Source organism: Flavobacterium supellecticarium, from assembly GCF_004801375.1.
Taxonomy (GTDB): Bacteria; Bacteroidota; Bacteroidia; order Flavobacteriales; family Flavobacteriaceae; genus Flavobacterium; species Flavobacterium supellecticarium.
The window spans coordinates 230685-346027 of record NZ_SSNZ01000002.1; the positions used below are offsets into that span (position 1 = coordinate 230685).

The 115343-nt window shown below is 40.6% G+C and carries 80 protein-coding genes and 4 tRNA genes (1 of these 84 only partly in view); 58 read left to right on the top strand and 26 right to left on the bottom strand.

Translation table 11 applies throughout. From position 1 onward, the window contains the following. Nucleotides 1-72 precede the first annotated feature (72 nt). From E6C50_RS05775 to E6C50_RS05800, 6 genes are all read right to left on the bottom strand, one after another. On the bottom strand, nt 73-276 hold the full coding sequence (locus tag E6C50_RS05775; RefSeq protein ID WP_136402263.1) for a hypothetical protein: 204 nt from the start codon (nt 274-276) through the stop codon (nt 73-75). 369 nt (nt 277-645) lie between these two features. Continuing rightward, nucleotides 646-1458, bottom strand: coding sequence for a TPM domain-containing protein (locus E6C50_RS05780; protein WP_136402264.1), 813 nt, complete (start codon nt 1456-1458; stop codon nt 646-648). After that, nucleotides 1459-1896, bottom strand: a complete 438-nt coding sequence (locus E6C50_RS05785) for a TPM domain-containing protein (protein WP_136402265.1) — start codon at nt 1894-1896, stop codon at nt 1459-1461. Between the two features lie 6 nt (nt 1897-1902). Beyond that, nucleotides 1903-2490: a LemA family protein gene (locus E6C50_RS05790; protein WP_136402266.1), complete on the bottom strand. Its 588-nt coding sequence runs from the start codon at nt 2488-2490 to the stop codon at nt 1903-1905. An 81-nt stretch (nt 2491-2571) separates the two neighbouring features. After that, nucleotides 2572-2901: a MerR family transcriptional regulator gene (locus E6C50_RS05795; RefSeq protein ID WP_136402267.1), complete on the bottom strand. Its 330-nt coding sequence runs from the start codon at nt 2899-2901 to the stop codon at nt 2572-2574. Beyond that, nucleotides 2901-3878, bottom strand: a complete 978-nt coding sequence (locus E6C50_RS05800) for a M23 family metallopeptidase (RefSeq protein ID WP_136402268.1) — start codon at nt 3876-3878, stop codon at nt 2901-2903. The genes E6C50_RS05795 and E6C50_RS05800 overlap by 1 nt, the downstream gene beginning before the upstream one ends. Before the next feature lie 257 nt (nt 3879-4135). Between E6C50_RS05800 and alaS the strand changes: the two genes are divergently transcribed. From alaS to E6C50_RS05815, 3 genes are all read left to right on the top strand, one after another. Continuing rightward, nucleotides 4136-6763: an alanine--tRNA ligase gene (alaS, locus tag E6C50_RS05805; protein ID WP_136402269.1), complete on the top strand. Its 2628-nt coding sequence runs from the start codon at nt 4136-4138 to the stop codon at nt 6761-6763. 103 nt (nt 6764-6866) lie between these two features. Next, nucleotides 6867-7814, top strand: a complete 948-nt coding sequence (locus E6C50_RS05810; protein ID WP_136402270.1) for a GSCFA domain-containing protein — start codon at nt 6867-6869, stop codon at nt 7812-7814. Between the two features lie 40 nt (nt 7815-7854). Next, nucleotides 7855-8502 (top strand): DUF4230 domain-containing protein, encoded by a 648-nt coding sequence (locus E6C50_RS05815; protein WP_394346689.1) that lies wholly within the window; start codon nt 7855-7857, stop codon nt 8500-8502. Between the two features lie 70 nt (nt 8503-8572). Here E6C50_RS05815 and E6C50_RS05820 read toward each other — a convergent pair whose 3' ends face one another. From E6C50_RS05820 to E6C50_RS17610, 6 genes are all read right to left on the bottom strand, one after another. Then, complete coding sequence (locus E6C50_RS05820; RefSeq protein ID WP_136402271.1) at nt 8573-8881, bottom strand: rhodanese-like domain-containing protein; 309 nt, start codon at nt 8879-8881, stop codon at nt 8573-8575. Nucleotides 8882-8944: 63 nt separating this feature from the next. Then, nucleotides 8945-10702, bottom strand: a complete 1758-nt coding sequence (locus tag E6C50_RS05825; RefSeq protein ID WP_136402272.1) for an aromatic amino acid hydroxylase — start codon at nt 10700-10702, stop codon at nt 8945-8947. A gap of 76 nt (nt 10703-10778) precedes the next feature. Beyond that, nucleotides 10779-11153: a group III truncated hemoglobin gene (locus E6C50_RS05830; RefSeq protein WP_136402273.1), complete on the bottom strand. Its 375-nt coding sequence runs from the start codon at nt 11151-11153 to the stop codon at nt 10779-10781. A 56-nt stretch (nt 11154-11209) separates the two neighbouring features. Then, nucleotides 11210-11746 carry a DUF4136 domain-containing protein gene (locus E6C50_RS05835; protein ID WP_136402274.1) on the bottom strand — a complete coding sequence of 179 codons (537 nt, stop codon included), beginning with the start codon at nt 11744-11746 and terminating at the stop codon, nt 11210-11212. A gap of 24 nt (nt 11747-11770) precedes the next feature. After that, on the bottom strand, nt 11771-13756 hold the full coding sequence (locus E6C50_RS05840) for a urocanate hydratase (RefSeq protein ID WP_136402275.1): 1986 nt from the start codon (nt 13754-13756) through the stop codon (nt 11771-11773). Between the two features lie 136 nt (nt 13757-13892). Then, the gene (locus E6C50_RS17610; RefSeq protein ID WP_168732756.1) at nt 13893-14069 is read right to left on the bottom strand and encodes a DUF5522 domain-containing protein; all 177 of its coding nucleotides are present in this window, start codon (nt 14067-14069) and stop codon (nt 13893-13895) included. A gap of 28 nt (nt 14070-14097) precedes the next feature. Between E6C50_RS17610 and E6C50_RS05845 the strand changes: the two genes are divergently transcribed. After that, nucleotides 14098-14433, top strand: coding sequence for a hypothetical protein (locus E6C50_RS05845; protein WP_136402276.1), 336 nt, complete (start codon nt 14098-14100; stop codon nt 14431-14433). Nucleotides 14434-14479: 46 nt separating this feature from the next. On the opposite strand, the gene E6C50_RS05850 is transcribed toward E6C50_RS05845, so the two are convergent. The 3 genes from E6C50_RS05850 to E6C50_RS05860 all read right to left on the bottom strand — a co-directional run bounded on the left by E6C50_RS05850 (nt 14480) and on the right by E6C50_RS05860 (nt 27735). After that, a complete protein-coding gene (locus tag E6C50_RS05850; RefSeq protein WP_136402277.1) occupies nt 14480-18862 on the bottom strand; it encodes a GEVED domain-containing protein in 4383 nt (1460 codons plus the stop codon). Between the two features lie 401 nt (nt 18863-19263). Beyond that, the gene (locus E6C50_RS05855; RefSeq protein ID WP_136402278.1) at nt 19264-23331 is read right to left on the bottom strand and encodes a GEVED domain-containing protein; all 4068 of its coding nucleotides are present in this window, start codon (nt 23329-23331) and stop codon (nt 19264-19266) included. A gap of 423 nt (nt 23332-23754) precedes the next feature. After that, nucleotides 23755-27735, bottom strand: a complete 3981-nt coding sequence (locus E6C50_RS05860) for a GEVED domain-containing protein (RefSeq protein ID WP_136402279.1) — start codon at nt 27733-27735, stop codon at nt 23755-23757. Between the two features lie 515 nt (nt 27736-28250). Between E6C50_RS05860 and E6C50_RS05865 the strand changes: the two genes are divergently transcribed. From E6C50_RS05865 to hemL, 4 genes are all read left to right on the top strand, one after another. Then, nucleotides 28251-30164: a T9SS type A sorting domain-containing protein gene (locus E6C50_RS05865; RefSeq protein ID WP_168732757.1), complete on the top strand. Its 1914-nt coding sequence runs from the start codon at nt 28251-28253 to the stop codon at nt 30162-30164. A 72-nt stretch (nt 30165-30236) separates the two neighbouring features. Beyond that, nucleotides 30237-31169 carry a 1-aminocyclopropane-1-carboxylate deaminase/D-cysteine desulfhydrase gene (locus tag E6C50_RS05870; protein WP_136402281.1) on the top strand — a complete coding sequence of 311 codons (933 nt, stop codon included), beginning with the start codon at nt 30237-30239 and terminating at the stop codon, nt 31167-31169. Continuing rightward, nucleotides 31162-32028, top strand: a complete 867-nt coding sequence (locus E6C50_RS05875) for a glucosaminidase domain-containing protein (protein ID WP_136402282.1) — start codon at nt 31162-31164, stop codon at nt 32026-32028. The genes E6C50_RS05870 and E6C50_RS05875 overlap by 8 nt, the downstream gene beginning before the upstream one ends. Beyond that, nucleotides 32028-33314, top strand: coding sequence for a glutamate-1-semialdehyde 2,1-aminomutase (gene hemL, locus E6C50_RS05880; protein ID WP_136402283.1), 1287 nt, complete (start codon nt 32028-32030; stop codon nt 33312-33314). The genes E6C50_RS05875 and hemL overlap by 1 nt, the downstream gene beginning before the upstream one ends. A 48-nt stretch (nt 33315-33362) precedes the next feature. Here hemL and E6C50_RS05885 read toward each other — a convergent pair whose 3' ends face one another. Both E6C50_RS05885 and E6C50_RS05890 read right to left on the bottom strand, forming a co-directional pair. Beyond that, a complete protein-coding gene (locus E6C50_RS05885) occupies nt 33363-33689 on the bottom strand; it encodes a hypothetical protein (protein WP_136402284.1) in 327 nt (108 codons plus the stop codon). 75 nt (nt 33690-33764) lie between these two features. Next, entirely contained in the window at nt 33765-34199 is a 435-nt protein-coding gene (locus E6C50_RS05890) for a hypothetical protein (RefSeq protein WP_136402285.1), read from the bottom strand. A gap of 168 nt (nt 34200-34367) precedes the next feature. Here E6C50_RS05890 and E6C50_RS05895 point away from each other — a divergent pair, with 168 nt between their 5' ends. From E6C50_RS05895 to E6C50_RS05910, 4 genes are all read left to right on the top strand, one after another. Continuing rightward, entirely contained in the window at nt 34368-34742 is a 375-nt protein-coding gene (locus E6C50_RS05895; protein ID WP_230978965.1) for a hypothetical protein, read from the top strand. 78 nt (nt 34743-34820) lie between these two features. After that, complete coding sequence (locus tag E6C50_RS05900) at nt 34821-35606, top strand: MbnP family protein (RefSeq protein ID WP_136402286.1); 786 nt, start codon at nt 34821-34823, stop codon at nt 35604-35606. A 59-nt stretch (nt 35607-35665) separates the two neighbouring features. After that, nucleotides 35666-36712, top strand: coding sequence for a cytochrome-c peroxidase (locus E6C50_RS05905; RefSeq protein WP_136402287.1), 1047 nt, complete (start codon nt 35666-35668; stop codon nt 36710-36712). A gap of 60 nt (nt 36713-36772) precedes the next feature. Further along, nucleotides 36773-37732, top strand: coding sequence for a transporter family protein (locus tag E6C50_RS05910; RefSeq protein WP_136402288.1), 960 nt, complete (start codon nt 36773-36775; stop codon nt 37730-37732). Between the two features lie 238 nt (nt 37733-37970). On the opposite strand, the gene E6C50_RS05915 is transcribed toward E6C50_RS05910, so the two are convergent. Further along, the gene (locus E6C50_RS05915) at nt 37971-38369 is read right to left on the bottom strand and encodes a hypothetical protein (RefSeq protein ID WP_136402289.1); all 399 of its coding nucleotides are present in this window, start codon (nt 38367-38369) and stop codon (nt 37971-37973) included. Nucleotides 38370-38547: 178 nt separating this feature from the next. After that, nucleotides 38548-40248 carry a lysine--tRNA ligase gene (gene lysS, locus E6C50_RS05920; RefSeq protein ID WP_136402290.1) on the bottom strand — a complete coding sequence of 567 codons (1701 nt, stop codon included), beginning with the start codon at nt 40246-40248 and terminating at the stop codon, nt 38548-38550. Nucleotides 40249-40380: 132 nt separating this feature from the next. On the opposite strand from lysS, the gene E6C50_RS05925 reads away from it, so the two are divergent. Together E6C50_RS05925 and lipB are read left to right on the top strand one after the other, a co-directional pair. Next, nucleotides 40381-41115 (top strand): hypothetical protein, encoded by a 735-nt coding sequence (locus E6C50_RS05925; protein WP_136402291.1) that lies wholly within the window; start codon nt 40381-40383, stop codon nt 41113-41115. Nucleotides 41116-41120: 5 nt separating this feature from the next. Next, on the top strand, nt 41121-41822 hold the full coding sequence (gene lipB, locus E6C50_RS05930) for a lipoyl(octanoyl) transferase LipB (protein WP_136402292.1): 702 nt from the start codon (nt 41121-41123) through the stop codon (nt 41820-41822). A gap of 61 nt (nt 41823-41883) precedes the next feature. Here the strand turns inward: lipB and E6C50_RS05935 are convergent, their stop codons facing one another. Next, complete coding sequence (locus E6C50_RS05935; RefSeq protein WP_136402293.1) at nt 41884-42483, bottom strand: ribonuclease HII; 600 nt, start codon at nt 42481-42483, stop codon at nt 41884-41886. 198 nt (nt 42484-42681) lie between these two features. On the opposite strand from E6C50_RS05935, the gene E6C50_RS05940 reads away from it, so the two are divergent. The 6 genes from E6C50_RS05940 (at nt 42682) to E6C50_RS05965 (ending at nt 52667) form a co-directional block, all read left to right on the top strand. Next, nucleotides 42682-45807 carry a SusC/RagA family TonB-linked outer membrane protein gene (locus E6C50_RS05940; protein WP_136402294.1) on the top strand — a complete coding sequence of 1042 codons (3126 nt, stop codon included), beginning with the start codon at nt 42682-42684 and terminating at the stop codon, nt 45805-45807. A gap of 11 nt (nt 45808-45818) precedes the next feature. Further along, nucleotides 45819-47321, top strand: coding sequence for a SusD/RagB family nutrient-binding outer membrane lipoprotein (locus tag E6C50_RS05945; protein WP_136402295.1), 1503 nt, complete (start codon nt 45819-45821; stop codon nt 47319-47321). Nucleotides 47322-47350: 29 nt separating this feature from the next. Then, nucleotides 47351-48130: a hypothetical protein gene (locus E6C50_RS05950; protein ID WP_136402296.1), complete on the top strand. Its 780-nt coding sequence runs from the start codon at nt 47351-47353 to the stop codon at nt 48128-48130. A gap of 16 nt (nt 48131-48146) precedes the next feature. Beyond that, nucleotides 48147-49175: a hypothetical protein gene (locus tag E6C50_RS05955; RefSeq protein WP_136402297.1), complete on the top strand. Its 1029-nt coding sequence runs from the start codon at nt 48147-48149 to the stop codon at nt 49173-49175. 137 nt (nt 49176-49312) lie between these two features. Next, the gene (locus E6C50_RS05960; RefSeq protein ID WP_136402298.1) at nt 49313-51223 is read left to right on the top strand and encodes a putative porin; all 1911 of its coding nucleotides are present in this window, start codon (nt 49313-49315) and stop codon (nt 51221-51223) included. 82 nt (nt 51224-51305) lie between these two features. Beyond that, a complete protein-coding gene (locus E6C50_RS05965) occupies nt 51306-52667 on the top strand; it encodes a pyridoxal-phosphate dependent enzyme (protein WP_136402299.1) in 1362 nt (453 codons plus the stop codon). 80 nt (nt 52668-52747) lie between these two features. On the opposite strand, the gene E6C50_RS05970 is transcribed toward E6C50_RS05965, so the two are convergent. Beyond that, nucleotides 52748-54436 carry a GLPGLI family protein gene (locus tag E6C50_RS05970; protein ID WP_136402300.1) on the bottom strand — a complete coding sequence of 563 codons (1689 nt, stop codon included), beginning with the start codon at nt 54434-54436 and terminating at the stop codon, nt 52748-52750. A gap of 61 nt (nt 54437-54497) precedes the next feature. Here E6C50_RS05970 and E6C50_RS05975 point away from each other — a divergent pair, with 61 nt between their 5' ends. From E6C50_RS05975 to E6C50_RS06120, 30 genes are all read left to right on the top strand, one after another. Further along, the gene (locus E6C50_RS05975) at nt 54498-55769 is read left to right on the top strand and encodes a DUF2851 family protein (protein WP_136402301.1); all 1272 of its coding nucleotides are present in this window, start codon (nt 54498-54500) and stop codon (nt 55767-55769) included. A 40-nt stretch (nt 55770-55809) separates the two neighbouring features. After that, complete coding sequence (locus tag E6C50_RS05980; protein ID WP_211089520.1) at nt 55810-56037, top strand: PspC domain-containing protein; 228 nt, start codon at nt 55810-55812, stop codon at nt 56035-56037. A gap of 6 nt (nt 56038-56043) precedes the next feature. Further along, nucleotides 56044-56925, top strand: a complete 882-nt coding sequence (locus E6C50_RS05985) for a ComEA family DNA-binding protein (protein ID WP_136402302.1) — start codon at nt 56044-56046, stop codon at nt 56923-56925. Nucleotides 56926-56941: 16 nt separating this feature from the next. After that, nucleotides 56942-58084: an acyl-CoA dehydrogenase family protein gene (locus E6C50_RS05990; protein ID WP_136402303.1), complete on the top strand. Its 1143-nt coding sequence runs from the start codon at nt 56942-56944 to the stop codon at nt 58082-58084. A gap of 215 nt (nt 58085-58299) precedes the next feature. Then, on the top strand, nt 58300-58494 hold the full coding sequence (gene rpsU, locus E6C50_RS05995; RefSeq protein ID WP_136402304.1) for a 30S ribosomal protein S21: 195 nt from the start codon (nt 58300-58302) through the stop codon (nt 58492-58494). Between the two features lie 73 nt (nt 58495-58567). Next, nucleotides 58568-59476: a tyrosine-type recombinase/integrase gene (locus E6C50_RS06000; protein WP_136402305.1), complete on the top strand. Its 909-nt coding sequence runs from the start codon at nt 58568-58570 to the stop codon at nt 59474-59476. Nucleotides 59477-59495: 19 nt separating this feature from the next. Continuing rightward, nucleotides 59496-59798 (top strand): ribosome hibernation-promoting factor, HPF/YfiA family, encoded by a 303-nt coding sequence (gene hpf / locus E6C50_RS06005; RefSeq protein WP_136402306.1) that lies wholly within the window; start codon nt 59496-59498, stop codon nt 59796-59798. 148 nt (nt 59799-59946) lie between these two features. Next, a tRNA-Thr gene (locus tag E6C50_RS06010) sits at nt 59947-60020 on the top strand. A gap of 29 nt (nt 60021-60049) precedes the next feature. Beyond that, nucleotides 60050-60134: transfer RNA gene (locus E6C50_RS06015), tRNA-Tyr, on the top strand. A 24-nt stretch (nt 60135-60158) separates the two neighbouring features. Next, nucleotides 60159-60230: transfer RNA gene (locus E6C50_RS06020), tRNA-Thr, on the top strand. Nucleotides 60231-60286: 56 nt separating this feature from the next. Continuing rightward, entirely contained in the window at nt 60287-61474 is a 1188-nt protein-coding gene (gene tuf / locus E6C50_RS06025; protein WP_136402307.1) for an elongation factor Tu, read from the top strand. 54 nt (nt 61475-61528) lie between these two features. Beyond that, nucleotides 61529-61599, top strand: a tRNA-Trp gene (locus E6C50_RS06030). 15 nt (nt 61600-61614) lie between these two features. Then, nucleotides 61615-61815 (top strand): preprotein translocase subunit SecE, encoded by a 201-nt coding sequence (secE, locus tag E6C50_RS06035; RefSeq protein WP_136402308.1) that lies wholly within the window; start codon nt 61615-61617, stop codon nt 61813-61815. Nucleotides 61816-61825: 10 nt separating this feature from the next. Then, a complete protein-coding gene (gene nusG, locus E6C50_RS06040; protein ID WP_136402309.1) occupies nt 61826-62377 on the top strand; it encodes a transcription termination/antitermination protein NusG in 552 nt (183 codons plus the stop codon). Nucleotides 62378-62442: 65 nt separating this feature from the next. Beyond that, complete coding sequence (gene rplK, locus E6C50_RS06045) at nt 62443-62880, top strand: 50S ribosomal protein L11 (RefSeq protein WP_136402310.1); 438 nt, start codon at nt 62443-62445, stop codon at nt 62878-62880. 18 nt (nt 62881-62898) lie between these two features. After that, nucleotides 62899-63588 carry a 50S ribosomal protein L1 gene (rplA, locus tag E6C50_RS06050; protein ID WP_136402311.1) on the top strand — a complete coding sequence of 230 codons (690 nt, stop codon included), beginning with the start codon at nt 62899-62901 and terminating at the stop codon, nt 63586-63588. Between the two features lie 22 nt (nt 63589-63610). Beyond that, nucleotides 63611-64111: a 50S ribosomal protein L10 gene (rplJ, locus tag E6C50_RS06055; protein ID WP_136402312.1), complete on the top strand. Its 501-nt coding sequence runs from the start codon at nt 63611-63613 to the stop codon at nt 64109-64111. A gap of 61 nt (nt 64112-64172) precedes the next feature. Beyond that, on the top strand, nt 64173-64541 hold the full coding sequence (gene rplL, locus E6C50_RS06060) for a 50S ribosomal protein L7/L12 (protein ID WP_136402313.1): 369 nt from the start codon (nt 64173-64175) through the stop codon (nt 64539-64541). A 259-nt stretch (nt 64542-64800) separates the two neighbouring features. After that, a complete protein-coding gene (rpoB, locus tag E6C50_RS06065) occupies nt 64801-68613 on the top strand; it encodes a DNA-directed RNA polymerase subunit beta (RefSeq protein WP_136402314.1) in 3813 nt (1270 codons plus the stop codon). Nucleotides 68614-68683: 70 nt separating this feature from the next. Then, nucleotides 68684-72982, top strand: coding sequence for a DNA-directed RNA polymerase subunit beta' (gene rpoC / locus E6C50_RS06070; RefSeq protein ID WP_136402315.1), 4299 nt, complete (start codon nt 68684-68686; stop codon nt 72980-72982). A 5-nt stretch (nt 72983-72987) separates the two neighbouring features. Next, the gene (locus E6C50_RS06075; RefSeq protein ID WP_136402316.1) at nt 72988-73296 is read left to right on the top strand and encodes a DUF3467 domain-containing protein; all 309 of its coding nucleotides are present in this window, start codon (nt 72988-72990) and stop codon (nt 73294-73296) included. Nucleotides 73297-73543: 247 nt separating this feature from the next. Continuing rightward, nucleotides 73544-79279 carry a T9SS type A sorting domain-containing protein gene (locus E6C50_RS06080; protein ID WP_168732758.1) on the top strand — a complete coding sequence of 1912 codons (5736 nt, stop codon included), beginning with the start codon at nt 73544-73546 and terminating at the stop codon, nt 79277-79279. 255 nt (nt 79280-79534) lie between these two features. Beyond that, on the top strand, nt 79535-85084 hold the full coding sequence (locus E6C50_RS06085; protein WP_136402318.1) for a fibronectin type III domain-containing protein: 5550 nt from the start codon (nt 79535-79537) through the stop codon (nt 85082-85084). Nucleotides 85085-85518: 434 nt separating this feature from the next. After that, nucleotides 85519-87045 carry a T9SS type A sorting domain-containing protein gene (locus E6C50_RS06090; protein ID WP_168732759.1) on the top strand — a complete coding sequence of 509 codons (1527 nt, stop codon included), beginning with the start codon at nt 85519-85521 and terminating at the stop codon, nt 87043-87045. 320 nt (nt 87046-87365) lie between these two features. Beyond that, nucleotides 87366-90602, top strand: a complete 3237-nt coding sequence (locus E6C50_RS06095) for an Ig-like domain-containing protein (protein WP_136402320.1) — start codon at nt 87366-87368, stop codon at nt 90600-90602. 197 nt (nt 90603-90799) lie between these two features. Then, complete coding sequence (locus E6C50_RS06100) at nt 90800-92443, top strand: lamin tail domain-containing protein (protein ID WP_136402321.1); 1644 nt, start codon at nt 90800-90802, stop codon at nt 92441-92443. A gap of 28 nt (nt 92444-92471) precedes the next feature. Next, nucleotides 92472-93545, top strand: a complete 1074-nt coding sequence (locus E6C50_RS06105; RefSeq protein WP_136402322.1) for a hypothetical protein — start codon at nt 92472-92474, stop codon at nt 93543-93545. Nucleotides 93546-93585: 40 nt separating this feature from the next. Next, a complete protein-coding gene (locus tag E6C50_RS06110; protein WP_136402323.1) occupies nt 93586-94704 on the top strand; it encodes a T9SS type B sorting domain-containing protein in 1119 nt (372 codons plus the stop codon). Between the two features lie 242 nt (nt 94705-94946). Beyond that, nucleotides 94947-98744, top strand: coding sequence for a beta strand repeat-containing protein (locus E6C50_RS06115; RefSeq protein WP_136402324.1), 3798 nt, complete (start codon nt 94947-94949; stop codon nt 98742-98744). A 58-nt stretch (nt 98745-98802) separates the two neighbouring features. Next, nucleotides 98803-99027: a hypothetical protein gene (locus E6C50_RS06120; RefSeq protein ID WP_136402325.1), complete on the top strand. Its 225-nt coding sequence runs from the start codon at nt 98803-98805 to the stop codon at nt 99025-99027. A gap of 33 nt (nt 99028-99060) precedes the next feature. Here E6C50_RS06120 and E6C50_RS17840 read toward each other — a convergent pair whose 3' ends face one another. Beyond that, entirely contained in the window at nt 99061-99285 is a 225-nt protein-coding gene (locus E6C50_RS17840; RefSeq protein WP_211089521.1) for a hypothetical protein, read from the bottom strand. Between the two features lie 134 nt (nt 99286-99419). Next, a complete protein-coding gene (locus E6C50_RS06125) occupies nt 99420-101009 on the bottom strand; it encodes a peptide chain release factor 3 (RefSeq protein ID WP_136402326.1) in 1590 nt (529 codons plus the stop codon). Nucleotides 101010-101254: 245 nt separating this feature from the next. Between E6C50_RS06125 and E6C50_RS06130 the strand changes: the two genes are divergently transcribed. From E6C50_RS06130 to E6C50_RS06150, 5 genes are all read left to right on the top strand, one after another. Next, nucleotides 101255-103222: a peptidylprolyl isomerase gene (locus E6C50_RS06130; protein ID WP_136402327.1), complete on the top strand. Its 1968-nt coding sequence runs from the start codon at nt 101255-101257 to the stop codon at nt 103220-103222. Between the two features lie 4 nt (nt 103223-103226). Beyond that, entirely contained in the window at nt 103227-104078 is an 852-nt protein-coding gene (locus tag E6C50_RS06135) for a hypothetical protein (RefSeq protein ID WP_136402328.1), read from the top strand. Beyond that, nucleotides 104062-105429, top strand: a complete 1368-nt coding sequence (locus E6C50_RS06140) for a peptidylprolyl isomerase (RefSeq protein ID WP_230978966.1) — start codon at nt 104062-104064, stop codon at nt 105427-105429. Before E6C50_RS06135 ends, E6C50_RS06140 begins: the two co-directional genes overlap by 17 nt. 82 nt (nt 105430-105511) lie before the next feature. Then, nucleotides 105512-106465: an AAA family ATPase gene (locus E6C50_RS06145; RefSeq protein WP_136402329.1), complete on the top strand. Its 954-nt coding sequence runs from the start codon at nt 105512-105514 to the stop codon at nt 106463-106465. Nucleotides 106466-106517: 52 nt separating this feature from the next. Further along, entirely contained in the window at nt 106518-106883 is a 366-nt protein-coding gene (locus E6C50_RS06150) for a hypothetical protein (RefSeq protein ID WP_136402330.1), read from the top strand. A 67-nt stretch (nt 106884-106950) separates the two neighbouring features. Here E6C50_RS06150 and E6C50_RS06155 read toward each other — a convergent pair whose 3' ends face one another. Beyond that, nucleotides 106951-108087, bottom strand: a complete 1137-nt coding sequence (locus E6C50_RS06155; RefSeq protein WP_136402331.1) for a hypothetical protein — start codon at nt 108085-108087, stop codon at nt 106951-106953. Nucleotides 108088-108124: 37 nt separating this feature from the next. Here E6C50_RS06155 and E6C50_RS06160 point away from each other — a divergent pair, with 37 nt between their 5' ends. Continuing rightward, complete coding sequence (locus E6C50_RS06160; RefSeq protein WP_136402332.1) at nt 108125-109240, top strand: acyltransferase family protein; 1116 nt, start codon at nt 108125-108127, stop codon at nt 109238-109240. A gap of 342 nt (nt 109241-109582) precedes the next feature. After that, nucleotides 109583-111847 carry an aconitate hydratase gene (locus E6C50_RS06165; protein WP_136402333.1) on the top strand — a complete coding sequence of 755 codons (2265 nt, stop codon included), beginning with the start codon at nt 109583-109585 and terminating at the stop codon, nt 111845-111847. 156 nt (nt 111848-112003) lie between these two features. On the opposite strand, the gene E6C50_RS06170 is transcribed toward E6C50_RS06165, so the two are convergent. Further along, nucleotides 112004-113455: a glyceraldehyde-3-phosphate dehydrogenase gene (locus E6C50_RS06170; protein WP_136402334.1), complete on the bottom strand. Its 1452-nt coding sequence runs from the start codon at nt 113453-113455 to the stop codon at nt 112004-112006. Between the two features lie 140 nt (nt 113456-113595). Beyond that, nucleotides 113596-114990, bottom strand: coding sequence for a trypsin-like peptidase domain-containing protein (locus E6C50_RS06175; RefSeq protein ID WP_136402335.1), 1395 nt, complete (start codon nt 114988-114990; stop codon nt 113596-113598). Between the two features lie 202 nt (nt 114991-115192). Between E6C50_RS06175 and dapF the strand changes: the two genes are divergently transcribed. Continuing rightward, a protein-coding gene (dapF, locus tag E6C50_RS06180; protein ID WP_136402336.1) for a diaminopimelate epimerase crosses the window boundary here: on the top strand, nt 115193-115343 show its 5' end (the start). Its footprint extends 632 nt past the window's final position; the window shows 151 of its 783 coding nt (coding positions 1-151); its start codon is at nt 115193-115195; the stop codon falls past the right edge of the window.

Consider the following 115343-nt stretch of genomic DNA (forward strand, 5'->3'; position numbering starts at 1 on the left):
TGACAGGTCTCAAAGACCTGTCAGGTTTAGAAATAAAAAGGGCTGTTTCACTTTTGGAACAGCCCTGACTTTTTAAAATTCATTTTCCTTCGAATATTCTAAATATTCATAGAAATAGCCGCTTTCGAGTATAAAAAAATAAGCATGATTTTTATACCCCATTTCCGCTTCTAATGTCTTAGATAAAGTGTTGTTTACTTTTTGCAGTGCTTTTACTGCAGTTTCCTGTCGCATCATTACTTCTTTGAATGCACTTTCATTTTTGCCTGTTTCCATAATTCGTATTTTAAGGAAATTAATACCCGGACGGGGTAGGTTTCCTAATGCATACGAAAGCATTTTGAGTTGTTTCCAATACTCATACCGTACCACCCGGGCTAAACTTTTTAAGTTATGACTTCGTATTTCTAGGAATCATAAATATACAATTTTGATAGGTTTGTTTTAAGTTAATATGTTGATATGTAGTGGTTTTTGATTAAATATAAATCAGACCATTTTAATAAAAAGATATGCAATAAAATTACTTTTTAAAGCAGAAAAAGAAAAGGAAAGAATAAAGATAATATATAATTCGCAGTATGATTTTTAAGAAAAAATAAAAAGCCGGAACTAGTCCGGCTTTGTCTTATATTGTACAGTATGTTACCAACTTCCTCCGGCGCCACCACCGCTAAATCCGCCGCCGCCAAAGCCGCCACCGAATCCACCGCCGCCAAAACCGCCACCGGAACTTCCGCCTCCAAAACCACCTCCGCCACCACGGCCAAGGCTGCTAAGGATGATCATGTCTAGTAAATCCGGTCCGCCGCCACCGCCAATGCCGCCTTTACCGCCACCACCGGACTTACGTCCTCGTGCCAATACGATAATCAGGATGATGACAATAACGATGAAAATAAAGATTCCGGCTAAACCATCATCGGATTTGTCGCTTTTGCGGGTACCTTTGTATTTCCCTTTTAGGACATCTACAATTACATCGGTACCTTTGTCGAGACCGTTATAATAGCTGCCGGCCTTAAATTGCGGGATAATTACTTCCCGTACGATTTCACCCGTGATACCAGCCGTAAGGCGATCTTCCACACCATAACCCGGAGCAATCCAGATACGACGTTCGCTTTGCGCCAACAGTATAAAAATACCGTTGTCTTCTTTGGCTTGTCCGATACCCCATTGATGTGCCCATTTTGGGGTTAATATTCCGATGTCTTCGCCTTTTAATGACTCGATGGTAGCGACTACAATCTGCGTTGAGGTCGAATCGGAATAACGAACCAGTTTTTCTTCCAGGCTTTGTTTTTCCTGCGGACTTAAAAGGTTGGCATAATCGTAAACGCTCGTCTGGAATTTTGGTTTTTCCGGTATGGTAAACTGTGCCGAAACCGGTTGCAGCAGTAAAAAGAATACCGGCAACAACAGGCTTTTAATAAATTTAGCAATACAATGTGTCATTTATCCTTTGGATATTTCGTTCGATAATTCGTTGGTATCGTCACTTTCAAAAGGAAAATACTGTTTTAAACGTTCGCCGGCTTTGATAATACCATCCACCAGGCCGTCTTTATAACGTCTGTTTTTGAAGTGTGCAATCACGATGTCTTTGGTACAATCCCAAAAATCGTCTTCCACCACCTGATGAATGCCTTTATCGCCAATAATGGCAAACGTATGGTCGGAAACCCCTATATAAAACAAAACGCCATTTCGGGCTTTGGTTTTGTCCATACCAAGGGAATAAAAAACCTCCTGCGCTCTTTCGACCGGAGGTTTTTCGCTATGATCTTCCAGATGGACTCTGATTTCTCCCGAAGTATTCTGTTCGGCAATCTGAATCGCGTTGACGATTGCACGTTCTTCTTCCGGAGTCAGGAAATTTTCAGTAGCCGACATCTTTTTTTAGAATTTTACTTCAACCGGTTTTTCAGCACCTTCTACAGCATTGAAATACGATTTCTCTTTAAAACCGAACATTCCGGCAAAAATGCTGTTCGGGAACGTTTTAATATGACCGTTGTAGTCTTTAACCGATTCGTTAAAACGCGTTCTGGCGGTTAGAATCTGATTTTCGGTACTGGCCAGTTCGTCTTGAAGTTTTACGAAATTCTGATTCGCTTTTAAATCCGGATATTGCTCAACGGTAACTAATAAACGGGATAAAGCCGAAGAAACACCGCTTTGCGCTTTGTTGAATTCTGCCAATTGTTCCGGAGTGATATTCGAAGGATCAATAGTGGTTTTTGTAGCTTCCGAACGGGCTTTTACTACTGCTTCCAGTGTGCTTTTTTCGAAATCGGCCGCACCTTTAACGGTGTTAACCAAATTACCGATAAGGTCATTTCGTCGTTGATAAGAGGTTTGTACGTTACCCCATGCTTCCTGTGAAGCCTGATCTTTTATTACTGCTGTATTGTTGATGCCTTTAGCCCAAAAATAGACTACAATAATCAGGAATACAATAATTCCGGGAACTAACCATTTTTTCATAATTACTTTTTTTAGATTGTTTTTGTACTATTAGTCGTATATTGATTTGATCCGTTACAGACCGATATTCTTAAAGGAATGTTATAATTCGTTTTTCATATTTAAAAGCTGCATTTTGATAGCTTCTAATTTACGAATGATTTCGAATTTATCCAGTGTTTTTTTCTGCGCTTCCTTTAAATGGATTTTAGCTCCTTCGAGTGTAAAGCCCCGTTCTTTAACCAAATGGTAAATCAACTGTAGGTTTTTTACATCTTCCGGAGTAAACATCCGATTTCCCTTTGCATTTTTTTTCGGTTTCAGAATGTCGAATTCCTTATCCCAAAAACGGATCAGGGAAGCATTTACGTTGAATGCCTTGGCGAGTTCGCCAATACTGTAGTATCTCTTTTCTGGTAAGTCTAAATGCATTAGTCGAGCGATTGGTTTTCTTGGTTAGCTAATTGTGATATTAAAATATATTCTTTGGCCGAAATCGAGCCGTAATAGAAATTCAGCGGATTCACTACCGCTCCGTTTTTATGTACTTCATAATGCAGGTGAGGTGCTTCCGAACGTCCGGTACTGCCCACATATCCGATGATGTCACCTCTTTTAACGCGTTGCCCCGGTCGGACATTGTATTTGCTCAAATGGGCATATAAGGTTTCATAACCATAGCCGTGCGTAATTTCGATATGATTTCCATATCCCGAAAGCGAATTGTCGGCTCTGCGCACCACTCCGTCGCCGGTAGCAAAAATCGGAGTTCCGGTTTTGGCCGAAAAATCCATTCCGGCATGGAACTTCCGCACTTTGGTAAACGGATCACTCCGGTATCCGAAACCGGATGCCATGTGTTTTAAATCTTCATTTTTTACCGGTTGGATAGCCGGAATGGCCGAAAGAAGTTTTTCTTTGTCTTTGGCCAGTTTTAATATTTCGTCGAGCGAACGTGACTGAATCACCAATTGTTTGGTGATCACATCCACGCGACGGGTTGTATTCATAACCAAATCCGAATTGTTATAACCTTCCAAGGCTTTGTAGCGGTTGATTCCACCAAAACCGGCGCGACGTTGTTCATCGGGAATCGGTGAGCTGTTAAAATATACCCGGTACAGGTTGTTGTCACGCTCTTCCAGATCGCTTAACACATCGTCCAACTGATCCATCTTTCGGTTCAGAATGGCATAATTGATTTTTAAATTCTCGATTTCACGGGCTTGTAATTTATCTTTAGGCGTTTCGAAAAAAGGGGTGTTAATCAGTACGACAAAACACAAAAAACCGAATAAAGCCGATGCGACTAAAAACAAACTGATATATCCCACACGACGCCCTTTTTTGGGTTTGATTTTTTGATAGGCTAATTTTTCAGAATCGTAATAATATTTTACCTTCGACATTTTCTAAAATATACTATTTTTGCACCTTATAAAAAGTTAAACGGCAACCTTTTGTAAGGTTAGACGAACAAATTTAATAAATGTTTCTGTAAAATACTTTCCCGAAGCAACATTTAGCTTGTTTCTTGTGAGTTACGTAACGATATGTTAAGTGTAAGTTGATGATAACAGGAAGTATAGGTCGGAAGCTTTATTTAATTTTAAGAAGAATTTAATACAATACGGGCGAAGTCAATTCGCGTCAAATAATGCAATATATGAAATCACAAGACGTCAGAAAACAGTTTCTCGACTTTTTTCAAAGCAAGGGTCACTTGATAGTACCTTCGGCTCCGATCGTTTTAAAAGACGATCCTACTTTGATGTTCAACAATTCCGGAATGGCTCAGTTTAAAGAGTTTTTTCTGGGGAATGGAACACCGAAAAGCGCCCGTATAGCCGATACTCAGAAATGTCTTCGCGTATCCGGGAAGCACAACGACCTGGAAGAAGTAGGAATTGATACCTATCACCACACGATGTTCGAAATGTTAGGAAACTGGAGTTTCGGCGATTATTTTAAAAAAGAAGCGATCAATTGGGCCTGGGAATTATTAACCGAGGTGTATAAGATCGATAAAGATATTTTATATGTAACGGTTTTCGAAGGTAGCAAAGAGGAAAATGTTCCTTTTGACCAGGAAGCCTACGACATCTGGAAAACTCTTATTTCGGAAGACCGAATCCTGTTGGGAAACAAAAAGGATAACTTCTGGGAAATGGGTGACCAGGGGCCATGCGGACCGTGTTCGGAGATTCACGTGGATATCCGTTCGGCGGAAGAAAAAGCAAAAGTGCCAGGGAAAGATTTGGTAAACGCCGATCATCCGCAGGTAGTGGAAATCTGGAACAACGTATTTATGGAATTTAACCGTAAAGCCGATGGATCACTGGAAAAATTACCGGCGCAACACGTCGATACCGGAATGGGATTTGAGCGTTTGTGTATGGTTTTGCAAAACGTAAAGTCGAATTATGATACCGATGTGTTTTCACCGCTGATTGAAAAAGTAGAAAGCCTTACCGGAGCAAAATACACGATTAAAGCTAAAGACGAAGACGAAGAAAAAATAAACATTGCCATCCGTGTTATCGTGGATCACGTACGTGCGGTAGCCTTTGCTATTGCCGACGGACAATTACCGTCCAATACCGGAGCAGGTTATGTAATCCGTCGTATTTTACGTCGTGCAATCCGTTATGCGTTTACCTTCCTAAATAAAAAAGAACCGTTTATTTACGAACTGGTACAGGTGTTGAGTGATCAAATGGGTGCATTCTTCCCGGAAATCACGGCTCAGAAAACATTGGTGATGAACGTGATCAAAGAAGAAGAGGCGTCTTTCCTTAAAAAATTAGAGCAAGGATTACATCTGTTGGAAAACGTAATCGCCGAAACTAAGGGGATTGTTATTTCCGGAGAAAAAGTATTCGAGTTATACGATACATTCGGTTTTCCGAAAGATTTAACCGAGTTGATCTTACGGGAAAGAGGTTATAATTATGATGAAGCCGGTTTTGAAGCGGCGATGAAAAAACAAAAAGACCGTTCGCGTGAGGCTTCCGAAGTTTCGACAGATGACTGGACGATTTTGGTTGATGGAAATGTTGAAACCTTTGTAGGCTATGATCAAACGGAAAATGAGGTCAAAATCACCCGTTTCAGAAAAGTAGATAGTAAAAAAGACGGAAAATTATATCAGATTGTTCTGGATAACACGCCTTTCTATCCGGAAGGTGGTGGACAGGTTGGTGATAAAGGTGTTTTGGTATCGGCAAACGAAACCATTGAAATTATCGACACCAAAAAAGAAAGCAACCTGATTTTGCATTTTGTAAAAAAATTACCGGAAAATGTAAACGGAACCTTTGATGCAAAAGTAAATAAAGAATTGCGCAATCAGTCGGCTAATAGCCACTCGGCGACGCACTTATTGCACCAGGCTTTGCGTTCAATTTTAGGAACGCATGTGGAGCAAAAAGGATCGTTGGTTGCTCCAAATTACCTTCGTTTTGACTTTTCGCATTTCGCAAAAGTGACCGACGAAGAGTTAAAACAGGTTGAAGATTTCGTAAATGCGCGAATCCGCGAACAATTGCCCTTAATCGAAAGAAGAAGCATCCCGTTTGCACAAGCGATCGAAGAAGGTGCGATGGCATTATTCGGTGAAAAATACGGTGATAACGTACGTGCAATTAAATTTGGTGAAAGTATGGAGCTTTGTGGAGGAATCCACGTGCCGAATACAGCCGATATCTGGTACTTTAAAATCACGAGCGAAGGTGGTGTTGCAGCGGGAATCCGTCGTATAGAAGCAATCACAAACGAGGCGGTAAAAGACTTTTTTGCGTCGCAGGAAAACACCTTAAAAGAGATCAAAGAAACCCTGAAAAATCCACAGGATGCTATTAAAGCGGTTGTTTCGTTACAGGATGAAAATGCGAAACTGAAAAAACAGTTGGAAGCATTATTAAAAGAAAAAGCGAAAAACCTAAAAGGAGAATTAGTCGGAGAACTTCAGGAAATCAATGGTGTTCAATTCTTAGCGAAACAAGTGGATTTAGATCCAAACGGAGCGAAAGATTTGGCGTATGAATTAGGAAACTTAGGAACTAATTTATTCCTTTTATTGGCAACTGCTGAGGAAGGAAAACCAATGTTAACCTGTTATATTTCGAAAGAATTGGTAGCCGAAAAAGGACTTAACGCCGGACAAGTAGTACGCGAACTTGGAAAATATATCCAAGGTGGTGGAGGTGGACAACCTTTCTTTGCAACGGCAGGAGGGAAGAACCCTGGCGGAATTAAAGAAGCGTTAGAAAAAGCCGTTGATTTCGTAAAATAGATTTTAGATCACTAAAGATAAAAAAGACCCGAAGCATGCTTCGGGTTTTTTGTTTGCCGTAAAATGGCCTAATATCCTTAAGTTTGTAAAAACAAATGTAACCATGCAATTCAGAACCCCAATACTTATTTTAAAGAGCAATAATCCGATCGATTATACATCGCAGGTAGTGTCTTTGGGTTCGTGTTTTGCGGTCAATATGAGTGAGAAACTGGATTATTTCCGGTTTCGGAATTATTGTAATCCGTTTGGCATACTGTTTCATCCGCTGGCGATCGAAAAAGCTATTGGTTTCGCCTTACAGGAAAAACAATTTACCGAAGAGGATATCTTTTTTTATAACGAACAATGGCATTCTTTTGACGTTCATTCGGATCTGAATGCGACCAAACCGGAGGAATTACTAAAAAACCTGAATCAGACCACATCCGAAACCCGAAACCAACTTACCGATGCAACACACGTTTTGATTACTTTAGGGACGGCCTGGGCGTATCGAAAAACGGAAGACGATAAATTGGTTGCTAATTGCCATAAAGTCCCGCAAAAGCAGTTTAAAAAAGAATTATTGCCGGTTGCTGTTATTCAGGAAAGTTTGGAAAGGATGATTGGCGGTATTTCGCAATTAAATCCAAAAGTGCAGTTTGTTTTTACCGTTTCGCCGGTGCGGCATAGTAAAGATGGTTTTGTAGAAAACCAATGGAGTAAAGCCAATCTGATCACGGCTGTTCATCAGGTGATTTCGGAAACGCCAAATGCGGTTTATTTTCCAGGTTATGAAATCATGATGGACGAATTACGGGATTATCGTTTTTATGCCGAAGACATGCTACACCCGAATGGAATTGCGATCGACTATATCTGGCAGCGTTTTACGGAAACCTGGATCGCAGAAACGGTCTGGCCGGTTATGAAGGAAGTTGATAGTATCCAAAAAGGACTGGCGCATCGTTCGTTTAATCCCGATTCGGAACAGCATCTCCGCTTTATGGAAAACCTAAAAATAAAGATTGCTAAATTAGCAGTAGAATATCCTAATATCCAGTTGTAATATGCCACGAAAAACTTCAGAAGAAACACAGATCAAAAACATGTTAGTGCCCGTAGTTCAGGCGTTGGCGCGTTCCGGGAAAATTATGTATTTGCTGATTTTTATCATCATCGGATTTGTAATCTATAAATGGGTGACTTCTGACAAGAATACCACTTCGACCGAATACAATACCAATTTGATTCAGCAGCAGATTAAAAATGTTGGAAAGCTGATTGTAACAGAAGGGCATTATGCCCAGGTGATGACCTATAAAGACCAACAGAAATACTTAATGAACTTGTTGACGTTCGAAAAGAAAGCTTTGATCGTGATCAATGCCGATGTGACGGTGGCTTACGATTTACGTCAGGTAAAGTATGATATCGATGAAAAGAATAAAACCATTACGATAGTCAGTATTCCGAAAGAAGAAATCAAGATTAGCCCGGATATTCAGTTTTATGATGTAGATCAAAGCCGGATGAATCCGTTTACCGGAGACGATTACAATAAAATCAGTAAAAAAGTAAAAGAGGATCTGGCACGTAAAATGGAAACATCGACCTTAAAATCGAATGCCAAAAACCGATTAATCAGTGAATTGTCTAAAATTTTAATCCTGACGAATTCTTTAGGGTGGAAATTACAATACGAAAACCAGGTGTTGGAAAATGAACAGCAGTTGGGAGAACAAGTGAAATTATAAAATAATTGTGCCGATAAAAAACAACCCTGTCAGATTCTGACAGGGTTGTTTCTTTATAGATAAAATGTAATTACAATTTGCTTTCCAGGCTATTCCAGCCACCACCGTTGATCACTTCGATATTGTTTTGTTTTAATACTGTTGCAGCTTGTGCACTTCGCATTCCGGAACGGCAACAGGTAATCACCGGTTTGTTCCATTTTTTGATGGTGGTGATTTCGCTTGCGATCCGTTGTAATGGAATATTCCGGGAATTTGGAATATGTCCGCCGGCAAATTCTTCCGGTGTTCGTACATCAAGAATAATAGCACCTTTGGCTACAAATTCCTGTATCATTTCATTTTTATTGCCGAATCCTAATAAATCTAAAAGTCCCATAACTTTAATTTTTAGCAAAGGTACGGGACTTTCAGGTATAGGGTTGTAACAATTGTTACGGATTTAATTTACGCTTTCGTTTTCGAAAATAAGTTCGAGACCGTTGCTGATCAAATGAGCCACTTCCGGACGCGTTGTTTTTAATTGTTCCAAATGGGCTAAGACTTTACTTTCCAAAGCGTGGTCATTGTTTTTATGTGCCAGTTCGGCAATTTCAACAGACAATAACCAATCTTTCGGATGTTCGTTTTGCAGGGTTTCGAAAATGGCATCCGGGTTTCCGGTGGTTTTTCCTTCGCGGATGTCGCGGATATTTTGGTATAACGCTTCCAGTTTTAAACGTTCCGTTGTTTTTTGCGCTTTAATGGTTTGCGATGATGGCACATGTGTAATCAAATCGAAGCTTCTAACATCGGCCGGACCTGAAAAAGCGGAAGTGATTTTCTTACCGACAGCCATATCATAAATACCCCATTCCGGTTGGAATAATACGGTGTCGTTATGTGTTACCGTACAGTTTTTAAAGCTGATGGTGATGATTTTTCCCTGTAAGTTTCGGGAACCGGTAATGATTTCTCCGGAAACTTTGATATTTCCTTCAAATTCCAGTGTAACAACCTGTCCTTCAAATATGGCATAGGCGCTCAAATCCCTTGGACTCATATCTTCGATAGCCAGATTGATGCCTTTTAATTTTCCGACCGGACTTCCGAAACCTTCGGCATGGTATTCGGTACCATGACCAACCAGTTCTTTTTCGCGGTAGGATAAGGCTGTTTTTCCGGTTGTCTGAATATAAACCGGTTTGCCTTCGTGTTCGATTACATTGGTAAAAACACCTGACACCTGAATACCGGTACTCAATTCAATAGTTCCTAAGGCTTTGGAATGGATTAATTTCTGAATTCCGGATAATCCGCCGGTACGCAATGCCATTTTATTGGCAAACTCTTCCAGTACGAGGTTGAGGTGTGCAAAATCAGGCGTTACATACAATTGCGGTTGCGGTTTGGTGATGTCAAAACTTTGATTCGCCGCACTGATATCATATGGGATTTTGGTTACATTATCGGTCATACACCAGGTACTTTCTCCAATGGAGGATAAAAGTCCGGCACCATAGATTTTCGGATTGTCTACGGTTCCGATCAAACCGTATTCCACGGTCCACCAGTGTAAGTTTCGGATTTGTGCCATTTCGGACAATTCGCCCATATCGTTTTGTAATTCGTCGACACGCTTTTCAGCAGCTTCGATTTCGTTTTGCGGTGTACCTTCGGCTTCTTTCAGAATCGAAAGCAAACGAATCGCTTCATACATTTCGTAATCCCGTGCCGATGAAATGGCCTTACAACCGATTTCACCAAAACGACGCAGGTATTCGGCATATTCCGGATTGGCAATAATAGGGGCGTGGCCGGCTCCTTCGTGAATAATATCGGGAGCAGGTGTATATTCGATATGTTCCAGCTGACGGATATCGGACGCAATAACAAGTACGTTATACGCCTGAAATTCCATAAAAGCATTGGGTGGGATAAAACCGTCTACGGCAACAGCAGCCCAACCGATTTCTTTTAGGATACGGTTCATACCATACATATTCGGGATACTTTCGATAGAAATTCCCGTCTGGCGAAGACCATCCAGATACGAGCTGTGGGCTACTTTTCCGAGGTAATCCACATTTTTACGCATCACATAGCGCCAAACGGCCTGATTAATCGGAGTATACTCGTCATAATCCTGCGGTTTGATAAATTGCTTCAGATGCTTGGGTAAGCGCTCAATTAAGGGATTGGTTTCAAACGATGGATTCATGATTAAAAATTGTTGCTGTTTGGTGTAAAATTACGAAATCTTTAGGGAGTTAGCAATTGGAATTTCAATCATGGAATTATATTGTGTTATTTTTAATGTATTCTATTTTATAGTGAAACATAGCTGCCATTTTTGCAGCCCTTTCTTTGGCTTCTTCGGCAATGGGTCCGACAAAAAGGGAATCGACCGTAGCGGTAAATAGGGTAAGCCAACGGTTAAAATGTGTGGCATCTACGGGTAAAAGTGCATGTGGTGGGAAAGGTCGGCCGGAATAGGTATGGTTATCCAGTAAAATACTTTCCCAGAACCGGTACATTTTAGCCAGATGTTCCGGCCAGCGATTCTGTATTTTACTATTAAAAACCGGTCCGATATAATCGTCCTGCTGTACTTTTCCGTAGAAAGTATTCACCAGTGCTTGTATATCCTCAAAAGTGCTGATATCGTTCATAGTTATAAAAAAGCCTACACAACAGGGTAGGCTTTATAGTTTTATAGTGAATTACATTATTTTTTTTGCGGTGGAAACTGCATCAGAATTTTAGAAACAAATTCGTTAATGCGCTCTTCTTTTCTTTCACGGTCTCTGGTTAAAACACCGGTTCCAATACCTTGCCAGATCAATTCTTTTTTACGGGCATCGATCAGGTCGATATAAAGCGTTCCTTCTGTAGTGGTACTAACAGTACTGTAGGAAGGACCCCATCCCCAGCCATAGCCCCATCCGCCGTAACCCCAACCATAGCCGGCATTAAACTGGCTTACGTTGACCTGTTCGCTGGATTTGGTGAAAATATTAACCAACATATCCGGATTGTCACTTTTTGTAAAGCCTTTGGCAGTCATCTGATCGTCAATGGCGCGAAGAATACGTCGTTTGTCTAAATCGGAGATCTCGACTTTATCGATTCCATCTTTATGAAAGGCATAGGTTTTATACTGACTAAAGTCGGTTCTGTTGTCAAAATCGGATGCTACTCTAACGGAGCTACAAGAGCTGATGACCAAGAGCAGTAGTATCGGAAGGTATTTTATTGCTTTCATAATGTAATTAGGTTTTATGATTAACTAAAATAATGATTCATCAACAAAATTCGGGAGGGTTACTTTTAGTAATGGCTGCGATTCCATGGCCCTTTTAATGGCAAAAACTGCGCCTTCGTTTCGCGCCCAGCTTCTTCTGGCAATCCCGTTGTTAACATCCCAGAAAAGCATTGATTCTAAGCGTTTTGATGCTTCTTTAGTACCGTCAAGAACCATGCCAAATCCACCGTTAATTACTTCGCCCCATCCAACGCCACCACCATTGTGAATGGATACCCAGGTTGCTCCCCGGAAACTGTCACCGATTACGTTATGAATCGCCATATCGGCTGTAAAACGGGAACCGTCATAGATGTTAGATGTTTCACGATAAGGGGAATCAGTACCGGATACATCGTGGTGATCGCGTCCTAAAACCACATATCCGATTTCGCCACGGGCAATCGCCTGATTAAAAGCCTCGGCAATTTTGGTGCGTCCTTCGGCATCGGCATACAAAATACGCGCCTGCGAACCAACCACCAGTTTGTTTTCCTGCGCCCCTTTGATCCAACGGATGTTATCGGCCATTTGTTGTTGGATTTCAGTAGGAGCAGTTTGCATCATTTCTTCTAAAACCTGACAAGCGATGGCATCAGTTTTAGCCAGATCGTCCGGATTTCCGGAAGTACAAACCCAACGGAACGGTCCGAAGCCATAGTCAAAGCACATGGGTCCCATGATGTCCTGAACATAGCTTGGATATCTGAAATCGATACCGTTTGGAGCCATTACATCGGCTCCGGCTCTGGAACTTTCCAAAAGAAAGGCATTTCCATAGTCGAAGAAATAGGTGCCTTTGGCGGTGTGTTTATTGATCGCTGCCGCATGTCGGCGTAAGGTCTCCTGTACTTTTTCTTTGAAAAGTGTCGGTTCGTTCGCCATCATGTCGTTGGCATCTTCAAAGGAAATCCCGGCAGGGTAGTAGCCACCCGCCCACGGATTGTGTAAGGAAGTCTGATCGGAACCTAAGTCGATATAAATATTTTCGTCGTAAAAACGCTCCCAAACGTCTACCACATTACCAAGGTAGGCAATAGAAACGACTTCTTTATTTTGCTGTGCTTTTCGAACACGTAGGATCAGTTCATCAATATTTTCGATCACTTCATTGATCCATCCCTGTGAGTGACGGATATGGGTAATTTTTGGATTTACTTCTGCACAAACGGTGATACATCCGGCGATATTACCGGCTTTAGGTTGCGCACCACTCATTCCGCCCAAACCGGAAGTTACAAAAACTTTACCGGCCAGATCTTCGCCTTTTTTAGCGATTTTTCGTCCGGCATTCAATACGGTAATCGTCGTTCCGTGAACAATTCCCTGTGGACCGATATACATATAACTACCGGCTGTCATCTGACCGTATTGCGTAACACCTAAGGCATTAAAACGTTCCCAATCGTCCGGTTTGGAATAATTCGGGATCATCATACCGTTGGTAACCACCACTCTCGGAGCCTCCGGGTGTGAAGGGAATAATCCCATCGGATGACCGGAATACATCACCAGCGTTTGTTCGTTGGTCATTTCAGCCAGGTATTTCATCGTTAAGCGGTACTGTGCCCAGTTGCTAAAAACCGCTCCGTTTCCACCATAGGTGATCAATTCGTGTGGATGTTGTGCCACGGCATAATCCAGGTTATTCTGGATCATTAGCATGATGGCTTTGGCCTGATCGGATTTACCCGGATATTCGGATAACGGTCGGGCATACATTTTATAATCCGGACGCAGGCGGTACATATAGATACGGCCATAGGTTTCCAACTCGTTCGAAAATTCTTTGATCAATTCGGCGTGATGTTGGGGTTCGAAATAACGCAGGGCATTTTTTAGTGCCAGTTTTTTCTCGTCGTCGGTTAATATTTCTTTACGCTTTGGCGCGTGGTTTATAGTGCTTTCGTACGGTTTTGGTTGTGGTAATACAGAAGGAATTCCTTCTAAAATCTGTTCTTGAAACGTCATGATTGTTGTGTGAATTTCGTGTATTATAAAATGATAAAAATGCGCAGGGAATTCCCGGCTATGGATAGCGGATATCCGACCTATGGTAGGATTTGTAAATTTTGATCTTATAGCGGACTAAAATGGCATCCATTTTTTATTTTTTTATCGTTCCGGTGTTTTTGTTGAATCCATACGGACAATGGCGGCATCCGTTTTTACAGCAATAGCCTCTTTTTAAATGATAGGCTTCTGTGAACACTTTATAGCCTTCCGGGGACAAATAATAGTCTTCTCCGGGGATTAATTTATTTTTAGTATTTTGGTTGTCCATACGGACAAATTTAGGAACTTTACCGTTAATGATCGTACTTGTATTAAAATATTTAACGCCAAAAGGGTTTCGGGGTATTACCGTTTTTCCTTTTGTGTTTGTTGTGAGGAAGGAGGATAAAAAGGACGTTGTATTTCTGAATCATGAAAAAATTCATATCCGGCAACAATTGGAACTTTTACTGCTTCCTTTTTTTATCTGGTACGGAATCGAATTTCTGATCCGATGGCGGCAGTATGGCAATCGGCATACGGCTTACCGGAATATCAGTTTTGAACGGGAAGCCTATGCGAACGAAGCCAATCCGGATTATCTGTCGAAACGACCATTTTGGTATTTTATAAAGTATCTGAAAAACAAATAACCCCGATGATCGATCATCGGGGTTATTTGTTTGTATTCGGAAGTTATTAGAAAATCGTTTTACGATCTACCGTAGCTCCGTTTTCAAGTGTGATTTTTAAAAGCACAACACTAGATGATTTTTTTACATTTTTCAAGGCGATTTCGTTTTCACCTACATTTTTATACTCGTCAATTTTTCGTCCTAAAACATCGAATGCTGTGATGTTTTTGATTCTTTCATTAGCCGAGTTTACAGCCAATTCGTTTCCGCGTAATACTTTGATACCGTTTTCAAGGCTAAAGTCACCGTTTCCTAACGTACCGTTGGTGAAACGCAATACAAAACGCTCGTTAAAAGTACCTGCAGCCGATGTGAATGAATACGGAGCCGTTCTTAAATCGTGGATCGTATTGGTTGTTTTATCTTCCAGGTAGATCGCATGCGTATCGAAAATTCCATCTAAGTGATCAATTCCGATTTGGTAGGTATTCTGAGCGTTGGCATTGAAACCTAATGGAATCTGATCTTCCTGGTTAAACGGTAACGGACGTGCCTGAATGGTCAGGTTCATATCCGGAATAGTCGAGTAGAAGGTTACACCGTTTCCACCGAAAGACTGTCCATCAAGACCTCTGTCGAAATCCATAGTTGCCTCTTCATCATATCCTACTAAAATTTGGCTAAAAGCACCGTTTTCATTTGCTAAATTCAACCAGATACGGTGTTTTTCCGATTCACCACCAGCAACCGATTGTGTTTCCGGGTTGATTGGTGTGCCGCCATTTTTCATGAAATTATCGTTTTTACCGGTAACACGCATACTGTTTGTAAACTTCGCATTTCCGTTGGCTAAACCTTTTACGAAGAAAGCCTGTCCCGATGCGATATAACGGCTTGGCGCGCTTCCACCGGTTGCAGCGGTTGCTGTTGCTCCGAATTTATTTACGGTAGCATAATCGGCAGCAGTATAGTTATAGGCATATGTACCATAGAACGGGCTAGGATTTGTGTTGCCTATAGGTGTATTGTGCGTCCAGATATAAACCGTACCATCTACCAATGTTTTGTTGGTATTGTCTGTCAGGAAAGACACCACATCGATAGCCGAAGCATAAGGATTTCCGATCAAGTTCCACTGATCATCATCTACAGTTACACCTCCGCCAACGTTTGCGTCTGTTCCGATAGCAATTGGAATTGTAATATCTCCATTGTTTGGTGTTCCTACGAAAGTAGCCGTATATGGTGTTTTGTTGTTTGGACTAAGATCGAATGTTTGTGGCGCTCTTACGATATAACCCATTCTTGGATCCATAGCTGTAGCATTGTTTACACTGATCCAGTTTCCGTAACCACCATTGATAGTTGGTTGCCATTTCATGTATTTGTCACCCAATGTGTTTGGAGATAACATCGCTAATGTATATCCGGAAGCTAATGTTACCGGTGAATTCCAGTAGGTGAAATCATAACGATACATCGGTTTTGTTGTACGTCTGATATTTACATTTCCAGAATTTTCTACATTGTCTACCTGTACGATACTAGCATTATTGTCTACATTTAAGGTACCGTTATTTTTTACGTCAATTTTATTAACCACTTTGATTCCGTTAGTTGCCGGAATATCCAAACGACCATTTGTACGAACCGTTAAGGTTTTAGCCTGCGCTTCATAATTGGTTCCATTAATGGTTGAGGAATTGCTGGTTGGTTTAATGATCACACAGTTATCACTTGTAGGAACTCCTACCGGTAACCAGTTGTTCGGATCATTCCAGTTGCCATTATTACCCTGCCATACCTTCGATTTGTTGTTAACACTCACCGGTTTAGAAGCGGTACAACCATTGGTTAATTGAACATTAGCTGTAAAGGACCAGTTGCTTACTTCTAATTGTGCTGTAGATGGTTTGATATATACAGTGTTTACAGCCTGATTGGTATAAGGGATTGTCCCGTTTGCATCGATATAGGCATCGATAGTTGCACCCGACCATGTAAAGTTGGAGGTTAACGGACGGTGTCCGGATAAAATCACATCGTCGATAGCCCATCCATCGCAATAACCTGCCTGATAACGGAATCTGATTTTTAAATTGCTTACTCCGATATAGTCATTCAAATAAATAATTGTATTTACAAATCGGCTTGGAGCACCCTGACTGTTAGTGTAACTAACAACTCTGGTCCATGTTGTTCCATTGTCTTTAGAAACTTCGACAGCAGCACTCTCACCATTTCCATAGTACGAATAATACTGACGGAATGTTAAGGTTAAATCCAGAAAAGTTGAAGTGTTATACGAATTTGTTGTCGTTAAAATAATGTCTTTTCCACTTCCGCTTACATCAGCTGTTGTGAAGGCAAATTTATTACCTGTTGTTCCTGTACTCGAATTGATCGCTGGTTTCCAGTTGGCTGTTGTAGTAGTATAAATACTTGTTTTTTGTTGCCATTCGGTAGTACTGGTTCCATTACCGGATTTAGTGAAAAGACCTAATCCGCTCCCTTCAAAATTTTCGTTAAAAAGCTCTACCAATTCGGTGCTACCTGCTGCTGCAATCTGTACAAAGTTGTCATCACCACAAATTTCCGGAGAAGAAGGTGTAATTGTAATATTGGGCACCGGTTTGATTTTAGCGGTAATTGCTCTTCGAACCAACGATTCGCAAGAACCGTTTACAGCGGTAACATAGTAAGTTGCTGACATCATTAGTGGAGGTGTCGTATAGCTTGCCGATGTTGCACCTGCAATAGGAGAACCACCGGTTTCGCTGGTATACCACCGGTAAGAAGTAACTCCTGCTGATCCTGTTACAGTTAAGGTTACAGGGCCTTCACCACATGATTCTACGGTTGGTGCTGTAAGGATTTTTGCCGGACAATCGGCAATAACTGTAAGGATGTAATCTTCGGTTTCTCCATTTGTATAACTACCACAAGGAGAAAGTACAGTACCATTATTTCCATTAGCGGAACGAATACGTAGTCGGTAGTTCCCCGGGGCAGTCCCGGCCGGAATTACAAATCCAAAAGTAGTTGATAAGATATTTACACTTGAGTTATAAACATTCTCACCGCTATCGGTAAAATCGTTGTTTTTATTCCAGTCAACCCAGGCACTCACAAATTGTTTGTCTGGACCGGCAAGAACTACGCTGATATTAAGATCACCACCGGCAATTTGCTGAGCCGCATCCAAACTTGTGAAATCACCATATCCTGACGTACTGTATCCTGAATTGTTGTTTACAGCGTCTGAAATCGCTCCGGTTGTTTTAAAACTTGAAATATAATAACTGCTTGATGTCGATGTTGCTGTACAGTATACTAATGTTTTAGCATTTCCGGTTAAAGGAGAAGTCGTTCTGTATTTTGTACCTCCTGTACAGTTTGAGTTAAAAGAGTATACAAAGAAATAATACGTTGTATTGGCCGAAAGTCCGGTAGCGCTAAAAGTAGTATTACCATCGTTGTCGATAACGATATTTGTGCTACCCAGATTCTGTCCGATAGAATAGTTCGTTCCATTGGTAATTGTTGGAGCTGTACCGGTTGTGTTTGCGATAACAAGGTAGTTGTCTGGAGCAGGCGATGCTGCTGTAAACGAACCGTTCATAGAATTAACTCCGATACTGCTTAACGTAAGTGCCGAAGGCTGAGCCGTAGGTACGGTACAAGGTCCTACAGGTGTCCAGGTAAATAAAAGATTTGCATTTGGATAGGCACTGTTACGTGTTCTTACAGTCGAACTATTAGCTGTTCCGTCAGAGGTATTACCAGCCCAAGTAGTGTTACTTGAAAGGGATCTGTTGTTATAATCACCGTTGTTGCTTCCTCGTAAACCAACCTGAACATTCACGTTGGAACCACCACCATTACCTGATGGAGCGCAAGAACCGTACGAAATGGACACAACATTTGTTGTTTCGCTTAAACGGATTTGAAAGTTAAAATCACCATCACGAGCAGTACGCACGGCATTTGTCCATTGTACTACAAAAACACGGTTTGGAGCGGATCCAATTGTTTTGTAGATAATCGCATTTCCGTTATTTTTAAGATCAACTCCCACAGCACTTACCGCACCAGCATATCCGGCTACCGAAGAAATAGGAGCGTATTCAGAAGCAGATGAAGTTGTTGATCCGAAGGTGATAAATCCGTTTGAGTTTACCGAACAGGTTGTATAGTTGGTTCCGTTAAAATTAAAGGTAAAACCAATTGGAATATTGTTTGCCGTTACATTGTCGTCCCAGTTGCTGTTAATAGCATTTGTTGCACCGGTAATAGCCGTATAATTTGATGAGCTTTCTGAAAAAGTATAATTGCTTACCTGGCTGAATCCAGTAGCGCAAACAAGTAAAAGCAGCAACGAAAGTAGGTTGCTTTTTGAGTTGAAAAAATTTTCAATTTTAAACGTAAATCGGGGGCGAATTAACATACTAAAAAATCTTTGGGGTTATTTTTACGGTGCGAAAATATGTACTAAGAAGCAGACAGAAGGTGTCTCGGAACCGAATTTCGATGAAGGTTTCTGTTTAATCGATAAAGTGCATTTTTGACCTCGACATGACCTTTTATGATACAGACTTATTTTTGATTTGTATTGTTTTTCTGATGGTTATCTGTTTTTTGGATTCGGAGATTTGGGCGGTTTGTTTTTTGCTTTTTACAAGGTTTTTCTGTGTAAAAAAAACGTAGAAAAGGGTTTGGATGGAGGCGTTTGATGTACCATTCCAAAAGATTATTTTGTTTGAAACAAAACGAAATAAAGTGGATTTGTTACAAAATAAAAATCCCCTGCATAAACAGGGGATTGGTCTTGAAATGTTGTTATATTGTTTAGAAAATCGTTTTTCGGTCTACGGTAGCACCGTTTTCCAATGTGATTTTTAATAATACCACGCTGGACGATTTTTTAATGTTTTTCAATATGATATCGTTTTCATTAGTGTTTTTATATTCATCGATTTTACGACCTAAAAGATCAAAAGCTGTAATATCTTTAATTTTTTCGATAGCCGAATGTACTGCCAATTCGTTGCCGCGTAATACTTTGATACCGTTTTCAAGGCTAAATTCTCCGGTTCCTAAAGTACTGTTCGCAAAGCGCAATACAAAACGGTTGTTGAATGTTCCGGCAGCCGATGTAAAGGAATACGGGGCTGTTCGTAAATCAAAAATCACGTTTAGCATTTTATCTTCCAGGTAAATGGCATGGGTATCGAAAATACCATCCAAATGATCAATACCAATTTCATACGTGTTTTGCGCATCAGCATTAAAACCTAAAGGAATCTGATCCTGTTCGTTAAACGGTAACGCACGAGCCTGAATGGTCAGGTTCATTTCCGGAATGATCGAATAGAACGTAACGCCGTTACCACCAAATGACTGACCGTCTAAACTTCTGTCAAAACCCATTGTGGCTTGCGCATTATAGCCAACCAAAATCTGACTAAAAGCGCCGGATTCGTTGGCTAAATTCAGCCAGATACGATGTTGTTCCGGTTCGCCTCCGGCTACACTTTGTGTTTCCGGATTGATTTTGGTGGTATCGGCCACTTTTAGAAAGCTGTTGTTTTGTAGGCTCACACGCATACTGTTGGTGAATTTAGCATTTCCATTAGCCAGTCCTTTAACAAAAAACGCTTGTCCTGAAGCGATATAACGGCTTGGCAGACTTCCTCCTGTGGCAGCAGTTGCAGTGGCACCGAATTTGTTTACCGTTGCATAATCGGCTGCGGTATAATTATACGAATATGTACCGTAAAACGGACTTGGCGACAGTGCAGATGGCGGAGTGTTATGTGTCCAAAGATATACGGTACCATCCATTAAAGCACTGTTGGCAGGATCGTTTAAAAAGCTTACAATATCGATCGCAGAGGCATACGGATTTCCAATCAGATTCCATTGATCGTCATCAACCGTTACAGTACCGCCAACATTGGCATCGGTTCCCACAGCTATCGGGATGGTAATATCGCCATTGTTTGGTGTTCCGATAAAAGTTCCGGTATAGGTCGTTTTGGTAAGTGGATTAACACTGAAAGTCTGTGGTGCGCGTACAATATATCCCATTTTCGGATCCATAACCGTACTGGAACTTACGGTAACCCAGTTTCCACTTCCGTTGCTAATGGTTGGTTGCCATCTCATGTATTTGTCGGATAACGTATTGGGAGATAACATGCCCAGTGTAAATCCGGAAGCTAAGGTTACCGGTGAATTCCAATAGGTGTAATCGTAACGGTACATCGGTTGGGTGGTGCGTTTGATGTTTACAATACCGGTATTGGTGGTGTTGTTAACCTGAACGATGCTTGCGCTAGTATCCAGGTTAAAAGTTCCGTTTGGCACTACATTAATTGTGTTAACCACTTTAATGCCGTTTCCGGTTGGTATATCCAATCGGCCATTAGCCTGAACGGTTAGAGTTTTGGCTTGCGCTTCAAAATTAGAACCGTTTACAGTCGAATAATTCGTCGCTGGTTTAATGATTACACAATTATCATTTGCCGGTACACCCACTGGTAGCCAGTTGTTCGGATCATTCCAGTTGCCATTAATTCCCTGCCAAACTTTTGTTTTATTAGTAACGGTTACGGGTTTAGTGGCGGTACAACCATTGGTTAATTGCACATTAGCATTAAATGACCAGTTGTTTACCTCCAGTTGAGACGCCGACGGTTTAATATACACCACGTTTACAGCCTGATTGGTATAAGGTGTGGTGCCATTGGCGTCAATATAGGCATTGATTGTTGCTCCGCTCCATGTAAAATTGGAGGTTAACGGACGGGTACCGGATAGTACGATGTCATCAACAGCCCAACCGTCGCAGAAATCGGCTGCATAACGGAAACGTATTTTTAAATTGGCAATCCCTACATAACTGTTCAGCGGAATACTTTCGCTTACGAATTTACTGGGGTAGCCTTGTGTGGAGGTATAGGTTTTTACGGTTGTCCAATTGGTTCCGTTATCGGTTGATACCTCGATATTAGCTGTTTCACCACTTCCATAGAAGGAGAAATAATGTCTGAAATTAAGTGTTAAATCGATAAAATTAGTGGTATTTACCGAATTGGTTGTGCTCATAATCAGAATTTTACCAGTACTATTGATATCCGATGTGGTAAACGCGAATTTATTTCCAATTGATCCGGAATTAATAGCCGGTTTCCAGGTAGCCGTTGTTGTGGTAAATACACTGGTTTTTTGCTGCCATTCGGTAGTGGTAGTTCCGTTGCCGGACTTGGTAAAACTGCCCAATCCGGTACCTTCAAAATTTTCATTTAACAATTCGACTACTTCTGTACTACCGGCTGCTGAGATTTGTAAATAATCGGTATCACCACATATTTCCGGAGATGCCGGTGTAATGGTGATATTCGGAACCGGTTTTATTTTAGCGATAATTGGTGTACGGGTAAGGGATTCGCAAGTGCCGTTTAATGCGGTTACATAATAGGTTGTTGTAGCGCTTAACGATGGCGTTGTATAGGAAGCAGCGGTTGCGCCCGAAATAGGGGAGCCTCCGGTATCGGTAGTATACCAGCGATAGGATGTTACGCCCGATGATCCGGTTACCGATAAGGTTACCGGGCCTGTTCCACAAGATTCAACTGTTGGAGCACTGGTGATTTTAGCGCCGCAATCCGGTATTACTTTGATCAGATAGTCTTCTGTTTCACCATTGGAAAGACTTCCGCAAGGTGTAAACGTTGAGTTTGATAAATAGGTTCGAATACGTACACGGTAATTACCGGGATTGGTTCCGGCGGGAATTACAAACCCAAATGTTGTGGAACTTACACTAATCGTAGGAGAAAAGACGGTTTCTCCGGCGTCAGTAAAGTCTCCGTTTTTATTCCAATCCACCCAGGCTTTTACATATTGAGTAGTACCTGTACTACCGGTTAGGATTAACGAAATATTGATATCGGATCCGGCAATTTGCTGTGCCGGAGCAAGACTGGTATAGTCGCCATAACCACCGGTACTGTATCCGGAAGTATTAGAGGATTCCACAATGGCTCCCGTGATTTTATAACTGGAAATATAATACGTCGACGAAGTAGAAGCCGGCGTACAGTTGGTGTAGGTGTAATTCGGCGGATACCAGGAATAAACCAATCCGTTGTTCGGATAACTGTTACTTCTGGTTCTGTTGGTGTCGGTGTTGGAAGTTCCACTTGACGTATTACCATACCAGGTGCTGTTTGAACTCTGTGATCGGTTATTGAAATCGGCATTGCTACGACCTCGTAACCCAACTTCGGCATTTAATGTTGTGGTGCTGCTTGGCGAACAGGAACCATAAATGATTTGTATGATATTGGTTGTTTCGCTTAGTCGGATTTGGAAATTAAAACTCCCGGACTGAGATACGCGCCGCACATTATTCCATTGTACGATAAAAGTCCGATTTGGAGCTGTTCCGGTAGTAGTATAGGTAATTGCATTCCCGTTGTCTTTAAGATCCATACCCAAAGCACTGATCGCCCCGTCAAAACCGGCTCCGTTTACCGAAATCGGGTTGTATCCGGCTGCATCGCCTGCTACAGTAGTTCCAAAAGTGATAAAACCATTGGACAAAATAGAACAGGTAGTGTAATTCGTGCTGTTGTAATTAAACGTAAAGCCGATAGGGATGTTAAGGGCGGCGTTATTATCCCATGAAGTGGCAATGGCAGTCGTTCCGGATATGGACGAGTAGGTCGCGGTATTTTCCGAAAAAGTATAATAACTTACCTGTGCCTGTCCGATTTGGAAGCACAATAATAAGCCGGCTACTATTTTGAATAATGGAGTGCTTTTTACGCGAACAGGAGTTGCGTTAAAAGCACCGGAAACTTTAAAAAAGTTGCCGGTTTTTTGGTTGTTTTTGTAGCTGTTTAACATACTTGAAAATATTAAGTGGTTCATTTTCAATACTAATTTAGCTACTAAAAAGGGGGCGATAAATGCGTTTTGACCGAATTTCGATAAAGGTTTCCGTTTAATCGATAAAGTACGTTTTTGTCTACTTTTTGACCTTTTGTTTCTGTGTGTTAATTGTGATTTTAAGTATGTTTTTTGTATTTATTTATGATTTTTGTTTTTAAAATAATAGTGTTACTTGTTTTTGGGTGTTTATTTTTTAATTTAAGAAAGTGCTTTTTTAGCAAGAAGTGCCAGAATAGCAGGTGTAGGAAGCTACAAACAGATCGGATTTTAATGTACCCAAAAAGTTTAGATTGCAGAAAGAATAATAGCAAAGTTGCGATATAAAAAAGACATCCTCTGTTTCATAAAGGATGTCTTTTACTTTTTTCATTAAAAAACTTAGAAAATTATTTTTCTATGCAGTATGCTATTGTCATCCAATGTTATTTTGAGGAGTAATATGCCAAACGTTTTTTTTGTATTTTTCAAAACTACTTCATTAGCGGAAACATTATAGTATTGACCAATTTTACGACCTATTAGATCATATATAACAATATCTTTAATTTTTTTGTTTGCTGAGCTTATAGTCAGTTCCTCTCCGCGTATGATTTTGATGATGCTCTCCTGACTAAACTCCGAGGTATTTAAAGAGTTACTGTTAAAACGAAGTACAAAACGGTTGTTGTAGACACCGGCTTCTGAAATAAAAGTATAGGGTGTAATTCGGAGGTCATGTATGCTGTCGAGTAATTTGTCTTCCAGATAAATTTTATGAGTATTGAAAATGCCATCCACATGATCAATTCCGATTTGGTAAATGTCATGCGCGGTGGCACGATATCCCAAAGGAATCTGATCCTGATCGTTAAAGGGTAACGGACGTGCCTGTATGGTTAGATGCTTATCCGGGATGGTTGAATAGAACGTGACATGGTTTCCGCCAAATAATTCGCCATCCAGTCCGCGGTCAAATGCTATAGAAGCATCCGAATGATACCCTACCAGGATCTGGCTAAACGCACCGGATTCGTTTGCTAAATTGAGCCAGATACGATGTTCTGTAGGAGCAGGAGCATCCTGAGGTTGACTTTTGAGAGTCGTTTGGGGATGATGAGCAACTTTCATAAAGTTGTCATTCCGGCTACTCACCCGCATATAGTTGGCGAATTTAACATTTCCGTTAGCAAGACCTTTTACAAAAAAAGATTGACAGGAAGCGATAAAGCGGCTTGGATAGGGACCTCCGGTTGTTGCTGTAGCAGTTGCTCCAAATCGATTAACAGTAGCATAATCGGCCTCGGTATAATTATAAGTAAAAGAACCGTAAAAAGGATTTGGATTTGCTTCCGATGTTGGCGAGTTATGCGTCCACAGGTAAATAGTGCCATCCAAAAGCGAACTGTTATCCAGATCGTTGAGAAAAGAGAGCACATCAATAGCCGAAGGATAGGGATTTCCAATCAAATTCCACTGATCGTCATTTGCTGTCACATTCCCGCCTACATTGGCATCCGTTCCAACCGCAATAGGAATAAGGATGTCGCCATTGTTGGGAGTACCGCTAAAAGTTGCGATATAGTTAATTTTGTTGGCCGGATTGGGATCGAACGTTTGTGGGGCACGAACGATATATCCCATTGTAGGATCCATTGGAGTAGCAGGATTAAGCGTGATCCAATTGCCATTGCCTCCGTTAATTGTTGGTTGCCAACGCATATATTTATCCGATAAGGTATTGGGCGACAACATGGCGAGCGTATACCCGGAGTTTAGCGTAACGGGCGAATTCCAATAGGTGTAATCATAACGGGACATAGGCTGGGTAATCCGTCTGATCGTGACGATTCCGGAGTTGGGAACGTCATCCTCCTGGATTATCCCGGAATTATTGCCAACATTGAAAATACCATCACTTTCCACATTGATGGTATTGACCACCCGGATGCTATTGCCATCGGGAATTTCCAGATGACCATTTGGTTTAATCGTTACACTTTTTGACTGAGCCTCAAAGTTGGTACCGGTAATAGTGGAATAACTCCCGGCAGGTTTAATGATCACGCAATTAGCAGCTGTAGGAGTGCCCAATGGAAGCCAGTTGTACGGATCATTCCAGTTACCCGTGTAACCCTGCCATACTTTCGATTTGTTATTCACGGTTAGAAATTGTGAAGCGGTACAGCCATTCGTTAGTGCTACATTGGCGGTAAAAGACCAGCTGTTTACCTCCAGTTGGGAATCGGTAGGTTTTATATATACCACATTGGTCGGTTGGGAAATGTAGGGAATGGTACCATTCGGATCAATAAAGGCATTAATAATTGCCCCGGTCCATGTGAAATTGGAAGTTAGTGGTCGGGTACCAAATAAAACGATGTCGTCAATGGCCCATCCGTCGCTATAATTGGCAGCATAACGGAAACGGATTTTCAGATTAGCCACATTTATATATCCATTTAACGGAATACTTACAGCAGTAAATTTACTGGGATATCCCTGATTGGAGGAAAAGGTTCTTACGGTTGTCCAGCTGGCCCCGTTGTCTGTCGAGATATCAATGTTGGCCGTTTCGCCTCCATCATAGAAAGAAAAATAATGTCTGAAAGTAAGAGTCAGGTCGATGAAATCGATTGTGCTAAACGAATTGGAGGTAGTCATGATCAGGTTTTTACCATTCCCGACAACATCAGACGTGGTAAAAGCAAATTTATTACCAATGCCTCCGGAATTTATGGCTGGTTTCCAGGCAGTGGTAACGGTGGTATACACACTGGTTTTTTGTTGCCATTCGGTTACCGAATTTCCGTTTCCGGATTTGATAAAACTTCCTAAGCCGGAACCTTCAAAGTCTTCGTTTAACAGTTCCACGATTTCGGTACTTCCGGCAGCCGAAATCTGAAGGAAATCCTTGTCGCCACATATTTCAAGGGTTGTAGGCGAAATGGTAATATTTGGAACCGGTTTTATTTGGGCAATAATAGGCGTGCGGGTTAGCGATTCACAGTTACCGTTTAGCGCAGTAACATAATAAGTAGTCGTAGTACTTAGTACAGGAGTGGTGTAGGTAGCTGTGGTTGCGTCTGGAATTGGAGAACCTCCGGTTTCGGTGGTATACCAGGCGTAAGAAGAAGCACTTGGAGATCCGGTTACCGATAAAGTTACCGGTCCGGCGCCACAAATGGTTACAGTTGGGGCATTGGTTATTTTGGCAGGGCAATCTGGAATGACTTTTATAATATAGTCTTCTGTTTCACCATTTATCTGATTGCCACAAGGGGAGGGGTTGCTGAATAAACTAGCCCGGATTCGCAAACGATAATTCCCCGGATTAGTTCCGGCAGGAATAACAAAACCAAATGTAGTCGAGTTAACAGCAGCCGAAGAAGAAAAAACGGTATCGCCAGTATCGGTAAAGTCTCCGTTTTTATTCCAGTCGACCCATGCTTTGATATATTGTGTTGGAAACGGTACCGGGCCACTTGCAACAGCGATCGAAATATTAATATCGGATCCGGGAATTTGTTGCGCGGGTGTCCGTCCGGTATAATTAGCGTATCCACCGGAAGTGAATCCGGAATTATTTGACGCTTCAACAATAGATCCGGTGATTCTGAAACTGGAGATGTAGTAGGTCGAAAAATCTGAAGACGGATTACAACTGGCAGTAGTATAATCAGGAGGATACCAGGTGTATGTTAAACCATTATTAGGATAGCTGTTATCTTGAGTTATACAGGTGTCGGTATTGGAAGTTCCTGAATTGGTGCTGCCATACCAGACAGCATTGGTGTTCTGGATCCTGTTATTATAATCGCTGTTGGAAGCGCCTCGTAGTCCTACTTCTGCATACAAAGGGGTTGAGCCGTTAGGAGAACAAGAACCGTAGACGATTTGTATTAGGTTGCTGCTTTCTTTCAATTGGATCTGGAAGTTAAAATTTCCCGATTGCCCAATTCTCCGAACATTTGCCCATTGTATGATCAGGGTTCGGAAAGGAGAAGAACCAGTAGTGGTATAGGTGATGGGAGAACCATTGTCCCGGATATCCATAGTCAGAGCGCTAATGGCTCCGCTAAAACCAACGCCATTCACTGAAATGGGATTGTAACCCAGAGCATCATTAGGAACGGTAGTCCCAAACGTGATAAAACCATTTGACAGAACCGAAAATGTAGTGTAATTTGTACCATCATAATTAAAAGTAAAACCAATAGGGAGGTCAATAGCTGAGGCATTATCCCATGGAGCCGCTATTGCGGTTGTGCCACTTATGGAACTATAGGCCGAAATGCGTTCCGAGAAGTTATAATAACGCACCTGTGAGTGTCCGGTATGGAAGCATAATGATAGGCCTGTTATGGCATAAAATAACAACATGTTTTGAATTTTCGAAGCAATAACATAAAATCGAACGGGAACTTTTGAAAAGCCGCTCGAACCTCTCTCTCTTTTGTAGCTGTTTGATATATTTTTGAATGTTAAGTTGTTCATTATCAGTTATAATGTAGTGATTAAAAACAGCTTTTAAAGAGGGCTTTGAATGAATTTCGATAAAGGATTTTGTTTAATCGATAAAGTACGATCTCGAAAAAAAAGGAAAAAAAGGGGTGAGTGTAAACCTGCGATTTATCTTATTTTTTTAGTTAAAAAAGGGATTGTTTTAGAGCTATTGTTATAAAATTATTTGTGTTAGAATAATTTTTTATGATAAAAAATAATTAATTTTAATGAATAAGGGAAGTGTCGTGGAGTTGGTGTTGTGATGATTGTAAAAAGGAATGTGGATTATAGGTGAGATGACAATTTTATCCCTTTTTTGTGACAGTTTATCCCTTGATAATAGATGACGAGTTTAATAGTGTATATTTATAACTACTTAAAAAATAATGATCATGTTACGAAAAGGTCTTTTACTTATAATAGTATTGGGTAGTACTTGTTTAAGTTATGCCCAGGTTTATGTAAGTCCCAGCAGTTATGTTTTTGTAAATAATGAATTACTATTTGTAAAACAGGATGTGGTTTTGGCCTCAACAGCCGGAAATGAGGGCAATATTTTTCTTAGGAGAAACGGACAATTACTACAGGGAGTAGCAGGAAGTACTGTAAATAGCGGAGGGGGAAGAATTTCTGTTTTCCAGGAAGGAACATCCGATAATTACGACTATAACTACTGGTGTTCTCCAGTTGGAAGTATTGCTTCCGGACAGGAAAGTTTTCTTGGGAATGTAAATGGAAATGTAAACAATCTTTTTTATCGGGCAGTTGATATTACCAATAGTACAGCGGCAACTATTCTGCCTTGGGGATCCTATGACGGACAGGCCAATCCGCTGAGTATTTCTTCCCGCTGGTTATGGAAATTTATCAATGGTACGACATATTCCCAATGGGTTCATGTGGGTAACGGTCAGCCGATTGCTCCGGGTGAAGGCTTTACAATGAAAGGAACCGCCGGTACCGATGCCAATAATGTAGACGGGATTGTAGCGAATAATCCGGGTAGCCAGCAACGAATCGATTTTAGAGGACGTCCCAATGATGGCAATATTATAATCCCTTGTCTGGTAGGACAACAAACGTTAACCGGAAATCCATACCCTTCGGCAATTGATTTGAGTTATTTTCTGTTGGATAATACAGCCTGTAGTGGTACTGCTCAGTTTTGGGAACAGGACAAAACAGTAAATTCGCATACACTGGCAAATTACAAAGGCGGTTATGGAACATTCTCACCAGCAGCAACACTTTCGCAGGTAACAGCCGGTACAGCCGGAATGGGAATTTATACTCCTGCGATTTTTTACTCGTATGATTCAGGCGGAAATCAGGGGCCGATAGCTTCAACTCCGGGTAATCAATATAAAAGACGCTTTTCTCCTATCGGGCAAGGATTTCTTATCACAGGAGCAAGTGTAGGTGTAGTGACGATGCGAAATCAGTACCGTGTTTTTGTAAAGAAAGGAGCGGCGAATAACTCAGAGTTTGAAAGAAATGTAACTCCGGAAACATTGGCAAATGTGAATGCGACTACAACTTCTTATAATCCGGATGTGGCAGAACTGGCCTTTCCGGTAGTTTTATCGGTTTCCGGTATCGACTATACCACCGAATCGATCCGACCACAACCACAGGTTCGTATGAATACGTTAATCGATAATCAGGGAGTTCGGCAAAGTGTAATCGGTTTCCATCCTGAAGCTACAGATGGTATAGACAGAGGAATGGATGCGATTTCTTCCGATGATGGATTACCTTCGGACATGTTTTTTGTAATTGATGATAAAGAATACATAATCAACATGGTGGCTTTTGATGAAAATAAGCGTCTTCCGCTTGGCTTTAAAAATACAGCGCCAGCAAATTATAAAATAACGGTACAGGAAATTATTAATGCCGATGAGGTGGAAAATGTATACCTGCACGATAAAGTAAACAACCTGTATTATGATATTAAAAATGGGGTACATGAGTTGAATTTACCTGCTGGAATAAATAAAACAGGTTACGAAATTACCTTTAAACGGGATAGTAATCTGGGATTGGGTGAAAATATTAAAAATAGTTTCCAGGTATATCAGAACAATTCCGAACATGCTTTGCAGGTTTCCAATCCAATGGCTTTAGATTTGAGCGCAATAGTTTTATACGATGTGGTTGGAAAAGTTATCTTCGAAAAAAAGAAACTGGGTAATAATACATCCTATTCATTTCCAACGGCAAACCTGAGTGATGGAATATATATAGTAAAAATGGTTACAACGGATAATCAGGAAATAAGTAAAAAAATCATAATAAAAAATTAAAATTTATAGACGATATTTAAAAACAGCTCCGCATTTGGAGCTGTTTTTGTTTAAAATGATATTTTTGCAACTATGAAAAGTTACAACCAGGTATTGCCTTTTTCATTTCCGGACGGAATTACGCTTACGGTAAAAAGAGAAGACCGGGTGCATCCTTTTTTATCCGGAAATAAATACCGGAAAATGAAGTACAATCTCGAGCAGGCCCGAAAGGAAGGCTATACAAAGTTGTTGACTTTCGGTGGGGCATTTTCCAATCATATCGCAGCGGTTGCAGCGGCAGGAGCACATTTCGGGCTCGACACCATAGGTGTTATACGGGGTGAAGAATTGGAAAGTGAAATAGAAGCAAATGCGACCTTACGCCTGGCGCGGCAACAAGGCATGAAATTTGATTTTGTATCGCGGGAAAGCTATCGCGCTAAAGAAGATCTGATTTTTTTGGAGAAACTTAAGAAAAAGTACGGTGCTTTTTATCTATTGCCCGAAGGCGGAACCAATACGTTGGCGGTAAAAGGATGTGCGGAAATATTAGAAACAACCGATAAGACACAATTTACCCATATTTGCTGTGCAGTGGGAACCGGAGGGACTATTTCAGGTTTGATCAATTCCTGTGGAGAAAATCAAAAAGTAATTGGCTTTCCGGCGTTAAAAGGTTCGTTTTTATCTGATGAGATTTGTAAATTTGTAAACAACGACCGTTGGGAACTGATAAATGACTATCATTTTGGAGGTTATGCAAAAATAAATGAAGATCTGATTCGTTTTAATAATGACTTTTATACTCAGACAGAGGTGTTGTTAGATCCGGTATATACCGGGAAAATGGCCTATGGAATAATAGATCGGATTAAAAAAGGATATTTCCCTGGCGGATCCTCAATTTTAATGATTCACACCGGAGGATTGCAAGGGATAGAAGGAATGAATAAAATACTGGCTCGGAAAAATATGCCGTTGCTTATAGAAAATATAGTCTGTAAAAAAGAGAATAATGATTAAAAAAATTTGCCTGCTGCTAACGCTTGTATTGCTTTATAGCTGCGGATCTTCGTCAAAAGTACGTACGGCGCCAACGAAGATTACGACAACCAAGAAAAACACAACAGTAAAAACACACTCGGGTTCAACGAGAACCAATTCTTCATCTTCGGAAAATTCCAAACCATCGGAAGTTCTCGAAGCGACTTCAAAGATAAAAGTAACGACTGAGATCGTAAATGCCTATATCGGTAAGTTTAACGAAACCGCAAAAGAAAACATGCGAAACCATGGTGTTCCGGCTAGTATTACGCTGGCTCAGGGGATTTTGGAATCCGGTGCCGGAGTAGGAACCTTATGCGTAAAAGCAAACAACCATTTCGGAATCAAATGCCACACCGGATGGACGGGAGATAGTGTGCGTCATGACGATGATTCCGAACAGGAATGTTTTCGTAAATATAGTGACCCGGCCGAATCGTTCCGTGATCACTCACTATTTTTAACAACCAGAAGCCGTTATTCCGCTTTGTTTAAATTGCCAAAAGGCGATTATGTAGCCTGGGCAAAAGGACTTAAAAGTGCCGGATATGCCACCGATCCGAAATACCCGGAAAAATTAATCGGACTTATCGAGCGTTACGAACTCTACAAATACGACTCGGAAGTTATTGGCGGAGGCTATACAAAACCGATGATCAAAAAAGATACGACTACAGTAAATGCAGAGGTTAGCGGTTCGACCTATAAAGTGGCGCAAGGGGATACACTGTATTCCATTTCCAGAAAATTCAATGTAACGGTAGACGAATTGATGAAAATCAATAACCTTACCTCAAACGCAATAGCAATAGGACAAATTATAAAAGTAAAATCATAATGTTATATACAAGAAGCAGTCAGCTGTTTGCTGAAGCGTCAGAAGTTTTACCGGGCGGTGTGAATTCACCCGTTCGTGCCTTTAAATCAGTTGGAGGAACGCCAATTTTTGCCAAAGAAGCCAAAGGAGCTTATTTGTATGATGAAGACGGAAATCGGCTAATCGATTATATCAATTCCTGGGGACCGATGCTTTTAGGACATGCCTATGAACCCGTAGTAACGGCAGTAATTGAAAAAGCAAAAAAAGGAACCTCATTCGGAATGCCAACAGAATTGGAAACGGAAATCGCAAAACTGGCCCTTTCGATGGTGCCCGGAATCGAGAAAATCCGATTTGTAAATTCCGGTACCGAAGCCTGTATGAGTGCTGTCCGACTGGCACGTGGTTTTACCAATCGCGATAAAATCATAAAATTTGCCGGATGTTACCACGGTCATTCCGATTCATTCCTAATTCAGGCCGGAAGCGGAGCGATTACATTTGGAGCACCAAACAGTCCCGGAGTAACACAGGGAACCGCAAAAGATACTCTTTTGGCCCGTTACAACGATCTGGATAATGTACGTTCGCTGTTTGAAGCCAATAAAAACGAAATCGCGGCCATTATTATAGAACCGGTTGCCGGAAACATGGGATGTGTGCCGCCACAAGAAGGCTTTTTAAAAGGGTTGCGGGCACTTTGCGACGAACATGGGGCTTTGTTGATATTTGATGAGGTAATGACCGGATTTCGCCTGTCAAAAGGTGGGGCGCAGGAATTGTTCGGGATTAACGCCGATATCGTAACGTTTGGAAAAGTAATCGGTGGTGGTTTGCCGGTGGGTGCTTTTGCCGCACGAAATGAAATTATGAATTATCTGGCGCCGTTAGGACCGGTATACCAGGCGGGAACTTTGTCCGGAAATCCTTTAGCGATGGCGGCAGGTTTGGCCATGTTACAGGATATCAATACCAATGAAGGACTTTTTGAACGATTGGAACAAAAAACGGCTTATCTGGAAAAAGGAATCCGGAAACAGTTGGAAAAAGCAGGTGTTGTATTTACGATTAATCGTGTCGGTTCGATGATTTCGGTCCATTTTGACGAAAGACCGGTAGTTGATTTTGATACGGCTAAAAATGGCGATAATGAAAGCTTTAAAAAATTCTTCCACGGATTGTTACAGGAAGGAATCTACATTGCTCCGTCGGCCTATGAAACCTGGTTTATTACGGACGCATTGACCTACGAAGACCTTGATTTTACAATTGCAGCTGTAGGAAAAGTAGCAGCGACACTATAAAAGAAAATAGCGATACACGAAAAACGCACCTTTACGGTGCGTTTTTTATTATTCGGAAACCAGTTGTTTTACCAACTTCGGATTCGCGTCCAGTTTTTGAAGTTGAGCTTGTGTTAAAGGGGCACGTAAATAGTGATCCACCACTTTTACCAACTCTTTTTTTCGTGCTTCCGACAACTCCGGGCTCAGATTTTGATGTTTCATTACCAATCCCTTTTCGATCGCAACTTTTTGTGTATCAGATAGTGGGATATATGCGGTAAGTGCCGTGATGTCGTTTTGAACTTTTTTAGCGATTTCTTTTTGACGATCCTGCGCATTGGCAGCTACCGAAAAAGAAACAATCATAAAAAATAACGCAATAAATTTTTTCATTGTCAGATAGATTGGCTGATTATAGAGCCAAAGCTAATTTATTTTGCGATATATTGCTAAAAAAACAATCAAAAATTATTCTGGAGCGTTGTTTTTAAAGTTTCGGGTTCTTTTTGTGATTTTTTCCTGGCGCATTTCACTCTGTTTTTCCCATTTCTCCATCTGACCGGAATTCAGGATTTTTTTCATTTCGCCTTTAAATGCAATTTTGTCGTCCATACGTTTGTTTTGAAGCGCAAAACGTTCGTCGGCAGTCATTTCTTTGTAATTTTTTCGGACATCACCCTGTGTAGCTCGTGCTTCTTCGCGTTTTTTGCTCTGATCCATTAATAGCTTTTCAACCTCTTTTTGTTGTTTGGCTGTCAGATCCAGATCCAAAGTCATTTTTTTAACCTGTAACTGTACTTGTTGTTCCGGAGCCAAACGTTCGCGACCACCTCTCGATTCTTTTTCCTGTGCAAAGCCTAACATAGTTGCGCAAAGGCAAACGGCTAAAACTAATTTTTTCATAATGCTTTTCTTTTAAAGTTGTTACGATGCTTTGACCGCGGGAATTTCAAAAGGTTTAAAATTGTACAGCCTAAATAAAAGTTAAAAAAAAGGCCGAAATGTTGGGCTTCTGTTAAAATAGAGCCGGATATTTTTTGGAGTTACCATTTTTGGGGTTACCTTTAACGCGTGAAAAAAGGAATTGTAATACTCGTTTTTTTTGTCCTCTTTAAACCGATATTGCCGGTTTTTGAGTATATGATCAATTACGAATATATTACGAAAACCCTTTGTGAAAACAAAGCCAAACCTCAAATGGGCTGTAACGGAAAATGTCACCTGATGAAAGAGCTGGCCAAAGCTTCCGAATCGGAAAAACCGTTGTCTACCGATAAAAAAAATATAAGAGCTGAAGTAGAAGTGCTCTTTTGCGAAATCCAGAAAAACTTCGATTTTAATCCGGCATCGGTAACCGAAAAAGTTGCAGAAAACTTTTCCTATACGAATCTGTACCAACACCTCAATGCAGACGGAATCTTCCATCCACCGGCATTTATTTTTTAAAATTTAAACCTTTTAAGCATTTTTTCTTTTGGCTGGAAGTCAAAAGGATTGCTATGTCGTATTTTAAAAAATAAAAAAATGAAATTCAAATTAATAAACACTGTTATAGCAGTGGCATTGGCTATTGCCTTAGGATCTTGTACTAATGATAACGATGTGGTAAACGCCACAGAAGGAAGCGGAAGCTTAAAAATAAAATTTGACCACCGTTACGGGGATGTCGATTTTATCATGGGCGCGCCGTATACAACCTCTCAGGGTGAGACGATTAAAGTTGATAATATCAAATATATCGTGAGTAATATCGTGCTTATAAAAGAGGAAGGGGGGACTTATGTTTATCCAAAAAGCAAAAGCTATTTTATTATAAAAGAGCAAACGCCAAGTTTGTTTACAATCGAACTAACCGATGTTCCGGCCGGGAATTATAAAACTGTAAAATTCGGTATTGGTGTCGATCAGGAGCAATTTAATTTAGGAGCTGCCGGTCAGGGTGATTTTCTGGCACAAGCGCAATCCGAAGGTATGATGTGGTCGTGGAGTGCGGGCTATAAATTCCTGGCTTTCGAAGGAAACTTCACTTCGGCTACTGTAACCGATCCGACACTTTTTAAAGTACATACAGGACAAACCGGAACCAATTATAACTATACTGAAGTCGTATTGGATATGCCGGATAAAGCATTGGTGCGACCAACTATTACACCACAAATTCACGTAATGGCCGATTTGTCTAAAATCCTGGATGGAGCCACAAAAATCAGCTTGTCGCCACAACCAAATATCATGGGTGGTGTTGTTTTGGCTTCGATTACAGCCAATGTGTCCACTATGTTTTCTGTTGATCACGTTCATAATGACTAAATAAAATCAAAAAAGCTGTTGGTAGTGACTATTGACAGCTTTTTGAAAAACAAATCATTATGAAAAGAATCAGAACACTACTGTTTCTGTTGCTGCCATTTTTATGGAGCTGCTCGAACGATGATAGCCCTGAAGCCTATCAAAATATTCCGATCGATTTTAAAGTACCGTCCAATTTTCCGGCCTTGAGCTATAATTTGCAAAACAATCCGCTAACGGAAAAAGGATTTGAATTGGGAAAAAAGTTGTTTTACGACGGTCGGTTGGCATCGGATGGATTGGTATCCTGTGGTTTTTGTCACATTCAGGAAGATGCGTTTACGCACCACGGACATTCTTTTAGTCACGGTGTGGGCGATAATATCGGAACCCGTAATGCACCACCGATTCAAAACCTTGCGTTTCAGCGTGCTTATATGTGGGACGGAGCAACAACACATCTGGATTTGCAACCTTTGATTCCGCTAACCAGTGAAATCGAAATGAACGGGAATCTGGCGGAAATTGTCAGTATGATGAAAGGCGATGCGACCTATCAGAAACTATTCAGACAGGCCTTTCCTGATGGAATGATCAATTCTGAAAACATGCTTAAAGCATTGGGGCAATTTATGGTGATGCTAACATCGTCCAATTCAAAATTTGATAAATTCAGAAGAGGAGAACCCGGAGGAGCTTTAAATACTGATGAACAGGAAGGCTACACACTTTTTACACAAAAATGTGCCGGTTGTCACGCTACGGATTTATTTACCGAAGATACCTATCGTAATAACGGTTTACCGATTAACCCGATGATCAATGATGTGGGACGCTACCGCGTAACCGAGTTGCCACAGGATAATTACAAGTTTAAAGTGCCTAGTTTGCGAAATATCGAAAAAACGGCACCTTATATGCATGATGGACGTTTTGCCACATTGGAAGCGGTTTTAAATCACTATTCCAACGGTGTGTTGGATTCGCCTACATTGGATCCGGCATTAAAGGCTAATGGCGCTTTAGGGATTCCGTTAACGGCGAATGAAAAAACAAAACTTGTCGCCTTTCTGAAAACACTAACGGATCATGAATTTTTAACGGATCGCCGGTTTTCGGAATTTTAAAAACAACAAACACTTTTCTAAATTTTAGAAATAAGATTTGGATTGAAAAGAAAAATAAAAATGAAAAAATATAGTCTAGTAGTAGTGCTGTTTTGGAGTGTATTTACCTACGCGGCAGAAAAGGATAGTTTGGGGATAAATCCGTATCAAAACTATTTTCGTTCACTCGAATATTTCGAAGAATGTGATGCTTGTGGTTGTTCGGCCAGTGGTGGAAGTCTGGGGTTTTCGTCGATGCTGAATACCAATTTTGTAGGGATACGCTATTTTAACCAGCGGTATAAAAGTAACGACGGATTGTTTTCGGATTCGCCCTGGTATGAAGAAAATTTTAATACCATTCAGGTGTGGGGACGTATTCCGATTGTGAAAAAAGTTCAGGTTTCCGTATTGGTGCCGTACCATTTTCATAATCGGGAAACTGTAACCGGCGCCCAGGATATATCCGGCTTAGGTGATCTTACGGTATTGGGGATGTACACGGTATATGAAACGGTTAAAGATAGCGCCGTGTTTTCGCATTCGGTACAATTAGGTGCCGGAGTAAAAGCGCCTACGGGAAAATATCGCGAATTTAGCAATGGAAGTGTAAACCCGAGTTTCCAGGTGGGAACCGGTAGCTGGGATTATATTTTTGCAGCAGAATATGTTGTAAAAAAAGGAAGCCTGGGATTAAATACTATGGGGAGTTATACCGTTAAAACGGAAAATGAGAAATATTATCGTTTCGGGAATCAGTTTAATTATTCGTCAACAGTATTCTATTTTTTGAATAGTGATAAGTATGTATTTGTGCCGCAATTGGGCGTTGCCGGAGAAGTGTACGGGAACAACTATCAATACAAACAATTGCTTCGAAATACGGCAGGAGATATCCTTTTTGGAAAAGCGGGAATCGAGATCGGACGGGATAAGTTTTCGTTTGGTGCCAATGTGATGGTGCCGATAAATCAAAATCTTACCGGTGGCAGGGTGGAAGCGCAATATCGTTGGAGTGTAAACCTTAATTATACTTTATAAGCTACACCTGACAGGTTTTTCGCCGCAACGCTGATAAACCTGTCAGGTGTTTGTATAAGAGTTGCGAGATGGGTTTTTCGAGGCAAGAGCAGAAATCGGTCTGATATAGTAAATACAAACACCTGACAGTTTTTAAGTGAGAAAATGCTAAGACTGTCAGGTGTAGGCAACCGGATTAAAGTATAATCCGGTTTAGTGTAACAGAAACAGGCTGTCTCGAAAAAAGAGGCAGCTTTTTTTAAGGCTTATTTTGGGTAGTTGCTTTTTGCGGTTGATTTTGGAATCGTTTTTTATAAACGGCATCCCATTTGTCTTGCTGCTCCTGAGTGAGAACTGCTTTTAGATTGGTTTTTAAGGTCTTTAGACTTTCGATGTATTCGGTTTTTAAAGCTTGATTATCTTCTGGTTTAGCCGACTGTAGACGTAATTTGATATCGCCGGTTTTTCGGTTATTATCCATTAGTATTTTTTCGATTTGTTGTTGCTGTACTGTCGTCAGATTAAGATCCGTTGTCATGCGTTTGACCTCTAATTTGGCCTTTTGTTCTGCTGTCAGGGTTGGTTGTTCCGTATTAGGGGACTGTGCATTGATTGCTAATGCTAAAAAGCTTACAATCAGGATAAAGAATGCTTTCATAATCCTGTCGGTTTAAGTGGTAAACTCCGTGATATGTCTATTAAAAGTAAGAAATAAAACCGAAAGGCATTCTGATTTTCTGTTAAGAACGATTTTTGTCGATTAAATTCATTTTGAAACGCTTAAAAATATAAAAGGCCGACTATTTTAGTCGGCCTCTTTGATGTATATCGAAAACTTAGGATTGTAATTCTACGACTTTACTGTCGCCGGCTACAACCACTTTGGTTAATCCGTGTTGTGCTAAAGCTTTCATGGCTTTATCCCATTTTTTACCACTTAATCCGGCCTGATTTTTTAATTCGGCTAATTCCAGAGTGTTGGCATTTTTCTCTAAGATCGCAATAATTGCTTTTTCTTCGTCTTCCAATTCGATTTGTACGGCTTTTTTCTCCGGACGCATTTGTGGGAAAAATAGCACTTCCTGAATCGATGGATTGTTGGTTAAAAACATAATCAGACGGTCCATGCCGATACCTAAACCAGATGTTGGGGGCATTCCGTATTCTAATGCACGTAAGAAATCGTTATCAATAAACATCGCTTCATCATCACCTCTTTCGGATAAGGCCAACTGCGATTCAAAACGTTCCCGCTGATCGATTGGATCGTTTAGCTCGGAATAAGCATTGGCGATTTCTTTTCCGCATACCATCAATTCGAAACGCTCGGTTAATTCCGGGTTGTCGCGGTGTTCTTTTGTTAGCGGACTCATATCTTTCGGATAATCAGTGATAAAAGTTGGCTGGATAAAATTACCCTCACATTTTTCACCAAAAATCTCGTCGATCAATTTTCCTTTACCCATCGTATCATCTACGGTAATTCCCATCGATTGTGCAGCAGCCCGTAATTCGGTTTCTGTTTTTCCGGTAATATCAAAGCCGGTAAAATGTTTGATGGCATCTGTCATCGAAACACGTGCATAAGGTGCTTTAAAATCAACCGTATGCTCGCCGAAAGTAGCTTTTGTAGTACCGTTCACCTGAAGGGCACAATATTCCAAAAGATTTTCGGTAAATTCCATCATCCAATTATAGTCTTTATAAGCTACATAGATTTCCATAGCGGTAAATTCCGGGTTATGGGTTCGGTCCATTCCTTCGTTACGGAAGTTTTTGGAGAACTCATAGACACCATCGAAACCACCTACGATTAGTCTTTTTAGATACAATTCGTTGGCAATTCGCATATATAGAGGAATATCCAGGGAATTGTGGTGCGTGATAAACGGTCTTGCGGCCGCACCACCCGGGATAGACTGTAATATTGGCGTTTCTACTTCAAAATAACCTTTGTCGTTAAAAAACGTACGCATCGCATTGAACAACTTGGTTCTTTTGATAAATACTTCTTTAACCTGCGGATTTACAACCAAATCAACATAACGCATACGGTAACGCAATTCCGGATCGGTAAAAGCGTCGAAAACATTACCATCGGCATCTACTTTTGGTAGTGGTAAAGGGCGTAAGGTTTTGCTTAATAGTGTGATGTTTTTGGCACGTAAGGTTTTTTCGCCTACCTGAGTGGTAAACAATTCTCCTTCGATACCGATAAAGTCACCCAAATCGATTAGTTTTTTAAAAACTTCGTTGTAAAGTGTTTTATCATCATCAGGACAAATCTCGTCACGGTTAATGTATAACTGGATACGACCTTCGCTATCCTGTAATTCGGCGAAAGAAGCTTTCCCTTGTACGCGGGCAGACATCAGACGGCCGGCCACAATTACCTTCTTTCCTTCCTCAAAAGTTTCCTTGACCTGCTTCGACGTGTGGTTCACGGGAAACAAATTGGCGGGATATGGGTTTATTCCAAGTTCTTTCAACTTACCCAGTTTTTCTCTTCTGATGATTTCTTGTTCTGAAAGTTGCATAATTGTGATTTTTTTAAGTGGGCAAAGATAGGTATATTTTAAAAAGGAATCAATTTCAAATTTTGAAAATGATAATAAAGGTATTGCGGATGGAAAATCGTATCTTTGAAAGCAAATTTGAAGCCTGAACTTATGAAGGAAAAAATCCGGTTCGTCCTTACTTTGGTTGTCGTGGTTATGATGACAGCCTGTAATTTTACAGAGACTATTTATTTGAATGCTGACGGAAGTGGTAAATTTTCGTTAGATGTCGATGCATCGGCTATGATGGGTATTGCGGCAGAGCAAGGCGATCGGAAAATTGATTCGACTTTTACACTAAAATCATTAATAGACGAACGAAAAGACAGTATTGCCAAATTGCCATTGGTGGAACAGCAACGTTTGAAAAAATTGGAAAACTTTTCGGTTCGAACGCATGTGGATCAAGTGGAAAAATCATTTTTGTTTACGCTTTTCAGTGATTTTAAAAAACCATCGGATTTGGTTGATGGGTTGTCGGTTGTAAAAGCAATGGACGATTTGAAAACAAATGGAAGCGGAGAGAAAGGCAGATTGTCGGATATGGATAAAATGGCAACCGATTTGAAGTATTCGTTCGACGGGAAAAAATTTACCCGTAAGGCGGCGGTAAAAGATCCGGCCATTCAAAAGCAGCTGACGGATAGCCTGGCGACAATCCGGCCGATGATAGAAGCTTTTACCTATACCGTAAGATACCATTTTCCGAAAAAGATAAAATCGATTACCGCAAAAGATCCGGTTTTTAGTGACGACAGAAAAACGGTAACCTTGCAATATCCGTTTATAGATTATATAGAAAGACCCGAAGTAATGAACTTTGAGGTTATTCTGGAGAAAAAATAATAACGATGAACAAACAGATTGTATTCCGGGATCTCGGATTAAAAGATTATAAAGAGGTTTGGGATTATCAGGAATCTTTATTTAAAGAGATTCTGGATATCAAGATTGCTAATAGGAGAGAAGAAAAAGAGGAGGTAACGCCAAATTATTTTTTATTTGTAGAACATCCGCATGTTTATACGCTTGGTAAAAGCGGGGATTTTTCAAACCTGTTACTAAACGAAAAGCAACTTACCGATAAGGGTGCTTCCTATTATAAAATTAACCGTGGCGGTGATATTACCTATCACGGACCGGGACAAGTGGTTGGTTATCCGATTCTGGATCTGGAGAACTTTTTTACCGATATCCATAAATATCTTCGTTTTCTGGAAGAAGCTATCATTCGAACCCTTGCAGAATACGGATTGCAGTGTGAGCGAAGCGAAGGGGAGACCGGAGTATGGCTTGGTGTGGGTACGCCGTTTGCGCGAAAAATATGCGCGATGGGAGTGCGCGCTTCACGATGGGTAACGATGCATGGGTTTGCGCTAAATGTAAATTCCGATTTGGGCTATTTTGATAATATCATCCCATGTGGTATAAAAGACAAGGCGGTTACTTCCTTGAATGTGGAGTTGGGTGTTGTAAAAGTGGATGAGGAAGAAGTAAAGTCGAAAATTAAAAAACATTTTACGGCTTTGTTTGAAGCGCAAATCAAAGACTAAAAAATTGTAGTATTTTATAAAGAAAAATCCTGACAAAATTTTGTCAGGATTTTTTTTGTGATCAGAATTCCAGTTTTAATTGCTCTGGAAGTAGTCGGAACGATTTCCGGTGATAGGGAGTGGTTCCGTATTTTCGAATGGCTTCCCGATGTTCAATCGTAGGGTAACCTTTATTTTTTTTCCAGTTGTACATGGGATATTCTTCATGTATACGATTCATATATTCGTCGCGATAGGTTTTGGCCAGAACCGAAGCGGCGGCAATACTCAGGTATTTGCTATCGCCTTTTACGATGCAACTGTACGGTATGTTTTGAATCGGTTTAAAACGATTGCCGTCTACAATAATATAGTTGGGTATTGGATTTAGATTGACGATGCAGGTTTGCATGGCTTGTATCGAAGCGTTCAAAATATTGATTTCGTCAATGATTTCGGGTTCGAGGTGAATTACTTTAAAGCAAAGGGCTACTTCTTCAATTATGGGCTTTAGTTTTTCGCGAGTGATTTCGGATAATTTCTTGGAGTCATTGAGTTTTTCGATAATCACATTATCCGGTAAAATCACGGCCGCAGCGGTAACAGGGCCGGCTAGACAACCCCTTCCGGCTTCGTCGGTACCGGCTTCCAATGTTAACTTAGAGTAATTCTGTAGCAGCATTTTTGTTTTTGGTAAATGTATAAAAAAAACACAAATATTTTGAGTAAACCGCAGTCTAATAAGGGACTTTATTTGATATAGTGTATTTTCAAATGGCTTTTTTTAACACAAATAAAATGCTACAATTCCTATATTATATTTGTTTATTTAAGAAATTATTAAGAAGTTTGCGGAATAACTAACTCAAATAAATTTAATATGAGATCGAAGTTTAAATGGATTTTTACGCTTTTGCTAGCGTTTTCGATGCAGTTTTCGTTCGCACAACAGGAGAAAACTGTTACAGGTACAGTGACCGAGGGAGGTTTACCGTTACCTGGTGTTAGTGTTGTTATTAAAGGAACAACACAAGGCACACAAACTGATATGGATGGTAATTATTCCATCAAAGCCAAACAAGGACAAGTGTTAGTCTTTACATTTGTTGGAATGGAGACTTCTTCTGTAACAGTTGGAGCTTCAAACAAGATTAACGTTGCGTTGCAATCAGAAGCAAAACAATTAAACGAAGTTGTTGTTGGAGCTTTAGGTATCAAAAAGAGACAGGATGCAATCACTTCTGCTAACCAAGTTGTTAAAGCAAAAGAGTTAACACAGGCAGCTTCTCCGAATGCAATTCAGTCATTAACAGGTAAAGTATCTGGTTTACAGATTAACCAGACGAACTCTGCTGTTGATGGAACAATGAGAATTGTAATTCGTGCTCCTAAATCAATCACACAAAACAACCAGGCTTTGGTTGTAATTGATGGGGTTATCTCTACTGCTACTGCATTACAGCAGTTACCAACTGAGGCTATTGAGTCAATCAATACAATTAAAGGTTCTCAAGGAGCTGCATTGTATGGATCTGATGGTGTTAACGGGGTATTAATCGTTACAACTAAAAAAGGATCAACTCAAGGTCAGAAAATGTCAATCTCTGTAAACTCTTCAATTGACTTTACAAATGTAGCTTACCTTCCGGAAAGACAAACAAGATACGGACAAGGATGGGATGGACAACACTATTCTTATGAGAATGGTACTTGGGGACCAGAATTTGATGGTTCTATCCAGCCTACAGGTTTGCCACAGGCAGACGGAAGTTTCTTAATGTTACCTTACCGTTCTTTAGGAAGTGATAATATCAAGAAATTCTTCAAAACTGGGGTATTAACTCAAAATGGTGTTTCATTATCTTCAGGAAACGAAGATGGATACCTTTTCTTTACAGCTAACAAATTGAAAAATGAGTTCATCGTTCAGGATGACGTTTTGGACAGAACAAACTTCCAATTCAAAGCTGGTAAAAAAATCGGAAGATGGAATGTTGAGGGGAATGCTCAATATACTACACAAGAGTCTAGAACTACAAGTTCAAGTTTATACTATGATTTATTACAAACGCCAACAAACGTTCCAATCGAAATGTTTGAAAACGGAGGTAACTTACATGGATATAGCTACTATATGAGAAATCCTTACTGGGTACGTGACAACGTAAGAAACCAGTCGAATACAGATGTTTTCAACGGAATCGGAAAAATCGGTTTTGAAGTAAACAAAAACATCAACATTTCATATACTGCAGGTGTTAACCTTTCTAGTACAAAAGCATTAAGCTATTCAAATGACTATGTAGATCCATACCGTTACGGAAATGGTAACCAGTCTGTTATTTCTTCATTGTCTACTTCTAATGGTTCTACAAGAAGATTGTATGCTGATTTATTAATTAACTTTGATTATGACTTAACAAAAGACTTAAACTTAAAAGTTAATATTGGTAACAACGTACAGGATGTTTATGCTACTTCAACTGGAACATCAGGATCTCAGTTAGCAATCCCTGGATTGTACAATATTTCTAACGTATCAAGTGTGCCGAATGCTACAAATTCATTCGCTAGATCAAGAAGATTTGCATTCTTTGGAAACGTTGACTTAGGATATAAAGATTATTTATTCTTGAACTTAACAGGAAGAAATGAGTGGGTATCTTTCTTAGATAAATCTAACAATAACTTCTTCTATCCATCAGCTGGTTTATCTTTTATTCCTACAAAAGCTATTGAGTCGTTAAAAGATAACAACGTTCTTTCTTATGCTAAAATTACAGCGAGTATCGTAAAAGTTGGTAGTGCAAATGGTATTGCTGCTTATGATATCAACAACTTATATACAAGAAGTACAGGTTATCCATTCAATGGAGTTAACTCTTATGTTCCAAACGTACAGCCAACAATCGCTTACAACTCAAGAACAAACCCTTATATCAAACCAGAGTTCTACCTTACTAAAGAGGCTAGTTTAAACTTAGGTTTCTTAAAAGACAGAATTACTTTAGACGTAGCAGGTTATATTAGTGATAACACTGATTTGATCACAACAATCAGTTCTTCTTACGCTTCTGGTAACCCTAACTATGCAACAAATATTGGTGCTACTAAAACTAAAGGTATCGAGATTGACTTAGGTATTACACCTATTAAAACGAAAGATTTCACTTGGGATGCTAGATTCAGCTTCTCTAAAGCGAAAACTACAGTAGAAAAAGTTGCTGATAATACAAACTCAGTAGCAATCTACTCTCCTTACGGAACTTACGGTATCTTCGCTGAAGAAGGTGAAGAGTATCCAATCATCAAAGGTTTCGGATACCAAAGAGATGGAGAAGGACGTATCATCGTTGATCCAAACACTGGTAACCCACTTAAATCTACTGAGTTAATGAAGTTAGGTAAAACTACTCCAGATTACATCTTAGGTTTAAATACCTCTATTGATTTCAAAGGATTACGTTTAGCTGCTGTAATGGATTACAGAACTGGTCACCAGTACTATTCTGGAACTAAAAACACATTAACTAACTTCGGTTATTTAGTTGATTCAGCTGAAAACGGAAGAGGTGGATTCATTATGCCAAACTCTTCTTACTTAGATGCTAACACTGGAACGTATGTGGCGAACAACTCTGTAGTTACAGGTGGTGGTTCTTCAATTGGAGTACAACAGTATTATGCAAACATTTACTCAAACATCGATGAGAACTACATTTTAGATGCTACAGCTTTCAAAGTACGTGAGTTATCTTTAAGCTATGCAATTCCAGCTAAAATGTTAGAAAGAACAGGTTTAACTAGCTTAAGAGTAGGTGTGAATGCTAGAAATCCATTTACAGTATTAGCTAGAGAAAACAGAGGATATGATGATCCTGAAACATCATTAAGCAATGGTAACATCGTTGGTTTAGCTTCTGGTACTAGTAACAGTGGAGCAAGCGGAACTAACCAGTATCCAAACACTAGAACTGTTGGTTTCAGTCTTAACTTAACGTTTTAATTAAAAGAAGTATGAAAAAGTACAAAATACATTTATTTTCATTAGTAGCAGCATTAGGATTGTCCTCTTGTGACGATTACTTAGATATCAATCAGTCACCTAACAACCCTACTTATGAAAACGTAACGCCAAACTTAGCTTTAAGTGGTGCGATCACTCAGCCTTACCGTTCATTTTCTACAATGCCAAATGCATTAGGAAACTTATTTATGAACAGCTGGGGTGGAAACGTTAACTCGGTAACGGGTATTTACACTGTTGAGTTTGACTTAAATATCGATAACTCATTCTACTCAAGAATTTGGGAGAATTTGTTCCTAACAACTTTAGGTTTATCAAACATCCAGAATTTCCCTGCTGAGAATTACGATAACCACAAGGCTATCGCAAAAATCATGAAAACGTTCTACTTCCAGTATTTAGTAGATCTTTATGGTGATATGCCTTATTCTCAGGCGCACAATCCATTAAACCCTACACCGGTTTATGACAATGCGCAAACGATTTACAGAGATTTAGTAGTACAGTTAGAAGACGCAATCGACATGATCGATAACGCTCCTGCTGGAACAACTACAGTTGGATTAGAAGATCCTGTATTCAAAGGAAACATGGCTAACTGGAAAAAATTAGCAAACACAATCAAATTAAGATTGTTGATCAGAGAATCTGGTGTTGCTGCTAGTCAGACTTACTTAAATGCTGAGTTTGCTGAATTAGCTGGTGCTGATTTCATCACTACTGATGCTACAGTTAACCCTGGTTATTCAAATGCTAACAACGACAGACAAAACCCGTTCTATAACACTTACGGATACCAAATCAACGAAACTACAGAAAGACCTTCTTACAGTTCTACTGTAGCTACAGATAACGCGATCAAATCGCTTAACGGTAGTAAATATGGTACACCAGACGGACGTTTAGGTAGATTATTCAAACAAAACGGTGGATCTTGGGCTGGAGTTATTCAGGGACAAACAGGTATCGAGGCTCCGGATAACTTAGCGAATCTTGGTCCTGGTTTGATCAAAAATTCTGCGCAAGACGGATATATCTTCACAGCTGCTGAAAGTTACTTCTTACAAGCTGAAGCGGTACAAAGAGGATACCTATCTGGTTCTGCTGAAAACTTATTCATCACTGGTATTGAGAAATCATTCCAATTATTAGGAGTGCCTGCAACTGGAGTTGGAAATATTACCGACTATAAAACTGCAATTAATTCAGCTGGAGCAGATCCTAGAATTAGCTGGTTAACTTCAACTAATAAAATTGAGACCATCATGACTCAGAAATGGATCGCTTTAATGGGGATCAATGGTATCGAGTCTTGGATCGAGTATACAAGAACTGGTTTCCCTGTAACGGATTTAGCTTTAACAGCTACAAGACCTGCTAAACCAGTACGTTTAATGTACCCGAACTCTGAGTACACTGCAAATGGTAACAACGTACCTAGTCAGTCTCAAAATGATGCATTTAATAATAAAATCTTCTGGGCATTACCATAATTGGTGATAACCTCAAAATACTATTAAATATGAAAAAAATTAAATTATTATTATTGTTTGTTGCAACTGCCGCTGTGTCGGTATCGTGTGACCTAGGCGATGAAGCACCATACTTTGGTGATTCAAGAGCTATTGTTGGATTTTCCAGAACTTCTCAAAGTAATGGAATCGTAACAGACGGAACTGATAAAACAGTTAATATGGTTATCGAACTAATCGGAGGTAACCAAAGTCTACCAGCTGATAGCGATATCGCTGTTAGTTACGATTTTGATGCTGCTAGTAGTACTGCTACATTAGGACATGAGTTTGATTTTGCTTCTGCTAATCATACTGCAATTATTCCTGCTGGAAGCAAATCGGTTGTAATTCCTATTACGGTTCACAGTAACAATGTTGTTGTAAACGACGATAAAACTATTGTAATTAAACTTACAGGAGCTTCTTCTTCTAGCGCAACTGTTGTAGGATCAAACTACAGCAAATTAACAATCACTTTAGTAGGTTCTTGTTTCTCTAACTTAGCAGGTAACTATTCTGTAGCGTATACTTCAGGGACATTCCCGATTGTAGTTACGGAGGTTGGAGTAGGTTCTTATAAGTCGAATGTTACACCAGGTTATACACAGTACGATATGTACTTCACAGATCTTTGTGATACATTAACAATCACAGACTGGTATGGTAACGATACGTATCCAATCTCTGGAACAGGTACAGTACAACCAAATGGTGACCTAAGATGGACTAGTGTTACAATCACAGGTATCTATTCAAACAGAGCATACCTATTCAGAAAAGTGAACTAAATAATAATAGAGAAATATGAAAAAAAATAAAAGATATTTAAGTTCAGCTTTAGCATTATTATTTTCAGGATTAGCTTTTGTATCCTGTAATGATAATGACCCGGACTTTGTTTACAACGAAAAACCAGCAATTTCCCCTGAATTTTCTGCCTATACGGTAAATGAAGGTGATGCCGTTACGCTTGTACTTAAAACGAGTAAAGTGTCTAACGTTCCTATGGAGGTTAAACTGGAAGTTTTAGGTAACAGTACGGCTACTTTAGGTGATGATTTTACATTACCTGGATTAGAGGTTGGAGCTGAAGATGGATTAGGAACGGATGGGTTTTTAGTAACTTTCCCGGCTAACACATCTACGTATACAATTACAATTCCAACTGTTCTTGATAATGAGTATGAGCAAGATGAATTACTTGCTTTAAAACTTACAGGTGCTCATAACATGAACGGTACAATTGATCAAACTGTTAACATTACGATCAAAAACGTAGTGAAAGACGAATTAGACTTAACACTTGCTTGGGATAAAACATTCGAAGCTGGAGGTCAGACGTATTCACTATGTGATATCGAGTATGACGTAGACATCTTGGTTTTTGATTCTGGTTTCAACCCAGTTGGAGACGGAGCACAAACTGGTGACTGTCCGGAGCATTTAGTAATGCCATTGGCTGATTATCCAAATGGTACTTACTTAATCGTTGGATACCTTTATGGTGATGCAGGAGTTCCTGCTGCTGGTTTACCAGAATTCAACATTCCAATCACTGTTGATTATGTAAGAGGTGGTTCGGCTACTTTACAGGCTGGTTCTTACACACAAACTACAGGATACTTAACTTCTAACTCACAAGGTGAGAATAGTGCAGGTGCTGGAAACGGAGATATTACTATTATCGCTGCTGTGAAAGTAGAAAATGGAGTGTTCACGATCTTAAATCCAAATGACAATAGTGTTATTGCTCAAGGTAGATCTGCATCAACTGTTAACAAAATGGCTGCTGCTTTCAAAGCAAAAGCTAGTTTGAAAAAGAACAAAAAATAATTTTTAAATAAATATATTTTTAAGCGCCCCAATCTGGGGCGCTTTTTTTTTGACAAAGCGATAAATTATAGCTCATTTTACAGAATAGCTGCATTATTTGTAAATTTCTAATACCTTTGCGATTCTAATATAGAATTATGAAGCATCTTTTTATAGCGGTAGTACTGTTATGTTCTTTTGCGATGTTGGGTCAGGAGCAGATAAAGGATTCAATAAAGCCTAAGAAATCACTTCGGGGTTCGGATGATAAAACCCATTTTGCGCCAATTGACCAATATAAAATCATTTCGTTGGATCGCGATACTACCTTTGTGGATACTTCATTAACCATCAAAAAGGACTACGAGTTAAACTACCTGCGTAAGGATATTTTCGGATTGATGCCTTTTCCAAATGAAGGGCAAACCTATAATACACTCGACTACGGTTTGACGAACTATAATGCTTACCCGGAATTCGGATTTAAAGCGAAGACGTTCAATTTTATGCGGGCCGAAGACATTAAATACTATTCCATGCCTACACCAATGACCGAGCTATACTATAAATCGGTGATGGAACAGGGACAAAATCTGGATGCTTTTATTTCTTTGAATACCTCTAAAAATCTAAACTTTTCTATCGGTTATAAAGGATTGCGTTCGTTGGGCAAATATGTCAACCAGCTTTCGAGTACCGGTAACTTCCGATTTATAACCAGTTACCATACTACCGATAACCGGTATAATTTAAAATTCCACATAGCCATTCAGGATATCCTGAATCACGAAAATGGTGGTGTGAAAAATCTGGAAGAATTTGAAAACAGTATTCCGCCTTATGACGACCGGGCACGTCTGGATGTGTATTTTAGCGACGACACCAAATCGTCCTTGGAAGGAAAGCGCCTCTTTTTTGACCATAGTTTCCGTCTGAATAAAAATAACCCGAACAGTCTGGTTTTTTTGCATCGTTTTAATTATGAATATAAATTTTTCGATTATTCGCAACCTACGGCCAACACCCGTTTTGGCGATTATTTTACCACTACGATCAGTAATAAAACAAGATTTAACAGTCTCTATAATAAAGTGGGTGTAGCCTATTCCAACCAAAGCTTTGGCGATTTTGAGTTTTATCTGGAGGACTACCGTTACAATTATTTTTATAACAGTACGGTTATGAATGACGATGGCTCGATTAAAGTGCCAAATCGACTGAATGATAAAATCAACTCCTATGGCGCACAATATACCTACTATAAAAACAAGTGGAAGGGAACCTTGTTAGTCTCCAATTCCATAACCGATCAGTCGCTGGCTAAAATTGAAGGTACGGTTCGTTATAACTGGGATACACGTAACGTGTTTACATTGCGTTTCCAAAACATGAACAAGCTTCCGGATCTGAACTACAACCTGTATCAGAGTGGTTATATCTTCTATAACTGGAGCAATAACTTTAAAAACGAAAAAATTAAAAACGTTGAGCTCGAAGCCAAAACACAATGGCTGGAAGCTTCGGTAAAATATAGTATTTTGGATGATCATTTGTATTTTGTGGATACGAGTACCGATCCAACTCAGGTTTTGGTTTCCCCGCAACAATACGGAAATACAATCAATTACTTCTCGGTTAAAATAGGACGCGAGTTTAAAGTGGGTAAATTTGGTTTGGACAACACTTTCCTGTATCAAAAAGTAGATCAGACAGACAAAATACTAAACGTACCGGAATTTGTTACGCGTAACTCCTTATATTTTAATGATTACTATTTCTCAAAAGCCTTATACCTGCAAATGGGAATAACCTTAAATTATTTTACAAAATATTACGCGAATACCTACAACCCATTATTGGGCGAATTCTATATCCAACAGGAAAAAGAAATCGGAAACTTCCCGATGCTCGATTTCTTTATCAATGCAAAAATCAAACGCACGCGAATTTATTTAAAAGCAGAACATTTTAATTCCAGCTTTACAGGCTATAAATATTATTCCGATCCGAATAATCCGTATCATGATTTTATGGTGCGTTTTGGACTGGTATGGAATTTCTTTAGTTAAGGATGCGTTCGTAACATTTTATAATACGCCAAATAGCAATATCTTTGGCAAACAAAACAGACTTTTTAGAAATTATAGACTAATGAAATACGCAAAAAACATATTGGAAACCATAGGGAACACACCTTTGGTTCGACTAAATAAAGTAACCAAAGAAGTAGATGCCCTTGTATTGGCAAAAGTAGAAACCTTCAATCCGGGGAATTCGGTAAAAGATCGTATGGCCGTAAAAATGATCGAAGATGCGGAAGCCGACGGACGTTTAAAACCGGGCGGAACCATTATCGAAGGAACTTCCGGAAATACCGGAATGGGATTGGCTTTGGCAGCGATTGTAAAAGGATACAAGTTGATTTGTGTGATTTCTGATAAGCAATCCAAAGAGAAAATGGACATCCTTCGAGCTGTAGGAGCCAAAGTAGTGGTATGTCCTACAGACGTAGAACCAACGGATCCGCGTTCGTATTATTCGGTATCAAAACGTTTGGCCGAAGAAACACCAAATGCATGGTATGTAAACCAATACGACAATCCGTCGAATGCCATTGCACATTACGAACAAACCGGACCGGAAATCTGGGAGCAAACCGAAGGGAAAATCACACACTTTGTAGTAGGTGTGGGAACCGGAGGAACCATTTCCGGAGTAGCAAAATACTTAAAAGAGAAAAACCCGAATATTAAAATCTGGGGAATCGATACGTATGGTTCGGTATTTAAAAAATACCATGAAACGGGTATTTTCGATGAAAACGAAATTTACTCCTATATCACCGAAGGAATCGGAGAAGACATCCTTCCTAAAAACGTTGACTTTTCACTAATCGACGGCTTTACCAAAGTAACCGATAAAGATGCTGCGGTGTATACCCGTAGAATTGCATTGGAAGAAGGAATCTTTGTAGGAAACTCAGCCGGAGCCGCTATAAAAGGACTGATCCAGTTAAAAGAACACTTTAAACCGGAAGATGTGGTAGTAGTGTTATTCCACGATAGTGGTAGCCGTTATGTTGGGAAAATGTTTAATGACGACTGGATGCGTGAGAGAGGTTTCCTGGACGAAGAAATTACAAAAGCAGAAGACTTGATCAAAGAGCATATCGATAAACCATTGGTTGTAGTACGTACGGAAGAATTAGTATCGCATGCGATAGAAAGAATGCGCAAACACAAAATTTCTCAGATTCCGGTAATTGATGTTACAGGATTTGTAGGTTCTGTAGACGAAACGGATTTATTCCAAAGTTATGTAGCCGATAAAAATGTAGCGGATAAACCAATCCGTGAAGTAATGGGGGCTGCTTTCCCGATTGTAAAACTGGGAACTCCGATTGACGAAGTATCAAAACTGATCAATAAAGATAATCAGGCGGTTTTGGTTGATTTAGGAAATGGGAAACACCATATTATCACCAAACACGATATTATCAATTCGATAAAATAATAGAATGCTGCAAACCTGTCAGGTTTTTAAAAAAAAGAGTGTATAAAAAGTGCCGTTTGTAATTTACAAACGGCACTTTTTTAATTTCCGATCAGGACTCCCGAAACATTCCACGAACTGAAACTATTTCCTTCCGGTGCGCCTTGCGGAATCCGAATCTGTATCGTATGTTTACCCGCTTTCAGATCGCCCAAAGCTATCATAACCGGATTGGTTACGGTTCCCGGACACCAGTTCGAACGACTGTAATCGGATGAAGACAAGCCGTTGTTAAAATTCCCCGAAGCAGGATTAAACAATCGGTACGAACCACAATCCTGTCGCCAGGGTATAAAAGCAAATACTTCCTGTTGATCCAGGAAAATCCGGTTCTTTTTAGGGACAAATTCATCACCGTTTTCCCAACCGCCATGACCTGTGGTTATATAGCGAAGCTGTGCATTCGCAACATCGTTCGGTAAATCGAACGTAACCTCGAGGCCTTTGTCGGTATTAAACAGGGTCGCATAATCCTGTCCTGCCATTTCCATCACGTTAGTGGTATTAAACAACGGTAAAACAAAACGATTGGCAGTTGCTGGCTTATCTCCTTTATGGATGGTAATGTCCAAACTGATTTTATGACCGCCTTTATCGTAGTTCCCGATAAAAGTTCCAACCCATACCGTTTTAGTACTTAAAGTACTTTGTAATTCCGAAATATCCTGACGATACGGGACAATCTCATGCCATTTTTTATCTTTTAAGGCGATATGATTGTATTGTTGGATGCCAAACGGAGTAAAGAAACGCATCAATTCCAATAGCGGACTATAATTAGTAGTACGAACAATGCCCTGATACTGTTTTCCATTTCCGTTGTCATAAACCGGAAGGGATTTTGCGCCATTTTTTAAACCATCTAAAAAAGAATGCGGCTGATCTTCCGGAATCACAAAAACGGAACCGGTACGATCGTAAGCATCACCATTGGATTGTTCCTGTAATTCGGTAAAAATCAGACTCCCGACAGGAATCTCTGGAAAGCTTACTTTTTTCAGAATAACGGTACCATTCGCATACCGGAAGATGCTATCATTAGATTTGGACTGATCGGAGAAATTGATGATCTCGTTTTTAAAAACAGCTATCGTGGTAAACCGACTTTTCCAAAGTAAATCGCGATAGGTTAAGAGATCGGTTTTCGGGCCGTTAAAATTATTAAAGGCCATCTGGTAAGGTGATATTTTCTTTTGTTTTTCAATTTTAGTAGCGGTAATCACATAATTATTGTTACGCACCATTTCGAGTACCAATCCCAGATCGGCCCCTAATACGGTAGGTGCACCTTTTACTTTTAAGTCGGTGGTAAACCAAAGTTCGATCGTATTGGAATTGATAATTGTTTTGGCTTTTCGGCATTGGTAGCCCAGTATTATCTTGGTTTCCGGGCTAAGGTCAAATATTTGCTTGGATAGTGAAATACTATCAGTAGTCGCTGCATTTTTAGCCTTGTCCCAAAAAGCCAGTTGTGTGAAATTACGGGTGTTCAGATCGATAAACGTTTGTTCATAAGGAAAATCCGCTTTACCGGATTGAATGCTGGCACTCGAGAGTAAAGTTGTTTGATCAGTTGCCGCAAAAACCAGAATCGGATCCTGATTTTCGAGTACTTTTCCATTCGAACTTTTTAAGTAGGTTATCCTATAACCGTTGGACGGGATTATATCCCGTTGTGCGTACAGTATTCCGAAATGTAATACTAATACGATCGCGAATAATTTTTTCATTTTTTGTTGGTCGAGACACAAAGATAATTTTTTCTTAAATTAGAGATTTACTTTATATGCCATGCAGGAGATTTTTTTACATTATATCTGGCAATACCAGAAGATTACCGCATTGCCGCTAAAAACAATTCAGGGAGAAGCACTACAAGTCCTTAAACCCGGAGAATACCACCAAGAAGACGGACCGGATTTTTTCAATGCCTGTTTAATTATCGGAGGCCAGCGATGGGCAGGTAACGTGGAAATCCATTTAAAATCGTCCGATTGGTACTATCACCGACACGAGATTAATAAAAAATACGACAATGTAATTCTGCATGTGGTCTGGGAACATGATATTGCTGTTTTTCGTCCTGATGGTTCCGAAATTCCGGTATTGGTACTAAAAGCCTATGTTCCGGATCAATTCTTAGCAGATTATTATCGATTGATAAAAGCGAAAAATTGGATTTTCTGTGAAAAAGACCTGCTCACAGTCGAACCGATTTTCTGGCTAAAATGGAAAGAACGCCTTTTTTTAGAACGTTTGGAACGAAAAGTAAAACCAATTCAGATACTGTTAAAAGAAAATAAAAACGACTGGGAAGCAACCTTGTTTTGTTGTCTGGCTAAAAGCTTCGGATTAAACAGTAATAGTGAAGCGTTTTATCAGATTGCGAGAGCTATCCCGTTTACCATCATCCGAAAAGAACGATATGTGGCAGGCAATCTCGAAGCACTGTTTTTTGGGATGACAGCGTTATTAGATGAAGATAAGGAGGATCGGTATTTTTGTGATCTTAAACGAAAATGGAAGGAGCTAAAGAAAAAGTATCAGTTTCATTGGAGAGGTAGTATCCCGTTGCAATTTTATAAAGTACGACCCGATAATTTTCCAACGATCCGACTGGTACAATTGGCCGGATTGTACCAACGATATCCGAATTTATTTGATGTCCTTATTCATTGTAATACGCTTGATGCATTTTACAAGATCTTTACTATTGAAATCCCGGAATATTGGAATACCCATTATCGGTTTGATACGGTAAGTTCCGGAAAAGAGAAAGTCAAAAAGATAAGCATAAGTTTCCGGCAATTACTTTTTATAAACGCTATTTTGCCGCTACGATTTTTATATGCCCGTTATTTCGGGAATGATTTTTCCGAAGAATTACTGGACATGGCACGGGAAATAGCACCGGAACGGAATAGTATCACCGACCGGTTTAAACAATTGGGAATAACGATCGAAAGCGCTTTCGATAGTCAGGCGATGTTGCAATTAAAAAAAGAATATTGTAATTATAAAAGATGCCTGCATTGTGATATCGGAAAAAAGCTATTGGGATAATCGAACGGAAAACCGTATTTTTGAATCAAATTAAAAACAGATGAACCTGATCACCAACATACGTCATTTTTTTGAAAAGCACGGATTCGAAGTGTCGTCACGATTAGCCGACCGGTTAGGGATGCGGGCAACCAGTGTTCGGCTGTTTTTTATTTACCTGTCGTTTTTTACGGTCGGCTTGTGGTTTGGCGTCTATCTGACGCTGGCATTCTGGTTACGCTTAAAAGACATGGTTTATACCAAACGGAGTTCCGTTTTTGACCTCTGATAAAAAATGGACAGCAACAACAAATACGGACTAAAATTTACGCGGGCGCAGCGAAGTGGTGTTTTTGTATTGTTGTTACTACTACTGGGAATACAACTTCTGATTTACTTTACCGGACAATTGCCACATACTTCAGAGGTGAATCCGGAATCCGAAAAATGGTTGTCGCAACAAATAACAATCGACAGTCTCAAACGGCAAAATCAAACATCCAAAATTCAACTACAACCGTTTAATCCGAATTTTATTTCCGATTATAAAGGATATATTGTAGGAATGACGGTAGCCGAAATCGATCGGTTACAGGCTTTTCGGGCCCAAAATAAATATGTCAACTCAGTAGCGGAATTTCGTCAGGTTACCCAAATGGACGAAAAACGACTTGCCGAAATAGCGCCCTACTTTAAATTCCCGGAATGGGTTAATCAAAAAATACACAAAACACAATCCGTTTCATATCCGATAGCAAAGCGACAGGAAAAAAAAGACTTCCAAATCGATATCAACAAAGCCACCCGTGAAGAACTACGAAAAATATTCGGAATAGGGGAAGCTTTATCCGAACGGATTCTAAAAGAAAAAGAAAAATTCGGCGCCTTTGTCAGCACAGAGCAATTCCGTTATATTTGGGGATTGTCGGATGAAGTGATCGAACAACTGATACATCACTTCCCGGTGATCAATCCACCGGAAATAAAAAAGATTGATATTAATAACGCCTCACTGAAAGAATTGGCACAGTTTCCGTATTTCCGATACGGGATTGCAAAGCAGATTATTACCTATCGTAGTATGATTGGCCTGATAAAATCCAAAGAAGACTTAACAAAAATTAAAGAATTCCCAGTTGAAAAAGTTGATATAATTGCCTTATATTTGGATTTTTAAACAAACAAACAGCAAAATGAATTTTGAATACAATGAAACGCAAGCTATGATCGCTCAGTCGATCAGAGACTTTGCCGAACAAAACATTCGTCCTAATATTATGGAATGGGACGAAGCGCAGACTTTTCCTGTCGATTTATTCAAAAAATTAGGAGAAATGGGATTCATGGGGGTTTTAGTACCGGAAGAACTGGGCGGATCCGGTTTGGGTTACCATGAATACATTACTATTGTAGAAGAAATATCAAAAGTAGATCCTTCAATTGGTTTATCGGTAGCGGCACACAACTCGCTTTGTACAAACCATATCCTGACATTCGGAAATGAAGAGCAGAAAAAAAGATGGATTCCAAAATTAGCAACAGCCGAGTGGATTGGAGCCTGGGGATTAACCGAGCACAATACGGGTTCGGATGCAGGAGGAATGAATACCACTGCGGTTAAAGATGGTGATGAGTGGGTGATCAACGGAGCAAAAAACTTTATCACACATGCGAAATCGGGTAACGTTGCGGTAGTAATCGTTCGTACGGGTGAAAAAGGGGATTCCAGGGGAATGACAGCTTTTGTAATCGAACACGGAACACCGGGATTCTCAAGTGGAAGAAAAGAAAACAAACTGGGAATGCGTGCCAGCGAAACGGCAGAGTTGATTTTTGACAATTGTCGTATCCCGGATGCAAACCGTTTGGGAGAAGTAGGCGAAGGATTTATCCAGGCTATGAAAATTTTGGATGGCGGACGTATTTCAATTGGAGCTTTATCGTTAGGAATTGCAAAAGGAGCTTATGAAGCGGCTTTAAAATATTCAAAAGAGCGTCACCAGTTTGGAAAAGCGATCAGCGAATTCCAGGGGATTTCCTTTAAGCTGGCGGATATGGCGACCGAAATTGAAGCATCGGAATTATTATTACACAAAGCGGCGTTCCTTAAAAACAACCACAAACCGGTAACAACATTAGGAGCTATGGCTAAAATGTATGCATCAGAAGTTTGTGTTAAAGTAGCTAACGAAGCCGTTCAGATTCACGGCGGTTATGGGTATACTAAAGACTTTCCGGTTGAGAAATTCTATAGAGATTCCAAATTATGTACGATCGGAGAAGGAACCACTGAAATTCAGAAACTGGTTATCTCCAGAAATATTCTAAAAGGATAATGAATTGATCATATTGCATAAAAACCCGGTCTGTTGACTGGGTTTTTTATTACACCTGATTTTCACCTGACAGGTTTTTAAAACCTGTCAGGTGTGTTTAACAAGGTTTGTAGGATCATTTTTAACTAGGGAAGTTTAATAAATGTTGTTTTCTGTTTTGTAATCAAAAATAAAGTTATACTTTTGCACCCATTAACGAGAGGAGGTGTTATATTATGTTGATTATACCAATTAAGGACGGAGAAAATATTGATAGAGCGTTAAAACGTTACAAAAGAAAATTCGACAAAACGGGAGTTGTTAGACAATTAAGAAGTCGTCAGGCATTCACGAAACCGTCAGTAACAAGAAGAGCTCAGATTCAAAAAGCAGCTTATATTCAGACACTAAGAGATTCTTTAGAGAATTAGTAGTTTTTGAATTTTACTATAGCCGTTAGTAGCAAAGTTTTTTAACTTTGCTACTAACGGTTTTTTTATTTTTATGCGAACAATTTTACAGGCCTATCAGGACTACCTTCAGAAAGAGAAAAACTACTCGCGACACACATTGACGGCTTATGTGAATGATGTGCAGTTTTTTGCAGTCTTTCTGGAAGAGCAGGGTTTTGAAGTAGTGCTGGAAAAAGTAAACTACAGTCATGTTCGATCCTGGATTGTAATGTTGGTCGAATCGGGAATGGCGACACTCTCGGTAAACCGCAAAGTGTCTTCTTTAAAATCGTTTTATCGATTTTTGTTAAAAACAAAACAAATAGAAGTTAATCCGCTTCAAAAACATAAGGCGTTAAAAGTGGCGCGAAAGGTTCAGATTCCGTTTTCGGAAAAAGAATTGGATCGGGTTTTTGAGGTGTTGGGAGAAGAGGATGGGTTTGAGGAAATCCGCAACCGTCTGATAGTAGAGCTTTTTTATACGTTGGGGTTAAGACGTTCGGAATTAATAGGGTTAAAATGGGTGGATTATAATGTGCATTCGAAAACGTTAAAGGTTTTAGGGAAGCGCAATAAAGAGCGTTTGTTGCCCGTTTTGGATTGTACAGACAGGTTAATTAATCGTTATCTTGCAGAAAGAAAAAAGTTAATTTCGATAGCGGATAATGATTTGTTAATATTGAGCCAAAAAGGGAACAAAGTCAGTGAATCGTTTGTTTATCGATTAATAAATGATTACTTTAGTACTGTCTCTGAAAAGGTAAAAAAGAGTCCCCACGTTCTTAGGCATACCTTTGCGACGCATTTGCTGAACAATGGTGCCGATATAAATTCAGTTAAGGAATTGTTAGGGCATGCTAGTTTGTCGTCGACCCAAATTTACACACACAGCAGTCTGGCTGAGTTAAAAAAAGTATACCGGGACGCGCATCCCAGAAGTCGTGATAATTCCGAAAATTAACCCATTAAAAGTTTTTATTATGAAAGTAAATGTTCAGGCTGTCAATTTTAATGTTGACAAAAAGCTAATTGGTTTTGTTCATGACAGATTAGGGAAATTAGAAAAGTACTACGACAAAGTTGTTTCTTCCGACGTGTTTTTGAAAGTTGAAAATACCAGCGATAAAGAGAATAAAATAGTGGAGGTAAAAATCAGTGTTCCTGGAGATGAATTTGTAGTGAAAAAACAAAGCAAAAGTTTTGAAGAGGCAGTCGACCTGTCTGCGGATTCTTTAGAACGTTTATTATTAAAAAGAAAAGGTAGGATAAGAACACATATTTAAGCGATGGGATTCTTTTTGAGGGCTTTACAAATTTGTTTCTAAAATAAATTTAAGAAGAAATAAAAAAAAGATGAAAAATGTTTTGATTAAAAAATAAATTCTATACATTTGCAGTCCGTTAGAAATAGCGGACTTTTTTATTACTGATGCCGGTGTAGCTCAGCTGGCTAGAGCAGCTGATTTGTAATCAGCAGGTCGTGGGTTCGAGTCCCTCCATCGGCTCAAAGTTTGGTAACTGTAATAAAATTGTAGGGGAGATACTCAAGCGGCCAACGAGGGCAGACTGTAAATCTGCTGACTAAGTCTTCGCAGGTTCGAATCCTGCTCTCCCCACCAGGTTCCGGAAACGGAAAAACACCAGCCGGTGTAGCTCAGGGGTAGAGTGCTTCCTTGGTAAGGAAGAGGTCACGGGTTCAAATCCCGTCATTGGCTCAAGGTTTAGAAGAATTTGAACACTAATTATATAACTAAGATTAAATTATTAAATCATGGCAAAGGAAACTTTTGATCGTTCCAAACCCCACTTGAATATTGGTACTATTGGACACGTAGATCACGGAAAAACAACTTTGACTGCTGCTATTACTAAAGTATTGGCTGATGCAGGTTTATCTGAGGCAAGAAGCTTCGATCAGATTGACAACGCTCCTGAAGAGAAAGAAAGAGGTATTACTATTAATACATCTCACGTAGAATATGCTACTGCTAACCGTCACTATGCGCACGTTGACTGTCCGGGTCACGCGGATTACGTTAAGAACATGGTTACAGGTGCTGCTCAGATGGATGGTGCTATCTTGGTAGTTGCTGCTACAGATGGTCCAATGCCACAAACTCGTGAGCACATCCTTTTAGGTCGCCAGGTAGGTGTTCCAAGAATGGTTGTTTTCATGAACAAAGTAGATATGGTTGATGATGCTGAGTTGTTAGAGCTTGTTGAAATGGAAATCAGAGATCTATTATCTTTCTATCAGTATGATGGAGATAACGGGCCAGTAGTTAAAGGATCTGCTTTAGGAGCTTTGAATGGAGAGCCTAAATGGGTTGCTACTGTAATGGAATTGATGGAAGCTGTTGATAACTGGATCGAATTACCACAGCGTGATGTTGATAAACCATTCTTGATGCCGGTAGAGGACGTATTTACAATTACAGGTCGTGGAACTGTTGCTACAGGTCGTATCGAAACTGGAGTTGCTAATACTGGAGATGCTGTTGAAATCATCGGTATGGGAGCTGACAAATTGACTTCTACAATTACAGGAGTTGAGATGTTCCGTAAAATCCTTGATAGAGGTGAAGCTGGAGATAACGTAGGTTTATTATTAAGAGGTATTGACAAAGCTGATATCCGTCGTGGTATGGTTATCGTTAAGCCAGGATCTGTTAAACCACACGCTAAATTCAAAGCAGAGGTTTATATCTTGAAAAAAGAAGAAGGTGGACGTCACACTCCATTCCACAATAACTACCGTCCACAGTTCTACGTACGTACAACTGACGTAACAGGTACTATCTCTTTACCAGCTGGTGTAGAAATGGTTATGCCTGGGGATAACTTGACTATCGAAGTACAATTATTAAGTCCAATCGCATTAAGCGTAGGTTTACGTTTCGCTATCCGTGAAGGTGGTAGAACAGTAGGTGCTGGTCAGGTAACTGAAATCTTAGACTAATTTCATTTTGAAATAAAAACCAGTGTCGTTACACGACGACACTGGTTTTAACAAACGGGTGTAGTTCAAGGGTAGAATAGCGGTCTCCAAAACCGTTGATGGGGGTTCGAATCCCTCCACCCGTGCAAAAACAGAATATGATGACAAAAGTTGTTAATTACATATCGGAAGCATTTGTGGAATTAAAATCAAATGTGACCTGGCCAGAGTGGTCTGAAGTACAACGTTTAACCATCATTGTTGCGATTTTCTCGATTTTATTCGCGTTGGCAACATGGGGTGTAGATGTTGTTTTCGCCAAAGTGCTGGGAGGATTCTTTAATTTATTAAAAAAGGCTTAATTTTTTTGATATGACTGATAATAATGTCAAAAAGTGGTATGTAGTTAGAGCGGTTAGCGGTCAGGAGAATAAAGTTAAAAACTATATCGAGACGGAAATTAACCGTCTTGGTATGAGTGATTATATTTCTCAGGTGCTTGTTCCTACAGAAAAAGTAGTACAGGTACGTGATGGTAAGAAAATAAGCAAAGATCGTGTTTATTTCCCGGGATATGTGATGATAGAAGCAAATCTTACGGGAGAAATTCCGCATATAATAAAATCAATAACAGGAGTTATTGGATTTTTAGGGGAGACAAAAGGTGGTGATGCAGTACCGTTACGACAGTCGGAAGTAAACCGTATGTTAGGTAAAGTAGATGAGCTTTCTGTGAAAACCGATACCGCTGCAATTCCGTACTCCGTAGGAGAAACGGTAAAAGTAATCGACGGACCTTTCAACGGTTTCAATGGAACGGTAGAGAAAGTGAACGAAGAGAAGCGTAAACTTGAAGTAATGGTTAAGATTTTCGGAAGAAAAACACCATTGGAATTAAGCTTTATGCAAGTAGAAAAAGTATAAATTTTTGTTACATACAAACCACATCATTCGCTTCCAATGAAGATGTGCTAAATTTTTTTAAAAAAATGGCAAAAGAAATTAGTAAAGTAGTTAAACTACAAGTTAAGGGAGGTGCTGCGAATCCGTCGCCACCGGTTGGACCTGCTTTGGGGGCTGCTGGGGTTAACATCATGGAGTTCTGTAAGCAATTTAATGCTAGAACACAAGATAAACCTGGCAAAGTATTACCAGTACAAATTACTGTGTATAAAGACAAATCTTTTGAATTTGTTGTTAAAACGCCACCTGCTGCAATTCAGTTATTGGATGCTGCAAAGTTGAAGTCTGGTTCAGGTGAACCGAATCGTAAGAAAGTAGCTAGCGTTACTTGGGATCAAATTAGAGCTATTGCTGAAGACAAAATGCAAGATCTTAATGCTTTCGAAATTGAGAAAGCAATGAGTATGGTAGCAGGAACAGCTAGATCTATGGGGATAACTGTATCAGGAAACGCTCCTTTTTAATCGTAAAAAGAAAAAGACATGGCAAAATTAACAAAAAAGCAAAAAGAGGCTGCTTCAAAAATTGAGAAGAACAAACTATACAGTTTGAAAGATGCATCTGCATTGATCAAAACTGTTGCTTCTGCAAAATTTGATGAGTCTGTTGATATCGCAGTTCGTTTGGGAGTAGATCCTAGAAAAGCGAATCAAATGGTTAGAGGTGTGGTTACATTGCCACACGGTACAGGAAAAGACGTTCGCGTTTTAGCATTAGTTACTCCGGATAAAGAAGCAGAAGCGAAAGCTGCTGGTGCTGATCACGTAGGATTAGACGACTATTTGCAAAAAATTAAAGACGGTTGGACAGATGTTGATGTAATCATCACGATGCCGGCTGTAATGGGTAAATTAGGACCATTAGGACGTATTTTAGGTCCAAGAGGTTTAATGCCAAACCCTAAAACCGGAACGGTTACTATGGACGTAGCGAAAGCAGTTCAAGAAGTGAAAGCTGGTAAAATTGACTTTAAAGTTGACAAAACCGGTATCGTTCACGCTGGAATCGGAAAAGTTTCTTTTGAGGCTGATAAAATTTCTGAGAACGCTCACGAAATTATTCAAACGTTAATCAAATTAAAACCAACTGCAGCAAAAGGTACTTATATTAAGAGTATCCATATCTCATCAACAATGAGCCCTGCTATCGCCTTAGATCCTAAAGCGGTATAATTGGTAGTTAAAAATTTTTAGTATGACTAGAGAAGAAAAATCAATCGCGATTGAAGATTTAACTGCACAGTTAGCTGGTGCTAATATTGTTTATTTAGCAGATATTTCTGGTTTAAACGCAGATACTACTTCAAACTTAAGAAGAGCTTGTTTTAAAGCAGGTATTAAATTGGAAGTTGTTAAGAATACATTGTTGGAAAAAGCAATGGAAGCTTCGGATAACAACTACGGTGAATTACCAACAGTTTTAAAAGGAAACACTTCTATTTTAATTGCAGACATCGCAAATGCTCCTGCAAAAATTATCAAAGAATTCCGTAAAAAATCAGATAAGCCTTTATTAAAAGGAGCTTATATCAACGAGGAAATCTACATTGGAGATAACCTGTTAGATTCATTAGCTTCTCTTAAATCGAAAGAAGAGGTTATCGGAGAAATCATCGGATTACTTCAGTCTCCTGCACAGAGAGTTATCTCTGCTCTTAAAAATCAATTTAAGGACGAAGAAGGAACTGAGGAATAGTATTCCAACGAACGCGCATAATAAATTATATAATTACAAATCATTTTAAAAGATAGAAAAAATGGCAGATTTGAAACAATTCGCAGAACAACTAGTTAACTTAACAGTTAAAGAAGTTAACGAATTAGCAACGATATTAAAAGACGAGTATGGAATTGAGCCAGCTGCAGCTGCTGTAGTTGTATCAGGTGGTGGTGATGTTGCTGCTGCTGAAGAGCAAACAGAATTCACTGTAGTATTGAAAGATGCTGGAGCTTCTAAATTAGCAGTTGTTAAAGCTGTTAAAGAATTAACAGGTTTAGGTCTTAAAGAAGCAAAAGATTTAGTAGACGGTGCTCCTTCAAATGTTAAAGAAGGTGTTTCTAAAGACGAGGCTGAAGGTCTTAAAAAATCTTTAGAAGAGGCTGGAGCAGTAGTTGAGCTAAAATAAGCTAAGCTTACTCTAAAAAGCTAGGTTTAGGCCTTGAGAAAAAATCTCAAAGGCCTAAACCATTTTGCGTATAATAAAATTATGGTATCTTCCAGTGTACCATAATTTGAAATGCAACCCCTTTTAATCGGTACGAAGAAAGAAAATGAAATATAACTTTCTGTTCATTTTCAGAGATGTATCGGTTTAAAAAAGAAAGTACAATTACACTGTGTATTTACACAAAATTACTTTTTTTTAATCAAAATTTTGTCCATTGATGTTAACAAATCAGACTGAAAGATTAAATTTCGCCTCGACGAAAAACATCCCTGACTATCCGGATTTCCTTGATATTCAGGTAAAATCTTTTAAAGATTTCTTCCAATTGGAAACCAAATCTGACGAAAGAGGTAACGAAGGTCTATATAATACCTTCATGGAAAACTTCCCAATTACAGATACAAGAAATCAATTTGTATTGGAATTCCTTGATTACTTTGTTGATCCGCCACGTTATACCATTGAAGAGTGTATCGACAGAGGATTAACCTACAGTGTGCCATTAAAAGCACGTTTAAAATTGTATTGTACCGATCCGGAACACGAAGATTTCGAAACGATTGTTCAGGATGTATATTTAGGTACCATTCCATATATGACACCAAGCGGTACATTCGTAATCAACGGAGCCGAGCGTGTTGTTGTTTCTCAGTTACACCGTTCACCGGGTGTGTTTTTCGGACAATCTTTCCATGCGAATGGAACAAAATTATACTCTGCCAGAGTAATTCCTTTTAAAGGATCTTGGATTGAATTCGCTACCGATATCAACAGCGTTATGTACGCCTATATCGATAGAAAGAAAAAATTACCAGTAACGACTCTTTTCCGTGCTATCGGATTTGAAAGAGATAAAGATATCCTGGAAATCTTTGACCTTGCTGAGGAAATCAAAGTTTCGAAAACAGGTCTTAAAAAATATATTGGTCGTCGTTTGGCTGCACGTGTATTGAATACATGGCATGAAGACTTCGTAGATGAGGATACGGGAGAAGTAGTATCGATTGAGCGTAACGAAATTATCCTGGATCGTGATACGATTTTGGATAAAGACAATGTAGAGGAAATTATCGATGCCAACGTAAAAGCCATCTTGTTACACAAAGAAGATAACAACCAGGCCGATTACGCGATTATCCACAATACGTTACAAAAAGACCCTACCAACTCTGAAAAAGAAGCCGTAGAGCACATTTACCGTCAGTTGCGTAATGCAGAACCACCTGATGAGGAAACGGCTCGTGGTATTATCGATAAATTATTCTTCTCCGACCAACGTTATAACTTAGGTGAAGTGGGTCGTTACAGAATGAATAAAAAATTAGGTTTGGATATCCCAATGGAAAAACAAGTGTTGACCAAAGAGGATATCATTACAATCGTAAAATACCTGATCGAATTGATCAACTCTAAAGCAGAGATTGATGATATCGACCACTTATCAAACCGTCGTGTACGTACCGTTGGTGAACAATTGTCGGCACAATTTGGTGTAGGTTTAGCCCGTATGGCCAGAACCATCCGCGAGAGAATGAACGTTAGAGATAACGAGGTGTTTACACCAATCGATTTGATTAATGCGAAAACATTATCATCGGTGATCAACTCTTTCTTCGGAACCAACCAGTTATCACAGTTTATGGACCAAACGAATCCATTGGCTGAGATTACGCACAAAAGAAGATTGTCAGCACTTGGACCTGGAGGTCTTTCGAGAGAGAGAGCCGGTTTCGAGGTACGTGACGTCCACTATACGCACTACGGACGTTTATGTCCGATTGAAACACCGGAGGGACCAAACATTGGTTTGATTTCATCTCTTGGAGTTTATGCGAAAGTAAATGGAATGGGATTCATCGAAACACCGTACCGTAAAGTAGAAAACGGTAAAGTGAATCTGGAAGAAACACCAATCTATTTAAGCGCAGAAGAAGAAGAAGGTAAGATGATCGCTCAGGCGAATATCGAAATGGACGAGAACGGAACGATCACTGCCGACAGAGTTATTGCCCGTGAAGAAGGTGATTTCCCGGTTGTGGAACCAAACGTTGTTCACTATACTGACGTAGCACCGAACCAGATTGCATCGATTTCAGCATCGTTAATTCCATTCCTGGAGCACGATGATGCGAACCGTGCGTTGATGGGATCGAACATGATGCGACAGGCAGTTCCTTTATTGCGACCGGAAGCACCAATTGTTGGTACCGGATTAGAGCGTCAGGTGGCGTCTGATTCCCGAGTATTGATTAATGCGGAAGGAAGTGGAACTGTTGAGTATGTTGATGCGAACATGATTACCATTAAATACGACAGAACCGATGCGGAAAGAGCGGTTAGCTTCGATCCGGACGAGAAAACGTATCAGTTAATTAAATTTAGAAAAACCAACCAGAGTACGTCAATCAACCTGAAACCAATCGTAAGAAAAGGAGACAGAGTGGCAAAAGGACAAGTACTTTGTGAAGGATATGCAACGCAAAACGGAGAGCTTGCTTTAGGACGTAACCTACAAGTAGCGTTTATGCCTTGGAAAGGGTATAACTTCGAGGATGCGATTGTAATTTCCGAAAAAGTAGTTCGCGACGATATCTTTACGTCAATCCACGTAGATGATTATTCATTGGAAGTGCGTGATACAAAATTGGGTAACGAAGAGTTAACCAATGATATCCCGAACGTAAGTGAGGAAGCGACTAAAGATTTGGATGAAAACGGTATGATCAGAATCGGAGCCGAGGTAAAACCTGGTGACATCCTGATCGGTAAAATCACACCAAAAGGAGAATCGGATCCAACTCCGGAAGAAAAACTTTTACGTGCGATCTTTGGAGACAAAGCGGGTGATGTAAAAGATGCTTCATTAAAAGCGTCTCCATCATTACACGGTGTGGTATTAGACAAAAAATTATTCGCAAGAGCGGTAAAAGATAAACGCAAACGTTCTAAAGATAAAGACGATTTAGCACTATTGGAAACCCAATTTGAAGTGAAATTCAATGAATTGAAAGACAGATTGGTAGAGAAATTGTTCGACATCGTTAATGGAAAAACATCTCAGGGTGTAATGAACGATTTAGGTGAAGAAGTATTACCAAAAGGTAAGAAATTCTCACAGAAAATGTTGTATGCAGTTGAAGATTTCGCACACTTAACAAAAGGTCAGTGGACTACAGACGATGAAACCAATGCGATGGTGAACGACTTGATCCACAACTATAAAATTAAGTTAAACGACCTTCAGGGTGCTTTGAGAAGAGAGAAATTTACCATCACTGTTGGAGATGAATTACCATCCGGAATTTTAAAACTGGCTAAAGTTTACATCGCTAAGAAACGTAAACTGAAAGTAGGAGATAAAATGGCAGGACGTCACGGTAACAAAGGTATTGTTGCTAAAATCGTTCGTCAGGAGGATATGCCATTCCTTGAAGACGGAACACCGGTAGATATCGTATTGAATCCGCTAGGGGTACCTTCCCGTATGAACATCGGTCAGATTTATGAGACCGTATTAGGATGGGCAGGACAGAAACTAGGTAAGAAATTTGCAACGCCAATTTTCGACGGAGCTTCTTTGGAAGAAATCAATGCCTTAACAGACGAAGCAGGAATCCCGAGATTCGGACATACCTACCTGTATGACGGAGGAACAGGAGAGCGTTTCCACCAGCCGGCAACGGTAGGGGTTATCTACATGTTGAAATTAGGACACATGGTTGATGATAAGATGCACGCACGTTCTATCGGACCGTACTCATTGATTACGCAACAGCCTCTTGGAGGTAAAGCGCAATTCGGAGGTCAGCGTTTCGGAGAGATGGAGGTTTGGGCACTTGAAGCATATGGTGCTTCCAGCACATTGAGAGAAATATTGACTGTTAAATCGGATGACGTTATTGGTAGAGCGAAAACTTACGAAGCTATCGTTAAGGGAGAAACTATGCCGGAACCAGGATTGCCAGAATCATTCAATGTATTAATGCATGAATTGAAAGGTCTTGGATTAGACATCAGATTAGAAGAATAAATTTACACGGGAGTAGTCTTCGGATTACTCCCTTTTATAGCGTTTTAAATAAATCGATAGTATTCATATCATGACGAGATTAAAAGATAAAAATACCGTTAAAAGATTTAACAAAATTTCGATAGGTCTTGCTTCTCCGGAATCTATTTTGGCAGAATCAAGAGGTGAGGTTTTAAAACCGGAAACCATCAACTATCGTACCCATAAACCAGAGCGTGATGGTCTTTTCTGTGAGCGAATTTTCGGTCCGGTAAAAGACTTCGAATGTGCCTGCGGAAAATACAAAAGAATCCGTTATAAAGGAATCGTTTGTGACCGTTGTGGAGTTGAAGTTACTGAGAAAAAAGTACGTAGAGACCGAGTAGGACACATTAACCTGGTAGTGCCAATCGCACACATCTGGTATTTCCGTTCCCTTCCGAATAAAATCGGTTATATCCTTGGATTACCATCCAAAAAACTGGATATGATTATTTACTACGAAAGATACGTAGTAATTCAGCCGGGTATTGCAAAAGGACCAGACGGAGAAACCTTAAAGACCCTGGATTTCTTAACGGAAGAAGAATACCTGAACATTCAGGATAGCCTTCCAATGGAAAACCAATATTTAGACGATACCGATCCGAACAAATTCATTGCTAAAATGGGTGCGGAGTGTATCATGGACTTATTAGCACGTATTGACCTGGATTCGTTATCCTACGACCTACGTCACGCGGCCAATAACGAAACGTCTAAACAACGTAAAACGGAAGCCTTAAAACGACTACAGGTAGTAGAATCGTTCCGTGAAGCGAACAACAACCGCGAAAACCGTCCGGAATGGATGATTTTAAAAGTAATCCCGGTTATCCCGCCAGAATTACGTCCGTTGGTGCCGCTTGATGGAGGACGTTTTGCAACATCCGATTTGAACGACCTTTACAGACGTGTAATCATCCGTAACAACCGTTTAAAACGATTAATGGAAATCAAAGCTCCGGAAGTGATCTTGAGAAACGAAAAACGTATGCTACAGGAATCGGTAGACTCGTTATTCGATAACACCAGAAAAGCTTCTGCAGTAAAAACAGAATCAAACCGACCATTGAAATCCCTATCGGATTCCTTAAAAGGAAAACAAGGGCGTTTCCGTCAGAACTTATTAGGAAAACGTGTGGATTATTCAGCGCGTTCGGTAATTGTTGTAGGACCGGAAATGAAATTATTCGAATGTGGTCTTCCAAAAGATATGGCTGCCGAGCTGTACAAACCATTCGTTATTCGTAAGTTAATCGAAAGAGGAATCGTTAAAACGGTAAAATCAGCGAAGAAAATTATCGACAAAAAAGAGCCGGTAGTATGGGACATCCTTGAAAACGTAATTAAAGGACACCCGGTATTACTAAACCGTGCTCCTACCTTGCACCGTTTGGGTATTCAGGCGTTCCAGCCAAAACTAATCGAAGGTAAAGCGATCCAGTTACACCCGTTAGTGTGTACGGCGTTTAATGCCGATTTCGATGGTGACCAGATGGCGGTTCACTTACCGCTTGGACCGGAGGCTATTTTGGAAGCACAATTATTAATGTTGGCTTCACACAATATCCTGAACCCGGCGAATGGAGCTCCGATCACGGTACCTTCTCAGGACATGGTTTTGGGTCTGTACTACATGACCAAAGAACGTTTGTCTACGGAAACGCACAAAATCTTAGGAGAAGGATTAACATTCTATTCTGCCGAAGAAGTAAACATCGCGTTAAACGAAGGAAAACTGGAATTAAATGCCCGCGTTAAAATCCGTGCAAAAGATTTTAACGAAAACGGAGAATTAGTATACAAAATCATCCAGACAACTGCCGGAAGAGTATTATTTAACGAAGTAGTACCGGAAGCAGCTGGATATATCAACGAAGTATTAACTAAGAAAAGCTTACGTGATATTATCGGTAAGATTTTAAGTGTTACCGATGTACCAACAACGGCTGCCTTCTTGGATAATATGAAAGATATGGGATACCGATTCGCTTTCAAAGGAGGATTGTCCTTCTCTTTGGGAGATATCAAAATCCCGGATCAAAAACAAGATTTGATCGCCGATGCAAACAGTCAGGTTGAAGGAATTTCCATGAACTATAACATGGGTCTCATCACCAACAACGAACGTTACAACCAGGTAATTGACGTGTGGACTTCAACGAATGCATTATTAACGGAGTTAGCGATGAAAAACATTAGAGAAGACCAGCAAGGATTCAACTCGGTGTATATGATGCTTGACTCTGGGGCGAGGGGATCGAAAGAGCAGATCCGTCAGTTAACCGGTATGCGTGGATTGATGGCAAAGCCTAAAAAATCGACTGCCGGTGGTGGTGAGATTATCGAAAACCCGATCTTATCGAACTTTAAAGAAGGTCTTTCGATCTTAGAATACTTTATCTCGACGCACGGTGCCCGTAAAGGTCTTGCGGATACGGCTCTTAAAACGGCCGATGCCGGATACTTAACCAGAAGGTTACACGACGTATCTCAGGATGTAATCGTGAACTCAGTGGATTGTGGTACATTACGTGGTGTTGAAGTATCGGCATTGAAAAAGAATGAAGAGATCGTTGAAACATTAGGAGAAAGAATCTTAGGTCGTGTAGCGTTACAGGATGTAATCAACCCGCTAACGAGCGAAGTATTGGTTGCTGCTGGTGAAGAAATCACCGAAGCTATTGTAAAAGCGATCGATGCATCTCCGATTGAAAAAGTAGATGTTCGTTCACCGTTAACATGTGAAGCCGGAAAAGGGATCTGTGCGAAATGTTACGGACGTAACCTGGCTACCGGAAAAATGACTCAAAAAGGTGAAGCTGTCGGAGTAATCGCAGCACAATCAATTGGGGAACCGGGAACACAGTTAACACTTCGTACATTCCACGTGGGAGGTACTGCAGGTAATATCTCGGAAGAATCAAGTATTATCACGAAATTCCGCGGAAGATTAGAAATCGAAGATTTAAAAACCGTTAAAGGTGAAGACAACGAAGGTAACACTACCGATATCGTAATTTCACGTTCAACCGAGTTGAAATTGATCGACGAAACAACCGGAATCGTATTAAATACACACAATATTCCTTATGGATCAAGCATCTTTGTAAAAGACGGTGATATTGTGGAAAAAGGAACAACCATCTGTAAATGGGATCCATATAACGGGGTAATTATTTCCGAGTTTACCGGTAAGGTAGCTTATGAAGATATCGAGCAAGGACAAACGTTCATGGTTGAAATCGATGAGCAAACCGGATTCCAGGAAAAAGTAATCTCTGAGGGAAGAAATAAAAAATTAATCCCTACTTTATTGATCTACGGAAAAGATGGTGAATTGATCCGTTCGTACAACTTACCGGTGGGTGCCCACCTTATGGTTGATGACGGAGAGAAAATTAAAGCCGGTAAAATTTTAGTAAAAATCCCACGTCGTTCGTCTAAAGCGGGTGATATCACGGGAGGTCTACCAAGAATTACCGAGTTATTAGAAGCACGTAACCCATCGAACCCGGCTGTAGTTTCTGAAATCGACGGAGTAGTATCTTTTGGAAAAATCAAAAGAGGTAACCGTGAGATCGTGGTGGAGTCGAAGTTTGGTGAGATTAAAAAATACCTGGTAAAACTTTCCAACCAGATTCTGGTTCAGGAGAACGATTACGTAAGAGCGGGTATGCCATTATCGGACGGAGCGATTACTCCGGATGATATCTTGAGAATCCAGGGACCATCTGCTGTACAACAGTACTTGGTAAATGAGATCCAGGAAGTATACCGTTTACAAGGGGTAAAAATCAACGACAAGCACTTTGAGGTTGTAATTCGTCAGATGATGCGTAAAGTACAGATTCAGGATCCGGGAGACACCCTGTTCTTAGAAGATCAGTTGGCTCATACCAGCGACTTTATCGTAGAAAACGACAAATTATACGGAATGAAAGTGGTAGAAGATGCGGGAGATTCTGAAAACCTGAAAGCAGGACAAATCGTATCGCCAAGAGAATTGAGAGACGAAAACTCAATCCTGAAGCGTAGCGACAAAAACCTGGTAGTAGCAAGAGATGTAGTTCCGGCAACGGCAACTCCAATTCTTCAGGGTATTACAAGAGCATCGTTACAAACCAAGTCGTTTATCTCGGCAGCGTCGTTCCAGGAAACAACAAAAGTATTGAACGAAGCTGCAGTAGCAGGAAAAGTAGACGGACTGGAAGGACTAAAAGAAAACGTTATCGTAGGACACAGAATCCCTGCCGGAACCGGTATGAGAGATTACGATAACATCATCGTAGGTTCTAAAGAAGAGTTCAACGAATTGATGGCTGCTAAAGAAGAATTTAATTACTAAGCATCATGAGTGAGAATAAGCAACAAGGTCAAATCAATATTGAGTTGGACGAACAAACGGCAGATGGGATTTATTCCAACCTGGCGATCATCAACCACTCGAATACCGAATTTGTAATTGATTATATCAATATCATGCCGGGTGTGCCAAAAGCGAAAGTAAAATCCAGAATTATACTAACGCCACAACACGCCAAGCGTTTATTGGGGGCTTTAGCCGAAAATATCAATCGGTTTGAAGCCGCTCACGGTGAAATAAAAGAAGCAGAAATGCCTTCTATACCATTAAATTTCGGACCAACAGGTCAGGCATAATAGAAAGCCTCTCAGTTTTGAGAGGCTTTTTTTTATTACAAAATGCATTGTTTTTTAAGGGTTTTATTTTTAAAAATCAGGTATTATCCTTTTTTTATCAGAATGTAGTCACAAAAAGAATGTTTTTTTTAAACTAATTGTGAAAAATTAAAAATAATGAATATTATTTGTGATATGTTTTGTGTAATGTTAATGTTGTTAGAAGATGTTTAAAAATTTAGTAATTTCACTTACTAAATCATTTTATATGAATAAAAAATACTATTCATTAGGCAATGACTCCGATTCATTGTTTAATCAAAAAGGAAACCGTGATAGTTCACGGCTTAAGAACATTCGACAGCAAGCCTGTTTAATGTTCTTTTTGTTTTTAGCTGCGTTTGTAGGCCATGCACAGGTTACTACAAACGGGGGCTCGGGACTCAATCCTACTTATCCGTCATTAGCAGCAGCTATAACGGCATTAAATGGAGCGACAATTACAAGCCCGGTGGCCATTACGTTAACCGGAAATGAAACTGCTCCGGCAGGAGGATATGTAATTACAGCCGAAGGAAGTTCGACAAATGTAATTACCATTTCAGGAAGCACCAGTACGATTACGGCACCTACGCCACAAACTTCCGGAGCGTTAAACGATGCCATCTTTAAATTGGTTGGAGCCGACTGGGTGATAATCCAGAATTTTACCATGACCGAAAATGCGGCGAATACCACAACGGCAGCCGGTACGAACAATATGACCGAATGGGGTGTAGCGTTGCTTTATGCTTCTACAACTAACGGAGCGCAAAATAATGTTATTCAGAATAATACAATCAGTTTAAACCGTACCTATCAGAATACATTTGGAATTTACAGTAACTCGACGCACTCGGCTACAGCTGTAACCACTTCCACACCGGCTACGGGAACAAACGGAGGAAATCACAATTTAAAAGTCTATACCAACGACATCAGCAATGTAAATATTGGAATTTTGGTTATAGGACCTTCGGCTGCTGCCGACCATAATATGGGGCTGGATATCGGAGGAGGAACAACAGCAACGGGAAACAGCATTACGAATTTCGGAACAACCGGAACGTTTTCAAGTTATGCTAACGTATCGGGTTCTGTAAACGGCGTTTTAGTGCGTAACACCAGAAATCTTAATGTATCCCACAATACAATCACCAGTTCAAACGGAGGTGTAACATCTGGAACATTACGAGGTATATATGTACCGTCATTTACAAATACCCCAACCGGAACCACATTGATTGTAAATGAGATCAATGCCAATACCATTTCACTTAGAAGTGCCAATGCCAGCGGTACCATAATGGGGATTTCCTATGAAGGTTCTACGGTAAACACAAACACAACGTTAAACATCAGTAATAATGACTTCAATAATTTTGGACATACAGTAGCCGGATCAGGAGCCATTACGCTAATTAGTAATGCTGCAGCAACGCAAAACACGGTTATTGGTGCGAACAGATTCATTAACCTTAGTGTAAATACAACCGGTAACTTTACTTTTATAAGTAATAGCGTTACCCACGCGGCCAATTCCGTAACAGCGGTAAACTCAAACATAATTGTAACGGCATTTAGTAAAACCGGAGCGGGAGGTACGGTGTATTTTTATGATTCATTCGGAAGTACACTAGGTGGAACAGAGGTTAACTCCATGAACGACTTCTCCAACGTGACCTTAACCGGAGCAACTACTTTGGGAGGTTTCCGTTCTGCAGATGGAACAACGCCAACCTATCCGAACAAAACCATAACAAACAATATTTTTAATAATATTACCACCGGAAACGGGACGGTAACCATCCTAAATGCGGGATACAGTCTGGTAGGTGGAACAAATAATGTATCCGGAAACGTGATCAGCAATATCACGGGAGCTAACTCAATTGTTGGAATTACTTCTGCAGCCGGAGATCAGAATTTCTTTAACAATACCATTTCGGGATTAACAACAACCGGAGGTAATACGATAAGTGCAATAGCAATTACCGGAGGTACATCACAAAATATATATAAAAATAAAATTTACAACATCGAAGCCAACAATGCATCGGGAGTTGTAAACGGAATTTTAGTAAGTGGAAGTACCACTGTAAATCTGTCTAATAATATCATTGGCGATTTAAGAACACCAATTTCCAATGCCGCGAACCCATTAGTAGGGATTAATATTACAGGCGGAACAACGGTCAATGCGTCTTACAACACCGTACGATTAAATGCAACCAGTACCGGAGCATCGTTTGGATCGAGTGCGATTTCGGTATCGACAACACCAACCGTATCATTGCGCAACAATATCTTTGTAAACCAGTCAACACCGAATGGAACGGCATTGGCGGTGGCTTTCAGAAGATCGGGAACTTCATTGACAACCTATGATGCAGTATCGAATAACAACCTGTATTTTGGTCCCACATTATTTGCTGATGGAACCAATACCGATACCGTGTTGGCAACCTTAAAAACCAGAATGGGTACACGCGATAGTGCTTCGATATCAGAAAATCCAACATGGACGTCTACCACAGGAACGAATGCAGGCTTCCTACATATCAATACAACGGTGCCAACTCAGATTGAAAACGGAGGAACACCAGTTGCTGGAATTACAGACGATTTCGATGGTGATGTTCGTAGTACTACGACACCGGATATTGGAGCCGATGAATTTGCGGGAGTTCCTATGGATCTTACACCACCGGTAATTACACATACTGTTTTGGCAAACGTTTGTGCCGTTGGAACCCGAAACATCACGGCAACGATTACAGATGCCAGTGGAGTGCCTACATCTGGAGCCGGATTGCCGGTAGCCTACTGGAGAATTAATACCGGAGCCTATACAGCAGCTACAGCTACGAGTTTAGGAGCCGGACAATATCAGTTTGCAATTGGAACCGGAGCAGTCATAGGCGATACGGTAAGTTATTATTTCGTAGCTCAGGATAATGCCGGCACACCAAATGTAAGCGCATTACCGGCGCCCGGAGCGGCTTCATTTACGATTAACCCACCAGCAGTCGGTACACCGCCAACAACACCATTCTCCTATAGTCTGACAGCACCGTTAAACGGAGTGTACACCGTTGGAGTAGGTGGCGCTTATGCAACCATTACGGCAGCTGTTGCCGATTATAATACACGATGTTTATCCGGTCCGGTTACATTCTCTTTAATAGATGCAACCTATCCTGCAGAAACCTTCCCGATCACGATCAATTCCAATGCTGATGCCAGTGCTGTCAATAGACTGACAATTGTACCGGCTACGGGAGTAACACCAACAATTACAGGGTCGAATGCCACAACAATCTTTAAACTTTTCGGAGCAGATTATGTAACTTTCGATGGAAGTAACAACGGAACGACAACACGTGATTTAACAATTGCCAACACCAACTCAGGAGGTGTAATCGTATGGGTGGCATCGGTAGATGCAACTAATGGAGCAACGAATTCGATTTTCCGAAATATAAAATTCGTAGGGAATGCACCAACAACAACGGTAGCCGGTTTGGTAGTGAGTGGCGCTACTTTAGGAGCCGCAGCAGAGTCGCCAAATACAGGCTTTACATCGATTAATAATACCTTTAACAAAATGCAGAATGGAATCTTTGCTATTGGAAATGCAACAACGCCGGATCAGGGATTTGTAATTTCCAATAACGTATTTGGTTCTACTGTTACAGCTGATAAACTTGGTTTCCGAGGTCTTGCAGTGCAAAATGCGCAGGCGTTTGTGATTTCCGGTAACGATATCAAAGGGGTTATTACTACAACAACAAGTACTTCTTCCGGTATTTTGGTGGGAGGAGTTGCAATAAACGGAAATATATTCAATAATAAGATTTCGGATGTTAAGAATACCAATTCAACCGGATATGGAAGTAATGGTATTTATTTGAATTCCAATAGTGTAGTAGCTGCTATCAACGTATACAACAACTTTGTCAGTGATATAGCCAGTTATGGATATTCTGCCGGAGGTGCCGTTGCGGATAACGGTTATGGTATTATTGTCGGACAAGGAGCGGGGTATAACATTTACCACAACACGGTGGCGATGAATACCAACCAAACCGTAAGTGGAAGACCGGCAGCAATAAACATCACTACGGGGGTAACCTTACCGGGTGCGATCAACCTGAGAAATAATATCTTCGCCAACTCACAAACACAAACGGGAGCGCGTTATGCGATCTATTCGGAGGCTGCGAACACGGTTTTTGCAGCAATCGATTATAACAACTATACGTCAACAGGGACTAACCTGGCCTATATCGGATCGGACAGAGCCGATTTAGCAGCATTGGTAACGGGTTTTGGTGGAAATGTGAATTCGAAAAACGTAGTGCCGGTATTTACATCGACAACCGACTTACATTTGGTTCCGGCATCGAATATTTACCTGGATAACACCGGAACACCAATTGCAACGGTAACAACCGACATTGACGGTAATACCCGAAGCATTACCACTCCGGATATGGGAGCGGACGAATTTACGTCGCCGGTTTGTACGGCAGCGGTAGGAGGAACAGCTACTGCTACGGTAACAGCCATTTGTACCTCTGGTACTTCAACAATTCAGGCAACCGGATATTCAACGGGAGAAACCACAACGTATCAGTGGCAATCGTCTTCCGATTTAGCCTTTACAGCACCGGTAAATGAAGGAACTGCTTCGGCAACGTATGCTGATCTGACCACCGGTACCCTTACACAAACCACCTATTACCGTTTGGTAGTAACCTGTGCAGCACTTGGATTGCCAAGTTTCTCCACTGTAGCAACGGTAACCGTAAATGTAACCGCATTGCCAACCGCAACCGCGCAAACATTTTGTAATTCAGCCACAGTAGCGAACCTTGTTGCTACCGGAACAGGACTTCAGTGGTACGACCAGCCAACAGGCGGAACCGCTTTAGCGCCAACAGTAGCTTTGACAACAGCACCATACTATGTGACACAAACCATCGCAGGATGCGAAAGTGCCCGATTCCAGGTAGATGTTGTAGTAAACGTAACAGCACAACCAACCGCAGCGGCACAATCGTTCTGTAACAGCGCGACCGTAGCCAATCTTGTAGCTACCGGAACAGGTATTCAGTGGTATGATCAACCAACAGGTGGAACCGCTTTGGCGCCTACAGCTACTTTGGCAACAGGTACGTATTATGTAACCCAAGCCATCTCCGGATGTGAAAGTTCACGATTAGCGGTGGCGGTAACAATAAATGTAACGGCACAGCCAACAGCAGTAGCACAATCGTTCTGTAACAGTGCTACAGTAGCCAACCTTGTAGCTACCGGAACAGGTATTCAGTGGTATGATCAACCAACAGGTGGAACGACTTTAGCAACGACAGCTGCTTTGGCCACTGGTACATACTACGTAACGCAAACCATTGCAGGATGTGAAAGTCCAAGATTGGCAGTAGCAGTTACGATCAATGTGGTGAATGCGCCAACTGGAGCGGCTACGCAGATTATCGCGGTAAATACACCGGCAGAAGCCACGATTGCCAGTATTGTAGTAACCGGAACCAACGTGATCTGGTATCCAACTTTAGTAGATGCTATGGCGGGAACAAACCCATTAGCGTCGACTACGCAATTGGTGAGTGGAACAACTTACTATGCGATGCAAACCGTAGGTGGCTGTTCAAGTACGGCTCCATTAGCCGTAACGGTAACAGTAACCTTAGGTACTTCGTCATTCGACAAAGCCGCGTTAAAATACTATCCTAACCCGGTATTGGATATCATCACGATCAGCTATTCCGAGCCAATCAGTAATGTGACGATCTATAATATGTTAGGTCAGAAAGTAATTGTTAAAAACAGTGCGGAAACAATGACCACTATCGATATGAGCGACCTGGCCTCAGGAGCGTATATTGCCCATGTAAAATCGGGCGATGCGATGCAGGAGATCCGTATCATTAAGAAATAACGCGTAAATTAACGTATTCGATATGAAATCGCCTGGAGATTAATCTCCAGGCGATTTTTTTTTTGGGAATATTTATAAAATAAATTGTGAAATTACGATGTGATGCAATTTGATTTTAACTTTAAAAGGTTATACTGTTAAGAAAATGAGAGGTTTTTATTTATTTCAGATTTTAAATTGTTAAAAAGCATTTGAAATCTTTTCAGTGTTATTATTTTGTTAAATTAGCTGCCTGTAAAAACTAATGACACTATTATGAAAAACTCTACTTATTTAAGTGGGTTTCGATGGCGTAATGCATTGAAGCTGCACTTTAAATTGAGTTGTTTGTTACTGATGGCATTGCTGGCGGGACACCAGGCAAGTGCACAAGGAACACAAACAACGGTTTTAATTAACCCGAATGCCGAAGGCGGCTTTGAAAATGGTAGTACATTCGACGCAAACGGTTGGACTACTGTAAACGGAACCCCGAATACCTGGAACGTAGGAACCGTTCCGGGATGGTTTACGGGAACCGGAGGCGCTTATGTCTCCAACGATACCGGGACTACCTGGGCGTATACCAATTCTACGGCAACCCGTTCTCATTTCTATCGGGATGTTACATTTCCTACGGGAGTAACTACTGTTACGCTTAAATTTGACTGGAGAGCAAACGGTAATGACGGAAACAGTGATAACCTTTTGGTTTATCTTGTGGATACCAATATTACACCAACAACATCAGGGCCAACAGGTACCAATACCACTACAACGGGATGGACCGGATATACCGATGGAACAACAGGATACTACCTGTTACAGCGTAACGGAACCGCAAATCCAACAACTACAACAGCGGTAACCTATTCGCTTACTACAGCGCAAATGAGTTATGTGGCTGGAAAAACAAAACGATTGGTATTTGTATGGAAAAATAACGGATCGACAGGAACGAATCCACCGGCATCGGTTGATAATATTTCATTGTCGGCTGTAGCGCCAACATGTTTAAAACCAGCTGATGTAGCTGCTTCGGCAATTACTACAACTACTGCAACCCTTAACTGGACAGCTTCTGGATCAAATCCGACAAGCGGATACGAATATGAGATCAGAACCAGCGGTGCAGCAGGAAGTGGCGCAACTGGATTAGCTACCAGTGGTACTACTACAGCAGGTGTTACTACAGCATCTTTAACAGGATTGGTGAGCAGTACGACCTATACCGTTTATGTGAGAGCAAATTGCGGTTCGGGCGATTTTAGCGACTGGACGGCAGCTTATACTTTTACAATGTTATGTGATACAGCTGCGATTCCCTATACAGTGCCAATTGAGGCTGTAACGGTACCGGCACTTCCGGTTTGTACAACGGTACAAAACGTAAACAACGATACTAAAACATGGGTAAGTTATGCCAGCACAACCGGAATTACCGGAAAAGTAATGGGATATCCATATCATGGAAGTAATGTCGCAAACGACTGGTTTTTTACAAACGGATTAAACCTTACGCAAGGTGTTGTGTACCGTTTGAAATTCAAATATAAAGATAGTGCTTATGTCGAAAAATTAAAAGTAGGTATCGGAAATGGAGCTGTAAATACAGCCATGACGACTACATTATTTGATGTAACTACAGGAACTGCTTCAACAGTAGTAGCAAAAGAAATCGATTTTACTGTACCGACTACCGGGGTGTATAACATCGGATTCCAGTGTTATTCGGCTGCAAACATGAACGTATTATACCTGGGAGAAATTTCGGTAGAATTAGGTCCTACATGTGTGGCACCAGGTGCCGTAACGGCAACAAACGTTTTAGCGACTTCAGCTACAATCGGATGGACAGCACCAATAGTACTACCATCGGCTGGATACGAATATGAAATCAGAACCAGTGGCGCGGCAGGAAGTGGCGCTACAGGATTGGTAAACAGCGGGTCGACTGCGGCAGGTGTTTTAACTGCAAATATTACAGCATTGACAGCAGTAACAACTTATACGGTATATGTACGATCAAACTGTGGATCCGGAAACTTTAGTGCCTGGACAGCAGCTTATACATTTGCAACATCATGTGAGGCATCTGTAATTCCTTATACAGTGCCGATTGAGGCAGTAACCGTTCCGGCAATCCCGGTATGTACTACTGTACAAAACGTAAATAACGATACCAAAACATGGGTAAGTTATGCCAGTGCAACCGGAATTACCGGAAAAGTAATGGGCTACCCATACCATAGTACCAATGCGGCTAACGATTGGTTCTTTACCAATGGATTAAACCTTACACAAGGAACGAGCTACCGTTTGAGATTCAAATATAAAGACAGCGGTTATGCTGAGAAATTAAAAGTGGGTATTGGAAACTCGGCTGTAAATTCAGCAATGAGCACCACTTTATTTGATGTGACTACCGGAACTTCAAACACAGTAGTAACAAAAGAAATTGACTTTACAGTACCAACTACCGGCTTATATAACATCGGATTCCAGTGTTATTCGGCAGCGGATATGAGTACGTTGTATTTAGGAGAAATTACAGTAGACTTAACACCTACTTGTCTTGCGCCTACAGCATTAACGGCTACAGGAACGACATTAGTTTCTACAACAATTGGATGGACAGCACCGGCTACAGCACCGGCAGCAGGATACGAATATGAAATCAGAACCAGTGGTGCAGCAGGAAGCGGTGCTACAGGTCTGGCAAACAGCGGATCGACTGCGGTAGGAGTAGTAACGGCTAACATTGGAGGATTAACAGCTTCAACAAACTATTCGGTATACGTACGATCTAACTGTGGATCCGGAAGCTTCAGTGCCTGGACAGCAGCTACAACTTTCCGTACCGGATATTGTGTGCCTTCGTCTACTTCGGCGTCTACTTATATCAACAATTTTACCACTACAGGTGGATCGACCAACATTTCGAACACTGCTTCGGGATATACTACAGGAGGATACCAGGATAACTATGCAACAGCAACGGTTACACAGTATCCTACAGGAACCATCAACTTTGCAACGGCTATTGTCGGAGGAACAGTAGGAACCAGTATCTGGGTTGACTGGAACAACGATTTAGTTTTTGATAATGCTACAGAAAGAGTATTTGTTACAACAGCTTACGGAAACGATCAGACAGGAAGTTTTGTAGTACCGGCTGGAACAGCATTAGGCGATTATAGAATGCGTGTACGAATTGATTATAACAGTAGTACACCGGATGCTTGTTCGAATGCAAATACAAGAACAGAAGCAGAAGATTATAAATTAACAGTAGTAGCGATCCCATCGTGTATGCCTCCAACAGCAGTAACTGCAACGGCAAACACCGCTTTTACAGCCACTGTAAACTGGACCGCTTCGGTATCGACACCGGCAAACGGATACGACATTTATTATTCGGAAAACAGCACAGCCCCAGGAGTAGGTACAACACCGAATGCAACGGCAGCTGCAGGAGCGGTAACGACACCATTAGCAGGATTAACACCTTCAACTACATACTATGTTTGGGTACGTTCTAACTGTGGAACCGGAAACACCAGTACCTGGACGTCTGCACCAGTAATCTTTACAACACCATGTAATCCACCGGTAATTTCGGCTACAACGCCAGCAAGTATCTGTGGCCAGGGAACGGCAACTTTGGGAGCAACAGCAAACGAAGGAAACATTAGCTGGTATGCAGCACAAACAGGAGGAACAGCGCTTGGAACAGGAGCTTCGTTTACAACACCAGTAATTTCAGCAACGACATCCTACTGGGTTGAATCCAGCCGAGTAAATGGTACTGTAGCTGTAGGACCGGTTTCGCCAACTGCACAGGGAGGAACAATCGGAGTACAAACAACGGCATGGGAAATCAACTTTACCGTTTTAAAGAACACGAAATTAACTTCAGTAGATATCTTCCCGGTAACATCCGGACAAACCGGAGCGATTATCGTTCGTAGTTCATCAGGAGCAGTAATTGCAACCTATCCGTATACGACAAACGTAAGTGGAGGAGCAACAGCGCAAACCATTACGTTAAACCATGCTTTAGCGCCAGGAAACTATCAGTTATATCCAACATTACCAACAGCTGGAGTAAGCCGTAACACTACAGGAGCCGTATATCCGTATACTTCTTCGGTAGCAAAAATCAACGGAAACGGTTATGACCCGGCTTACTTTATGGGAATGTATAACTGGAAATTCGAAGATTCTTGTACATCAGCAAGAACAGAAGTAGTAGCAACGGTAACAACGCCTCCGGCATTAACATTAAGTACAGCCAGTACAACAGCCGTTTGTAGCGGATCATCCAGTGCTGCGGTAACGATAACAGCAGGAGCTTCAAGTTATGATACCTATACCTGGACACCGGCAACCGGAGTAACCGGAGATGCAACAAACGGATGGGTATTTAATCCGACTGCAACAACTACTTATACCTTAAAAGCAGTTAATGCTACCAGCGGATGTAATATCGAAGCTACTGTAGTGGTAAACATTAACCCGCTACCTGTAGTAAACGTTTCGGGAACACCATCTACAATCTGTGAAGGAAGTACGGCTACTCTTGTAGCAACGACTACTACATCGGCACCTGGAACCATTACAATTGGAACCGGAACCACATTAACCAGTGAAACGGCACAACCAACAGCATTCTGTAACCGTTGGGCACAATACTGGAATCAAACCGTATTTACAGCAGCTGAGTTAACAGCAGCTGGGTTAAAACCTGGAAACATTACTTCGATCGCTTATACTATTACCACATTAGGAAGCGGAACGAACGTAACGAACTTCACGGTTAGAATGGGGACTACCACCAATACTGCCTTAACAGGATTTACAACAACCGGATTGAACTTAGTTTACGGACCGGCAACCTATACGCATGCAGTAGGAGTTAATACCATCACGTTTGCCACACCATTTGTATGGGATGGAGTATCGAACATCATTGTAGATATCAGACAGGATGGAGCTGATTCAACAAATAATGCGATTACGTATTATACGGCTACAACCGACAATACTACGGTATCGGCTACAACCAGTACGTTATCATCTACAACAGTTTTAGCAACAACTAATCCGACACCAAGTTTGTCTAAAAACAGATTAAACGTAGTATTCGGAGGACAGATAGCTTCAACAGGAGCAGGTAACTTAAACTGGATCTGGATGCCGGGTAACTTAACCGGAAGTTCTGTAACAGTAACACCAGCTACAACGACTACTTATACGGTTAGAGGAACAAACCCAACAACAGGATGTTATACCGAGTCTACTGTAACAGTAAACGTTAACCCTGCACCGGCAGCGCCAACAGGAAATGCGACACAAATAATCAATGCGGCAACAGCAGATCAGGCTACTATTGCCAATCTTACAGCAACCGGAACAGCAGTGGTATGGTATGCTACCGAAGCAGATGCCTTAGCAAATGTAAACCCATTGGCGTCGACTACGCAGTTAGTGAACGGAGCTACTTACTATGCAATGCAAACTGTAGGTGGATGTAGAAGTACTGCACCATTAGCGGTAACCGTAACGGTAACATTAAGAACAGGATCATTCGATATGCCAGGATTGAAATACTATCCAAACCCGGTAGTGGATGTATTTACAGTAACGTATACGAACGACATTACTTCGGTTGAGGTATTCAACTTAGTAGGACAACGCGTAATTTCAGTTCGACCAAATGCTACCACAGCATTAGTAGACATGAGTGTGTTGCCAACCGGAGCTTATATCCTTCAGATTAAAGCAAACGGACAATCACAATCTGTAAAAGTGATTAAAAAATAACAAGTTTGTTATGTGATAAATACGAGAGCCTCCCATTTGGGAGGCTTTTTTTATGAGCTGCCGGATTTTGGATTCGACTCGACTCGACTCGACGAGCTTTGTATAGTACCACTGATTATTCGGATACTAAGTTTAGGATTTATTAGAATCAATTGAGTAATAATAAAATGAAAATAATAAATAAAGTTTTTTATAACAATTATTTGTATTTTTGTTATTAATGCAACATTTTTAAAGAGTTTGCTTTATCAGTAATAATTGAGAATAACTTAATATTAATTTTTATGGACGCTATTACATTATTATTTTACAAATTTCGAATATATAAAAAAGAGGTACTGAAACGAATTGCTTTCATTTGTTGGACTGTATTGCTTTTTGGGTTTAGTCAGTCAATAAATGCCCGGAAGTTACCTTGCGACAATTTGCCGTCCTTGCTACTAGAAACCAATTCGATCACAATATGTAGTGGCAACGCTACTCCCGTAGTAACCCTCAAATCCAGGGTTGGTGATTATGATAGTTATGTCTGGTCACCGGCAGCAGGCGTAACGGGAAATGTTACTACAGGCTGGGTATTTGATCCGGCAGAAACGACTACATATACCTTAACCGGATCACAATTTGAAGAGGGTTGTACTAAAACAATTACAATAAAAATATACGTTCTGCCTAACCCGGAAATGAATATTTTGGAGGTACCTGTCATTTGTAAAGGGGCAGTGGCTAACCTGTCGGTTACAACAAGTGGTAATGTGCAGGTAGGAAGAGGTCAAAGAAAAACAATGGGATTTGAAGAGCATTCGGCTTTTTGTAGTAATAAAGCGCAGTATTGGAGTCAGACAGTTATTACGGCTGCAGAGTTAAGATTAGCGGGATTACAACCAGGGGCCATTACCGGAATTGGTTACCATCTTGCCGATAGTGGAAACAACGGCAAGGTGAAAAATTTTTCGATTAATATGGGAACTACTCCCAATACAACCTTATCCGGATTTGTAATGACAGGATTGGTACAGGTTTTTGAATCTTCTGTTTATAACTATCATAAGGGCTGGAATATAATTTCCTTTTCAATACCTTACCTGTGGGATGGAATGTCTAGTATTATTATTGATATCAGGCAGGAAGGTGGAGACAATTTCCAAAATCCGGCAACCCATTATACAGAAGCCGAAAATACAACGGTATGGGCTGCAACTGATATACCATCATCATCAAGTGTACTGACGGCAATGACCCCAACACCTACGCTATCCAAAATAAGGTTTGATGTGCAAATTGAAGGACAGGTAATTACAGAGGATACATTATTTACCTGTACCTGGACACCCGGAGCGTTAACGGGAGCTTCGATAGCGGTTTCTCCATCCGAAACGACAACCTATACGGTTAAAGGCGTAAACGGTTCCGGATGTTTTACAGAGAAAACAGTTACAGTGCATGTGAATGCTACCGAAGCACCGGAACCACCAATAGGGGCAGCCGAACAAACCATCAATGTGGGGCAATTACCCGAAGCTACCATCGCAAAAATTGCGGTTGTCGGAGAGAATATACTATGGTACGCCACTGAAACCGATGCTTTAAGTCATAGCAATCCATTATCTCCCGATACGTCATTGATCAATGATAAAACCTATTATGCGGTCAACGTTGCTGACAGTTGTACCAGCGCGCCATTCGCGGTAACGGTAAAAGTAGCTCTGGGTACCACTTCGTTTGTTATTCCGGGATTACAATACCATCCCAATCCGGTAACCGAGAAGTTTGTGATAACCCATACGGATGCGATTGCTTCGGTTGAAGTAATTGATTTTGTTGGAAAGCGCGTGATATCCCTTCAACCGGATCAGGCAAAAGCATCGGTTGATATGAGTGCTTTGCCAGCGGGAATCTATATGGTAAAGGTTCAGGCCAGTGGACAATTTCAGTCGATAAAAGTGATTAAAAATAAGTAATCCGTTTTTCGTTATAAAAAAGGCTGTCGTAAATATAGAGTGCCTCCAAAAAGTTAGACACTATTTGGGGGCATTTTTTATGGAAATCGATTCGTAAAAACGGGCAGCGGGATTTTTGAAGGGATGGTAATGTTTGTCTGTAAAAGAAGTCTTTTTAGAAAAATCAGATTTATCATAAAACAAACAATAAGTTAATATAATATATATAGTGTTTTTATTTTGTTATAATGTTGTTTTTTGTTTATTAAAATGCTAATTTTTTATATTGGATGATCAATATTTGCTTACATTGGTGCTAATAAACTGTTAATATTATATTTATGAAAAAAATTACTTTATTAAGCAAATTTGGATGGCATAAAAAACCGACACAGGGTTGGAGTGCTTTTTGTTTGTTTATGCTAACGCTTTGGCTGGGACAGTTACAAGCCCAAACGGTTTTAATTAGCCCTACCGGAGATGGCGGTTTCGAAACCGGAACCACACTGGCCGCTAACGGATGGACGGCTTTAGATGATACAACCAATAAATGGGCTTTAGGAACAACTCCGGGATGGTTTACCGGAAACAGAGGAGCCTTTATTTCCAATGATGGCGGAACAACCTGGAATTACAATACAACCGCTACCAGTAGATCCTTTTTCTATAGGGATATTGCATTTCCGGCCGGAGCGACGGCGGTAAACCTTTCGTTCGACTGGCGTGGAAACGGAAATGACGGAAATTATGACAACCTGATGGTTTACATTATCGATACGAATATCACGCCAACCAATGTTGGACCAACCGGAACCAATACCACGACTACAGGATGGACAGGGTATACCAACGGAACAACAGGGTATTATCTGTTGCAACGTGCGGGAACAGCCAATCCGACAACAACAACAGCGGTAGCTTATGCGTTCACTACGGCACAGATGAACTATGTGGCCGGAAAAACAAAACGATTGGTATTTGTATGGAAAAATGACTCGTCCGACGGAACCAATCCACCGGCATCATTGGATAACATTTCATTGACCTCTACGGTACCAACTTGTTTTGCACCAACAGCGATTGTATCAAGTGCGATCACTAAAAACAGTGCTACAATTGCGTGGACAGCACCGGCAACAGCACCGGCAAGCGGATACCAATATGAAGTGAGAAGCAGTGGTGCGGCTGGAAGCGGCGCAACCGGATTGGGAGCTTCAGGAACATCTGCTGCGGGAGTGGTAACACAAAATGTTACCGGACTGGCGCCATCAACAACCTATACGGTTTATGTGCGATCCAACTGTGGAAGCGGCGATTTTAGTGCCTGGACAGCTTCTGCTACCTTTACAACCCAATGTGATTATTTTGATATAACAGGAACAACACCGGGAACGGTATGTGGAACCGGATCGGCAGTACTTACGGCTACGGCAGCGGGTGGAACGATCAACTGGTATGCAGCACAAACCGGCGGAACAGCATTGGGAACCGGTACAACCTTTAATACCCCGGTAATTTCAACAACAACATCCTATTGGGTAGAAACAAGTGTTCCGGGAACGACAAGTGTAGGGCCGGTTTCGCCAACAGCGCAAGGTGGTACCATTGGAACACAAACAATTGAGTGGGAGGTAAACTTTACGGTTTTACAAAATACAAAACTGATTTCAGTAGATGTATTCCCGCAAACATCAGGACAAAACGGAGCGATTATTGTTCGTAGCTCATCAGGAACTGTAATTGCTACCTATCCATATGTAACTAGCGTAGGGGGAGGTGCAACAGCACAAACCATTACGTTAAATCATACGTTAGCACCGGGAAGTTACCAGTTATATCCAACGTTACCATCCGGTGGAGTAAGTCGTAATGTATCCGGAGCAACTTATCCGTATACATCTGCGGCGGCAAACATCACTGGAAACGGATACGATCCAACCTATTTTATGGGCTTCTATAACTGGAAATTCGATCTGTCATGTGCTTCACCAAGAACGGAAGTAGTAGCAACGGTTACTTCGGCACCGGCTATCACGTTAAGTGCCAACAGTACAGCAGCAGTTTGTAGCGGATCGACAAGTAGTGCCATTACACTTGCAACAGGAGGATCAAACTACGATACCTATACCTGGTCGCCTGCAACAGGAGTAACCGGAAATGTGACGAATGGATGGACATTTAATCCGACTGCAACAACTACTTATACCTTAACAGCATCACAATCGGCGGGAAGCTGTGCTACAACTGCAACAGTGGTTGTAAACATCAATCCGAATCCGGTAGTGAATGTTGCAGCAACTCCGGCAACAATTTGTGAAGGAACATCATCATCATTAGCAGCGACAACGCAAACAGTAGGTCCTGGAACGGTAACCGTTGGAACCGGAACTACGTTAACAGGTGATACAACACAACCAACAGCTTTCTGTAACCGTTGGGCACAATACTGGAATCAGACGGTATTTACGGCAGCCGAATTAACGGCAGCCGGATTAAAACCAGGAAATATTACGTCACTTGCTTACCGAATCACATCATTAGGAAGCGGAACAAACGTTACCAACTTTACAATCCGAATTGGAACAACAACAAATTCATCGTTAACAGGATTTACAACAACCGGATTAAACTTAGTTTACGGACCGGCGACTTATACGCATGCGATAGGACTAAACACCATCACCTTTACAACACCATATGTATGGGATGGAACCTCTAACATCATTATTGATATCAGACAAGATGGTGCGGATTTAACGTATAATGCGATCACGTACTATACCGCAACAGCCGATAATACTACGGCATCGGCTACAACAAGTGTATTGTCATCGACAACGGTATTGGCAACAACAAACCCAACACCGGCTTTATCTAAAAACAGATTAAACGTAGTATTCGGAGGTCAGACAAATGCAACAGGACCTGGTGACTTAAACTGGACCTGGATGCCGGGTAACTTAACCGGAAGTACGGTAACGGTATCGCCAGCTACAACGACTACTTACACCGTTAGAGGAACCAACCCAACTACGGGATGTTATACGGAATCGACGGTAACCGTAAATGTAACAGCGGCACCAGCGGCACCAACAGGAGCTGCGACACAGACTTTCAATGTAAATGCACCGTCGGATGCTACTGTGGCTAACCTTGTTGCAACAGGTACAGCAATAGTATGGTATGCTACCGAAGCAGATGCGATAGCAAATGTGAACCCATTGGCGTCGACTACGCAATTGGTAAACGGAGCAACGTACTATGCAATGCACACCGTTGGAGGATGTAGAAGTTTAACGCCACTAGCGGTAACAGCTACCGTAACACTGGGATCAGCGTCATTCAATTTACCGGGATTAAAATATTATCCAAACCCGGTAGTCGATAAGTTTACCGTAAGCTATACCAATGATATTACTTCAGTTGAGGTGTTTAATTTAGTTGGACAGCGCGTAATGGCGATACAGCCAAATGCAACAACTGCCTTAGTAGACATGAGTGTATTACCAACAGGAGCTTATATCCTACAGGTTAAAGCAAACGGACAATCACAATCTATAAAAGTGATTAAAAAATAATAGTTTTTTGAATTGCATGCCTAAGAGCCTCTCAACTGAGAGGCTTTTTTTATGGATATAAGTGATGAATTAACAGAATGATAACCTTATGCATAGTATATGATAATGCGGTAATTAGTGTCTGGTTATTAGGGTTCTATATTTTTGTATCGCTCAAATTGACTGGAGCGGAATACAATAAAAAAGAACTTATTTGAATGAAATTATTACAATTCAACATATCAGAATTATTTACTAAACAACGTTTTTTCGGAGCATTGGTATTAATGCTGTTTGCGATCCATACGACGCAGGGACAGGCGATTTTTAGTAACCCGATAACCGGAACAAATCCCAATACGGCCAATCCGTATACGGCCGGACAAACGGTAAGTCCGAACATTACGGTTTCGGGTATCGGTCGCGGATCGGGGATCACCGGAACCAATACCAACAACCGATATAATGCTACCGGCTGGAATTCCGGAACCCTTTCGAATACCAAATATTTTGAATTTACACTCACACCATCGTCGGGTTATCTTATAAAATTTGCCAGTTTTGAATATACGGCACAGGCTTCCGGTTCTGGTCCGACGTCCTTTTCGTTCCGATCGTCATTAGATGGTTACGCAACGAATATTGGTGCGGCAAATGCAACCGGAACAACGATCAGTTTAGCGGCAGCGGCCTATCAGAACATTACGGCTCCGATTACCTTCCGGCTTTACGCCTGGGGTGCTTCTGCAGCTGGAGGAACGTTTAGTATTAACGATTTTACCTTTAACGGAATTATAACCACAGCTTGTACACAACCTACGGTTACGAGTTTTTTACCGACATCGGCGCCGATTAATACGTTGATCAAAATAAACGGTAGCGGATTTATGAATGGATCCGGAACTTCGGCAGTTTTGTTTAACGGTGTACCGGCAACGTCTTTTACCATTATTTCAAATACGCTTATCGAAGCCGTAGTACCGGTTGGAAGCACCACGGGTGCGGTGAGTATCACGACCAACAACTGTACGGGGACTTCACCGGTTTTTACCGTACTTCGATCGACTTGTACCATGTTGTATTCCGATATTTTTATTTCGGAATTATACGATGCGGATCGTGGAGATGGCGGAATTATCGAACTGTATAACGGAACAGGAGCAACCGTCAATTTATCACAATATGCTGTTCTACGATACGGAACGGCCGGTGATCCGGTGCCTTCCTATACGATAAACCTGTCCGGAAATTTGGCATCCGGAAGCTTATACCTGATCCGAATTGGGAATGATGCACCGATTTGTACGTTTACACAGAATATTGCTTATTCAACCGGATTTAATGCCGATGACGGTTTTGAGCTGGTTAAAAACGGAAACGTAATCGATGCGGTAAATGCACCGGATAATACCGGGTATACCATGATCCGCAGAAACGACGTCGTGGCTCCAAACAGTGTTTATGTGCCAGGCGAATGGAATTCATCGTCTACAGAAAGTTGCGACGATATTGGGATTCACAATTATATGGTATCCAATACCACCTCTATAACCACGCAACCGATAGTACGTACGTTATGCGAAGGACAATCGGCTACTTTTTCGGTGGCCATGAATAATCCAACAGGAGTGACCTATCAATGGAAATTGCTGAATAGTGCTGGAGCCTGGGTAAATGTAACCAATTCGGCACCTTATTCCGGAGCGACAACAGCAGTATTAACGATCAATAATGTTCCAATCGGATTTAACGGCAATCAGTATTACTGTTTTGTAACAACATCGAGCTGTCAGGAGCATTCGTATGCCGCAACGGTAAAAGTAGTGCCAAAACCAACTACTATGGGGATTTATTATAACTAAAACAAGAAACTCATCAAAAAACTCAATAATGAAAAAGAACTATTTTAAAGTATTAATTTTCACGATGGTGATGTTGGCTACCTTAGGAACGTATGCGCAACAAACCATCTGCGTAGGTGCAACAAAGAATTATAGCGTAAATACTCCGGGTACAGGGCCTGCGGGATCGACTTATGCCTGGACGGTAACACCAGCTGCATTTGCCGGAACCATTACCGGAACACCCAATGTAAATGCCAACGCGATCACAATTAACTGGGGGACAACCCCGGCGGGCATTTATACGCTACAGGTTATTGAGACCAATGCTTCCGGATGTCCGGGAACACCTGTAAATCTTACTATCACGATAGAAGCGGCACCAGCCAACCCGGTGCTGACTCTGGATCAGCCAACCTGTGCGATAGCAACGGGAACCATTACGGTAATACCACCGGCCACTGGAACCGGGTATACGTATAGTATTGATGGCGTAAATTATCAGGCATCAAATGTTTTCAATAGCGTTGCGACAGGATCGTATAACGTAACCATCAAAAGCGTGGCAGGTTGTATTTCAGGAAGTACACCAGCTGTGATCGATCCGCAACCGGCATTGCCATCGGCGCCGGTAGCTTCGGTAACGCATCAACCAACCTGTACGGTGGCTACGGGAACGATAACGGTAACCGCACCAACCGGAACGGGTTACGAATACAGTGTTGACGGAACAAATTATCAGACAGGAATGCAGTTCACCGGGCTTACGGCAGGAGCAACGTACAATGTTACGGTAAAAGCACCGGGTGGTTGTATTTCGGCGGCAACATTGTTAACGATCAATGCGCAACCGGTAGCACCGGTAACGCCTACTGTGGTGGTAACACAACCTACTTGTTCGCAACCGATGGCTACTATTGAAGTAACCGCACCACTGGGAACCGGATTAACGTATAGTATCGATGGAGTAAATTACCAAACAAGCCCGATTTTTAATAACGTAGGACAAGGTTCGTATTCGGTAACGGTACAAAACGCTGGCGGCTGTTTTTCACCGGTACAAAACGAAACCGTAAACCCGCAACCATCGGCACCAACCACATCAGCAATCATTTTCAATTAGTAAACCGATAGCGATCGGCAGATTGGAAAAAAACAAAAGAATGAATCAAAAAAGAAGTCATAAAATAATACGCGCTGTGAATCCGAAACTACGAAAACTTGTTCTGAATACCTGTAGTAGTATCCTGTTGGGTATGGGGATTACAGGTTATGCCCAACAGGTCATCTGTCAGGGGACGAGTTCTTCGGTATATAAAGTCGATGCTGCCGAAAACAACGGATTGGGAACACCGGGTTCGGTATATAGCTGGACCATTCCGAATCCGAACTTTTCCGGAGCAATAAGCTTTTCGAATCCGGCGGGTACCAACGAAATAAAAGTCAACTGGGGGAGTTCACCGGCCGGAACCTATACGATACAGGTTCAGGAAAAAGACGTGGCAACAGGTTGTTTGGGACCAATCCAGCAACTAACCGTGCTGCTAAAAAACGCTCCACAACCCCATTTAGTGGATCAGTCGACTTGTGTAAACCCGGTAACCGGAAATCTGGTCGCTCCGGTCGTTTTAAATCCGGGTATTCCGGCAGCCGGACATACGTTTGTGTGGACGTCCAGCAATGGGACATTACCTAATACAACACCAACTCTTTCGGTAACGCAACCGGGTAATTATACGGTTACGGTAACCGATACGGCTAGTGGATGCCAGGGGATGGCTTCGGCAACGATTAGTGTTTCATCGGCGGCAGTCGTACAGGCCATCGTAAAAGAAGCATTCGATCTGGATCAGATCATCGTAGTTTCGGCACAGGGATCGGGAGATTACGAATACCAGTTAAACGATGGGCCGTTTCAGGATAGTCCGGTTTTTCAGGTAAGCACAGCCGGGTATTATACCGTCCGGGTACGTGATAAAAAAGGATGTGGCGACAGCCCGCTTCGTGTATTGGTATTGAACTACCCACGTTACTTTACGCCAAACGGGGATTCGTACCACGATTACTGGAATATAAAAGACTTACCCAATCCGGAGAAGGCGACTATTACCATTTTTGATCGTTATGGTAAGTTGATCAAGCAACTTTCTCCTAAAGAAAGAGGGTGGGACGGGATCTATAATGGTTATCCACTGCCTTCGACTGATTATTGGTTCGTATTGCATTATTATGACGAGGGTGTACCAAAAGAATTTAAGGCACATTTTAGTATGAAACGATAGTTTTTTTACTTTTGAGAGGAATAATTATGATCCTGTTAGAGAGCCTTTATGGTTAATCTGACAGGATTTCCTTTTTTAGGCTGAAAAAAATCGAATATCATAATGAAATAATGCGATAAAAAGCATAAAAAATGCGATAAAAAGTATTTTTGGGTGTTAATTAATATATTGGTAACATACTCATTTTCAAAATAGGTAACATCTTTATATCTTTGAAGTCTCAAAAAAACAAAAGTAAATTTATGAAACAAAAACTACATTGCTTATCATTAAAGTACGCCATGTTCCTATTGGCATGCTTTATGGGGCTAAATTCATGGGGACAGGTGAGTATTACCGCTTTACCTTACACCAAATCGGACAATTTTGATACTTACAACCCATCAAGTGCAACAAATGCGACGAATACACTTCCGGCAGGTTGGTCTTTATCAGGTGCTGCATCTTATAACGGAAGAAATACCGGTACCGCAAATGGAGGAGGATTTTATGCTTACGGTGTGGCAACCCCAACGGCAAATTATAGTTTGGGAGCTTTGCCATCGAGTAGTAATACATACACGTATACCTTGAGTTTTGTAAATAATTCTGGGTCTGCTATTACCTCATTAAAACTTTCCTGGGATTATCAGCAATGGCGTTACGGAGGTGCCAATACTTCCGGATGGGATGTTACCGGAACCGGAGCATTAGCTACGAATACAACTTTAAATGCAAAAGATTTTTCAGGAGTGGCAACCGGAACAAATGGTAACGTTTCCACCACACCGGTAGCTGAATTTACCTTAACCGGGCTGAATATCGCTGTCGGAGCATCCTTTGGGATTAGCTGGGTAACGACGAATCTTTCGGGAACCGATAACGGGGTGTCGATCGATAACTTTACTATGACGGCTACAGGTGCGCCACCAGTAGCACCGGTAGTTACGGGAGCTACTTTTAACGGAACGGTAGGAACGGCTTTTAGTCAGACTATTTCGGCTACGGGTAACCCGACAAGCTATGCGTTGGTAACGGGAACTTTACCAGCGGGATTGACATTAAATACCACAACAGGAGCTATTACGGGAACACCAACAGCAGTTTCTACAGCTTCGGTAACAGTAAAAGCAACCAATACTGTCGGGGATAGTGACCCGGCAACGATCAATTTTAATATTGTAAAAGGAAATCAAACGATAACATTCGCAAATGTTAACAAGCAATATGGTGACGCGGATTTTGCCTTAACGGGAACAGCCAGTTCCGGATTGACGGTTACCTATACTAGCAGTAATCCGGCAGTAGCAACGATTACAGGGAATACCGTAACAATCACAGGAGCAGGAACAACCAATATTACCGCTTCTCAGGTTGGAGATGCCAATTATAATGCGGCTACCGATGTCGTGCGTACTTTAACCGTATCAAAAAGAAATGCAACCGTTACAGGAGTAACGGCAAACAATAAAGTAGCCGATGGAACTACAGCGGCAACCTTATCGGGAACACCAACGCTAACAGGAGTATTGGCAGCCGATGTAGCCAACGTAATCCTGGGTGGAACACCGGTGGCAACATTTGCTTCGTCAGCAGTAGGGAATGGAATTGCTGTGACGGTAACCGGGTACACTATCTCCGGGTCGGCAGCAGCCAACTATAACGTAGTACAGCCAACCGGACTTACGGCTAATATTACAGCAATTGCTGAGCCGGTAGCAACAGCAGCAACGGCAGTAAACGCAAACGATTTTACAGCACATTGGAATGCGGTTCCACAGGCTGATGCTTATCTTTTGGACGTGAGTGAATACGCTTCATTTTCAACTTCGGCAACTGCTAATCTTTTAGAAAAATTCGAGTCAGGATTAAGTACCAGCGGTTACGGATTCGGAACTGTAACACTTACATCAGGAGTCTGGAGTATAAATGCGGTTCTACGAGCGGCTGTGTCTAGTGCCTATGACGGATATGGGGCACAGTTACGAGCTAGTGATGGTAAAATGACATCACCAAGCTTTTCAAAAGTAACATCGGTAACGTTCTTTGCTAAAAGAGGATCAAGTGCCAGTACTTTAAAAGTAAGTAAAATTGTAAATGGAGTAACTACGTTATTGGAGTCATTCCCGTTAGATAATCTCGGATTTGATGAATATACCGTAGCGGTTAACGAAACGGCAAGCGATGTGAAAATTGTATTTGAAAACGGAAGCGGAGTTGGTTATATCGATGAGGTAACCATTAACTACGCTACTACAGCACCTTCGTTCGTAACCGGATATGAGAATCTAAATGTTGGTAATGTTACTTCTTATGTAGTAACCGGGTTAAACCCGAATACAACCTACCACTACAGAGTTCGCGCAAAAAATGCATCGACAACATCAGCGAATTCCAACGTAATTGATGTGACTACAACTGTGACAACTGCAACCTGGAATGGAACGGCATGGTCGAATGTTACCGGGCCAACGGCAACAATTGAAGCCGTTATTGCCGGAGCGTATAATACCAATACAAACGGCGTGTTTACCGCTAAAAAACTAACGTTAAACTCAGGATCATTCCGTTTGGCATCTGGTACAAACCTTACTGTTGTGAACGATGTGGTAAACAATATGACGGCAGCTGATTTCGTAATTGAAAACAACGCCAACCTAATTCAAACAAATGCAGTAGCAAATACAGGAGCGGTAACCGTACATAGAAATTCTGCACCAATCGTAAGACTTGATCATACATTATGGTCCGCACCGGTTGAAGGACAAAACCTTTTCGGTTTCTCACCAAACACGCTAACAAACCGTTTCTATACCTATCAGACAACGACCAATACGTATGTAAATACAGGTTTAACCGCTACTTCTACATTTGTACCGGGTAAAGGATTTGCAGTACGTGCGCCAAACAACTATCAGGCATCTCCGGCTGCGGCCTGGGAAGGAGTTTTTGTTGGAAAACCAAATAACGGAAACGTTACATTTACATTAGAAACAACCGGAACAGGATACAATCTTGTCGGAAATCCATACCCATCGGTTATCGATGGAACGGCTTTCTTAAACGGTAACCTAACAATCGACGGAACATTATATTTCTACGCACATACTTTAACGATGAACGCTCAGGGGCAATTCCCGGCGGGAACCAACTATGCTACATGGACACCGGGATCGGGAGGAGTTGCGGCTACTTTGGGAACTTCAGGAGTTCCGGCCAATGTGCCAAACGGTAAAATTCAGGTTGGACAAGGATTCCTTGTAAAATCCTTACCGGCTGGTGGAAATGTAAGTTTTGCAAATACAATGCGTACGGCCGATAACAACAATCAATTCTTTAGAAGTGTGGCTGGAATGAATGCCGCTATGCCAACAGAAGAAATCGAAAGACACCGTATCTGGTTAAATCTGACTAACGATTCCGGAACGGCTTTTAACCAAATCTTAGTGGCTTATGCACAAGGAGCTACAGCAGGAGTGGATAGAGGATACGACGGTTTGGCTTTCGGAAACACAGGAAGCAGTTTGTCTTCGAAAATTGAAACAGCCGATTATACTATCCAGGGACGTGCGTTACCTTTTAATGATAACGACGTGGTTGCATTAGGGTTTAAAGCGGCTACTGCTGGAAACTACACAATCACCTTGTCTTCATTCGACGGATTGTTCACCGGAAATCAGGAGGTTTATTTAAAAGATAATGCCAACAACGGAGCATTACACAACCTGAAAAACGGAGCGTATACCTTTGCATCGGCAGAAGGAACTTTCGATAATCGTTTTGAGATCGTATACAAAAGCACATTGGGAACTATCGATGCAACATTGGATGCGACTAAAGTTGTAGTGTACAAACAAAATACAGCATTACACATCGAAACGAAAAACACTTCGATTAAAGAGGTAGCTATTTTCGATATCAACGGACGTATGGTATATCAGAAAGCTAAAGTAAACAACAACACATTGGTGATTTCAGATCTTTCTGTGGCACAGCAAGTGTTATTGGTTCAGATAACTGCTGAAGATAACAAAACGACAACAGTAAAAGTAATTTATTAATAAAATACAGATCGGGTAGGACAAATATTTGTCATACCCGATTTAATCCCCATATATTATGAAGAAGATAGGAGTATACAGCTACATTTTTATTTTTACATTATTAGCTAATGTAGTAGCATTTGCAGAAGAAGATCCTGGAGATTTTGGTGGAGATCCTGATGATAACCCATTGGATACGCCGGTGGTGCCAATTAACGGATACGTGATATGGATGGCATTTATTGCGATCGCTTTTGCGATATTTGTGATCAATAAAAGAAGAGCAGCACTTCGTAACTAGAAATAAAAAAACCGGCTTAATTAGCCGGTTTTTTTATGCCTTGTTTGTATTTGTTTTTCGATAGTATTTTCGGATGAGTGAGAACGCTAGAATGATCGCCATAATAGCCAATAGTAAAGTGTATTGGTTTATTGGAATCGGTACTACGGGATCCTCATCACCCGGAGGATCATTAGGGGATAATTCATCAGCAAATAATGAAATGTAAGAAAATAATGAAAAAATAATCATCCATTTTTTTTGTAAAAGTGCGCTCATAAAACTTAATTAGGGAGCATAAAAATAGGAAAAATACCGATAATGTGTTAAAATTTATCATTAAATTAATCGCGTCTAACAATAAAAAAGCGTAAACTTTTGGTTTACGCTTTTTTGGTATAAAGAAGTCTTTTTTAGTTTAATTCCGATGTAAAATGAAGTTTTACGGTAGGGTATTTACTTTGTGTCATCTGAATCGAAAAATCCGAGTCAGCCAGGAATACCAGTTGTCCGTATTTGTCTTTTGCCAGGAATTTTTGTTTGATTCGTTTAAACTCAGCAAATTCTTCGTTTTTAGTGTCTTCCGGACGTACCCAACAGGCTTTAAATGCCGGGAAGTTTTCATATGAACATTTAGCGCCATATTCGTGCTCCAGTCGGTATTGGATTACTTCATACTGAAGTGCTCCTACGGTTCCGATTACTTTACGGTTGTTCATTTCCAATGTAAACAACTGCGCGACACCTTCGTCCATAAGCTGATCGATTCCTTTTTCAAGCTGTTTGGCTTTCATTGGATCGGCATTATTGATATAACGGAAATGCTCCGGCGAGAAGCTTGGAATTCCTTTAAAGTTCATTAATTCTCCTTCGGTTAGGGTATCGCCGATTTTAAAGTTTCCGGTATCGTGTAATCCCACAATATCACCCGGATACGAAATATCGACAATCTCTTTCTTTTCAGCAAAAAAGGCATTTGGACTTGAGAATTTTAGGTTTTTACCCAAACGCACGTGTAAATACGGTTTGTTTCGTTCGAATACACCCGATACGATCTTAATAAATGCCAGTCGATCGCGGTGTTTCGGATCCATATTGGCGTGAATTTTAAACACAAATCCTGAAAATTTGTCTTCGTCCGGTTTTACATTACGCGTATCCGAATCTTTCGGTCTAGGCGAGGGTGCAATCTCGATAAAACAATCCAATAATTCGCGAACCCCGAAATTGTTTAAAGCCGAACCGAAAAATACGGGTTGCAGGTTTCCTTCAAGATAGGCATCGCGATCAAACGGCGGATATACTTCGTCGATCAGTTCCAGTTCGTCACGTAATTTACCGGCTGGTTTTTCGCCAATTATTTTTTCCAGTTCCGGACTGTTGATATCCGAAAAAGCAATGGTTTCTTCTATGTTTTTACGGCTGTCACCTTCAAAAAGATTGATGTTCTTTTCCCAGATATTGTATATCCCCTGGAAATCATATCCCATACCAATAGGGAAACTAAGCGGTGTTACTTTTAAACCCAGCTTTTTTTCCACTTCGTCCATCAGGTCAAAAGCATCCTTACCTTCACGGTCTAACTTATTGATAAAAACGATCATCGGGATATTACGCATACGGCATACTTCCACGAGTTTTTCGGTTTGTTCCTCAACCCCTTTGGCCACGTCCACAACCACGATCACACTATCTACAGCAGTTAAAGTACGAAAAGTATCTTCTGCAAAATCTTTGTGACCCGGAGTGTCCAGGATATTGATTTTTTTGTCTTTATAATTGAATGCCAAAACGGAAGTCGCAACCGAGATTCCTCTCTGACGCTCGATTTCCATAAAATCCGAAGTCGCTCCTTTTTTGATTTTATTGCTTTTTACAGCGCCCGCTTCCTGAATGGCACCACCAAAAAGTAACAGTTTTTCCGTTAATGTGGTTTTTCCGGCATCCGGGTGAGAGATAATACCAAAGGTTCTTCTGCGTTGAATTTCTTTTTGAAAGCTCATTTTAACAAAAATTAAGGACTGCAAAAGTAGCTATAATTTATGAGAACTTTTTAATCGGTTTAAAAATAAGAAGCTTACAGCGTAAGACCGGCGCGATAATTTTTTGTTAATAGTAAAACGCATAGTTGTATAATGTAATTGAATTGTTATTTTTGTTGATTGCTAATCAACTAGTATAAGGGCAATCAGGAAAGCGGTTGCAGATTTTTTTCGAGACTATAAATTATTTAAAATATTTTGAAAGAATGAGGTTAAAACATGTTCTGTTAGGTCTTTGTGTAGCGGCGACTGCGATTTCGTATGCACAGGATAAAACGAAAAAAGTACTTTTCAATATTGATAATCATCCTTATTATACCGACGAATTTAGCCGGGTGTACAAGAAAAATCTGGATTTGGTAAAAGACGAGTCACAAAAAAATCTGGATCAATATCTGGATTTGTTTTTGGGATATAAACTGAAAATTCAGAAAGCCAACAAGCTGGGATTACAAAATGACGCCAATTATTTAGCGGAGTTAAAATCGTATCGTACGCAATTGTCGCGTAACTACATGACCGATACTAAAGTGACCAAAGAGCTTGTGGATGAAGCCTATCAGCGTTCCCTAAAAGAAATCAAAGCTTCTCATATATTGATTACGGTCGATGAAAATGCATCGCCGGCTGATACATTAAAAGCCTATAATCAAGCTATGGATATCCGCAAAAAAGCAGTGGCTGGTGAAAATTTTGATGACCTGGCCGTTCGTTTTTCACAAGACCCTTCTGCAAAAGACAATAAAGGCGATTTAGGTTATTTTTCGGTTTTCAGAATGGTATACCCATTTGAAACGGCAGCTTATAAAACCAAAAAAGGAGAAGTGTCCTTGCCGGTTCATACGCGATTTGGTTACCATCTGATCAAAGTAAATGATATTCGTGATAACAGAGGACAGGTTTCCGTAGCACATATTATGCTGATGAAAGCGGAGAATCCGGTTGAAGGAGAATCGATTAAAAACAATATCGAAGACATCTATAAAAAAATCAAACAGGGCGAAAACTTCGAAAGCCTGGCGCAACAATTCTCTCAGGATCGTTCTTCTGCCGGAAAAGGCGGGCATTTACAACGCTTCGGATCGGGAGAGTTGAGTTCTGAAAAATTCGAAGACGTTGCTTTCTCACTTAAAAATCCGGGTGACATCTCCGAGCCGTTCCAAAGTCAGTTCGGATGGCATATTATCAAACTGATCGAAAAATATCCGGTTCGCAGTTTTGCTGATGTACAAACGGAAATGGAATCCCGAGTGCGTAAAGACGATCGTTCCAAACTGATTGATGCGTCGTTAAGTGAAAAACTGGCTAAAAAATACAATGTAGAGAAAAATCCAAAATTATATGCAAAAGCAGCCAAATTAGTAACCGACAAATTTTATGAAGAAGCCTGGGAAGTACCGGCTTCCACTCCGGAATTAGAAGGTAATCTTTTGGTAATCAATAAAGATAAAAAAGTAAGTGCGCTTGACTTTTTGGATTTTGTTAACACACAACAAAAAACAAAATGGGGTATCCGTCCGATCGGGAAAGTGGTTGACCAGTTGTATGGTAAATTTATCAACAACCAGTTAATGAACTATTACAACGACAATCTGGAAAAAGAGAATCCGGAATTTGCCAACGTAATGGACGAATACCGCGACGGATTGTTATTGTTTGATTTGATGGAAAAAGAAATCTGGAACAAAGCGAAAACCGATACCTTAGGATTAAAAGCATTCTACGAGAAAAACATTGCCAATTACCAATGGCATCCGCGAGTAGAGGCGAATGTGTTCTCTTCGACACAACAGGATGCAATCCAGCAGACATTAAAATTTCTGAAAAAGAAAAAATCCATTGATTTTATTAAAGAGCAACTTAATAAAGACAACAAAGTGTCTATTATGGTGAAGACTGGCGTTTTCGAAGAAGGAAGCGAAGCCTTACCAAAATACCCGAAACTAAATGTGGGGATTTCGGATGTGATCAAAGACGGGAATTACTATTTTGTAATCGACGTGCTTAAAAAGATGCCAAAAGGGCCGAAAACATTTGAAGAAACCAAAGGGAAAGTGATTAACGATTATCAGCAATACCTGGAAAGCAAATGGGTAGACGAACTGAAAAAAGAGTTTACCATCACTATTGATAAAGGTGTATTTAGCGAGGTAAAACAGGAATTACAGCAATAAATAGATGAATAAAGCCGCTGTACTGTTTTTAATAGTGTTTTCGGTTTGGTCCTGCGACTATATCCGGCCGAAACAAAAGCCCGAAGCAATTGCGCGGGTAAACGATTCCTATCTGTATGCAGACGAAATCAAAGGATTGGTTCCTGCCGGGACCTCCAAAGCGGATAGTCTGATGATTGTTAAAAATTATATTGACAGATGGGCAACGCGTACACTATTGATGGATGCGGCCGAAGTGAATCTTAGTGATAAGGAAAAAGCCTCTTTTGACGTTTTGATCAAACAATACACAACCGATCTGTATACGGGCGCTTATATTGAACAAGTCGTGAAACAGGCTATTGATACGACGATAACAAAAGACGAATTGTTGCGTTATTATCAGGCAAACAAAGAAAATTTCAAGACAACAGGGACGTTAGTCCGGTTAAAATATATCAATCTGACCAAAGATAATCCTAAATTTGCAGTCATCAGAAGCCGGTTCAATTCCTCACGGAAAGAAGATAAAAAAGCCTTAGAAGGAATGACGATACAATTTAAGAGCTATGCTTTTAACGACACGGTATGGGTCGATATGAATCAGGTGTATCGAAACCTGCCGTTTGTAAACCCGGATAATCGGGACCGTTATATAACCGACGGAATCTCGTATGAATATCAGGACAGTCTTTCGGCCTATCTGGTAAAAGTGAATAAGGTTTTAGATCGGAACCAAACGGCGCCGTTCGAATATATAAGCCCAACGATAAAACAAATATTATTAAATAACAGAAAATTAGAATACATTAAGAAATTTGAAAAAGAGATCACTAATGATGCCATTAAAAATAAGAAATATGAAGTTTATAAATAAAAAGGCGGCTTTGATTTTCGGGTTGTCTCTGACGTTCTTCGGAACAGCTCAGGCGCAACAAACCCCGAAAAAGAAGATTGACGGAGTGGTAGCCGTAGTTGGGGAATATGTTGTATTGGATTCGGATATCGACAAAACATTTGTCGAGTTACAGGCACAAGGGATTGACATCAAAAATATCACGCGTTGTGAAATGTTCGGGAAACTTTTGGAAGATAAATTATACGCACATCAGGCTGTTCAGGATAGTATCGTAGTGACCGATCAGGAAGTACACGACTTTATGAACTCGCAGTTGGATCAGATGGTAGAGCAGGTAGGGTCGATTGATAAAGTAGTGAAATTCTATAACAAAAAGAATCTGGAAGAATTTAAAACCTACTTTTTCGACATCGTAAAGATGAACAAACTAACCTCGCAAATGCAACGTAAGGTAGTGGATGCGGTAGAGATCACTCCGGAAGAAGTGCGTACGTTCTTTAAAGGAATTCCAAAAGAAGAATTACCGGTTTTCGGAGCCGAAATGGAAGTAGCGCAAATTGTGATCAACCCTAAGATTTCCGATGCTGAAAAACAAAGGGTGATGAATCAGTTACGCGAAATTAAAAAAGATGTAATGGATAATGGTGCCAGCTTTTATAGTAAAGCGGTATTATTTTCGGATGATAAAGCGTCGGTGCCAACAGGAGGTTTTTATAAAATCACCCGAAAAACACCATTCGTAAAAGAATTTAAAGATGTGGCTTTTAGTTTGGCGGAAGGGGAAATTTCCGAACCGTTTGAAACCACCTATGGTTATCATATTATCTACCTGGAGAAAATCCGTGGTCAGGAATTGGATTTACGACATATTTTGATTATTCCGAAAGTATCGGATGAAGCGATGAAGGAAGCGAAAGAAAAAATCGAAAAAATCCGTCAGCGAATTGTGAGTGGTGAGATTTCGTTTGCCGATGCAGCGCGATCGTCGTCCGATGAAAAAGAAACCCGTAACAGCGGTGGACTTTTAGTAAATCCAAGAACTTTGGAAACCCGTTTTGAGTTGACTAAAATGGATCCGGCGCTTTACAGCCAGGTGGCCGATTTAAAAGATGGGGCGGTATCGTTGCCATTGGTAGATGCAGATGAAAAAGGAATGAAGCATTACAAATTATTGACGGTTACCAATCGTTATGATGAGCATACGGCCGATTATGCGAAAGATTACCTTAAAATCAAAGAATTGGCTTTAAAGGAAAAACAAATTAAAGCCATCGCCAAATGGACTGAAGAGAAAATTAAAGAAACCTATATTAAAATCAACGGAGATTACAGAGACTGTAAATTCACGAATAACTGGTTGAAAAAATAATTTTTAAAAAATAATTAAAAGAGTTAGTTTTATGAATTTAAAGCTAACTCTTTTTTAATTTAACAGATACGAATAAAATATTATGTCAGACGTTGCAGCAATTCAAAACCTGGTTCAGAAACAAAAAGCCTTAAAAGAGGAAATCGCTAAAATTATCGTGGGTCAGGAAGAAGTGGTGAACCAGATTGTATTGAGCATTTTTGCCGGAGGACATGCCTTGTTGGTAGGGGTTCCGGGATTGGCCAAAACATTAATGGTAAACACGATTTCGCAGGCTTTGGGATTGGACTTTAAACGCATTCAGTTTACACCCGATTTAATGCCGTCTGATATTCTGGGAAGTGAAATTCTGGACGAATCGCGGACTTTTAAATTTATTAAAGGACCGGTTTTTTCCAATATCATCTTGGCGGATGAGATCAACCGTACACCGCCAAAAACCCAGGCGGCGCTTTTGGAAGCGATGCAGGAAAAAGCGGTAACCATTGCCGGACATCACTATAAATTGGATTTGCCGTTTTTTGTATTGGCAACCCAAAACCCGATTGAACAGGAAGGTACTTATCCGTTACCGGAAGCGCAGTTGGATCGTTTTATGTTTGCAATCAAATTAAATTACCCGACTTTTGAAGAAGAAGTACAAGTAGTAAAAAGTACTACTTCGGATGTAAGTGCTGTTATAAATCCATTGTTTACAGCTCAGGAAATCATCGATTTCCAGCATTTGATTCGTCGTATTCCGGTAGCGGATAACGTGATCGAATATGCCGTGGCCTTAGTTAGTAAAACACGTCCGGATAACGCTTTGGCAACCGATTATGTAAAGAATTACCTGGATTGGGGAGCGGGACCACGAGCTTCGCAAAACCTGATTTTGGCCGCTAAAACCAACGCGGCTTTAAACGGTAAGTTTTCGCCGGATATCGAGGATGTAAAAGCGGTAGCAACCGGAATTTTGCGTCACCGTATCATTAAGAATTATAAAGCGGATGCGGAAGGAATTACAGAAGAAATGATCGTTGCGAAATTATTATAATTTTTTTTTATTTTTTGCGTTTTTGTTAGAACGAACCAAAAACTGTTATCAAATGAAAAATAGTGTAAAAAATTTGCCGGAATATATCCTAATGGGACTGGCGGTTTTCAGTTTTGTAGAAACCCTGATTGTAAAAGGGCAAATCAATTACCTGATGATTGTGGTACTGGCCATTATGGTAGCGCAACTGGTGTTTAAAAATCGCTATTTTGGGATTTTTCTGGGACTGGTTGTAGGATTACTATCCTTCGGGTTGTTTTTGGCGGTACTAACCGATTATCGAAAGTTTCCGGAGGTGACTTCTAAAGCAATCGAGCTGATAACAGTGGGAAGTTTACTATCATTGGGCGGAGCGATACTCGCAGCGATACTACTTTTTAAATACTTTAATCAGGAAGAAAAAATAGCCGTACACTAAATCAAAATAAAAAAGAGCTTTTTCAATACTTTCGAAAAGGCTCTTTTTGTTTGCAATGGCGCTAACGCTATTTTGACGCGATTTTCTTTTCCAGTTCGCGGTCGTAAAAAAACAAAAACATACTGCCCATCATATCCTGTTCCGATGCAGAAGTGTTGTTAACGTTTAAAACCAGTTCGTAGTCGTGATTTCCATAAAGCCATACACCGGTTTCGGAGTGAAATGGCTGGATTTCCTTTAGTCCGATTTTGTCTTTATAGTTGATCACCTTACAGCTAAAAACGGTTTTGCCGGTAGTCTTGTCGTAAATGCCGATCGCGGTTGCAAACGGATGTACGTGCGGCGCGGAAAAATGCAGACGGGCGCTATCTGCAAGTTGTAATTGTTCGGTAATACTGCTTCGATACGTGGTAATACCGGTCGGAATTACCCAATGACCGGACAATTTGTTTCCGTTTTTATCTTCATACGTGTGATTTTTGGTTTCTACAGGAATACATTGATTGCTTCCTGGATCCAATGGGCCTTTAAAAGGATCGTGTTTATCGAAAGGTAATTGTATAAAAACGGTTTTGCTCATTAATGGTTTTATAGTATTTTGGGAAGCATCGTATTTAATGGTGATCTTGTGTTTTACCTTTTTAAAAATATCCGGGATATTCTGATTCAAAGTCTGTGACGTAACAAAAAGAAAATCATTGCCGATAATCGGAACGCCATAGCCTTCCGGAAAATCAAAACGCTCCAAACCTTGAGACAGCGAAGTAAGGCGCGGATATTGTTTTCCGATACGATCGTCTAACTGCCAGTGGCTATAATATTTTACATCGTTAATATCAACATTCATATGACAGATATAATCATTGGATAACGGCGCATTCGTATTGGCGTCAAACGCCTGTACTTCAAAACCTTTAATCCATAATAATTTTTCGGTCTGATTCAGTTGGATATAACGGGACGCTTTCGGACCTTCCATCGATTTGTAAATGCCGTCAATAAGAAAAGTGGGCGATAGCATTTTGTACTCCTGTATGCCATTGGTTACGATCCAGTCATTGTCCAGCAATCCGGTAAAATGCAAAACCTGTGTTTTAACAATCGCCTTATGTCGGTTGGTGAGTTGGGAATATACAATTCCAATCACGGCTAGAATAAAGACAATCAGGATTGTAAAATATTTATATATCTTTGATTTTTTCATAAAAAAATGCAATGTAAAACAAAAATAGATAAATAAAATGAATGCGACCACAATAACAGGAACGGAACGTATTTTCGGATTGGATGTGATGCGGGCTACGGCAATCCTAATGGTTTTGGGCGGTCATTTATTGTGGATTTATCCGGATTGCCCGAGAATTTTGGGACAGATCTTTACACTGTTTGGATTTTGGGGTGTGGAATTGTTTTTTGTCTTAAGCGGGTTTCTGATCGGAGGTATTTTATACCGTCTGTTTGTAACGACGGATTTTAACCGTACTACGTTTTTTTATTTTCTGAAACGAAGATGGTTTCGAACATTACCGAATTACTATTTAATATTGCTGCTGAATTGCGGTTTGGGACTTTTGTTTGGCTTTCAAATGGAACATGTGGGCTATTATTTTCTTTTTCTGCAAAATTTTGCGACCACCATGCCGACTTTTTTTTCGGAATCCTGGAGTTTGTCGGTGGAAGAATTTGCCTATCTGATTGGCGCGCTGGCATTTTTTATAGCTGCCTTGGTGTTTCGGCGGAAAAATAAATCCCGTCTTTTTTTAGCGGTGGTTTTAGGATTGATTCTATTATTTATAGGTATCAAAGTCGGATACTATTTTTGGACTTCAAATACAACGTTGATGCAATGGAATGTATCGTTAAAAGCAGTCGTGATTTATAGAATAGATTCTATTTTAATCGGAATGGCCTTTAGCTGGCTGTATATTAATTATTCTGAATTCTGGTTAAAACACAAACTGAAAATGACTGTTTTGGGTTGTTTTCTGATTGTACTAATGTTTATAGGAGTCGGCTTTTTTCAGATTTTAATTGAAAACTATCCGTTCTTTTGGAATGTATTCTATTTGCCCATTACCTCGTTTACATTTGCGTTATTTCTACCATTTTTGTCCGAATGGAGAATAGCACCGTCCTGGTTTGCAAAACCCGTTACCTGGATAAGTCTGATTTCATATTCGATCTATCTGATTCATTATAGTCTTGTTTTGCAATTGCTTAAATATTGGATCGATACGGTTTCTTTACCGGATTGGCAATTGCATCTTTTTACGCTGGTATATCTTGTGATTACTTTTTCACTAAGCTATCTGTTGTATCGTTATTATGAAAAACCGATAATGGCGCTCAGAAAGTAAAAATACGGATCGGCTTTAAAATTTTTTTTTATTTTTTTGACGTATAAAAATACTTGTTTCGACCTGTTTATGGGCTTTTTCGGGTGTCCTGATTTTGGAATTTATTAGTAAATGAGTGGTTTTTTTTAGGAATCGACAATATAAAATTAAAAAATTATGAATTTATCGCTTTTCGGGGTTATTTCTAGGAATCGTTGAAAAATATTCATCAAAATAGAATGTTTATAAATAATAATTCTTTGAAATTAAAGAAATACTAAAAATTTTCAAATCTCATTAGGATTGATTAAATTTGTACCGCTTTAAGTAAACAAACAAATAATAACATAACTCATTCATAGTATGGCTTTTGATATAGAAATGATTAAAAAAGTGTACGGAAACATGGCAGAACGTGTGGATAAAGCACGTGAACTTGTTGGTCGTCCGCTAACATTGTCTGAAAAGATTTTATATGCTCACCTTTGGGAAGGAACACCTTCTCAGGCATTTACAAGAGGTAAGGATTATGTGGATTTTGCACCGGATCGCGTTGCTTGTCAGGATGCTACGGCACAGATGGCTTTATTGCAGTTTATGCATGCCGGAAAAAACAAAGTAGCGGTTCCAACAACGGTACACTGTGATCACCTTATTCAGGCGAAAGTAGATGCTAAAACCGATTTGGCAAGAGCAAAATCGCAAAGTAGCGAAGTATTCGATTTCTTATCGTCTGTTTCAAATAAATACGGTATTGGTTTCTGGAAACCGGGAGCGGGAATTATTCACCAGGTAGTATTGGAAAACTATGCTTTCCCTGGAGGTATGATGATCGGAACCGATTCACATACAGTAAATGCAGGTGGATTGGGAATGTTGGCTATCGGAGTTGGTGGAGCGGATGCGGTAGACGTAATGTCCGGAATGGCCTGGGAATTAAAGTTCCCGAAATTAATCGGTGTTAAATTAACCGGTAAATTATCAGGATGGACAGCACCAAAAGACGTAATCTTAAAAGTAGCCGGTATCCTTACTGTAAAAGGCGGTACAGGAGCTATCGTGGAATATTTCGGAGAAGGAGCGACTTCAATGTCATGTACGGGTAAAGGTACTATCTGTAATATGGGAGCTGAAATCGGAGCAACAACTTCAACTTTTGGTTACGACGAATCTATGGATCGTTACCTGCGTTCTACGGGACGTGCGGAAGTTGCTGATGCTGCAAATGCAATCGCAAAATATTTAACGGCTGACGAAGAAGTATATGCGAACCCGGAACAATATTTCGATCAGGTAATCGAAATCAACCTTTCGGAATTAGAGCCACACTTGAACGGACCATTTACGCCGGATTTAGCGACGCCTATCTCTAAAATGAGAGAAGAAGCCGAGAAAAACAACTGGCCTTTAAAAGTAGAAATCGGATTGATCGGTTCTTGTACGAACTCCTCTTACGAAGATATTGCCCGTGCTGCATCTTTAGCAAAACAGGTAGCGGACAAAAAATTAAAAACAAAAGCACAATTCACAATCACACCGGGATCGGAGCAGGTACGTTACACGATCGAGCGTGACGGATTTATCGATACGTTCGACAAAATCGGAGCTACGGTATTTGCCAATGCATGTGGACCATGTATCGGTATGTGGGATAGAGAAGGTGCTGAAAAAGAAGAAAGAAATACAATCGTTCACTCGTTTAACCGTAACTTCTCCAAACGTGCCGATGGTAACCCGAACACATTGGCGTTCGTAGGATCACCGGAATTGGTAACAGCTTTGGCTATTGCCGGAGACTTAGGGTTTAACCCGTTAACGGATAAGTTAATCAACGAAGACGGAGAAGAAGTAATGTTAGATGAGCCAACAGGTGATGAATTGCCGAAAAAAGGATTCGCAGTAGAAGATGCCGGATATCAGGCACCGGCTGCTGATGGATCGGGAGTTCAGGTAGTGGTTTCACCAACGTCTGAGCGTCTGCAGTTATTAGATCCGTTCCAGCCTTGGAATGGAGAAAACATCACTGGAGCTAAGTTGTTGATCAAAGCTTTCGGAAAATGTACAACGGATCACATTTCAATGGCAGGTCCTTGGTTACGTTTCCGTGGTCACCTGGATAATATTTCCAACAATATGTTGATTGGTGCGGTGAATGCATTCAACCAAAAAACAAACAACGTGAAAAACCAATTGACAGGTGAATACGGTGAAGTGCCGGCTGTACAACGTGCTTATAAAGCGGCCGGAGTGCCATCAATCGTTGTGGGTGACCATAACTACGGTGAAGGATCTTCACGTGAGCATGCTGCAATGGAGCCGCGTCATTTAGGGGTGAAGGCGGTATTGGTAAAATCATTTGCCCGTATCCACGAAACCAACCTTAAAAAACAAGGTATGTTGGCATTAACGTTTGCTAATGAGGCGGATTACGATAAAATCCAGGAGAATGATACCATCAACTTCGTAGATTTAAAAGAATTTGCACCAGGTAAACAATTAACGTTAGAGTTTGTTCATGCCGATGGTTCAAAAGATATCATCATGGCAAACCATACTTACAACGAAGGTCAGATTGGCTGGTTTGTAGCAGGTTCTGCTTTAAATTTGATCGCCGCTGGTAAAGCATAGTCAAATCATAACTATAGTAAATGGGCCGTCTGAAAAGATGGCCCTTTTTTTTGTGTAATACCTGACAGGTTTTCGAAACCTGTCAGGTGTTAGTAGCAGGTGCAAAAAAAACGCCCCGATTAATCGGGGCGTTTTGATTTGTTGCAAAGCAAACGATTAATAGTACATATAACGTCTTACTTTAGCGATATATTTTGCCAGACGAATTACCTGGTGGCTGTATCCGTATTCGTTATCATACCAAACATATAATACGACGTTTTTACCATCGGCAGAAACAATTGTCGCATTACTGTCGAAAATTGACGGAGCAGAAGTTCCAACGATATCGGAAGAAACCAGCTCATTGTTTAGTGAATATTTGATTTGCTCAACCAATTCACCTTCCAGAGCATATTGTTTCATGATGTCGTTAACACCTTCTTTAGAAGTTTCTTTTCCAACTTCAAGATTCAATACTACTAATGAACCGTTTGGAACTGGTACACGGATTGCGTTTGAAGTCAGTTTGCCAGCCAATGCAGGTAATGCTTTGGCAACGGCACTTCCGGCACCTGTTTCTGTGATTACCATGTTTAAAGCGGCAGCTCTTCCACGACGGTATTTTTTGTGCATGTTGTCAACCAGATTCTGGTCGTTGGTATACGCGTGGATTGTTTCCAAATGTCCTTTTACTACACCTAAAGTGTCTTCAACAGCTTTTAAAATTGGCGTGATTGCATTTGTAGTACATGAAGCAGCCGAGTAGATTTTTACTTCATCCGGATTGTAATCCGTGTGGTTTACACCGTATACGATGTTTGGAACACCTTTACCAGGAGCTGTAAGTAATACTTTTTCGGCTCCTTTTGAAGTTAGGTGGCGGCTTAGTGCTTCTTCGGTTGTAAAAGCACCGGTATTATCGATGATCAACGCGTCGTTGATACCGTATTGTGTATAGTCGATTTCTTCCGGAGCATTAGCCGTAATAATATGTACGGTTGTTCCATTGATGATCAATGCATTGTTTTCAGGATCTGCAGTAACCGAACCTTCGAAGTCACCATGAACGGAATCGTAACGCAATAAAGAAGCACGTTTTTCTAATAAAACAGCATCGTTTTTATCGCGGGTAACAATCGCACGCAAACGCAATTGTTGTCCTTTTCCGATTTTCGACATTAATTCACGGGCTAATAAACGTCCGATACGGCCAAAACCATATAATACCACATCTTTCGGTTGGATATCTTTGGTTTCTTTTGCGTTTTTCAGCTTGTCTACTACGAAAGCAGTAGCGTCGTTATATTTATCGTCTTCTAAATGGTATTCGTATGTTAATTTACCGATGTCAATTCGGGAAGGAGGTAAGTCCAAAGCTTCAATAGCTCTGGCGATCTCCACAGAATCAAAAATGTTGATTGGTTTTTGAACAAATTCACCGGCATATTCATGTAAGTTGATGATGTCGCTTACATTTCGGTCGATCAACTGGTTTCTGAAAAGAACCAATTCAATAGACTTGTCATACCATAGGTCGCTAATGATTTTGATAAATTCAACGCCGGCTCTTCTTCTGTCTGCCTGAAAAGCCAACTCTTTCTCGTAAACAGCACTGTTGTTGTTCATTATAGTTAAAAAGTTAGGATTGTGTTGTTAAATAAAATTGGTGCAAAAGTATTGATTTTTACTGAATTTATTTTTGCAAAATGCAACTTTTTTAAAATTAAAAACCCTGCTAAAAAGCAGGGTTGATTTTGGGAGGATTTTTACTGGGTAATCACCTGTACTAAGGCTCCTTTTCGGGTAATCAGTTCCATTCGAACCGATTGCCCTTCGCCTTTTCGGGACAACGCTTGCGACACCGTTTCGATGTCGGTCGCCTTCGCACCGTCTATATTCAGAATGATACTTCCTTTAAGGTCATTCGCATATTTTAGTAGATTGCCACTGGTGATGTCTTTTATTTTGACACCATAATTGATGTTAAACATTTTTTTCTCTGCTGCTCCGATATCTTCCAGTTCCAGACCGTTAAAATCATAGTTGAGTAATTCGCGTTTGGTCAGTTCTATTTTGATGTCTTTACGGCTGCCTTCGCGGATGATTCCGGCAATCACTATATCATTCGGACGTTTGGTGTTTACATAGGACGACATATCGGCATACGAATTAATCGGTTGATTGTCGAGTTGTACGATAATATCACCTTTTCGCAATCCGGCTTTTTCGGCACCCGATTTTTTAGAAACAGCGGTTACGTAAAAACCTTGGGTTAGTTTTACACCAAATTCTTTAGACGCTGTGCTGTTGAGTTCGGCACCTTCCACGCCCAATACACCGCGTTGTACGTTACCGTATTCCATCAAATCCTCAACAATTTTACGGGTAATGTTAGAAGGAACGGCAAAAGAGTAGCCTACATACGATCCGGTTACCGAAGAAATCATGGTGTTGATTCCAATCAGCTCACCACGGGTGTTTACCAGAGCGCCACCACTGTTACCCGGATTAACGGCAGCATCGGTTTGAATAAAAGACTGAATGCCATTATTAGCCAAATTACGTGCTTTTGCAGACACAATACCGGCTGTTACTGTCGAGGTCAGGTTGTATGGATTACCAACGGCCAATACCCATTCGCCTACCTTAATATTATCGGAGTTTCCGAAAGTGGCATACGGTAGTTTTTCGTCGGAATCAATCTTAAGTAAGGCAATGTCCATTTTACTGTCTGTTCCAACCAGTTTGGCTTTATAGGTCTTATTGTTGTTTAAGGTAACTTCCAGGTCGGTCGCATTCTGAATTACGTGATTGTTGGTTACGATATAGCCGTCCTGGGTAATGATAACACCCGAACCGGTTCCGACCTGAGTCTGTTGCTGGTCACCGCGGTAACCGTAGAAAAACTCCATTAAAGGATTCGTCGGGATTTTTGATACAGAAACATTTTTCACGTGTACAACCGAATGTACGGCACTTTCGGCAGCAGCGGTAAAGTCTGAATTTTCGGCAGCACCAAGGCTAACATTTCGGGTATAGTTGGGCGCGATAGAAAGTTGGGAATCAGTTGGAGCAGATGGGTCAAAAAAGAGTTTGTAAGCTCCAAGGGTTGTAGCTCCACTTAACAGGGAGACTAAGAATAAGCTTGATAATCGTTTCATATTCGCTGGCATGTTTAATTATTTAACAGTAAAATTATAAACTTCAACAATTCAAAAAAAGGGTTTAACTCTCGTTTAACAATCTTTAACGTGTCATTAATATTTGTATTTTTGTTTATCCGTAACTTCGTAATAATAACTAAGGAATCGGTGTTTTAATAATACAGAATACGCCTTGAAAAAGCCTTACTTGTCATGACAAATGAAAATACAATTTTATAAATATCAGGGAACCGGAAATGATTTTGTGATGATCGATAACCGGCAATTAACATTCTCCAAAAATGATACCAATCTGATTAATACCTTGTGTGACAGACGATTTGGCATTGGTGCCGACGGTTTGATACTGT

Excerpts from the sequence above, each read along its gene's own strand:
- E6C50_RS05775 (WP_136402263.1), bottom strand. The coding sequence starts at position 276 with ATGGAAACAGGCAAAAATGAAAGTGCATTCAAAGAAGTAATGATGCGA.
- E6C50_RS05780 (WP_136402264.1), bottom strand. The coding sequence starts at position 1,458 with ATGACACATTGTATTGCTAAATTTATTAAAAGCCTGTTGTTGCCGGTA.
- E6C50_RS05785 (WP_136402265.1), bottom strand. The coding sequence starts at position 1,896 with ATGTCGGCTACTGAAAATTTCCTGACTCCGGAAGAAGAACGTGCAATC.
- E6C50_RS05790 (WP_136402266.1), bottom strand. The coding sequence starts at position 2,490 with ATGAAAAAATGGTTAGTTCCCGGAATTATTGTATTCCTGATTATTGTA.
- E6C50_RS05795 (WP_136402267.1), bottom strand. The coding sequence starts at position 2,901 with ATGCATTTAGACTTACCAGAAAAGAGATACTACAGTATTGGCGAACTC.
- E6C50_RS05800 (WP_136402268.1), bottom strand. The coding sequence starts at position 3,878 with ATGTCGAAGGTAAAATATTATTACGATTCTGAAAAATTAGCCTATCAA.
- alaS (WP_136402269.1), top strand. The coding sequence starts at position 4,136 with ATGAAATCACAAGACGTCAGAAAACAGTTTCTCGACTTTTTTCAAAGC.
- E6C50_RS05810 (WP_136402270.1), top strand. The coding sequence starts at position 6,867 with ATGCAATTCAGAACCCCAATACTTATTTTAAAGAGCAATAATCCGATC.
- E6C50_RS05815 (WP_394346689.1), top strand. The coding sequence starts at position 7,855 with ATGTTAGTGCCCGTAGTTCAGGCGTTGGCGCGTTCCGGGAAAATTATG.
- E6C50_RS05820 (WP_136402271.1), bottom strand. The coding sequence starts at position 8,881 with ATGGGACTTTTAGATTTATTAGGATTCGGCAATAAAAATGAAATGATA.
- E6C50_RS05825 (WP_136402272.1), bottom strand. The coding sequence starts at position 10,702 with ATGAATCCATCGTTTGAAACCAATCCCTTAATTGAGCGCTTACCCAAG.
- E6C50_RS05830 (WP_136402273.1), bottom strand. The coding sequence starts at position 11,153 with ATGAACGATATCAGCACTTTTGAGGATATACAAGCACTGGTGAATACT.
- E6C50_RS05835 (WP_136402274.1), bottom strand. The coding sequence starts at position 11,746 with ATGAAAGCAATAAAATACCTTCCGATACTACTGCTCTTGGTCATCAGC.
- E6C50_RS05840 (WP_136402275.1), bottom strand. The coding sequence starts at position 13,756 with ATGACGTTTCAAGAACAGATTTTAGAAGGAATTCCTTCTGTATTACCA.
- E6C50_RS17610 (WP_168732756.1), bottom strand. The coding sequence starts at position 14,069 with ATGGACAACCAAAATACTAAAAATAAATTAATCCCCGGAGAAGACTAT.
- E6C50_RS05845 (WP_136402276.1), top strand. The coding sequence starts at position 14,098 with ATGATCGTACTTGTATTAAAATATTTAACGCCAAAAGGGTTTCGGGGT.
- E6C50_RS05850 (WP_136402277.1), bottom strand. The coding sequence starts at position 18,862 with ATGTTAATTCGCCCCCGATTTACGTTTAAAATTGAAAATTTTTTCAAC.
- E6C50_RS05855 (WP_136402278.1), bottom strand. The coding sequence starts at position 23,331 with ATGTTAAACAGCTACAAAAACAACCAAAAAACCGGCAACTTTTTTAAA.
- E6C50_RS05860 (WP_136402279.1), bottom strand. The coding sequence starts at position 27,735 with ATGTTGTTATTTTATGCCATAACAGGCCTATCATTATGCTTCCATACC.
- E6C50_RS05865 (WP_168732757.1), top strand. The coding sequence starts at position 28,251 with ATGTTACGAAAAGGTCTTTTACTTATAATAGTATTGGGTAGTACTTGT.
- E6C50_RS05870 (WP_136402281.1), top strand. The coding sequence starts at position 30,237 with ATGAAAAGTTACAACCAGGTATTGCCTTTTTCATTTCCGGACGGAATT.
- E6C50_RS05875 (WP_136402282.1), top strand. The coding sequence starts at position 31,162 with ATGATTAAAAAAATTTGCCTGCTGCTAACGCTTGTATTGCTTTATAGC.
- hemL (WP_136402283.1), top strand. The coding sequence starts at position 32,028 with ATGTTATATACAAGAAGCAGTCAGCTGTTTGCTGAAGCGTCAGAAGTT.
- E6C50_RS05885 (WP_136402284.1), bottom strand. The coding sequence starts at position 33,689 with ATGAAAAAATTTATTGCGTTATTTTTTATGATTGTTTCTTTTTCGGTA.
- E6C50_RS05890 (WP_136402285.1), bottom strand. The coding sequence starts at position 34,199 with ATGAAAAAATTAGTTTTAGCCGTTTGCCTTTGCGCAACTATGTTAGGC.
- E6C50_RS05900 (WP_136402286.1), top strand. The coding sequence starts at position 34,821 with ATGAAATTCAAATTAATAAACACTGTTATAGCAGTGGCATTGGCTATT.
- E6C50_RS05905 (WP_136402287.1), top strand. The coding sequence starts at position 35,666 with ATGAAAAGAATCAGAACACTACTGTTTCTGTTGCTGCCATTTTTATGG.
- E6C50_RS05910 (WP_136402288.1), top strand. The coding sequence starts at position 36,773 with ATGAAAAAATATAGTCTAGTAGTAGTGCTGTTTTGGAGTGTATTTACC.
- E6C50_RS05915 (WP_136402289.1), bottom strand. The coding sequence starts at position 38,369 with ATGAAAGCATTCTTTATCCTGATTGTAAGCTTTTTAGCATTAGCAATC.
- lysS (WP_136402290.1), bottom strand. The coding sequence starts at position 40,248 with ATGCAACTTTCAGAACAAGAAATCATCAGAAGAGAAAAACTGGGTAAG.
- E6C50_RS05925 (WP_136402291.1), top strand. The coding sequence starts at position 40,381 with ATGAAGGAAAAAATCCGGTTCGTCCTTACTTTGGTTGTCGTGGTTATG.
- lipB (WP_136402292.1), top strand. The coding sequence starts at position 41,121 with ATGAACAAACAGATTGTATTCCGGGATCTCGGATTAAAAGATTATAAA.
- E6C50_RS05935 (WP_136402293.1), bottom strand. The coding sequence starts at position 42,483 with ATGCTGCTACAGAATTACTCTAAGTTAACATTGGAAGCCGGTACCGAC.
- E6C50_RS05940 (WP_136402294.1), top strand. The coding sequence starts at position 42,682 with ATGAGATCGAAGTTTAAATGGATTTTTACGCTTTTGCTAGCGTTTTCG.
- E6C50_RS05945 (WP_136402295.1), top strand. The coding sequence starts at position 45,819 with ATGAAAAAGTACAAAATACATTTATTTTCATTAGTAGCAGCATTAGGA.
- E6C50_RS05950 (WP_136402296.1), top strand. The coding sequence starts at position 47,351 with ATGAAAAAAATTAAATTATTATTATTGTTTGTTGCAACTGCCGCTGTG.
- E6C50_RS05955 (WP_136402297.1), top strand. The coding sequence starts at position 48,147 with ATGAAAAAAAATAAAAGATATTTAAGTTCAGCTTTAGCATTATTATTT.
- E6C50_RS05960 (WP_136402298.1), top strand. The coding sequence starts at position 49,313 with ATGAAGCATCTTTTTATAGCGGTAGTACTGTTATGTTCTTTTGCGATG.
- E6C50_RS05965 (WP_136402299.1), top strand. The coding sequence starts at position 51,306 with ATGAAATACGCAAAAAACATATTGGAAACCATAGGGAACACACCTTTG.
- E6C50_RS05970 (WP_136402300.1), bottom strand. The coding sequence starts at position 54,436 with ATGAAAAAATTATTCGCGATCGTATTAGTATTACATTTCGGAATACTG.
- E6C50_RS05975 (WP_136402301.1), top strand. The coding sequence starts at position 54,498 with ATGCAGGAGATTTTTTTACATTATATCTGGCAATACCAGAAGATTACC.
- E6C50_RS05980 (WP_211089520.1), top strand. The coding sequence starts at position 55,810 with ATGAACCTGATCACCAACATACGTCATTTTTTTGAAAAGCACGGATTC.
- E6C50_RS05985 (WP_136402302.1), top strand. The coding sequence starts at position 56,044 with ATGGACAGCAACAACAAATACGGACTAAAATTTACGCGGGCGCAGCGA.
- E6C50_RS05990 (WP_136402303.1), top strand. The coding sequence starts at position 56,942 with ATGAATTTTGAATACAATGAAACGCAAGCTATGATCGCTCAGTCGATC.
- rpsU (WP_136402304.1), top strand. The coding sequence starts at position 58,300 with ATGTTGATTATACCAATTAAGGACGGAGAAAATATTGATAGAGCGTTA.
- E6C50_RS06000 (WP_136402305.1), top strand. The coding sequence starts at position 58,568 with ATGCGAACAATTTTACAGGCCTATCAGGACTACCTTCAGAAAGAGAAA.
- hpf (WP_136402306.1), top strand. The coding sequence starts at position 59,496 with ATGAAAGTAAATGTTCAGGCTGTCAATTTTAATGTTGACAAAAAGCTA.
- tuf (WP_136402307.1), top strand. The coding sequence starts at position 60,287 with ATGGCAAAGGAAACTTTTGATCGTTCCAAACCCCACTTGAATATTGGT.
- secE (WP_136402308.1), top strand. The coding sequence starts at position 61,615 with ATGACAAAAGTTGTTAATTACATATCGGAAGCATTTGTGGAATTAAAA.
- nusG (WP_136402309.1), top strand. The coding sequence starts at position 61,826 with ATGACTGATAATAATGTCAAAAAGTGGTATGTAGTTAGAGCGGTTAGC.
- rplK (WP_136402310.1), top strand. The coding sequence starts at position 62,443 with ATGGCAAAAGAAATTAGTAAAGTAGTTAAACTACAAGTTAAGGGAGGT.
- rplA (WP_136402311.1), top strand. The coding sequence starts at position 62,899 with ATGGCAAAATTAACAAAAAAGCAAAAAGAGGCTGCTTCAAAAATTGAG.
- rplJ (WP_136402312.1), top strand. The coding sequence starts at position 63,611 with ATGACTAGAGAAGAAAAATCAATCGCGATTGAAGATTTAACTGCACAG.
- rplL (WP_136402313.1), top strand. The coding sequence starts at position 64,173 with ATGGCAGATTTGAAACAATTCGCAGAACAACTAGTTAACTTAACAGTT.
- rpoB (WP_136402314.1), top strand. The coding sequence starts at position 64,801 with ATGTTAACAAATCAGACTGAAAGATTAAATTTCGCCTCGACGAAAAAC.
- rpoC (WP_136402315.1), top strand. The coding sequence starts at position 68,684 with ATGACGAGATTAAAAGATAAAAATACCGTTAAAAGATTTAACAAAATT.
- E6C50_RS06075 (WP_136402316.1), top strand. The coding sequence starts at position 72,988 with ATGAGTGAGAATAAGCAACAAGGTCAAATCAATATTGAGTTGGACGAA.
- E6C50_RS06080 (WP_168732758.1), top strand. The coding sequence starts at position 73,544 with ATGAATAAAAAATACTATTCATTAGGCAATGACTCCGATTCATTGTTT.
- E6C50_RS06085 (WP_136402318.1), top strand. The coding sequence starts at position 79,535 with ATGAAAAACTCTACTTATTTAAGTGGGTTTCGATGGCGTAATGCATTG.
- E6C50_RS06095 (WP_136402320.1), top strand. The coding sequence starts at position 87,366 with ATGAAAAAAATTACTTTATTAAGCAAATTTGGATGGCATAAAAAACCG.
- E6C50_RS06100 (WP_136402321.1), top strand. The coding sequence starts at position 90,800 with ATGAAATTATTACAATTCAACATATCAGAATTATTTACTAAACAACGT.
- E6C50_RS06105 (WP_136402322.1), top strand. The coding sequence starts at position 92,472 with ATGAAAAAGAACTATTTTAAAGTATTAATTTTCACGATGGTGATGTTG.
- E6C50_RS06110 (WP_136402323.1), top strand. The coding sequence starts at position 93,586 with ATGAATCAAAAAAGAAGTCATAAAATAATACGCGCTGTGAATCCGAAA.
- E6C50_RS06115 (WP_136402324.1), top strand. The coding sequence starts at position 94,947 with ATGAAACAAAAACTACATTGCTTATCATTAAAGTACGCCATGTTCCTA.
- E6C50_RS06120 (WP_136402325.1), top strand. The coding sequence starts at position 98,803 with ATGAAGAAGATAGGAGTATACAGCTACATTTTTATTTTTACATTATTA.
- E6C50_RS17840 (WP_211089521.1), bottom strand. The coding sequence starts at position 99,285 with ATGAGCGCACTTTTACAAAAAAAATGGATGATTATTTTTTCATTATTT.
- E6C50_RS06125 (WP_136402326.1), bottom strand. The coding sequence starts at position 101,009 with ATGAGCTTTCAAAAAGAAATTCAACGCAGAAGAACCTTTGGTATTATC.
- E6C50_RS06130 (WP_136402327.1), top strand. The coding sequence starts at position 101,255 with ATGAGGTTAAAACATGTTCTGTTAGGTCTTTGTGTAGCGGCGACTGCG.
- E6C50_RS06135 (WP_136402328.1), top strand. The coding sequence starts at position 103,227 with ATGAATAAAGCCGCTGTACTGTTTTTAATAGTGTTTTCGGTTTGGTCC.
- E6C50_RS06140 (WP_230978966.1), top strand. The coding sequence starts at position 104,062 with ATGAAGTTTATAAATAAAAAGGCGGCTTTGATTTTCGGGTTGTCTCTG.
- E6C50_RS06145 (WP_136402329.1), top strand. The coding sequence starts at position 105,512 with ATGTCAGACGTTGCAGCAATTCAAAACCTGGTTCAGAAACAAAAAGCC.
- E6C50_RS06150 (WP_136402330.1), top strand. The coding sequence starts at position 106,518 with ATGAAAAATAGTGTAAAAAATTTGCCGGAATATATCCTAATGGGACTG.
- E6C50_RS06155 (WP_136402331.1), bottom strand. The coding sequence starts at position 108,087 with ATGAAAAAATCAAAGATATATAAATATTTTACAATCCTGATTGTCTTT.
- E6C50_RS06160 (WP_136402332.1), top strand. The coding sequence starts at position 108,125 with ATGAATGCGACCACAATAACAGGAACGGAACGTATTTTCGGATTGGAT.
- E6C50_RS06165 (WP_136402333.1), top strand. The coding sequence starts at position 109,583 with ATGGCTTTTGATATAGAAATGATTAAAAAAGTGTACGGAAACATGGCA.
- E6C50_RS06170 (WP_136402334.1), bottom strand. The coding sequence starts at position 113,455 with ATGAACAACAACAGTGCTGTTTACGAGAAAGAGTTGGCTTTTCAGGCA.
- E6C50_RS06175 (WP_136402335.1), bottom strand. The coding sequence starts at position 114,990 with ATGAAACGATTATCAAGCTTATTCTTAGTCTCCCTGTTAAGTGGAGCT.